The organism is Dactylosporangium darangshiense (assembly GCF_039537565.1).
GTDB lineage: Bacteria > Actinomycetota > Actinomycetes > Mycobacteriales > Micromonosporaceae > Dactylosporangium > Dactylosporangium darangshiense.
Map to the genome: position 1 here is coordinate 114361 of NZ_BAABAT010000013.1, position 112510 is coordinate 226870.

Annotated in this window: 110 protein-coding genes, 8 tRNA genes and 2 pseudogenes (2 of these 120 running past the window's edge); 49 read left to right on the plus strand and 71 right to left on the minus strand. The window is 72.4% G+C overall.

Annotated elements, in window-relative coordinates; genetic code table 11:
* Positions 1 to 1588: the 3' portion of a 1,4-alpha-glucan branching protein GlgB gene (gene glgB / locus ABD901_RS24385; protein WP_345129452.1), read on the plus strand. It extends 533 nt beyond the left edge of the window; only the last 1588 of its 2121 coding nucleotides appear in the window; its start codon lies off the left edge, out of view; the stop codon is at positions 1586 to 1588.
* A gap of 16 nt (positions 1589 to 1604) precedes the next feature.
* Positions 1605 to 2042, plus strand: coding sequence for an SRPBCC family protein (locus tag ABD901_RS24390; RefSeq protein ID WP_345129453.1), 438 nt, complete (start codon positions 1605 to 1607; stop codon positions 2040 to 2042).
* On the opposite strand, the gene ABD901_RS24395 is transcribed toward ABD901_RS24390, so the two are convergent.
* Positions 2039 to 2503 carry a hypothetical protein gene (locus tag ABD901_RS24395; RefSeq protein WP_345129454.1) on the minus strand — a complete coding sequence of 155 codons (465 nt, stop codon included), beginning with the start codon at positions 2501 to 2503 and terminating at the stop codon, positions 2039 to 2041. The genes ABD901_RS24390 and ABD901_RS24395 overlap by 4 nt on opposite strands.
* A 28-nt stretch (positions 2504 to 2531) precedes the next feature.
* Positions 2532 to 4220, minus strand: a complete 1689-nt coding sequence (locus tag ABD901_RS24400) for a hypothetical protein (RefSeq protein ID WP_345129455.1) — start codon at positions 4218 to 4220, stop codon at positions 2532 to 2534.
* A 142-nt stretch (positions 4221 to 4362) separates the two neighbouring features.
* Here ABD901_RS24400 and ABD901_RS24405 point away from each other — a divergent pair, with 142 nt between their 5' ends.
* Genes ABD901_RS24405 through ABD901_RS24415 form a run of 3 tightly spaced genes read left to right on the plus strand, consistent with a single transcriptional unit; the run spans position 4363 to position 6281 of the window.
* Positions 4363 to 5028, plus strand: coding sequence for a hypothetical protein (locus tag ABD901_RS24405; RefSeq protein ID WP_345129456.1), 666 nt, complete (start codon positions 4363 to 4365; stop codon positions 5026 to 5028).
* Positions 5006 to 5545: a hypothetical protein gene (locus ABD901_RS24410; RefSeq protein WP_345129457.1), complete on the plus strand. Its 540-nt coding sequence runs from the start codon at positions 5006 to 5008 to the stop codon at positions 5543 to 5545. Before ABD901_RS24405 ends, ABD901_RS24410 begins: the two co-directional genes overlap by 23 nt.
* A gap of 40 nt (positions 5546 to 5585) precedes the next feature.
* Complete coding sequence (locus ABD901_RS24415; RefSeq protein ID WP_345129458.1) at positions 5586 to 6281, plus strand: hypothetical protein; 696 nt, start codon at positions 5586 to 5588, stop codon at positions 6279 to 6281.
* A gap of 3 nt (positions 6282 to 6284) precedes the next feature.
* Here ABD901_RS24415 and ABD901_RS24420 read toward each other — a convergent pair whose 3' ends face one another.
* Positions 6285 to 7112 carry a transglutaminase-like domain-containing protein gene (locus tag ABD901_RS24420; protein ID WP_345129459.1) on the minus strand — a complete coding sequence of 276 codons (828 nt, stop codon included), beginning with the start codon at positions 7110 to 7112 and terminating at the stop codon, positions 6285 to 6287.
* Positions 7113 to 7121: 9 nt separating this feature from the next.
* Positions 7122 to 7949: a serine hydrolase gene (locus ABD901_RS24425; protein WP_345129460.1), complete on the minus strand. Its 828-nt coding sequence runs from the start codon at positions 7947 to 7949 to the stop codon at positions 7122 to 7124.
* A 24-nt stretch (positions 7950 to 7973) separates the two neighbouring features.
* Here ABD901_RS24425 and ABD901_RS24430 point away from each other — a divergent pair, with 24 nt between their 5' ends.
* Positions 7974 to 8492: a hypothetical protein gene (locus ABD901_RS24430; RefSeq protein ID WP_345129461.1), complete on the plus strand. Its 519-nt coding sequence runs from the start codon at positions 7974 to 7976 to the stop codon at positions 8490 to 8492.
* Positions 8493 to 8498: 6 nt separating this feature from the next.
* On the opposite strand, the gene ABD901_RS24435 is transcribed toward ABD901_RS24430, so the two are convergent.
* Entirely contained in the window at positions 8499 to 9332 is an 834-nt protein-coding gene (locus ABD901_RS24435; RefSeq protein ID WP_345129462.1) for a hypothetical protein, read from the minus strand.
* A gap of 620 nt (positions 9333 to 9952) precedes the next feature.
* On the opposite strand from ABD901_RS24435, the gene ABD901_RS24440 reads away from it, so the two are divergent.
* Together ABD901_RS24440 and ABD901_RS24445 are read left to right on the plus strand one after the other, a co-directional pair.
* Entirely contained in the window at positions 9953 to 10531 is a 579-nt protein-coding gene (locus tag ABD901_RS24440; protein WP_345129463.1) for a C40 family peptidase, read from the plus strand.
* Positions 10532 to 10650: 119 nt separating this feature from the next.
* A complete protein-coding gene (locus ABD901_RS24445; RefSeq protein ID WP_345129464.1) occupies positions 10651 to 11577 on the plus strand; it encodes an NHL repeat-containing protein in 927 nt (308 codons plus the stop codon).
* Between the two features lie 13 nt (positions 11578 to 11590).
* On the opposite strand, the gene ABD901_RS24450 is transcribed toward ABD901_RS24445, so the two are convergent.
* Together ABD901_RS24450 and ABD901_RS24455 are read right to left on the minus strand one after the other, a co-directional pair.
* On the minus strand, positions 11591 to 12175 hold the full coding sequence (locus tag ABD901_RS24450) for a DUF4240 domain-containing protein (RefSeq protein WP_345129465.1): 585 nt from the start codon (positions 12173 to 12175) through the stop codon (positions 11591 to 11593).
* 132 nt (positions 12176 to 12307) lie between these two features.
* Positions 12308 to 13156, minus strand: coding sequence for a helix-turn-helix domain-containing protein (locus ABD901_RS24455; protein WP_345129466.1), 849 nt, complete (start codon positions 13154 to 13156; stop codon positions 12308 to 12310).
* Between the two features lie 47 nt (positions 13157 to 13203).
* Here ABD901_RS24455 and ABD901_RS24460 point away from each other — a divergent pair, with 47 nt between their 5' ends.
* Entirely contained in the window at positions 13204 to 13341 is a 138-nt protein-coding gene (locus ABD901_RS24460) for a hypothetical protein (protein ID WP_345129467.1), read from the plus strand.
* A gap of 27 nt (positions 13342 to 13368) precedes the next feature.
* On the plus strand, positions 13369 to 13860 hold the full coding sequence (locus ABD901_RS24465; protein ID WP_345129468.1) for an LURP-one-related/scramblase family protein: 492 nt from the start codon (positions 13369 to 13371) through the stop codon (positions 13858 to 13860).
* Between the two features lie 3 nt (positions 13861 to 13863).
* Here the strand turns inward: ABD901_RS24465 and ABD901_RS24470 are convergent, their stop codons facing one another.
* On the minus strand, positions 13864 to 14430 hold the full coding sequence (locus ABD901_RS24470) for a TetR/AcrR family transcriptional regulator (RefSeq protein ID WP_345129469.1): 567 nt from the start codon (positions 14428 to 14430) through the stop codon (positions 13864 to 13866).
* Between the two features lie 106 nt (positions 14431 to 14536).
* Between ABD901_RS24470 and ABD901_RS24475 the strand changes: the two genes are divergently transcribed.
* The gene (locus ABD901_RS24475) at positions 14537 to 15460 is read left to right on the plus strand and encodes an SDR family NAD(P)-dependent oxidoreductase (RefSeq protein WP_345129470.1); all 924 of its coding nucleotides are present in this window, start codon (positions 14537 to 14539) and stop codon (positions 15458 to 15460) included.
* A 2-nt stretch (positions 15461 to 15462) separates the two neighbouring features.
* Positions 15463 to 16392 (plus strand): SDR family NAD(P)-dependent oxidoreductase, encoded by a 930-nt coding sequence (locus ABD901_RS24480; RefSeq protein WP_345129471.1) that lies wholly within the window; start codon positions 15463 to 15465, stop codon positions 16390 to 16392.
* Here the strand turns inward: ABD901_RS24480 and ABD901_RS24485 are convergent, their stop codons facing one another.
* Entirely contained in the window at positions 16393 to 18024 is a 1632-nt protein-coding gene (locus ABD901_RS24485) for an LLM class flavin-dependent oxidoreductase (RefSeq protein ID WP_345129472.1), read from the minus strand. It lies immediately after the preceding gene.
* Between the two features lie 128 nt (positions 18025 to 18152).
* On the opposite strand from ABD901_RS24485, the gene ABD901_RS24490 reads away from it, so the two are divergent.
* On the plus strand, positions 18153 to 18674 hold the full coding sequence (locus ABD901_RS24490) for a sigma-70 family RNA polymerase sigma factor (RefSeq protein WP_345129473.1): 522 nt from the start codon (positions 18153 to 18155) through the stop codon (positions 18672 to 18674).
* A complete protein-coding gene (locus ABD901_RS24495; protein WP_345129474.1) occupies positions 18671 to 19483 on the plus strand; it encodes a hypothetical protein in 813 nt (270 codons plus the stop codon). The genes ABD901_RS24490 and ABD901_RS24495 overlap by 4 nt, the downstream gene beginning before the upstream one ends.
* On the opposite strand, the gene ABD901_RS24500 is transcribed toward ABD901_RS24495, so the two are convergent.
* The 9 genes from ABD901_RS24500 to ABD901_RS24540 all read right to left on the minus strand — a co-directional run bounded on the left by ABD901_RS24500 (position 19467) and on the right by ABD901_RS24540 (position 20790).
* Entirely contained in the window at positions 19467 to 19967 is a 501-nt protein-coding gene (locus tag ABD901_RS24500) for an HAD domain-containing protein (protein WP_345129475.1), read from the minus strand. The genes ABD901_RS24495 and ABD901_RS24500 overlap by 17 nt on opposite strands.
* Before the next feature lie 57 nt (positions 19968 to 20024).
* A tRNA-Cys gene (locus ABD901_RS24505) sits at positions 20025 to 20096 on the minus strand.
* Between the two features lie 11 nt (positions 20097 to 20107).
* Positions 20108 to 20181, minus strand: a tRNA-Arg gene (locus tag ABD901_RS24510).
* 6 nt (positions 20182 to 20187) lie between these two features.
* A tRNA-Tyr gene (locus ABD901_RS24515) sits at positions 20188 to 20270 on the minus strand.
* A 54-nt stretch (positions 20271 to 20324) separates the two neighbouring features.
* A tRNA-Met gene (locus ABD901_RS24520) sits at positions 20325 to 20401 on the minus strand.
* 38 nt (positions 20402 to 20439) lie between these two features.
* A tRNA-Glu gene (locus tag ABD901_RS24525) sits at positions 20440 to 20515 on the minus strand.
* Between the two features lie 23 nt (positions 20516 to 20538).
* A tRNA-Leu gene (locus tag ABD901_RS24530) sits at positions 20539 to 20611 on the minus strand.
* A gap of 14 nt (positions 20612 to 20625) precedes the next feature.
* Positions 20626 to 20700 (minus strand) — tRNA-Gly (locus tag ABD901_RS24535).
* 18 nt (positions 20701 to 20718) lie between these two features.
* A tRNA-Asp gene (locus tag ABD901_RS24540) sits at positions 20719 to 20790 on the minus strand.
* 470 nt (positions 20791 to 21260) lie between these two features.
* Here ABD901_RS24540 and ABD901_RS24545 point away from each other — a divergent pair.
* Positions 21261 to 21785 (plus strand): GNAT family N-acetyltransferase, encoded by a 525-nt coding sequence (locus ABD901_RS24545; protein WP_345129476.1) that lies wholly within the window; start codon positions 21261 to 21263, stop codon positions 21783 to 21785.
* 384 nt (positions 21786 to 22169) lie between these two features.
* On the opposite strand, the gene ABD901_RS24550 is transcribed toward ABD901_RS24545, so the two are convergent.
* Complete coding sequence (locus ABD901_RS24550; RefSeq protein ID WP_345129477.1) at positions 22170 to 22742, minus strand: histidine phosphatase family protein; 573 nt, start codon at positions 22740 to 22742, stop codon at positions 22170 to 22172.
* A 37-nt stretch (positions 22743 to 22779) separates the two neighbouring features.
* On the opposite strand from ABD901_RS24550, the gene ABD901_RS24555 reads away from it, so the two are divergent.
* Entirely contained in the window at positions 22780 to 23469 is a 690-nt protein-coding gene (locus ABD901_RS24555; RefSeq protein WP_345129478.1) for an HAD family hydrolase, read from the plus strand.
* Here the strand turns inward: ABD901_RS24555 and ABD901_RS24560 are convergent.
* Genes ABD901_RS24560 through ABD901_RS24570 form a run of 3 tightly spaced genes read right to left on the minus strand, consistent with a single transcriptional unit; the run spans position 23450 to position 26163 of the window.
* A complete protein-coding gene (locus ABD901_RS24560) occupies positions 23450 to 23896 on the minus strand; it encodes an Lrp/AsnC family transcriptional regulator (RefSeq protein ID WP_345129479.1) in 447 nt (148 codons plus the stop codon). The two genes, ABD901_RS24555 and ABD901_RS24560, sit on opposite strands and share 20 nt — an antisense overlap.
* A gap of 30 nt (positions 23897 to 23926) precedes the next feature.
* On the minus strand, positions 23927 to 25063 hold the full coding sequence (locus ABD901_RS24565; protein ID WP_345129480.1) for an acyl-CoA dehydrogenase family protein: 1137 nt from the start codon (positions 25061 to 25063) through the stop codon (positions 23927 to 23929).
* Positions 25060 to 26163, minus strand: a complete 1104-nt coding sequence (locus ABD901_RS24570; RefSeq protein WP_345129481.1) for a M24 family metallopeptidase — start codon at positions 26161 to 26163, stop codon at positions 25060 to 25062. Before ABD901_RS24570 ends, ABD901_RS24565 begins: the two co-directional genes overlap by 4 nt.
* Positions 26164 to 26307: 144 nt before the next feature.
* Between ABD901_RS24570 and ABD901_RS24575 the strand changes: the two genes are divergently transcribed.
* Both ABD901_RS24575 and ABD901_RS24580 read left to right on the plus strand, forming a co-directional pair.
* On the plus strand, positions 26308 to 27255 hold the full coding sequence (locus ABD901_RS24575; protein WP_345129482.1) for an anti-sigma factor RsbA family regulatory protein: 948 nt from the start codon (positions 26308 to 26310) through the stop codon (positions 27253 to 27255).
* Positions 27256 to 27268: 13 nt separating this feature from the next.
* Positions 27269 to 28180, plus strand: coding sequence for a 5'-3' exonuclease (locus ABD901_RS24580; protein WP_345129483.1), 912 nt, complete (start codon positions 27269 to 27271; stop codon positions 28178 to 28180).
* On the opposite strand, the gene ABD901_RS24585 is transcribed toward ABD901_RS24580, so the two are convergent.
* The 4 genes and pseudogenes from ABD901_RS24585 to ABD901_RS24595 all read right to left on the minus strand — a co-directional run.
* Complete coding sequence (locus tag ABD901_RS24585; protein WP_345129484.1) at positions 28166 to 30649, minus strand: glycogen/starch/alpha-glucan phosphorylase; 2484 nt, start codon at positions 30647 to 30649, stop codon at positions 28166 to 28168. The genes ABD901_RS24580 and ABD901_RS24585 overlap by 15 nt on opposite strands.
* 344 nt (positions 30650 to 30993) lie before the next feature.
* Complete coding sequence (locus ABD901_RS24590; RefSeq protein WP_345129485.1) at positions 30994 to 31941, minus strand: MHYT domain-containing protein; 948 nt, start codon at positions 31939 to 31941, stop codon at positions 30994 to 30996.
* Positions 31942 to 32042: 101 nt separating this feature from the next.
* A pseudogene (locus tag ABD901_RS59100) lies at positions 32043 to 32783 on the minus strand (DEAD/DEAH box helicase); the annotation flags it as partial.
* Between the two features lie 77 nt (positions 32784 to 32860).
* Positions 32861 to 34835: pseudogene (locus tag ABD901_RS24595) on the minus strand (DEAD/DEAH box helicase); the annotation flags it as partial.
* Between ABD901_RS24595 and ABD901_RS24600 the strand changes: the two are divergent.
* Positions 34818 to 35558 (plus strand): HAD family hydrolase, encoded by a 741-nt coding sequence (locus ABD901_RS24600; protein WP_345129487.1) that lies wholly within the window; start codon positions 34818 to 34820, stop codon positions 35556 to 35558. The pseudogene ABD901_RS24595 and the gene ABD901_RS24600 sit on opposite strands and share 18 nt — an antisense overlap.
* 122 nt (positions 35559 to 35680) lie before the next feature.
* The gene (locus ABD901_RS24605) at positions 35681 to 36055 is read left to right on the plus strand and encodes an Hsp20 family protein (RefSeq protein ID WP_345129488.1); all 375 of its coding nucleotides are present in this window, start codon (positions 35681 to 35683) and stop codon (positions 36053 to 36055) included.
* 3 nt (positions 36056 to 36058) lie between these two features.
* Here the strand turns inward: ABD901_RS24605 and ABD901_RS24610 are convergent, their stop codons facing one another.
* The 6 genes from ABD901_RS24610 to ABD901_RS24635 form a co-directional block, all read right to left on the minus strand.
* On the minus strand, positions 36059 to 36949 hold the full coding sequence (locus ABD901_RS24610) for a diacylglycerol kinase (protein ID WP_345129489.1): 891 nt from the start codon (positions 36947 to 36949) through the stop codon (positions 36059 to 36061).
* Between the two features lie 72 nt (positions 36950 to 37021).
* Positions 37022 to 37960, minus strand: coding sequence for a twin-arginine translocase subunit TatC (gene tatC, locus ABD901_RS24615; RefSeq protein ID WP_345129490.1), 939 nt, complete (start codon positions 37958 to 37960; stop codon positions 37022 to 37024).
* Between the two features lie 80 nt (positions 37961 to 38040).
* Positions 38041 to 38307, minus strand: coding sequence for a Sec-independent protein translocase subunit TatA (gene tatA / locus ABD901_RS24620; protein WP_345129491.1), 267 nt, complete (start codon positions 38305 to 38307; stop codon positions 38041 to 38043).
* A gap of 192 nt (positions 38308 to 38499) precedes the next feature.
* Complete coding sequence (locus ABD901_RS24625) at positions 38500 to 38760, minus strand: hypothetical protein (RefSeq protein ID WP_345129492.1); 261 nt, start codon at positions 38758 to 38760, stop codon at positions 38500 to 38502.
* A gap of 10 nt (positions 38761 to 38770) precedes the next feature.
* Positions 38771 to 39718 carry a helix-turn-helix transcriptional regulator gene (locus tag ABD901_RS24630; protein WP_345129493.1) on the minus strand — a complete coding sequence of 316 codons (948 nt, stop codon included), beginning with the start codon at positions 39716 to 39718 and terminating at the stop codon, positions 38771 to 38773.
* The gene (locus ABD901_RS24635) at positions 39715 to 40710 is read right to left on the minus strand and encodes a helix-turn-helix transcriptional regulator (RefSeq protein ID WP_345129494.1); all 996 of its coding nucleotides are present in this window, start codon (positions 40708 to 40710) and stop codon (positions 39715 to 39717) included. Before ABD901_RS24635 ends, ABD901_RS24630 begins: the two co-directional genes overlap by 4 nt.
* A 104-nt stretch (positions 40711 to 40814) precedes the next feature.
* Here ABD901_RS24635 and ABD901_RS24640 point away from each other — a divergent pair, with 104 nt between their 5' ends.
* Positions 40815 to 41903 (plus strand): DUF3866 family protein, encoded by a 1089-nt coding sequence (locus tag ABD901_RS24640; protein WP_345129495.1) that lies wholly within the window; start codon positions 40815 to 40817, stop codon positions 41901 to 41903.
* A 17-nt stretch (positions 41904 to 41920) separates the two neighbouring features.
* Here the strand turns inward: ABD901_RS24640 and ABD901_RS24645 are convergent, their stop codons facing one another.
* Genes ABD901_RS24645 through rfbA form a run of 5 tightly spaced genes read right to left on the minus strand, consistent with a single transcriptional unit; the run spans position 41921 to position 45663 of the window.
* Positions 41921 to 42496, minus strand: a complete 576-nt coding sequence (locus tag ABD901_RS24645) for a hypothetical protein (protein WP_345129496.1) — start codon at positions 42494 to 42496, stop codon at positions 41921 to 41923.
* A complete protein-coding gene (locus ABD901_RS24650) occupies positions 42493 to 42705 on the minus strand; it encodes a hypothetical protein (protein WP_345129497.1) in 213 nt (70 codons plus the stop codon). Before ABD901_RS24650 ends, ABD901_RS24645 begins: the two co-directional genes overlap by 4 nt.
* 36 nt (positions 42706 to 42741) lie before the next feature.
* Complete coding sequence (pafA, locus tag ABD901_RS24655; protein ID WP_345129498.1) at positions 42742 to 44100, minus strand: Pup--protein ligase; 1359 nt, start codon at positions 44098 to 44100, stop codon at positions 42742 to 42744.
* A gap of 35 nt (positions 44101 to 44135) precedes the next feature.
* Entirely contained in the window at positions 44136 to 44735 is a 600-nt protein-coding gene (locus ABD901_RS24660) for a dTDP-4-dehydrorhamnose 3,5-epimerase family protein (RefSeq protein WP_345129499.1), read from the minus strand.
* 58 nt (positions 44736 to 44793) lie between these two features.
* On the minus strand, positions 44794 to 45663 hold the full coding sequence (gene rfbA / locus ABD901_RS24665) for a glucose-1-phosphate thymidylyltransferase RfbA (protein ID WP_345129500.1): 870 nt from the start codon (positions 45661 to 45663) through the stop codon (positions 44794 to 44796).
* 85 nt (positions 45664 to 45748) lie between these two features.
* Here rfbA and rfbB point away from each other — a divergent pair, with 85 nt between their 5' ends.
* From rfbB to ABD901_RS24685, 4 genes are read left to right on the plus strand one after another with little or no spacing between them, the layout of a single operon-like run.
* Entirely contained in the window at positions 45749 to 46741 is a 993-nt protein-coding gene (rfbB, locus tag ABD901_RS24670; protein ID WP_345129501.1) for a dTDP-glucose 4,6-dehydratase, read from the plus strand.
* A gap of 1 nt (position 46742) precedes the next feature.
* Positions 46743 to 47600 (plus strand): dTDP-4-dehydrorhamnose reductase, encoded by an 858-nt coding sequence (gene rfbD, locus ABD901_RS24675; protein WP_345129502.1) that lies wholly within the window; start codon positions 46743 to 46745, stop codon positions 47598 to 47600.
* Positions 47597 to 47986: a DUF2304 domain-containing protein gene (locus tag ABD901_RS24680; protein WP_345129503.1), complete on the plus strand. Its 390-nt coding sequence runs from the start codon at positions 47597 to 47599 to the stop codon at positions 47984 to 47986. The genes rfbD and ABD901_RS24680 overlap by 4 nt, the downstream gene beginning before the upstream one ends.
* Positions 47973 to 48674 (plus strand): glycosyltransferase family 2 protein, encoded by a 702-nt coding sequence (locus ABD901_RS24685; protein ID WP_345129504.1) that lies wholly within the window; start codon positions 47973 to 47975, stop codon positions 48672 to 48674. The genes ABD901_RS24680 and ABD901_RS24685 overlap by 14 nt, the downstream gene beginning before the upstream one ends.
* 37 nt (positions 48675 to 48711) lie before the next feature.
* Here ABD901_RS24685 and prcA read toward each other — a convergent pair whose 3' ends face one another.
* The 5 genes from prcA to arc all read right to left on the minus strand — a co-directional run bounded on the left by prcA (position 48712) and on the right by arc (position 54328).
* Positions 48712 to 49539 (minus strand): proteasome subunit alpha, encoded by an 828-nt coding sequence (prcA, locus tag ABD901_RS24690; RefSeq protein ID WP_345129505.1) that lies wholly within the window; start codon positions 49537 to 49539, stop codon positions 48712 to 48714.
* A gap of 40 nt (positions 49540 to 49579) precedes the next feature.
* Positions 49580 to 50419, minus strand: coding sequence for a proteasome subunit beta (gene prcB / locus ABD901_RS24695; RefSeq protein ID WP_345129506.1), 840 nt, complete (start codon positions 50417 to 50419; stop codon positions 49580 to 49582).
* 143 nt (positions 50420 to 50562) lie between these two features.
* Entirely contained in the window at positions 50563 to 50778 is a 216-nt protein-coding gene (locus tag ABD901_RS24700) for a ubiquitin-like protein Pup (RefSeq protein WP_345129507.1), read from the minus strand.
* A 90-nt stretch (positions 50779 to 50868) separates the two neighbouring features.
* Positions 50869 to 52386 carry a depupylase/deamidase Dop gene (gene dop / locus ABD901_RS24705; RefSeq protein ID WP_345129508.1) on the minus strand — a complete coding sequence of 506 codons (1518 nt, stop codon included), beginning with the start codon at positions 52384 to 52386 and terminating at the stop codon, positions 50869 to 50871.
* Between the two features lie 175 nt (positions 52387 to 52561).
* Positions 52562 to 54328, minus strand: a complete 1767-nt coding sequence (gene arc / locus ABD901_RS24710) for a proteasome ATPase (protein WP_345129509.1) — start codon at positions 54326 to 54328, stop codon at positions 52562 to 52564.
* A 209-nt stretch (positions 54329 to 54537) separates the two neighbouring features.
* On the opposite strand from arc, the gene ABD901_RS24715 reads away from it, so the two are divergent.
* Complete coding sequence (locus ABD901_RS24715; RefSeq protein ID WP_345129641.1) at positions 54538 to 54825, plus strand: ferredoxin; 288 nt, start codon at positions 54538 to 54540, stop codon at positions 54823 to 54825.
* A gap of 20 nt (positions 54826 to 54845) precedes the next feature.
* Here the strand turns inward: ABD901_RS24715 and ABD901_RS24720 are convergent, their stop codons facing one another.
* Genes ABD901_RS24720 through ABD901_RS24730 form a run of 3 tightly spaced genes read right to left on the minus strand, consistent with a single transcriptional unit; the run spans position 54846 to position 57557 of the window.
* Positions 54846 to 55415 (minus strand): hypothetical protein, encoded by a 570-nt coding sequence (locus ABD901_RS24720; RefSeq protein WP_345129510.1) that lies wholly within the window; start codon positions 55413 to 55415, stop codon positions 54846 to 54848.
* Positions 55393 to 56343, minus strand: a complete 951-nt coding sequence (locus tag ABD901_RS24725) for a tRNA (adenine-N1)-methyltransferase (protein WP_345129511.1) — start codon at positions 56341 to 56343, stop codon at positions 55393 to 55395. Before ABD901_RS24725 ends, ABD901_RS24720 begins: the two co-directional genes overlap by 23 nt.
* Positions 56340 to 57557, minus strand: a complete 1218-nt coding sequence (locus ABD901_RS24730) for a site-2 protease family protein (RefSeq protein WP_345129512.1) — start codon at positions 57555 to 57557, stop codon at positions 56340 to 56342. Before ABD901_RS24730 ends, ABD901_RS24725 begins: the two co-directional genes overlap by 4 nt.
* Positions 57558 to 57627: 70 nt before the next feature.
* Here ABD901_RS24730 and ABD901_RS24735 point away from each other — a divergent pair, with 70 nt between their 5' ends.
* From ABD901_RS24735 to ABD901_RS24765, 7 genes are all read left to right on the plus strand, one after another.
* Positions 57628 to 58476, plus strand: a complete 849-nt coding sequence (locus tag ABD901_RS24735) for a RecB family exonuclease (RefSeq protein WP_345129513.1) — start codon at positions 57628 to 57630, stop codon at positions 58474 to 58476.
* Between the two features lie 1085 nt (positions 58477 to 59561).
* A complete protein-coding gene (locus tag ABD901_RS24740) occupies positions 59562 to 60770 on the plus strand; it encodes a sensor histidine kinase (RefSeq protein ID WP_345129514.1) in 1209 nt (402 codons plus the stop codon).
* Entirely contained in the window at positions 60767 to 61441 is a 675-nt protein-coding gene (locus ABD901_RS24745) for a response regulator (RefSeq protein WP_345129515.1), read from the plus strand. Before ABD901_RS24740 ends, ABD901_RS24745 begins: the two co-directional genes overlap by 4 nt.
* An 89-nt stretch (positions 61442 to 61530) precedes the next feature.
* On the plus strand, positions 61531 to 62310 hold the full coding sequence (locus tag ABD901_RS24750) for an ABC transporter ATP-binding protein (RefSeq protein ID WP_345129516.1): 780 nt from the start codon (positions 61531 to 61533) through the stop codon (positions 62308 to 62310).
* 5 nt (positions 62311 to 62315) lie between these two features.
* Positions 62316 to 64868 carry an ABC transporter permease gene (locus ABD901_RS24755; RefSeq protein ID WP_345129517.1) on the plus strand — a complete coding sequence of 851 codons (2553 nt, stop codon included), beginning with the start codon at positions 62316 to 62318 and terminating at the stop codon, positions 64866 to 64868.
* Between the two features lie 240 nt (positions 64869 to 65108).
* Entirely contained in the window at positions 65109 to 65864 is a 756-nt protein-coding gene (locus ABD901_RS24760; protein WP_345129518.1) for an ABC transporter ATP-binding protein, read from the plus strand.
* 4 nt (positions 65865 to 65868) lie between these two features.
* Positions 65869 to 68415 carry an ABC transporter permease gene (locus ABD901_RS24765; protein ID WP_345129519.1) on the plus strand — a complete coding sequence of 849 codons (2547 nt, stop codon included), beginning with the start codon at positions 65869 to 65871 and terminating at the stop codon, positions 68413 to 68415.
* A gap of 63 nt (positions 68416 to 68478) precedes the next feature.
* On the opposite strand, the gene ABD901_RS24770 is transcribed toward ABD901_RS24765, so the two are convergent.
* From ABD901_RS24770 to ABD901_RS24785, 4 genes are all read right to left on the minus strand, one after another.
* Entirely contained in the window at positions 68479 to 69117 is a 639-nt protein-coding gene (locus ABD901_RS24770; protein WP_345129643.1) for an HAD family hydrolase, read from the minus strand.
* A gap of 314 nt (positions 69118 to 69431) precedes the next feature.
* Entirely contained in the window at positions 69432 to 70400 is a 969-nt protein-coding gene (locus ABD901_RS24775) for a ketopantoate reductase family protein (RefSeq protein ID WP_345129520.1), read from the minus strand.
* A gap of 19 nt (positions 70401 to 70419) precedes the next feature.
* Positions 70420 to 71337, minus strand: a complete 918-nt coding sequence (locus ABD901_RS24780; protein ID WP_345129521.1) for a M56 family metallopeptidase — start codon at positions 71335 to 71337, stop codon at positions 70420 to 70422.
* On the minus strand, positions 71334 to 71705 hold the full coding sequence (locus ABD901_RS24785; protein ID WP_345129522.1) for a BlaI/MecI/CopY family transcriptional regulator: 372 nt from the start codon (positions 71703 to 71705) through the stop codon (positions 71334 to 71336). Before ABD901_RS24785 ends, ABD901_RS24780 begins: the two co-directional genes overlap by 4 nt.
* A gap of 123 nt (positions 71706 to 71828) precedes the next feature.
* Here ABD901_RS24785 and ABD901_RS24790 point away from each other — a divergent pair, with 123 nt between their 5' ends.
* Positions 71829 to 73043 (plus strand): pyridoxal phosphate-dependent aminotransferase, encoded by a 1215-nt coding sequence (locus ABD901_RS24790; RefSeq protein ID WP_345129523.1) that lies wholly within the window; start codon positions 71829 to 71831, stop codon positions 73041 to 73043.
* Between the two features lie 59 nt (positions 73044 to 73102).
* On the opposite strand, the gene ABD901_RS24795 is transcribed toward ABD901_RS24790, so the two are convergent.
* Positions 73103 to 73984, minus strand: coding sequence for a PAC2 family protein (locus ABD901_RS24795; RefSeq protein ID WP_345129524.1), 882 nt, complete (start codon positions 73982 to 73984; stop codon positions 73103 to 73105).
* A 147-nt stretch (positions 73985 to 74131) separates the two neighbouring features.
* Between ABD901_RS24795 and ABD901_RS24800 the strand changes: the two genes are divergently transcribed.
* Entirely contained in the window at positions 74132 to 75802 is a 1671-nt protein-coding gene (locus ABD901_RS24800; RefSeq protein WP_345129525.1) for a glycosyltransferase family protein, read from the plus strand.
* Between the two features lie 9 nt (positions 75803 to 75811).
* Positions 75812 to 79324: a methionine synthase gene (gene metH, locus ABD901_RS24805; RefSeq protein ID WP_345129526.1), complete on the plus strand. Its 3513-nt coding sequence runs from the start codon at positions 75812 to 75814 to the stop codon at positions 79322 to 79324.
* Between the two features lie 729 nt (positions 79325 to 80053).
* Here the strand turns inward: metH and ABD901_RS24810 are convergent.
* On the minus strand, positions 80054 to 80305 hold the full coding sequence (locus ABD901_RS24810; protein WP_345129527.1) for a hypothetical protein: 252 nt from the start codon (positions 80303 to 80305) through the stop codon (positions 80054 to 80056).
* Positions 80306 to 80346: 41 nt separating this feature from the next.
* Between ABD901_RS24810 and ABD901_RS24815 the strand changes: the two genes are divergently transcribed.
* A complete protein-coding gene (locus tag ABD901_RS24815; RefSeq protein WP_345129528.1) occupies positions 80347 to 81141 on the plus strand; it encodes a GntR family transcriptional regulator in 795 nt (264 codons plus the stop codon).
* A gap of 47 nt (positions 81142 to 81188) precedes the next feature.
* On the opposite strand, the gene mctP is transcribed toward ABD901_RS24815, so the two are convergent.
* From mctP to ABD901_RS24830, 3 genes are all read right to left on the minus strand, one after another.
* Complete coding sequence (gene mctP, locus ABD901_RS24820) at positions 81189 to 82844, minus strand: monocarboxylate uptake permease MctP (protein WP_345129529.1); 1656 nt, start codon at positions 82842 to 82844, stop codon at positions 81189 to 81191.
* 6 nt (positions 82845 to 82850) lie between these two features.
* On the minus strand, positions 82851 to 83090 hold the full coding sequence (locus ABD901_RS24825) for a DUF3311 domain-containing protein (protein WP_345129530.1): 240 nt from the start codon (positions 83088 to 83090) through the stop codon (positions 82851 to 82853).
* Between the two features lie 126 nt (positions 83091 to 83216).
* Entirely contained in the window at positions 83217 to 84116 is a 900-nt protein-coding gene (locus tag ABD901_RS24830; RefSeq protein ID WP_345129531.1) for a threonine ammonia-lyase, read from the minus strand.
* A gap of 93 nt (positions 84117 to 84209) precedes the next feature.
* Between ABD901_RS24830 and ABD901_RS24835 the strand changes: the two genes are divergently transcribed.
* Positions 84210 to 85067 carry a LysR family transcriptional regulator gene (locus tag ABD901_RS24835; RefSeq protein WP_345129532.1) on the plus strand — a complete coding sequence of 286 codons (858 nt, stop codon included), beginning with the start codon at positions 84210 to 84212 and terminating at the stop codon, positions 85065 to 85067.
* 71 nt (positions 85068 to 85138) lie between these two features.
* Here ABD901_RS24835 and mshC read toward each other — a convergent pair whose 3' ends face one another.
* A complete protein-coding gene (gene mshC / locus ABD901_RS24840; protein WP_345129533.1) occupies positions 85139 to 86389 on the minus strand; it encodes a cysteine--1-D-myo-inosityl 2-amino-2-deoxy-alpha-D-glucopyranoside ligase in 1251 nt (416 codons plus the stop codon).
* Positions 86390 to 86486: 97 nt separating this feature from the next.
* Here mshC and ABD901_RS24845 point away from each other — a divergent pair, with 97 nt between their 5' ends.
* Together ABD901_RS24845 and ABD901_RS24850 are read left to right on the plus strand one after the other, a co-directional pair.
* On the plus strand, positions 86487 to 87275 hold the full coding sequence (locus tag ABD901_RS24845; protein WP_345129534.1) for a MerR family transcriptional regulator: 789 nt from the start codon (positions 86487 to 86489) through the stop codon (positions 87273 to 87275).
* Positions 87276 to 87300: 25 nt separating this feature from the next.
* Positions 87301 to 87654, plus strand: a complete 354-nt coding sequence (locus ABD901_RS24850; protein WP_345129535.1) for a VOC family protein — start codon at positions 87301 to 87303, stop codon at positions 87652 to 87654.
* Between the two features lie 12 nt (positions 87655 to 87666).
* Here ABD901_RS24850 and ABD901_RS24855 read toward each other — a convergent pair whose 3' ends face one another.
* The 4 genes from ABD901_RS24855 to ABD901_RS24870 form a co-directional block, all read right to left on the minus strand.
* Entirely contained in the window at positions 87667 to 88470 is an 804-nt protein-coding gene (locus ABD901_RS24855; RefSeq protein ID WP_345129536.1) for an SCO1664 family protein, read from the minus strand.
* A 6-nt stretch (positions 88471 to 88476) separates the two neighbouring features.
* The gene (locus tag ABD901_RS24860) at positions 88477 to 89043 is read right to left on the minus strand and encodes a DUF3090 domain-containing protein (RefSeq protein ID WP_345129537.1); all 567 of its coding nucleotides are present in this window, start codon (positions 89041 to 89043) and stop codon (positions 88477 to 88479) included.
* A gap of 51 nt (positions 89044 to 89094) precedes the next feature.
* On the minus strand, positions 89095 to 89799 hold the full coding sequence (locus tag ABD901_RS24865) for an MSMEG_4193 family putative phosphomutase (protein WP_380132529.1): 705 nt from the start codon (positions 89797 to 89799) through the stop codon (positions 89095 to 89097).
* Between the two features lie 82 nt (positions 89800 to 89881).
* On the minus strand, positions 89882 to 90928 hold the full coding sequence (locus ABD901_RS24870; RefSeq protein ID WP_345129538.1) for an LLM class F420-dependent oxidoreductase: 1047 nt from the start codon (positions 90926 to 90928) through the stop codon (positions 89882 to 89884).
* Between the two features lie 104 nt (positions 90929 to 91032).
* Here ABD901_RS24870 and ABD901_RS24875 point away from each other — a divergent pair, with 104 nt between their 5' ends.
* The 5 genes from ABD901_RS24875 (at position 91033) to ABD901_RS24895 (ending at position 97698) form a co-directional block, all read left to right on the plus strand.
* Positions 91033 to 92004 (plus strand): aldo/keto reductase, encoded by a 972-nt coding sequence (locus tag ABD901_RS24875; RefSeq protein ID WP_345129539.1) that lies wholly within the window; start codon positions 91033 to 91035, stop codon positions 92002 to 92004.
* A gap of 12 nt (positions 92005 to 92016) precedes the next feature.
* A complete protein-coding gene (locus tag ABD901_RS24880) occupies positions 92017 to 92994 on the plus strand; it encodes a YncE family protein (RefSeq protein WP_345129540.1) in 978 nt (325 codons plus the stop codon).
* A gap of 238 nt (positions 92995 to 93232) precedes the next feature.
* The gene (locus ABD901_RS24885) at positions 93233 to 94306 is read left to right on the plus strand and encodes a GH25 family lysozyme (RefSeq protein WP_345129541.1); all 1074 of its coding nucleotides are present in this window, start codon (positions 93233 to 93235) and stop codon (positions 94304 to 94306) included.
* Positions 94307 to 94603: 297 nt separating this feature from the next.
* On the plus strand, positions 94604 to 94795 hold the full coding sequence (locus ABD901_RS24890) for a DUF5703 family protein (RefSeq protein ID WP_345129542.1): 192 nt from the start codon (positions 94604 to 94606) through the stop codon (positions 94793 to 94795).
* Positions 94796 to 95169: 374 nt separating this feature from the next.
* Positions 95170 to 97698, plus strand: coding sequence for an EAL domain-containing protein (locus ABD901_RS24895; protein ID WP_345129543.1), 2529 nt, complete (start codon positions 95170 to 95172; stop codon positions 97696 to 97698).
* Here the strand turns inward: ABD901_RS24895 and ABD901_RS24900 are convergent.
* The 4 genes from ABD901_RS24900 to ABD901_RS24915 all read right to left on the minus strand — a co-directional run bounded on the left by ABD901_RS24900 (position 97678) and on the right by ABD901_RS24915 (position 101248).
* Positions 97678 to 98727 (minus strand): hypothetical protein, encoded by a 1050-nt coding sequence (locus ABD901_RS24900; protein ID WP_345129544.1) that lies wholly within the window; start codon positions 98725 to 98727, stop codon positions 97678 to 97680. The genes ABD901_RS24895 and ABD901_RS24900 overlap by 21 nt on opposite strands.
* Before the next feature lie 3 nt (positions 98728 to 98730).
* Positions 98731 to 99159, minus strand: a complete 429-nt coding sequence (locus ABD901_RS24905) for a hypothetical protein (RefSeq protein WP_345129545.1) — start codon at positions 99157 to 99159, stop codon at positions 98731 to 98733.
* Between the two features lie 18 nt (positions 99160 to 99177).
* Positions 99178 to 100137, minus strand: a complete 960-nt coding sequence (locus ABD901_RS24910) for an aldo/keto reductase (protein ID WP_345129546.1) — start codon at positions 100135 to 100137, stop codon at positions 99178 to 99180.
* Between the two features lie 91 nt (positions 100138 to 100228).
* Positions 100229 to 101248, minus strand: coding sequence for a fatty acid desaturase family protein (locus ABD901_RS24915; RefSeq protein ID WP_345129547.1), 1020 nt, complete (start codon positions 101246 to 101248; stop codon positions 100229 to 100231).
* A 108-nt stretch (positions 101249 to 101356) separates the two neighbouring features.
* On the opposite strand from ABD901_RS24915, the gene ABD901_RS24920 reads away from it, so the two are divergent.
* Both ABD901_RS24920 and ABD901_RS24925 read left to right on the plus strand, forming a co-directional pair.
* Positions 101357 to 102664 (plus strand): sensor histidine kinase, encoded by a 1308-nt coding sequence (locus tag ABD901_RS24920; RefSeq protein WP_345129548.1) that lies wholly within the window; start codon positions 101357 to 101359, stop codon positions 102662 to 102664.
* Positions 102616 to 103251 (plus strand): response regulator, encoded by a 636-nt coding sequence (locus ABD901_RS24925; RefSeq protein ID WP_345129549.1) that lies wholly within the window; start codon positions 102616 to 102618, stop codon positions 103249 to 103251. Before ABD901_RS24920 ends, ABD901_RS24925 begins: the two co-directional genes overlap by 49 nt.
* Positions 103252 to 103260: 9 nt before the next feature.
* On the opposite strand, the gene ABD901_RS24930 is transcribed toward ABD901_RS24925, so the two are convergent.
* Together ABD901_RS24930 and ABD901_RS24935 are read right to left on the minus strand one after the other, a co-directional pair.
* Positions 103261 to 104658, minus strand: a complete 1398-nt coding sequence (locus tag ABD901_RS24930) for a DEAD/DEAH box helicase (protein WP_380132522.1) — start codon at positions 104656 to 104658, stop codon at positions 103261 to 103263.
* A 171-nt stretch (positions 104659 to 104829) separates the two neighbouring features.
* Positions 104830 to 105033 carry a cold-shock protein gene (locus ABD901_RS24935; protein ID WP_345129551.1) on the minus strand — a complete coding sequence of 68 codons (204 nt, stop codon included), beginning with the start codon at positions 105031 to 105033 and terminating at the stop codon, positions 104830 to 104832.
* Positions 105034 to 105396: 363 nt separating this feature from the next.
* On the opposite strand from ABD901_RS24935, the gene ABD901_RS24940 reads away from it, so the two are divergent.
* Entirely contained in the window at positions 105397 to 105561 is a 165-nt protein-coding gene (locus ABD901_RS24940) for a hypothetical protein (protein WP_345129553.1), read from the plus strand.
* Positions 105562 to 105604: 43 nt separating this feature from the next.
* Here the strand turns inward: ABD901_RS24940 and ABD901_RS24945 are convergent, their stop codons facing one another.
* From ABD901_RS24945 to ABD901_RS24965, 5 genes are all read right to left on the minus strand, one after another.
* Entirely contained in the window at positions 105605 to 106036 is a 432-nt protein-coding gene (locus ABD901_RS24945; protein ID WP_345129555.1) for a DUF5994 family protein, read from the minus strand.
* A gap of 70 nt (positions 106037 to 106106) precedes the next feature.
* The gene (locus tag ABD901_RS24950) at positions 106107 to 107117 is read right to left on the minus strand and encodes a glycosyltransferase (protein WP_345129557.1); all 1011 of its coding nucleotides are present in this window, start codon (positions 107115 to 107117) and stop codon (positions 106107 to 106109) included.
* Positions 107114 to 108244, minus strand: coding sequence for a glycosyltransferase (locus ABD901_RS24955; RefSeq protein ID WP_345129559.1), 1131 nt, complete (start codon positions 108242 to 108244; stop codon positions 107114 to 107116). Before ABD901_RS24955 ends, ABD901_RS24950 begins: the two co-directional genes overlap by 4 nt.
* Positions 108245 to 108546: 302 nt before the next feature.
* A complete protein-coding gene (locus ABD901_RS24960) occupies positions 108547 to 108753 on the minus strand; it encodes a hypothetical protein (protein ID WP_345129561.1) in 207 nt (68 codons plus the stop codon).
* 180 nt (positions 108754 to 108933) lie between these two features.
* Positions 108934 to 109473 (minus strand): hypothetical protein, encoded by a 540-nt coding sequence (locus ABD901_RS24965; protein ID WP_345129563.1) that lies wholly within the window; start codon positions 109471 to 109473, stop codon positions 108934 to 108936.
* A gap of 85 nt (positions 109474 to 109558) precedes the next feature.
* Between ABD901_RS24965 and ABD901_RS24970 the strand changes: the two genes are divergently transcribed.
* Complete coding sequence (locus ABD901_RS24970) at positions 109559 to 112249, plus strand: AAA family ATPase (protein WP_345129565.1); 2691 nt, start codon at positions 109559 to 109561, stop codon at positions 112247 to 112249.
* 8 nt (positions 112250 to 112257) lie between these two features.
* Here the strand turns inward: ABD901_RS24970 and ABD901_RS24975 are convergent, their stop codons facing one another.
* On the minus strand, positions 112258 to 112510 hold the 3' end of the coding sequence (locus ABD901_RS24975; protein WP_345129567.1) for a helix-turn-helix transcriptional regulator. The gene runs 620 nt beyond the window's last position; the window shows 253 of its 873 coding nt (coding positions 621-873); the start codon falls outside the window, past its right edge; it ends in the stop codon at positions 112258 to 112260.

Consider the following 112510-nt stretch of genomic DNA (forward strand, 5'->3'; position numbering starts at 1 on the left):
CACCCCCGACAACGAGTGGGTGGAGAAGGCCGACCCCCTGGCCCGGCACACGGAGACCCCGCCGGCGACGGCGAGCGTGGTGCACCACTCCACGTACGACTGGAAGGACGCCGACTGGATCGCGGCGCGGGCCGATCGCCACCCGCACGAGGGCCCGGTCAGCATCTACGAGGTCCACCTCGGCTCGTGGCGGCCGGGGCTGTCCTATGTGGAGCTCGCCGACCAGCTCACCGAGTACGTGACCGAGATGGGCTTCACCCACGTGGAGTTCCTGCCGGTCATGGAGCACCCCTTCGGCGGCTCCTGGGGCTACCAGGTCACCGGCTACTACGCCCCGACGGCCCGCTTCGGCTCGCCGGACGAGTTCCGCCACCTCGTGGACCGGCTGCACCAGGCCGACATCGGCGTCATCCTCGACTGGGTGCCGGCGCACTTCCCGAAGGACTCGTGGGCGCTGGCCCGCTTCGACGGCACGCCGCTGTACGAGCACGGCGACTGGCGCCGCGGCGAGCACCCCGACTGGGGCACCCTCATCTTCGACTTCGGCCGCAAGGAGGTGCGCAACTTCCTCGTCGCCAACGCCCTGTACTGGTGCGAGGAGTTCCACGCCGACGCGCTGCGGGTCGACGCGGTCGCCTCGATGCTCTACCTCGACTACTCCCGCGAGCAGGGGCAGTGGTCGCCCAACCAGTACGGCGGCCGGGAGAACCTCGACGCGATCTCCTTCCTGCAGGAGGCCAACGCCACCGTCTACAAGCACCACCCCGGCATCATGATGATCGCCGAGGAGTCGACGGCGTGGCTGGGCGTGACCCGCCCGACCGACGGCGGCGGCCTGGGCTTCGGCTTCAAGTGGAACATGGGCTGGATGCACGACACGCTCACCTATGTCGGCAAGGACCCGATCTACCGGCAGTACCACCACAACCAGATGACGTTCGCCACGGTGTACGCCTGGAGCGAGAACTACGTGCTGCCGATCAGCCACGACGAGGTCGTGCACGGCAAGGGCTCCCTGGTCGGCAAGATGCCCGGCGACCTGTGGAAGAAGGTCGCCAACGCCCGGGCGCTGCTGGCCTACATGTGGTCGTTCCCCGGCAAGCAGCTGCTGTTCATGGGCTGCGAGCTCGGCGACGAGGAGGAGTGGAGCGAGGAGCGGGGCCTCAACTGGGGCCTGCTGCACGACCCGCTGCGCGGCGGGCTGCAGAAGCTCGTGCACGACCTCAACGCGGTGTACCGGGGCACGTCCGCGCTGTGGAGCCAGGACACGACGCCGGACGGCTTCCGCTGGATCAACAACGAGGACTCCGGCGGCAACGCGTTCACGTACCTGCGCTGGGGCGCCGACGGCTCGGTCGTCGCCGTCGCGGTCAACTTCGCCTCGCACCCGCACGAGGGGTATCGCATCGGCCTGCCCTTCACCGGCCGCTGGTCGGAGATCCTCAACACCGATGCGGAGGTCTACGGCGGCTCCGGCGTCGGCAACTTCGGCGCGATCGAGGCCGAGGGGATCCCGCACAACGGCCTGCCCGCCTCCGCGGAGGTGCGCATCCCGCCCCTGGGCGCGGTCTGGTTCCGTTTGGGGTGAGCGTAACCTCGCTCGCATGAGCGTGGATTTCCGCGACACGATCACGATCGCGGCGCCGGCGGCCGTCGCCGGGGACATCATGAAGGCGGTTCAGGACTGGCCGTCCTGGACCGCCTCGGTGTCCGGTGTGGAGCGCGCCGCCACCGGCCCCCTGCAGCCCGGCGAGACCATCAGCGTGAAGCAGCCGAAGCTGGCGAAGTCGACCTGGAACGTGACCCGCGTCGACACACACGGCTTCGAGTGGACGTCGTCGTCCTCGCCCGGCGTGCGCAACGTGGCCGGCCACTGGGCCCTCGACAACGGCGACGGCACCTGCACCGCCGAGCTGACGCTGTCGTTCGCCGGCCCCCTGGCCCGCCTCGTCACGCTCCTCTATTCGGGCCTGATCCGGCGGTACATCAGGATGGAGGCCGAAGGCCTGCGCAAGGCCGCCGAGGAGCGCGCCGCCGGTTAGGCGCGCAGGGCCTGGGTCACCTCGCGGGCGCGTTGCTCGCCGGGGAACTGCTCGCCGAAGAACCGGTGCAGGGCGGCCGCGGCGAAGCCGATGCCCATCGGGGCGAGGATCAGCAGGAAGCCGCCGAAGTAGGAGCCGCGGCCGGCGTCGTTGGCCTCGCGGGTCGGCACGTGGCGCAGCCAGTGGCGGCCCAGGAAGTAGCCGTACGCGGCCAGCAGCAGCACGATCGCGGCGAATACGACCCGGCCGGTGGTGCCGCTGCTGCCGAAGGCGGCGTCCACGCCGGCCGCGGTCAGGCCCGCGGCGGCGAGGGTCGTCAGGACCGCGCCGGCCGCGGTCAGGGCGCGGCGGCGGCGGTACCGGGCGCCGCGTTCCACCCAGCTCGTGCCGATCCACGGCAGCGCGACGGCCGGGCCGTCAGGGAGCTCGCGCACAGGGTAGACGCGCTCGACATCGGCCACGGGGTCACGCTCCGGCGGGTTGTACGGTTCAGGGTCGGTGCCGAGGAAGATCACCCAGCAGGTTGCGGTTGTACAGCAAAATCGTCCACCGGTCCAGATCAATACGCTCCAGCGGCATCCCGAACGTCTCGATCGCGCCGCTGACGGTCCCGTAGTGCGCCAGGGAGCGGTCCACGATGATGAACCGGGCGTCGTGGCGCTGCGGGTCGTACCACTCCTCGTGCGACTCCCAGTGGAAGACCCGCGGCATCGGGTCGACGACCGGCGCGACGCGCACCCGGCCGCCGGAGGCGACGGTCACCGTGTGCGAGGCCCAGTACGCGCCGATGCCGTAGTGCAGGTCGTGCGCCTCCAGCCAGCGGGCCACCTCGGTCGCCTCGGCCGGGTTCGGGCGGGCCATCGCCGCCTGCACCCCGAACGCGGCGACGAGGACAGCGGCGAGGGCACCGGCGCTCCAGCGCAGCGCGTGCCGGCGGGCCCAGTGCCGCTGCGCCCAGGCGGCCGCGAGCCGGTCGCCGAAGACCCGGCCGGCGAGGACCGCGCCGAACGGCAGCACGTTGACGACCTGGCGGGCGCTGGTCATGTCGGCGGCCTGCGTCGAGGCGACGAACGCGGCCAGGTTCACCGCGATGCCGACGGCCAGCCACTGCGCGACCCGGTCGTCGCCGCGCCCGCGCAGCAGCCGGGCGACGCTCACCGCGGCGGCCGCGAGCGCCGCCGCCATGAGCAGCAGCTTCACCGCGCCGGCGGCGTAGTTCACGCCGGTCAGCCACGGGCCGTCGTCGGCCAGGTAGGGGAAGTACGCGCCGTAGTCCAAGGCGACGACCCGCCACATCATCGACAGGTGCTGCGGGATCGACTCCCACTCGCTGAACTCGGCGATCGGCTGGTGCACCCGGAAACCGCCGGCCAGCGCGATCAGGCGCACCGCGGCGTGCGCCAGGGCTACGGAGGCTGCCGCGGCGACGAGCAGGTGCCCGTCGGCGCCCTTCGGGGCGCGGGACCAGATCGCCCGCAGCAGCCGCCAGGCGCTGACCATCGCCAGCGGCAGGGCGCCGATGTACATCGCGAGGGGGTCGGCGACCTGCGCGATCGTGAGCACCGCGGTGACGGCGAGTGGCCACCACCGCCCCAGCACCGCCCGGCGGTCGATCAGCAGCGCCGTCACCAGCAGAGGCACGCCGGTGCCGGTGTGGTCGGGCACGTTCAGCACGATCGCCCAGCCGGCGTGGGCCTCCGGCACCAGCAGTACCGACACCGCCAACGCCATCCGGGCCCACGCGGCGCGGCCCGTGGCCTCGCCCCGGGCGACGAGCGCGGCGAAGACGATGAGCAGCACGTAGGTCATGGCCGCCGCGATGTGCACGACGTCCTCGCTGGGCCCGTACACCAGCTCGATGAGCGCGTACTGCACCAGCTCCGTCGGGTAGAACGACACGTCGCTGAGCGTCCAGCCGGCCAGCCCCACGTTGCCGTGCAGCATGTCCCACGCCTGCAGGGCGTTGGCCGCGCCGTCGGCGTTCATGCCGTTGGTGCGGGCCATGCGCAGATACCCCAGCAGCATGACGGCGACCGCGCAGACGAGCATGCCGGCGGTGACGAACCGCCCGCGGGTGCGCCGGCCGGTGGTCCCGGTGGTTCCGATGTCGCCGGCGGTGCGCTGCCGCGGGATGGTCGTCGTCGTGGCCGCGGTGACCGCGGTGGGCATCGGACTCACCCGCGTTATTCTGGGGCACGCGCGCTGTCGCAGATCGGTCAGGTCTGATCAATGACACTCGCGCCCGGGAAGGCAACCCCGGGCGGCTCCCGGTGCGTCCACACGAGATGGAACCCGCTCCGCACTGCCATGCCGGGTATCGATGCTGACCGGAATCCGCGAGCAGCTCGAGGCGGCCTCCCGCGCCGCCGCGACGCTGCGCGGCCGCGTGGTCGCCGACACCGCCGCCCTCGCGCCGGACGCACCCGGCGTCGAGGGCCTGCGCAACTTCACCGTCGCCGCCGACCGCGACCTCGCCGAGGCCGTGCGGATGGCCGGCAGCCCGTCGTACAGCGCGCAAGGCAACCCGAGCCTCCTGCGCGAGACCGCCATCGGCGCGATCGCCGTCGCCGCCGCAGCGGCCGCGGGCGCGCTCGTGTCCCTCTGGCTGTCGCTGAGCCTCCCGCTGCAGGCGCTGATCGCGTTCGCGGCGATGGTCGGCACCGGCCTGCCGCCCCTTGTCGCGCTCAACCGCCGCCGCGGGCGCGACCGCCGTCCCGGCGGGCGGCCCGGCCCCGACGACGGCCGCCCGACCGCCGAGTTGATCGGCGAGGCCCGCGACGCCGTCGCCGCCGCGATGCTCGCGCTGCTGGCCCGCCGACCGGCGCCGGCCGGCCTGCCGGAGCGGGCCCGGGTGCAGTGGGAGGCCCGCAACGGCCGCCTGCCGATGCTGCTGTGCCGCGCCGACGTGGACTTCGCCGCCGCGCAGCGGTTCCTCCCACAGCTGCCGCAACGGGAGGGACGCGATGACCGCGACGCCGTTGGCTGACGCCGAGCTGACCCGGCGGGTGGACGACGTCTACCGGGATCTGCTGGGCGCGCTGCGCGACCTGCAGCAGGCGCGCTGGACCCAGGCCGGGCCGGCCGAGCGGCTCGACGAGCGCATCCACGGCCTCGCCAGCGCCTCGGCGTTCATGGACCGGGCCGCGGTCGCCGGGCCGGACCTGCCGGAACGCGCCTACGGCGCCGGCACCGAGCGCCGCGGCTACTACGCCACCGGCGCCTACATCGTCGCGCTCTTCGCCACCCTGCTCGTCACCGGGCGCGGCCTGGCGGGCCTGGTCATCGCCTCCACCGTGGCCATGCTGGTCATGGTCGCGGTGTCGCGGGCGTACCTGGCCCGGTTCATGCGCCGCGACCTCGAGCGGGTGGCGCACTCGCCCGACGCGGCCGGCGTCCTCGCCGATCTGGACCAGCTCATCGAGGTGACCGACCCCGACCAGCGCCCCGAGGTCCTGGAGAACCTTCGCCGCGCGCGCCGCTGGCTGGAGGACTACACCGAGTAACCCCAACTGCGATGGACGAACGGCCGTCTAACCTGGCCGCATGGAGCTTCCCGGGTACGACGACGAAGACCTCTGCTACGACGGCGAAGCGCTGTTGCGGCGGCCGGGCTATTTCGCGGTACACCTGCTGCAGGCCGCCGACCTCGGCCTCGACGAGCTGACGGACTTTTTCGGCCTCGACCCCGACGAGGTCTCCTCGGCCGACGCCGAGATCCGCTCCTGCGAGGCGTGGCCGGTGCTCCAGGTGCCGCTGCGCGACGGCGCGCGGATCGCCGTGGTGTGGCGCAACTACGAGGACGACGCCGGCGTCGACTACCTCCTCCTGCCGGCCGGCGGCGCCAAGGCGATCACCCTGGCCGTCCTCGACGGGCACCAGTTCGGGCCCGGCATCTCGTGGCCGGAGCTGCGCGCCGTCGCCGGGCGCGCGGCCGACCCGGTGCGTGCGGCGCAGATCCTCGTGCTGCTCGCGCCGATGATGGCCGACGACGCCGCTGGCGAGGGCGCCGTCGCCGAGCTTGCTGTGGCCCTGCGCGCCCTCGGGGTGACCGGCGACGCCGAGGAGCTCGCCCGGATGCTCGTCGAGGAGCACGCGCTGTTCGAGCCCGAGCACTGGCACGCGGGCGAGGACGGGGTGACCGTGTGCGACGGGGAGCTCAGCTTCCGCAACCCGGCGCAGCCGAGCATCGCCATGCTGCCCGAGGTGCTGCGGACCGTCTCGGAGCTGCTGCGCCCCTGAGCCTCAGACGGCGACCCAGCCGTCGAAGCCGCTCGGCGACATGCAGTGCACCCGGCCGTCGAGGTGCAGGGCCGGATCCGTCTCGTACCGCTTCGTGAGCGTCCGCTCGGCGTCGATGTCGCCGCGGTCGGCCGACAGCAGCAGCTCGGCCAGTTCGTCGGCGGTGCGGTCGGTGATCGCGCCCCACTGGTCCCACAGCAGGACCTCGTCGCCGTTGCGGTGCGCGACCTCGAGCAGCACGTAGTCGAGCAGGAACTGGTGGCCGCGGAAGGGCAGGTAGGGGTCGACGCCGTAGTTCTCGGCGTCGATCAGTCCCCGGCGGTGCGACATCCACGCCTGCGCGGCGGTGATGAACTGCGGCAGGTCGGTGGTGTCGAACGGATACCGCTCGGGGTCCAGCTGCGCGTCGGCGAGCACCCAGCGCCGGCCGTTCCAGTACTCGGCGACGACGTGGTCGTAGTTGAAGTCCTCGGCGAAGTACGGCGCGAACCCGACCCGGCTGCGGGCCGGCACGCCGCGGCGGCGCAGCGCCGCGATGGTGAGCAGCGTGAAGTCGCGGCAGCAGCCGACGAGGCGCTCACGCTCGGGCCGCGGCTCGGTCAGCGGCGCCGGGAAGCGGCCCTGGTCCAGCTCGAGCATCTTGTGCAGCCAGCGCGTGTCGATCTCGGCCAGGCGGTCGCCGGTGAACTCGATGCCGGCGGCGCGGTAGTGCACCACGACGTTGCGCACCGCCGACAGCAGCGCCGGCACGTCGTCGGGGAGATCGTCGAGCAGGTGGCCGAGCGTGCCCGGGTCGCTGAAGCGCGTCTGCTCGCGGTACCGCTGCATCATGGATCGAACCTAGCAACATTTGAGCATCGCCCGCCCGAGCGCGGCGTGCGCCCGCACGGCGGGGTGGGTCGGCCCGTAGTCCGCGGCGTCGCCGAGCCCGTCGGCGAACAGGCTGTACACGACCGCGGGGGTGCCGTCGGGGGTGAACACGATCCCCGCCTCGTGCCGGGCCGCCCGCCCGCCCTCGTGATCGGCGCCGTGCTTCGTCGCCACGCGGGAGCGCTGCGCGCAGGACATGTCGCGGCGGACCCCGTCGTGGTAGCCGGCGGCGGCGCGCAGCACGCGCAGCATGAACGCGCTCGTGTCCGGTCCGAGCAGCGTCCCCGCCGCCAGCCGGGCGAGCAGATCGTGCGTCTCGGCCGCGGTGGTGTCGCCGAGCATGAATCGCGCCGGGTCGTCCACGGGAACCACGCGGGTGCGCACGAACCCTTTCGCGGCGAGGATCTCGTTGATCTCGGCCGCCGGCACGAGCCGCCCGCACAGCCGCACCGCAGTGTTGTCCGACACGAGCAGCAGTGCCGTGACGACCCCGGCGGCGGTGAGCTCGTCGCCCCAGACGGGCTGCAGGTGGTACAGCCCGCTGCCGCCCAGGACGTCGGACGCCTCGAGGCGCACCCGGCGCCCGAGGCCGAGCTCGCCGCGGTCGGCCTTGTCGAGCAGGGCCACGGCCACCGCGAGCTTCTGGATGCTGTACCCCTTGATCACCCGCTCGTCGTCATCGCGGACGGCGACCTCACCCGCGACGCTGACCCGCGCGTGCCAGTCCCCGCCGGCGCGGCGCGTGTGCCGCGCGTACGCGCGCCGCAGCCCGGTCACGGCCGGCAGCGCGGAGCTCACCAGCGCAGTCTAGGGTTGCTGGCCATGGACGACGAGGCGGTCGCGGCGGCACTCGGCGCGCACCTGTCCCGGCTCGCGTTCGCCGACCGCGCCACCGACGACGTCACCGAGCTGCTCATCGCCTCCGTCGTCGACTGGGCCGTCGCGTCGGGCTGGCGCGCCTACCGCCGCGCGGCGAGCGTGGTGCCGCTGCCGCCGCCGTACGAGCGGCAGTTCTCCGTCGTCGACGTGGGCATCGCGCGGCCGGGCGCCGCACCGGTCGTCGTCGAGGTCGACCACGCGGACCGCCGCCGCACCCTGGACAAGCTCGCCGCGGAGGCCGCGGCCGGGCGGGTCGCCCTGTGGGTGCGCTGGGGCACCGGCCGCTTCACCGCGCCGCCGCCCCCGGTCCGCCTGGTCCCCTTCCCGGTCATCTCGCGCCGCGGCCCGGCGGGGCCGAAGGTGCACTCGCACACCGCGGGATCGGACCGCCCCGCGCCGTCACATTCGGCGCCGGTGGCCGACTTCGCCCCGGAGCCGATGCGCCTGGACCCGGAGGCGTAGTTCCCCTCAATCGGCGCCGCGGACCCGGGTGAGCGCGCCGTCCGGCCCGATGACGTGCTCGGGCCCGACGAACCCGATCGTGTCCCACGGCACGGCGCCGACCGGCCGCAGCACGCCTTCCGCATCGGCGTGCTGCACCCGCCCGCCTTGCGTGAGGCACAGCCAGCCGGCATCTTCCCGACATATCCGGATTCGCGTAATGCGCCCGGTCGCCCGCGCCGAGGTCCGCCAGCGCTCGGCGCCGTCCGCCCCGACCAGCCGCAGCCGCCCGTCGGCGCCGCACAGCAGGGTCTGCTCGCCCACCACGGCGTCGAGCAGCGCGAACGTCCCGAGCTCGACGCGCCAGGCGGGCGGGCGGTCCGCGGCCGGCCGCAGCGCCACCGTCTCGCGCTCCTGCGTCACCACGGCGCCGTCCGGGCCGCCGGCGAGGAAGCGCGCGCCGCGGATCGTGTGGCGGGTGCCCCCGGTCGGGCCGAGCACGAGCCCCGGGCCGCGCGCGGTCACGACGCCCGCCAGGACGCGCCCGTCGCCGACCGGCAGCGCGGCGACGGGCTCGACGTGGCGGAGGTCCTTGCGGTGCCACAGGACCGCCCCGTCGAGCGCGTGCCCGGCGACGCCGCCCAGCCATGCGCCGACCACGATCTGCGGGTCCGCGCCGGCGGGCCGCACGAACGCGATCAGCCGGCCGGGGATCGCGGGCGGGTCGTGGGCGGCCAGCGGCGCGGCGAAGTCGGACTCCAGCCTGCCGGGGGCGGACCACACGGGCACGCGGCCGTGTGCGTGGGCCGTGACGTAGCGGCCGTCGTCGGACTCGGCCGCTCCCACCACCTCGGCCGGCATGCGCCCAAGAGTAGGCGATCACGGGCTTCGTCGGCGGGGCGCACCGGTTCCTCCACCGTACAGGACGCCACCAAACTGTGGATCATACCGATGACACAGTGTCATCGACCCAGCACAGTAGGAGGAGTCCGTGGCCCGCCGTACCGCAAAAACCGTGAACGCCGCAGAAGCGGCAAAAGCGATCGAAATGCCCGGCCGGAATAGGCGCTCCCGAGACGTCCTAACGGCCGGAAAAGGTTGGCCCGGTCGGCCGGACATAACGGACGATAAGCGCCCATCAGTGGGTGAGATAGGTGGTGAGGAATGTCACCACCGTCCGCGAGCGCCGCGTTACTCGCTTAGCGTCGCCGACGGCCCCCAGTTGGGGTCGCACGCCAGATCTATCCGTTTTGCCCGGTACTTCGGGCCAGCGCCGCCACCACCGGGCGCTCCACCCGAGACACGCGAGAGTGCACCGGGCCGACCGTGGAGCCGAACTGAACGCTCGCCAGCCGCTGCCGCGTCCGCCGCACGTACAAGCCCGGCACCGCATCGCAGCAGGCACCGCAGCCCTTGCCCTGTACACCGTCTGGCTCGGCCCCTCCGCGGCCGTAGCCGGCCCGCAACCCAAGGCGCCGGCCGTGAACGCCGAGTACGGCTCGCCGGCCCTGACCCTCGACGAGCAGGAGGCCCTGCTCACCGCCTACGAACGCGCCGACCGGGCGTACCGCGAGCACCAGAGCGTCGCGGCGAGGTCCCGGCCCGAGGCAGCGGTCCCGCCGGCGCCCGCCCCGCCGCCGACCGCGTCGAAGACGACGAGCACATCGAGCAAGAGCTCGAAGTCGGGCGGCTCGACGACCAAGACCACGACCAACGTCGCTCCCCCGTCGGGGGCGGCCGGCACCGTGGTGTCCTTCGCCATGGCCCAGGTCGGCAAGCGCTACGTGTACGCGACCGCCGGCCCGAACACCTACGACTGCAGCGGCCTCGTGATGGCCGCCTACGCCAAGGTCGGCATCAAGCTGCCGCACCAGAGCGAGCAGATCGCGGCCCGCGGCCGGAAGGTCCCGTCCGGGCAGTGGATGCCCGGCGACGTCATCCACACGTCGGGGCACGTGGCCATCTACATCGGCAACGGCAAGATGGTCGAGGCGGCCAACCCGTCGGCCGGCGTGCGCGTCGCGCCGGTGCGCGGCGGCACCGCATATCGCTTCCTGTAAACGGCGTTACCCACCCGGGCGGGCATGCGCTCATCTCGATGCCCGCCCGGGTGCGATCCTGCGGCCTGAACCGCCCGCGCGCCACGGGGGTAGGCAAAGACATGACCGTACATCGACGCGTGACAGTCGTGCTGACCCTCGCCGCCGCGATCACGGCCACGCTGCTGGCCACACCGGCGGCAGCCGACGCATCGGGCGCGGACCGCCCGCTGCCCATCACCCTGCGCCTGCCCGACGGCTTCCAGCCCGAAGGGATCGCGATCGGCCGGGGGCCCTTCGCCTACTTCGGCTCCCGTGCCGACGGGCGCATCGTCCGCATCAACCTGGTGAGCGGCGCCGCGACGCAGCTCAGCCCGCCGGTCGGGAGCGCCTCGCTGGGCATGAAGGTCGACGCCCACGGCCGGCTGTTCGTCGCCGGCGGGGGCGGCGGCGACGCCCGGGTCGTGGACACCCGCACCGGTGCGATTCTCGCCTCCTACAAGTTCACGACCGAGACGACGTTCGTCAACGATGTGGTACTCCTGGACGGCGCCGCGTACTTCACCGACTCGCGGCGGGCGGTGCTGTACAAGGTCGCCGCCGGCCGCCACGGCGAGCTCCCGGCGACGTTCACCACCCTGCCGCTCAGCGGCGACTTCGTGCTCACCCCGGGCGCGACCAACCTCAACGGCATCGCCGCAACGCCCGACGGCCGGGCGCTGATCGCGGTGCAGTCCAACACCGGCCTGCTGCTGCGCATCGACCCGCGCACCGGCGTGGCGAAGCGGGTGGACACCGGCGATCGCACGTTCGTCAACGGCGACGGGCTGTGGCTGTCCGGCCGCACGCTCTACGTCGTGCAGAACCGCGACAACACCGTCGTCGCGGTGCAGCTGTCCCGCGACGGCTCGGCCGGCACGGTCCGGGCGCAGCGCACCGACCCGCGCTTCGACGTGCCGACGACGATCGCGCAGTTCGGGCACCGGCTGTACCTGCCCAACGCCCGCTTCACCACCCCGCCGGCCGCGGACACGACCTACACGGCCGTGGCCATCGCCGCCTTCTGAGCCGGGCGGGCCGTTATCCGCGCCAACCGGCGCCGAAGAGCGCCCACAGGCGCGGGTAACGGCCGGCCAGGTCGGCGGTCTCGAGATCGCGCCACTCGAGGTCGTCGGGGCTCGGGTCGTAGCGCACCCGCACGCCGCGCTCGTCCTCCAGCACGGTGCGCGCGTCGTCGGCGACGTCCTCGCGGTCCTCGCCGATGTCGACGGCGACGTACTCGAGGGTCTCCCACTCCGGGAAGTCGGCGTCCTCCCAGTCGTCCCACGCCAGGCCCGCCAGGCGCTGGACCGCCGGCACGCCGGCGAGGGAGTCGGGGTCGGCGATCGCGGCGTCGTAGGCCGCGCGGCCCAGGCCGACGAGCCACATCTGGAAGTAGTGGAACGAGTCGGTACTGCACCAGCCGTACATGATGATCTCGGCGGCGCGCCACAGCCGGTACGTGTTGGCCGGCTCCCGGGTCGCGGCCAGCCGCTGCACCCAGTCGAGCAGCTCGGCGCGGGGTGCGCGCGTGAGCCGCCGCGTCAGGAAGTCCTCCCGCGCGTCCCGCGACGGGCCGGCGGTCGCGGAGCGTTCCACGAGCGCCCAGAACTCATCGACGTTCACGGCGCACACGGTAGCGGGTTCAGGGGCGGGCGGCGGTCGCCGCCGCAGCCCGCCCACCCCCCGTCCCCCGGGCCGCCGTGTGCAGTTCGCGGAACGGCCATTCTGCGCCGGTACGACCGGCCAGGGCTTGTACTAATGCGACAGCAGCGTGCTGGTGACCTGGCCGGGCACGAAGTCCGCGGCGTCGCCCGGGTCGCTGCGGCGGCGCTGCGCCTCGAACTGCCGCGGCGTGCGGCCGACCATGGCCCGGAACGCCCGGTTGAACTGCGGCTGGTCGTAGAAGCCGGCCTCGGCGGCGGCCCGGGTCCACGACGCGCCGTCGGCGTGCAGCCGCAGGGAGCGCTGCAGCCGGAGCACGGCGGCGACGGCCCGCGGAGCCAGGCCCGTGTGCGCGGCGAAGCGCCGCTGCAGCCGGCGCACGCTCCAGCCGGTCTCGGCCGCGAGGTCGCGGGTGGCGACCCGGCCGGCGCGGGCGCGCAGCAGCGACCAGGCGGCGGCGACCTCCGGCGCGACCGCGTAGCGGCCGAGGCGGGCGGCGAACGCGTCGTCGAGCAGCCGGAAGCGGGCGGCCCAGCCGGCGCGCGCCGGCGGGTGCCCGGCGAGGCGCTCGACGAGCTCGGCGGCGCCGGGCAGCAGGTCGTCGAGGGCGGTCGGAGCCTGGCCGAGCTCGCCGAGGACCGGGCCGAAGACGCGGTACGCCGAGAGGGGATCGAACAGCACCGTGATGCCCTCGATGCGCCCGGTGTGCTCGCCGACGCTGGCGGTGGCGCGCAGCGGGTTGACCAGCGACGCGGCCGCCATCGCGGCGCCGTCGCCGACGGCGGGCAGCACCCGGACCGGCTCGGCCAGGCCGATCATCACCTTCGCGATGGCGTCGGGCAGGATCAGGCGGCGGCGGGTCGCGATCGGCGGCAGGCGGAACCCGCGGTACCCGAGCACGACGCCGCGCACCGCGGGCCCGGGAACGCGAGCGATCTGCACCGCGCCTTCCTACCACCGGCGCGCCACTTACTCACGGCCATGAGATCGTGACGGACGTGGACGCAACGCGGTTGGGCGAGGTGGCCCAGATCTACGACCACGAGCAGGCCCGCACCCTCGACGACCTCGGCGGCGGGACCGTCCTGGACCTGCGGACCAGCCTGGCGCTCGCCCGGCGGGCGTGAGTGGTGCCGCGGGCCGACAATCGATGCATGTATGTCATCAAGGAGCGCTTCTTCGACCTCGGCGACGACTTCGACGTCGTGGACGACCACGGGCGCAAGGTGCTGCACGTCGACGGGAAGGTGCTGAGCCTGCGGGACCGGCTCGTGATCGAGGACCCGTCCGGGCACGAGGTGGCCTCGGTGTGGCGCAAGCTCGTCTCGCTTCGCCCGACGTACCGCATTGAGATCGGCGGCGAGGAAGCCGCGGAGGTCACCAAGAAGCTGTTCACGCCGTTCCGCGACAAGTTCACCATCGACGTGCCGGGCCCGGACGACCTGGAAATGTCCGGGAACCTCTTCGACCACGAGTTCACGGTCGAGCGCGGCGGCCGCGAGGTGGCGGCGGTGTCGAAGCGGTGGCTGAGCATCCGCGACAGCTACGCGGTGAACATCGCCGAGGGCGAGAACCACCTGCTCATCCTGTGCGCGGTCCTGGCGCTGGAGCTCGCGCTGCAGCGCGAGAAGGGCGACCGCGACTAGGCGCTAGGCCCGCGCCCGCAGCCCGTCGACGATCAGGTCGAGCAGCCGCCCGGCCTGCTCGCGCTGCGCCGGCTCGCCCGCGGCGAGGGAGATGCCGTTGAGGGCGACGAGGACGTCCTCCGGCTCCGCGTCGGTGCGCAGCCCGTCCGCCTCCCCCGCCCGCAGCAGGCCGCCGAGCGCGCCGAGCAGCAGCTCGCGGCTGTGCGCGAACGGGCGCCCGCCGGCCGCGATGACCGCGCGCAGGGCCTCGGCCAGGCCGCGCTTGGTCGCCAGGTAGTCGATGAACGCCTCCATCCAGGCGCGCAGTGCCTCCACGGGGGGCAGCTGGGCGCTCAGGCGCGGTGCCGACTCGCACAGCCGCGTGAGCTCCGTGCGGTACACCTCCTCGACCAATGCCTCCCGCGTGGGGAAGTGCCGGTAGAGGGTGCCGATGCCGACGCCGGCGTCGCGCGCCACCCGCTCCAGGGTCACGTCGGCGTCCGCCTCGGTCGAGAAGGCCTTCAGCGCCGCCTCGAGCAGGCGTTCGCGGTTGCGCCGCGCGTCGGCCCGCATGGGTCGCGGGTGGTTCACGTCACACTCCAAACAGGGGCAAGCGGAGGACCCTCCGGTTACGGTTGAGGCATCTGGAGGCGCCTCCGTTTCATATGGTACCGCTGGTGCCCACCAAGGAGTGATCATGTCTTTTGGCTTCGAAACCACCGCCGCCGAGGTCCTGTCCGGCGTCGACCTCACCGGCAAGCGGGCGATCGTCACGGGTGGTGCGTCCGGCATCGGCATCGAGACCGCCCGCGTGTTCGCCTCGGCTGGCGCCGAGGTGACCATCGCCGTGCGCAACACCGAGGCCGGCGAGCGCGTCGCCGCCGACCTCATCGCCGACACCGGCAACAAGCAGGTGTCCGTGGCCCCGCTGGACCTGTCCGAGCAGGACTCCGTGCGCGCCTTCGCCGCCGGATGGGACGGGCCGCTGCACATCCTGGTCAACAACGCCGGCGTCATGGCGCTGCCGGACCTGCGGCGCACGCCGCAGGGCTGGGAGCTGCAGTTCGCCACCAACCATCTCGGGCACTTCGCCCTGACCACCGGGCTGCTGCCGGCGCTGCGGGCCGCGCAGGGCGCCCGGGTCGTCGCGGTGAGCTCCAGCGCGCACCACTTCTCCCCCGTCGTGTTCGACGACATCCACTTCGAGCGGCGCGAGTACGAGCCGTGGCGCGCCTACGGCCAGTCCAAGACGGCCAACATCCTCTTCGCCGTCGAGGCCGACCGGCGGTGGTCCGGCGACGGCATCCGGGTCAACGCCCTGCACCCGGGCTCGATCCGCACCAACCTGCAGCGCCACGTCGACCCGGCGGAGCTGGAGCGGCTGGCCCGCGAGACCCGCGCCGGCGAACCGCGGCGGATGAAGACCCCGCAGCAGGGCGCCGCCACCTCGGTGCTGCTGGCCGCCTCGCCGGCCGTCGACGGCATCGGCGGCAAGTACTACGAGGACTGCAACGAGGCGCGCCCGCACACCGCCGGCATGACCGGCGTCAGCGCACACGCCCTCGACCCCGACGCGGCCGCCCGCCTCTGGGACCTCTCCTACGTTCTGATCGGAGCCTGACCATGTCGTTCGGATTCGAGACCACCGCCGCCGAGGTCCTCGACGGCGTCGACCTCACCGGCAAGCGCGCCGTCGTCACCGGTGGCGCGTCCGGCATCGGCATCGAGACCGCGCGCGCTCTCGCCGCCGCCGGCGCCGAGGTCACCATCGCCGTGCGCAACACCGAGGCCGGCGAGCGCACCGCCGCCGACCTCGTCGCCGACACCGGCAACAAGCAGATCCACGTCGGCCGGCTGGACCTCGCCGACCAGGACTCCGTGCGCGCCTTCGCCGGCGCGTGGGAGGGCCCGCTGCACATCCTCGTCAACAACGCGGGCGTCATGGCCTCGCCCCTCGCCCGCACGCCGCAGGGCTGGGAGATGCAGTTCGCCACCAACCACCTCGGCCACTTCGCCCTCGCCGCCGGCCTGCTGCCGGCACTGCGGGCCGCCAACGGCGCCCGGGTCGTCGCGGTGAGCTCCTCGGCCCACCTGCGCTCGCCCGTCGTGTTCGACGACATCCACTTCGACGTCCGCGAGTACGACCCGTGGCTCGCCTACGGCCAGTCGAAGACGGCGAACGTCCTCTTCGCCGTCGAGGCCGACCGGCGGTGGTCCGGCGACGGCATCCGGGTCAACGCCCTCCACCCCGGCGGCATCCGGACCAACCTGCAGCGCCACGTCGACATCGACGCGCTCGTGCGGTCGGTCCAGGAGGCCAACGGCGGCAAGGAGATCGCGTGGAAGACGCCGCAGCAGGGCGCCGCGACCTCGGTGCTGCTGGCCGCGTCACCGACCGCCGAGGGCGTCGGCGGCAGGTACTACGACGACTGCAACGAGGCCGCGCCCAACCAGCCCGGCACCCGCACCGGCGTCGCGGCCTACGCGCTCGACCCGTCTGCGGCATCCCGCCTGTGGGACGTCACGCTCGACACGCTGCACATCACCTTGTAGTCACATCACGTTGTAGCGGCTGAGCGGCTCGACCAGCTCGCGCTCCTCGTACGACAGGTGCGACAGGAGCGTGTCGGTGAGCAGGTCGACCGCTCCCCGCACCGCCGTGATGCCGTCCGGGTCGGACACCATCGCGACGAGGGCCGCGTCGACCCGCTCGAGGACCTCGGCGATGACGTGGTGCTCCGCCTCCAGGCGGTCGACGACCGGCACGAGCCGGGGGTCGGCCGCCCGCAGGCGCGGGAACAGGCTGACGTCCTCGATCGTGTGGTGCGTGGTGACGACCCGGCAGTAGCTCTCGCAGTAGGTCCCGAGCGTCCAGTTGTTCTGCCGCATCGCCATCGTGTTGATCATCGACCGCGCCCGCCCCAGGTCCAGGGCTCCGGCCGCGACCTGCTCGACGAGGTCCCGCACCTGCGCCAGCTCTTCCCGCAGGTGGTTGTGCACGTCGACGAGATGCTGCCCCGACGCCTTCTGCCGGGCGCTGTACCTGACGCTGAGGTCGCTGTCGGGTCCCGCCGGCCGCTCCGACTCGTCCCACAGCCGCGTCTGCGACAGCCGGACCCCGTCGTCGGGCGTCGGCGTGGCCAGGGTCTCGTTGAGCACCCGCACGGCCCGCCCGTTCCCAGCGCCGTCGCGCTGGTCTTCGCGTTCGTCTTCGGAAATGTCCGGCACGCCGGACATTTCCGATTTATCGCCTTTATCGGTATCCAGCGCGAGCGCGGGGTCGCCTCCCGACGGGTGCGTGCGCTCGGCGGCCACCAGCTCGCGTACCGCCGGCGCGACCTCCAACGCGAAGCGCTCCAGATCCGAGTCGGCGCCCGGCGAGACCATCAGGACGAAGGCGCTCATGCCCTCGGTCACGGCCAGCTCGGCGAGCTGCTCGACCCACACCTTCGGCGGGCCCTGCAGGAACTCCCGGCCGTCGCCGCGGAACGAGCCCACGATGTTGTACAGCCGCCGCACGTCCTCGGGGCGCCGGCCCGCGGCCTCGGCGGCCTCGTCGATGCGCCGGTTGGCCTCGGCGAGCTGGTCCGGCGGCAGGTACGGCGCGCTGGGCAGCCACCCGTCGGCCAGCCGCCCGATCAGCGACAGCATGCGCGGCTTGTAGCCGCCGACCCAGATCCCGATGTCGTGCGCGGCGCCGGGCCCGGGGTGCGCACCCTGCAGCCGGTAGTGCTCCCCCTCGACGCGCGCCGAGCGCTCGTCGCTCCACAGCGCGCGCATGACGGCGATCGCCTCCTCCAGGGCGCGCAACGACTCGGCGGCGCCCCGGCGCGGCCCGCCCATGCCGGCGATCGCGTCCCAGAAGGCGCCGGCGCCGAGACCGAGCTCGACCCGGCCCCCGGTGAGCAGGTCCAGGCTGGCCGCGGCCCGCGCGAGCACCGCGGGCGGGCGCAGCGGCAGGTTGGCGACGTTGGGGAAGACGGAGATGCGCTCGGTCTGAGCGGCGATCACCGACAGCAGGGTCCAGGCGTCGAGGAAGCGCGCCTGGTAGGGGTGGTCCTGGACGCTGGCCAGGTCCAGCCCGAGCTCCTCGGTGCGCACGGCGAGCCGCAGCGTCTCGGCTGCACCGGCGGCGTCGGGCGGCAGGAAGGTCCCGAAGCTCAGCTCGTGGCCATAGTCGGTCATGCAGATAATATTCCACGCAGAACGTTCACGGGCAAAACGTCGATGCGCCAAAGTGGTCCGTCTCACCGTACCGGCAACCCGCCGGGCCCAGCGCTCCGTCTTCTCTGCCAGGGAACCGGGGAGGCGCGTTGAAGGCATCGGACGAGGCGGAGTTCCGCGACTTCGCGACCGTGCGCATGGCGGGCTGGCGGCGCACCGCCTACCTGCTGTGCCGCGACTGGGACCTGGCCGAGGACGTCGTCGCCACCATGCTCGGCCGGCTGTACCGGCAGTGGCCGCGGCGATCGGCGATCGTCAACCTGGACGCGTACGTCAGCACGATGCTCGTGCGCGCCCTGCTCGACGAGCGGCGAAGACCATGGCGGCGCGAGCGGCCCGCGGACTTCGACGCCGACTACGAACATCCGGTCAGCGCCGCCGCCGACGCGGGGACGGTGGACCGGCTGACCCTGGACGCATACCTGGCCCAGCTCGGCCCGCGCCGCCGGGCCGTGCTGGTGCTGCGCTTCTACTGCGACCTGTCCGTCGAGGACACCGCCGAGGCGCTGGGCATCTCGATCGGAACCGTGAAGAGCCAGACGGCGCGCGGCCTGGAGACGCTGCGCGCCATGGCGTCCGTGCAGCATCCGGCGGGGAGGCGGGAGTCATGACGTACCGAACGATGTTCGAGGAAACGATCGGGCCGGAGCCCGCGGCGAAGCACACCGTCGACGAGCTGATCGCGGGCTATCGCCGCCGGACGCTGGCCCGGCGCCTGGCCGGCGGGGGCGCGGGTGCGGCGGCGGCCGTGCTGCTCGTCGTCGGCGCGACCGCCCTGGCCTCCCCCGGCCCCGCCCCGTCACCGGGGCGGCCGAGCGGCGCCGCCGTCGCGCCGAGCGGCTCCGGGCCGGGCACGGCGGGGGCGCGCCCGACGCGCACACCGCTCGGTGTGGAGCCGACGGAGGCCACGGAGCACGCGCGGCAGCGGCTGGCGGCCGCGATCGACGCGGCGGTGCAGGGCGCGATTCCCGGCGTGCGCCTCGACGGGCCGTTCGTGGTGGAGCGCAAGGAGCAGCCGCTCGTGATCGACCGGGCGGGCTCGATCGCCGGCTCGTCGTTCTACGAGACCGAGCAGACAGTCCGCACCGCGAAGGGCCATGGCACGCTGTCGGTGAGCCTGATGCGGCGCTACGCGGACACGACCTGCACGCCGACGGCGACGCCGCCGTCGCCGGGCGATCCGGCCGGGTACGGGCCGCACGTGTCGTGCCGATGGGGGTCCGGGCCGCAGGGCGCGCCCGTCCTCACGACCGTCATCACGGGCGAGGCGCCGGGCCTGGTGCGCACGATCGTGGCCGTGGACAACCGGGACGGCTCGACGGTGACGGTGGGGTTCGAGTTCGAGGGCTCGTCCGAACCGGTCGACCGCACGCAGCTGCAGTCGATCGCGACGGACTACCGGGTCACGCTGTACCCGTGAGGCGCGCCCAACGCTCGATCTCGTCCATGTGGGAGGGGGTCAGGCCGTGGCGCGGGTCGGGGCGGATCAGCAGGGCGCGGCCGCCGGCGGTGAACTCGTCGCGCAGCGGGCCGGGCTCGGGCACCACGACGTCGTCGGTCCAGACGAGCCGCCGCCCGCCGAGGAGCACGGCGCGGGCGGCGGCGAGCTTGGCGACGGAGAAGTCGGGCACGTCGCCGAACGCGCGGGGCAGGGGCGGCATCCGCAGGGCGCGCTCGATCTCGGTCGGCCAGGCACACCAGGTGGAGCACCACCGGGCCTCGACGACGCCGTCGCGGTGCAGCCGCCGGATCCGCGCGACGAGGGCGGGCGCCCACCGCAACGGCCAGCCGACCCCCTCGGCGACGGCGACGCCCTTGTGCGGTGCGGCGCTCCAGCGCGGGCGCCGCACGTTGATGACGCCGTCGACATCGAGCAGCCACACGGGCGGTTCGGCAGCGTCCATGGTGCGATTGTCCCCCGTCCGGCTCACCGTCCATAGTGGATGGCGGCGCCGGGCTTGAGGCCACAGCCGGAATCGAACCGGCGTGTGTCGCTTTGCAGGCGACTCCCTGGACCACTCGGGCATATGGCCGTGCTGGTGCGCGCCTCCGGCTGGACTCGAACCAGCGGCCTTCAGGTTCGGAACCTGATGCTCTATTCCGCTGAGCTACGAAGGCTTGACGTGCGGGCGGAGGGATTCGAACCCCCTCAGCGCTGAGCAGCTGGTTTACAGCCAACCTCGACTCTCCGACGTCGACGCGCCCGCGTGGTTGAGCCGGTCGGCCCCCGTTGACCGGCCGGCTCGGTGATGGCAACAGCGTCGCAGGGGCGGGATTTGAACACCGCGATCTCCGGCTTATGAGGCCGGCGAGGACGACCGAGCTCCTCCACCCTGCTTCCGGGTCTTGCTGGCGTGCTGGTCTTGCTGTGGTGCGTAGCGCGGACGGGACTCGAACCCGCACATGTCCTGGGTGAAAACCAGGCGACTCTCCCAAATTCGTCCACCGCGCCAGGTGGTCGTGCGCTGTCTTGCGTGCCCCCGGCGCGAGTCGAACGCGCACCGTCGACGTCCTCAACGTCGTGCCTCTGCCTTTGGGCTACGAGGGCGTGGTTGTGCTACGAGCGGCAGCCGGGACTCGAACCCGGGACCTTCGCCATGGCGAGGCGACGCTCTGACCTGACTGAGCTACGACCGCGTGAGTGAGTTCCTTGCGCACCGCCGACCGGATTTGAACCGGCGACCTCGGCCTCGACAGGGCCTTGCTCTTCCACTGAGCTACGACGGCTTGAGAATTGCTCGAAAATAGACGCCATCCACTATTGAATTGTCAATGTCGTGCTTGCACCCAATATCGGAGGGTGCACGAAAAAACCGCCCGGTCCCCGGTGGGGTGGGCGGCGGAGGCGTCGCTAGCGAGCGTGCTAGCTGCTCCACCGACCAGGGAGGTAACCGCCGTCAAGGCGACCATAGCCTTCGCGACAATCAAGAGCGGCGATGAGACCAAGCTCGGCGTGCCGCTTCATGGCCATCTCCTTCACTCTCGAACTCTCCGGCTTCGAGCCCCGGGTGTTCCCCGGTGCTGATGAATACAGTACGCATTCCGCAGCGATCGCACAATGCATTTATCGCGACTTCATCGGCCGCACTGATACGCGATCGCGCACACCCGAACTTGCCGAGCCCGAAGCAGCCGGTGATGCACGTCGACCCGAGGCGGTCACCCCGCGCACCCCGCAAGGAGGTACGGTGCCCCGTATGCCGCAGTTGATCACCCCTACGGCGGACCGCCACAAGGCCTGGCTCGCCGCCCGCGACGACTGGGCCGGCGCCACCCAGCACGGCAGCGGCCTCTCCCCCGAGCACGACGTCGACTCACCGGAGGGCTTCGCGGCGTGGGTCACGTGGCTCAACGCCCAGCCCGGCAACGCTTTCGTCTACCCCGACGACCGCGTGCCCGCGACGTACTGGTGGATCGCCGAGGACGAGGACATCCTGGGCGCGATCTCGCTGCGCCACCGCCTGACCCCGAAGCTCCTCGAGGCCGGCGGCAACATCGGCTACGGCATCCGCCCGTCGTCCCGCGGCCGCGGCGTGGCCACGTGGGCGTTGCGCGAGGTGATCCGCGAGGCCACGGCAACGGGCCTGGACCGCGCCCTGCTGACCTGCGACGAGTCCAACCCGGCATCGGCACGGGTCATCGAACACTGCGGCGGCGTCCTGGAGGACATCCGCGACACCTGGCTCGGCCGCACCCGCCGCTACTGGATCACCCTCACGTAACAGCTGATTGCTATCGTCCCATCACTCTGCGCGAACGTCACCAAGGTCAGTTAGGTGGCGTCGGGTACGGTGAAAGAGCAAAGAGCGGAGCCGGCACCGCCGGGACCCGTGTCGCCAACTCCGGCCAGGCGACCACGTATCGGCGGCTTCGGCACCAGGATTCACGGCTTCGACGCCCGCTCGCAGCCATGCGCGCGCGGTAGTCGCGAAGCGCGCGCATGGTGCGCGTGTTGGTCGCGATGCACGTGCGGTGGCTGCCGAGGCACGCGTGTGTGGCGCGACGGACCAGGGCGGTGGCCGCAAGGCACCTGCCGCGGCCGTCGCCGCGCATGCGGTGGTCGTCGCGACGCGCGTGCGGTCGTCGCCACGCGCGTGAGGTGGTGGCTACGACGGTGGGGCGTTCCACTGGTGCAGCGACGGGATTTCGTGCTCGTGGCCGAGCACCGAGATCGTGGCGGTGCCCAGCGTCAGGTGGGCGCCGAACGCGATCGGCTGCTCGAGCCATCGCGCGGCCAGCGAGCGGGAGGCGTGGCCGTGGCTCACCACCGCCACGTCGCCCAGGGCGAGCATCGGACGGAGCTTGGCCAGGACGCGGTCCAGGCGGTCAGCGACCTGCTGCGGGGTCTCGCCGCCGGGGCAGCCCTCGCGCCACAGGTCCCAGCCAGGGGCCTCGGCGTGGATGTCGGCGGTGGTGCGGCCCTCGTAGGCGCCGTAGTCCCACTCCGCGACGTCGTTGTCGACGTCGGTCACGGTCAGGCCGGCCAGCTCGGCGGTGCGGCGGGCGCGGCGCCTCGGGCTGCTCACAACGGCCACGAACGAGCGGTTCCGCAAGGCGCGGGACAGGGCCCGTGCGCGGGACTCGCCCTCGCGGGTGAGGTCCAGGTCGGTGGTGGAGGTGTGCCGGCCCGCGGCGCTCCACTCGGTTTGGCCATGCCGTACGACCACGATCTCTCCCATCCTCGTATTGTGCCGGTTTCCGGCTACGCTGCACGCGATGGACGGGGTTCTGGTGCTCTGGGACGTGGACCACACGCTGGTCGACGTGGACGGGCTGGGGCGGGAAGCGTACGACCTGGCGTTCCTGCGGCGATTCGGGGTGCCGGTGCGGCATCAGCCGCCGATGGCGGGGCGGACCGACCGGGCGATCGCGATCGACATGCTGCGGTTCAACGGGGTCGAGGTCACCGCGCGGCACCTCGAGGACCTGCGGGAAGGGGCCGAGGCGGCGCTCGACGAGCTGGCGCACCTGCTGCCGGAGCGTGGGCGGGCGCTGCCGGGGGCGGCCGCGGCGCTCGCGGCGGTCAAGGCGCGGACGGTCCAGTCGCTGCTGACCGGCAATGTGCGGCGGATCGCCGAGGTCAAGCTCGGGCCGTTCGGGTTGACCGCGCATCTGGATCTTGACGCGGGCGCCTACGGGTGGAGCCACGAAATCAGGGCCGAGCTCGTCGGGATCGCCCGGGCCAATGCGCGGCTCCGGTTCGGGCGTGACTACGACCGGATCGTGCTGGTCGGGGACACGCCCGAGGACGTCGGGGCGGCGCTGAGCAGTGGGGCCGGCGTCGTCGGGGTGGCCACCGGGCGCTACACGGTGGCCGAGCTGCAGAGCGCCGGGGCGCATGTGGCCCTGGCGGACCTCAGCGACACCGGGCGTGTCGAAGAGGCGATCAAGGCTGCCGCGCGTTAGGGCGGTTCTCGTACGGCGTGGACAGCACGACCGTGGTGCGTGTGGTGACGTTGGCCGCGGAGCGGATCTCCTGCAGCAGGCGCTCCAGCGCCAGGGGGTTCTCCACGCGCACGAGCAGCATGTAGAAGTCCTCGCCCGCGACCGAGTAGCAGGACTCGATCTGCGGGAGCTTCGCCAGGCGGTCGGGGGCGTCGTCGGGCTGGGACGGGTCGAGGGGGCGGATCGCGACGAACGCGGTCAGCGAGAGGCCGAGCGCGTCGTGGTCGACGCGGGCGGAGTAGCCCTTGATGACGCCGCGCTGCTCGAGGCGGCGCACCCGCTGGTGCACCGCCGACACCGACAGCCCGACCCGCTCGGCCAGGTCGGTGTAGGACAGGCGGCCGTCGACGGCCAGTGCCGCCACGATCGCGCGATCGGTCTCTTCCACGGTCCGAACCATAACCTGAACGGCAAGTGACTAAAGAGACCGGGAGATCACCAGGCGCTGGATCTGGTTCGTCCCTTCGAAGATCTGCAGCACCTTGGCCTCGCGCATGTACCGCTCGACCGGGTGGTCCGAGACGTAACCGGCGCCGCCGAGCACCTGCACCGCGTCCGTGGTGACGCGCATCGCGGTGTCGGTGCAGAAGAGCTTCGCCTTCGCGGCCTCGGCGCTGTGCGGCAGGCCGGCGTCGCGCAGGCGGGCGGCGGCCAGGTACAACGCGCGGGCCGCGGCGATCTGCGTCGCCATGTCGGCGAGCATGAAGCCGACGCCCTGGAACTCGGCGATCGGGCGGCCGAACTGCTCGCGCTCCTTGGCGTAGGCCGCCGCGTAGTCGAGGGCCGCCTGGGCGAGGCCGACCGCGCACGCGGCGATGCCGAGGCGGCCGCCGTCCAGGGCGCTCAGCGCGATCCGGAAGCCGCCGCCCTCCTCGCCGATGAGCCGGTCGGCGCCGACGGCCGCGCCGTCGAGGACGAGCTGGGCGACGACCGAGGAGCGCAGGCCCATCGTCTTCTCCGGGGGCTGCGGCAGCAGGCCGGGGGTCGCGGCGTCGACCAGCAGGCAGGAGATGCCGGACGCGCCGGGGCCGCCGGTGCGCACGAAGACGTTGTAGAAGTCGGCCCGGCCGGCGTGGGTGATCCAGGCCTTGGTACCGCGGACGACAAAACCGTCCGGTCCGGCCTCCGCGCGGGTCTTCAGCGCCGCGGCGTCCGATCCGCTGTGGGGCTCCGACAGGCAGTAGGCGCCGAGCAGCTCGCCGCCGAGCATGTCCGGCAGGTGCTTCTTGCGCTGCAGCTCGGAGCCGTAGGCCGCCAGCGGGTAGCACGACAGGCTGTGCACGGAGACGCCCTCGGCGACGGCCAGCCAGCGGGCCGCGATCTCCTCGAGGACCTGCAGGTACAGCTCGTAGGGCACGCCGCCACCGCCGTGCTCCTCCGGGTAGGGCAGGCCGAGCAGGCCGGCCCGGCCGAGCAGGCGGAACAGCTCGCGCGGGAAGCGCCGCTCGGCCTCGAACTCGTCCACCCTCGGCGCCAGCTCGCCGTCCGCGATCTCGCGCACCAGCCCGATCAACGCCTGCCCTTCGTCAGACAGGAACGGGCGTTGCACGGTCATAGGATCACCAGCTCCGTGTCGATGGTGTTGAGGCGCTCGACGCCGTCGTCGGTGCACACGACGATGTCCTCGATCCGGGCGCCATGGCGACCGGCGAGGTAGATGCCGGGCTCGATCGAGAACGCCATGCCCGGCTCCAGCGCGGTGGCGTTGCCGGCCACGATGTAGGGGTCCTCGTGGCCGTCCAGGCCGATGCCGTGGCCGGTGCGGTGCAGGAACTGCGGGCCGAAGCCGGCGCCGGCGATGAGGTCGCGGGCGGCGGCGTCGACGGACTCGGCGGTCACGCCGGGGCGCACGGCAGCGACGGCGGCCCGCTGGGCCTCGTGCAGGACCGCGTAGTAGGCGGCGAACTCGGCCGGCGGCTCGCCGACGCAGTACACCCGCGTCGAGTCGGAGCAGTAGCCGTCGGGCATGGCGCCGCCGATGTCGACGACGACGGGCTCCCCCGCGACGATCACCCGGTCGGAGACGCCGTGGTGCGGGCTGGCGCCGTTGGGCCCGGCGGCGACGATCGTGAACTCGACGGTGGCGTGGCCGGCCTCGCGGATGCCGGCGGCGATGTCCGCGGCGACCTCGGCCTCGGTGCGCCCGGGCCGCAGCCACTCACCCATCCGCTCGTGGACGGCGTCGATGGCGCGCCCGGCGCGGCGCAGCGCCTCGACCTCGGCCGGGGTCTTGCGCAGGCGCAGGCCGCGCAGCACGGCGCCGGCGAGGGCCTGTGCGGCGTCGGGCAGCGCGTCGCGCAGGGCGAGGACCTGCTCGGCCCACATGCGGTCGCCGAGGCCGACGGTCTTGGCGCGGTCGCCGAGGAGGTCCTGGACGATGCCGTAGGGGTCGGTGCCGTCCTCGTGGTCGACGAGCCGCACGCCGACGGACTCGGCCGGGGAGGCCTCGGCGGCGGGGCGCTCCAGGCGCGGGACGATGAGTGTGGCGTCGCCGTCGGCGGGCAGCACGAGCAGGGTGAGCCGCTCCAGGGCGTGCGCGTCGTATCCGGTCAGGTATCGCAGGTCGGCGCTCGGCCCGATGAGCAGCGCGTCGAGCCCGGCCTCGGCGGCGGCGCGGCGGGCGGCGGCCAGCCGGTCGGATGTGTACAGCTCCACATCACCAGCTTAACGGTCGTTTGGTTTTTCGTGGTAGCCGAGTGTCCCAGGAGCGGAGATAGGTGTTCGAAGGCGGACAGTGGCGTAATATGCGGCCTTAGGTTGAGTAAAGGGCCAACCCGAAGCTGTCGCCGAATCGAGACGATGAACCTCGCTGCCGCGCCGACGCCCAGCGACCGGGTCGCAGGCCCGTTCGTGCATGAGGCGTTACTGTACGACGGCGCGTCGAGCTTCCTCGCCGGCACGATGAAGTTCATCTACGAAGGCTTCTCCTGCGACGAGCCCACCGCCGTCGCCGTGCCGCCGGCCAACGTCGCGATGCTGCGCGAGCGACTGGGCGCCTTCGCCGACAGCGTGTGCTTCATCGACCTGACCGAGGCCGGGCGCAACCCGGGCCGGATCATCCCGTGGGTGCTGAGCAAGTTCATGGATGAGCACGCCGGCCGGCGGGTCCGCATCATCGGCGAGCCGATCTGGCCCGCGCGCACCCCGGCGGAGTATCCGGCGTGCGTGCAGCACGAGGCGATGGTCAACGTCGCGTTCGCCGGGCGCGAGGCGACGATCCTGTGCCCGTACGACGTGTCCCGCCTGGAGCCCGGCCGCGTCCGCGACGCCTTCGCCACCCACCCGATCGTGGCCAACGAGACCGGGCGCTTCCCCAGCGACGCCTACGACCCCTACGGCATCGCCGAGGCCTACAACACGCCGCTGCCCGAGCCGCCGGCCGGCGCGACCACGATGCGCTTCGAGCTGGCCGGCCTCGTCGACGTGCGGCGCCGGGTCGCCGAGGTGGGGCTGGACGCCGACCTGCCGCCGGACCGCATCGTCGACCTGCAGAGCGCGGTGAACGAGCTGGCGACCAACAGCATCCAGCACGGCGGCGGCTCCGGCACGCTGCGCACCTGGTTCGACGACGACCGGGTGGTGTGCGAGGTGCGCGACTTCGGCCACATCACCGACGTGATGATCGGCCGCCTGCGCCCGCCGGCCGGCCGGGGCCGCGGGCTGGTCATGGTCCATTTCCTGGCGGATCTGGTACAGCGGCACACCGATGCCACGGGCACCACGACCCGCATCCACGTGTTGCGGTGAGTAGTCTGGCCGGGTGGACCGACCGTTGCTGCTGATCGACTCCGCCAGCCTCTATTTCCGTGCGTACTTCGGGGTGCCCGAGGCCGCCGCGAAGGCCCCCGACGGCACCCCGGTCAACGCCGTGCGCGGCTTCCTGGACATGCTCTCCACGCTGATCCGCGGCCGCGGACCCGACCGCATGGTGTGCTGCCTCGACGAGAGCTGGCGCCCGGCCTGGCGGGTCGCGCTGCTGCCGTCGTACAAGGCGCACCGGCTGACCCCCGCCGGCGGCGAGGAGGTCCCGGCGGCCCTCGAGGCCCAGGTGCCCGTGATCCTCGACTTCCTCGCGGCGCTGGGCATCACCGCCGTGGGCGCGCACGACTTCGAGGCCGACGACGTCATCGGCACCCTGGCGGCCCGCGAGCCGGGGCCGGTCGAGGTGGCCACCGGCGACCGGGACCTCTTCCAGCTCATCGAGGACAGCAAACCGATCCGGGTGCTGTACTGCGGCCGCGGCGTCGCCAAGCTCGAGGTCCTCGACAACGCCGGCCTGCACGCCAAGTACGGGGTGCCCGCCGCCGGCTACGCCGACCTCGCGGCGCTGCGCGGCGACCCCAGCGACGGCCTGCCCGGCGTCGCCGGCGTCGGGGAGAAGACCGCGGCCCGGCTCGTTGACCGCTACGGCGGCCTCGACGGCATCCTGGCCGCGCTCGACGACCCGGCGTCGGGCTTCGCGCCGGGGCTGCGCGGCAAGCTGGAGGCCGGCCGGGAGTACCTGGCCAGCGCCCGCGACGTCGTCGCCGTCTCGCGCACCGTGCCGATCCCGCCGCTGTCGACGAAGCTGCCCACCTCCCCGGCCGACCCCGACCGGCTCGTCGAGCTCGCCGAGCGGTGGGGGCTGGCCGGGGCCACCAAGCGAATCGTGGATGCCCTAGCCGCCATCTAGGACGCGGACCGGCTCCACCCGCCAGATCAGGTCGCAGTAGTCGCGCACGGTGCGGTCGGAGGAGAAGAAGCCGCACCGGGCCGCGTTCAGCACCGACATGCGGGCCCAGCCGTCCGGGTCGCGCCACGCCTGCTCGATCCGGTCCTGGCACTCGAGGTAGGCGCGGTAGTCGGCCAGGGCCAGGTACTCGTCGCGGCCGAGCATCGCGTCGACCACCGGGCCGAACAGGCCGCGGTCGCCCTTGGCGAACATGCCGCCGGCGATCGCGTCGACGGCGGCGCGCAGCTCCGGGTCGCGTTCGTAGTACTCCCGCGGGTGGTAGTCGCGGCGGGCCTCGGCCGCCTCGTGCGCGTCGAGGCCGAACAGGAAGAAGTTCTCCGCGCCGACCCGGTCGCGGATCTCGATGTTCGCGCCGTCGAGCGTGCCGATCGTCACCGCGCCGTTGAGGGCGAGCTTCATGTTGCCCGTGCCCGAGGCCTCCTTGCCGGCGAGGGAGATCTGCTCCGACAGGTCGGCGGCCGGGATGATCACCTGTGCGCGGGAGACGTTGTAGTCGGGCAGCAGCACGACCTTCAGGTGCCGCGACACCAGCGGGTCGGTGTTCACCGCGTCCGCGACCGCGTTGACGAGCCGGATCAGCAGCTTCATCGAGTGGTACCCGGGCGCCGCCTTGCCGCCGAAGAGCACCGTGCGGGGCACGAGGTCCAGGTCCGGATTCTCGCGGATGCGGTTGAACAGCGTGATCACGTGCAAGAGCTTCAAATGCTGCCGTTTGTACTCGTGGAAGCGCTTGATCATCACGTCGCACAGCGCGTCGGGGTCGATGACGACGCCCGTGGACTTCTCGACCTGCTTGGCGAGGTCGGCCTTGTTGGCGCGCTTGGCGGCCCGCCAGCGCTCCAGGAACGCCGGGTCGTCGGCGGCCGGCGCGAGCCCGTCGAGCCGGTCGAGGTCGGTGAGCCACTGCTCGCCCCCGAGCCGCTCGCTGATCAGCGCCGACAGCCGCGGGTTGGCCAGGCGCACGAACCGGCGGGGCGTGACGCCGTTGGTGACGTTGTGGAACTTCTGCGGCCACAGCTCGGCGAAGTCGCGCAGGGTCGTGGCCTGCAGCAGCCGGGTGTGCAGCTCGGCGACGCCGTTGACGGCGGTGCTCGCCACGACCGCGAGGTGCGCCATGCGGACCCGCTTCTCGGGCTCCTCCTGGATGATCGAGAGCCGGCGGATGCGGTCGGCGTCGCCCGGGTACGTCGCCTCGACCTCCTGCAGGAAGAAGTAGTTGATCGCGTAGATGATCTCCATGTGCCGGGGCAGCAGCCGCTCCAGCAGCGACACCGGCCACGTCTCCAGGGCCTCGGGCAGCAGTGTGTGGCAGGTGTAGTTGAACGTGCGGCGGGTGATCGACCAGGCCAGGTCCCAGTCGAGGTGGTGCTCGTCGACGAGCAGCCGCATGAGCTCGGTGACCGCCATGACCGGGTGGGTGTCGTTGAGCTGGATGACGACCTTGGCCGGGAAGGCGTCCCAGCCGGAGTTGCGCAGCCGGTAGCGGCGGATGATGTCGCGCAGGGAGCAGGCCACGAGGAAGTACTGCTGCTTCAGGCGCAGCTCGCGGCCCTGCTCGGTGCTGTCGTCCGGATACAGCACCTTGCTGATGTTCTCGGCCCGCACGATGTCCTCGACGGCCTCCTTGTACTGCCCGGCCCCGAAGCGCGACAGGTCGAACGACTCGCGGCTGGCGCGCGCCTGCCACAGCCGGATGATGTTGACCGTCTGCGTGCCGTACCCGGGCACGAGCATGTGGCTCGGCTCGCCGCGCACGGTCTCGCCGGGCGTCCACTGCCGGCGCAGCCCGGACGGGTCGTCCAGGGCGCGGGCGGTCGTGCCGTAGAAGCCGATCACCTGCCGGTCGTCGGGCGCCGAGAACTCCCACGGGTTGCCGTAGAACGTCCAGTCGTCGGGCCGCTCGACCTGCGCGCCGTCGCGGAATCCCTGCTTGAAGATGCCGAACTCGTAGCGGATGCCGTAGCCGACGGCCGGGATGTCCAGCGTCGCCATCGAGTCCAGCAGGCACGCGGCGAGCCGCCCGAGCCCGCCGTTGCCCAGCCCCGGCTCGACGTCGTAGCTCTCGAGGTCCTCGAGGGTGACCCCGAGGTCCTCGGCGATGGGGTGCACGAAGCGCTCGGTGTCGCTGTACAGCAGGTTCTGCCGCAGCTGCCGCCCGAGCAGGTACTCGGCGGACAGGTAGTACACGAACCGCGGGTTGGCGTCGTAGTGCGCGGCGGCCGTGCGGGCGTAGCGCTCGACGAGCCGGTCGCGGACCGTGAGCGCGAGCGTGTGGTAGCCGTCGGAGCCGCTGGCCGACTCGATCGTGGTGCCGCGCTGGAAGTACAGGTTGCTGAACAGGTCCCGTTCGAAGTCCTCGAGCGTGCTGCCGACGGAACGCATTCTGGGGCGGGGCCGGGCATCGGTCACCTCTTGAGTATCCCGCGCGCGGCGCCCGCCTCTGGGCATTTGGCTCCCTGCGCTCGCGGTGGGGGAGCTTCGCTCCACCCACACTCCGTCAGGACCCACCGGCCACGAACAAGCAGAACATACCTATTTAGGCACTATCTCGCCACGATTGCGGAAAACGCTCCGTTTGGGCGTGAAATAACATGAATGCAGATCGAGAAGCGCGGCACCGCGCACTATACAGATTTACCACCTGTCGGGGTATAAATCCGACAAGTCGTGGCGCGCCAGCGCCCGACTTGTCGGGAAACAGCGCGACCCCCGCGGCGAGGCGGGGGTCGGCGGAGATGGTGACGCAGGTGAGGTCAGCGGCCGCGCTGGCGACGGGCGTCGGCGATGCCGTTCGCGGCGCGCGCGGCGAAAGCCTGACCGGGCGCCTTACCGCCCTGGCCCGGCGCCGGCGGCGGCGTGGTGGTGGTGGAGGAGGAGGTGCTGTTGGAGCCGCCGCCGAAGACCGGGCCGCCGCTGGAGCGCATTGCCTGGCCGGCGGCGATCTTCTCGCGGACGGCGGCGGCCTCGGCCTGCTCGCGCTCCGACGGCACGGCCATGACCGCGCTGGCCAGGGCGATGACCACGACCAGGACGAACAGGACGATCGGGGCGAGGAACCAGTTGACGTCGACGCCGTGCAGCGGGGTGACGTCGTGGTTGAGGTGGACCTGCATCGCGTACATGCCGGTGTAGTGCATGCCGCAGACGGCGACGCCCATGACGGCCGCGGCGGCGGTGGTGGCGAGCATGCCGCGCACGACGATCGTGAACCACAGGGCGACCGTGGCGGCCACGACGGCGATGGCGTAGGAGGCGATGTAGAGGTTGCTCTTGTACTCGAAATTGCCGTTGACGTTCATCGCGGCCATGCCCGTGTAATGCATGAACGCGACGGATACGCCGGTGATCGGGCCGCCGACGAGGACCTTCCACAGCTTGGGCTTGCCCAGGCCGACGATGAACAGGCCGACGCCGACCGTCACGACGGCGATGAAGAAGCTCGCGACCGTGGTCGGCACGTCGTAACGCAGCGGGCTGTCCTGCACGCTGAAGCCGACCATGGCCATGAAGTGCATGACCCAGATGCCGGTGCCGCCGATCGACCAGGCGGCGAGAACGAGCAGCCAGGCGCGGCGGCGGGTGTCGGTGGCGGCCCGGGCGCGCGCTGTGCTCACGAGACCGAGCAGCGAACCCAGAAATGACATGGCGTAGGCGAAAATCGGGGTGATCGCGCCGTACGTGAAATGGTGCAGCTGACCCACGAGTCCCCCTCCAACCCAGGCACCGGCGAGAGCATCATTGCGGATCCGAACGTTTTTTTCTAATCCGCATCACCCGCGGGAACGGAAAAATCGCTGAGTGATCAGCCCATGACGCTGTACGCCAGAACGCCGCGTGTCACGGCGGTCATCGCCTGGCGGGCGGTGCGGCGCACCGGCTCGGGCGCGCCGGCGGCGTCGGACAGCTGCCCGAGCAGGTCGAGGACCTGCCGGGACCAGCGCACGAAGTCGCCGGCCGGCATGTCGCCCTCGAGGCCGTGGACGCTGCCGAGGACCTTGGTGAGGGACTCGCCGCGGGCCCAGCGGTACATCGGCCACGCGAAGCCCAGGTCGAGCTCCCGCGTCAGCTGCAGGCCCCGCGAGTCCTCGTCGTCGCGCAGGTCCGCCCACAGCTTCAGGGTGGTGTCGATGGCGTCGGTGACCTCGCCGCGCGGCACCGAGGCGCGGTCCTCGGCCTCGCGGCGGGCCTCGTAGACCAGCACGCTGGCGGCGGCGGCGAGCTCGGCCGGGCCGAGCTTGTCCCACACGCCGCGGCGCAGGCACTCGGCGACGAGCAGGTCGGTCTCCGACCAGATGCGGGCGAGCATCCGGCCCGCGTCGGTGACGCCGCCCTCGGCGTTGAGGTACCCGCGGTCGGTGAGCAGCCCGCACACCCGGTCGAAGGTGCGGGCCAGGGAGCCGGTGCGGCTGGCGACCTTGCCCCGCAGGCCCTCGGTGTCGCGGTCCAGGCGCCAGCGCCGCTCGGCCCAGCGGGCGTGGTCCTCGCGCTCCGGGCAGCGGTGGCAGGGGTGGCGGCGCAGGGAGGCGCGCAGCGCGTCGAGCTCGTGGTCGTCGGCGGCCGCGGCGTTGCGGGCCCGCGCGGGGCGGCCGCGGTCGGCGGGCGCGATCTCCATGCGGCGCAGCTGCGCGGCGAGGTCGCGGCGGTCCTGCGCGGAGCGGTAGTTGAACTGCCGCGGCACGCGGACCCGGCCGATCGCCTCGACGGGGGTGGTGAAGTCGGCGCCGGAGATGCGCCCGGCCCAACGGTCCTCGGTGAGCACGAGCGGGCGGGGCTCGCCGAAGCCGCCGGTGCCGGGGTCGATGACGATCGCCAGGCCCGAGCGGCGCCCGGCGGGGACCCGGATGACGTCGCCGGAGCGCAGGCGCTCCAGGGACTCCAGGGCGGCCGCGCGGCGCTGCTGCACGCCCTGGCGGGCGATTGCCTTCTCACGGTCGGCGATGGCGACCCGGATCGCGAAGTACTCGGCGAAGTCGCCGAGGTGGCAGGCCATCTCCCCGGCGTAGGTGGCCATGGTCTCGGTGTTGCGCTGCACCTGCCGGGCCAGGCCCACGACCGAGCGGTCGGCCTGGAACTGGGCGAAGGAGCTCTCCAGCAGCTCGCGGGCCTCGGCGAAGCCGACGCTGCCGACGAGGTTGACGGCCATGTTGTACGAGGGCCGGAAGCTCGACTTGAGCGGGTAGGTGCGGGTGGAGGCCAGGCCGGCGACGTGGCGCGGGTCGACCTCGGGGGCCCAGACGACGACGGCGTGGCCCTCGACGTCGATGCCGCGGCGGCCGGCGCGGCCGGTGAGCTGGGTGTACTCGCCAGGAGTCAGGTCGACGTGCGCCTCGCCGTTGTACTTGACCAGGCGCTCGAGCACGACGCAGCGGGCCGGCATGTTGATGCCCAGGGCCAGGGTCTCGGTGGCGAAGACGGCCTTGACCAGGCCGCGCACGAAGAGCTCCTCGACGACCTCCTTGAACGCGGGCAGCATGCCGGCGTGGTGCGCGGCGAGGCCCCGCTCGAGGCCGTCGAGCCACTCCCAGTAGCCGAGCACCTGCAGGTCCTCGTTCGGGATGTGCCGGGTGCGCTCCTCGACGATGCTGCGGATCTCGGCGCGCTCGTCGGGGCCGGTGAGGCGCAGGCCGGCGGCGAGGCACTGCTGGACGGCGGCGTCGCAGCCTGCCCGGCTGAAGATGAACTGGATCGCGGGCAGCAGGCCCTCGCGGTCGAGCCGCTCGACGATCTCCGCGCGGTGCGGGCCGGTCCAGCGGCCCCGCTTGCCGCGGCGCAGGTCGCCGCCGGCGAGCTCGACGCGGCGCAGCATCTCGCGGTGGTAGCGCAGCAGCTCCGGGTGCACGTCGTGCTTCTGGGCGGCCTCGGCGTCGTGGAACAGGTCGAACATCCGCTTGCCGACGAGCATGTGCTGCCACAGCGGCACGGGCCGGTGCTCGCTCACCACGACCGACGTCTCGCCGCGCACGGTGACGAGCCAGTCGGCGAACTCCTCGGCGTTGGAGACGGTCGCCGACAGCGACACCAGGGTCACCGACTCGGGCAGGTGGATGATCACCTCTTCCCAGACGGCGCCGCGGAAGCGGTCGGCGAGGTAGTGCACCTCGTCCATGACGACGTAGGACAGGCCGTGCAGGGTCGCCGAGCCCGCGTAGAGCATGTTGCGCAGCACCTCGGTGGTCATCACCACCACGGGCGCGTCGCCGTTGATCGCGTTGTCGCCGGTGAGCAGGCCCACCCGCTCGGCGCCGTGGCGCTGGACCAGGTCGTTGTACTTCTGGTTGGACAGCGCCTTGATCGGCGTCGTGTAGAAGCACTTGCGACCCTGGCGCAGTGCCAGGTGCACCGCGAACTCGCCGACCACGGTCTTGCCCGCACCGGTGGGCGCGCAGACCAGCACGCCCGTGCCGCGCTCCAGGGCCGCGCACGCCTCGGCCTGGAACGGGTCCAGGGCGAACTCCAACCCGTCGGTGAACTCGACGAGGCCCGGTCCCTCGGCGCGCTCTCGGGCCGCCTGGTAGCGGTCTGCGGGGCTCAACTCAACGTCCTCGTTACCGCTCACGCTCCCAAGGCTAGGCGAAGCATGCCCGGATCCGCTCATAGGTATCGTGCTGGCGTGCCGGAAAGCGATGACTCACTCACTTCCCGACGACCGATCGAGGCGGTGCTGCTGGACTTCCACGGGACGCTGGCGCAGGTGGAGGACGCGGTCCGCTGGGTGATGCTGGCGGCGCAGAGCGCCGGGCGCGAGCTGCAGCGGCCCCGCGCGACCGTCCTCGCCGACCGGCTCACCACCGCGGGCCGGGCCGGTGGCCCCAGGCCGCACCGGGTGCCCGCGCACCTCGCCGAGGTGTGGGCCGACCGGGACCTGTCCGTGGACGCGCACCGCGCCAGCTACACGGGCCTGGCCGCCACCGTCGACGAGGAGCTGGCCGGGCACCTCTACGACCGGCTGCTGCTGGCCGACGGCTGGGAGCTGTACGCCGACACCGTGCCGACGCTGCGGGCCCTGCGCGCCGCCGGCGTCCCCGTCGCCGTGGTCAGCAACATCGGCTTCGACCTGCGGGCCCTCGCCGCCGACCTGGGCTTCGCCGACCTCGTCGACGAGTTCGTGCTCTCCTACGAGGTCGGGCGCACCAAGCCCGACCCGGCCATCTTCTGGCGGGCCTGCGCGGCCCTGCGGGTCGACCCGGAGCGGGCGCTCATGGTCGGCGACACCCCCGCGGACGCGGGCGCGGCGGCGGCCGGCTGCAGCGTCCTCGTCCTCCCGGAGAGTGAACCGGGCAAGGTTCACGGGCTCGGCGGCATCCTGCGGCTGCTGTAGCGGCAGGTGTCAAAACGCCCCGCCGCGGGAAACAGTGTCGCAACACCGGCTCTGCGCTTGTCGCGCCGCTCCCCCGCGACCACAGTGCATCCGAGCCCTTTTCTTGACTGCGGAGGTACGCCATGCCCTTGAACCGCTGGGATCCCTCGAACGCGCTGGCCCGACTCCAGGAGGACATGGCCGGCGCCGCACACCACGCACACGGTGCGTCGGTGCACACCGCCACCGACGGCGACGACCTGCTCATCACCGTCGAGGGCATCGACGCGTCCGCCGTCGACGTCCAGGTCTCCGGCGGCCGCCTGACGATCAAGGGCCAGAGCGGCGGCAGTACCTCGCAGAGCCGCGACGTCGCCGGCGGGCACTACTCGTCGTCGTCGTCGAGCTCGAGCTCGTTCAGCCGCTCGTTCTCGGTGCCGGGCGACGTCGAGCAGTCCGACGTGTCGACCGAGCCGACCGCCAACGGCGTGAAGGTCCGCATCCGCAACGCGGCGTGACGCTCAGCCGAGCAGCTTCAGGGCGCCGGGCACGCAGCTGACGGTCACGGGGAGCGGGCAGATCCGCTCCCCGTCCGCATAGGCGGTGACGCCGTCGCCGGCCAGCTCGATCGTCCGGGCGCGGTGCGTGCTGACCCGGCGGTCGTGCACGTGGGTGCCCTTGAGCACCTTCGGCCGCAGCCGCATCAGGGTCAGCCGGCCCAGCGGCTCGGCGACGACGACGTCGAGCAGACCGTCAGTGGGGTCGGCGCCCGGCACGATCCGGAAGCCGCCGCCGTAGCTCTCCGTGTTGCCGATCGCCACCAGAACGGAGTCGAACTCGGTGGCGGCGCCGTCGAGGCTCATGCGGTACCGCCGCGGGCGCAGCGTGGCGAGCTCCTCCACGATCGCGCGGTTGTACCGCTGCGGCCCCCGCGGCCACCGGATGCGGTTGGCCCGCTCGTTGACGAACGCGTCGAACCCGGCGGCGAGCACCGCGCCGAACCAGGCGCGGGTCCCGTCGGCGCCCTCCACGCGCGCCAGGTCGATCGCCCGGCTGGTCCCGTCGCGCAGCGCGTCGGCGATGACGCCGGCCGCGGCGACGGGCGAGAGCGGCAGCCCGAGGCGCACCGCGAAGTCGTTGCCGGTCCCGGCGGGCACGATCCCGAACGCCACCCCGGTGCCGGCCACCGCCTGCAGCCCGAGGTGGACGGTGCCGTCGCCGCCCATGGCCACGAGCGCGTCGCACCCGTCCGCGACCGCCTGCCGTGCCTTGTCGCGTGTTTCCGCGGCGGTACCCCCGGACAGGACCGCGACCGCGGCCCCGTCGGCCCCGAGCCGCTGCACGACCGCGGGCAGCAGCGCCGCGCGCCGGCCCTTGCCGGCGGTGGGGTTGGCGAGTAACGCGATGTTCACGGCGCAGACTGTAAACGTTCAGCGCCCCGGGGCCTACGGCCGCCGGGGCGCTGATTTCACGTGTTCGTCCGCCTACGTGATGTCGTCGTAGCGACGGTCGAGCGGCTGCGGTGCGTCGACGGCCGTCGGCGCCGAGACCGGCGTCGGGGCGTCGACCGGGTCGTAGCCGTCGATCGGGCTTGCGGCCTCGACCGGCTCGACGTCGTAGTCGTCCAGCGAGGAGATCTCGTCGTCGTCGATGTTCGCATACGACGGGCGGTTGCGGCCCCGGCGCCTGTCGTTGACGAGCGCGAAGGCCACCGCACCGAAGTACAGCAGGGACATGCACAGCGCCAGGAACGTCATGCCGAACGGGTCGGCGGTCGGCGTGGCGACGGCGGCGAAGACGAAGAAGATGAAGACCGCGATCCGCCACCAGCCCAGCAGGCGCTTGCCCGTGGCGATGCCGGCGATGTTGGCGAGCATGATGCCGAGCGGGAACTCGAACGCCACGCCGAACACGAGCATCATGCCGGTGACGAAGTCGACGTACGCCATCGCCTCGAGCATGATCGACGTATTCGGGTTGATGAAGCTGATCAGGAACTCCAGGCCCTTGGAGACCACGATGAACGCGAGCACCGCGCCGCCCGCGAACAGCGGCGCGGCAAGGCCGGCGAACACGTAGGCCCACCGGCGCTCGTTGCGGTGCAGGCCGGGGGCGACGAACGCCCACAGCTGGTACATCCAGAACGGCGACGAGACGATCAGGCCCGTCCACAGCGAGATCTTCAGCGTCAGCAGCAGCGGGTCGGTGACCTTGAGCGCCACGAACTCGCACCGGTAGCCCGGCGGCAGCACGCCGTTGTTGGCGGCCATCGCTTTGTTGATCGCGATGTTGCAGTACGGCTCCTGCAGGAGCGACAGGATGTGCTTGGACAGCAGGTACCCGACGATCATGCCCAGGACGATCGCGATCGACGCCCGGAAAAGCCTGGTGCGCAGCTCCCGCAGATGCTCCAAGAGGGTCATGGAGCCATCTGCGGCGCGCTGGAAGTTCGACGGCTGCCTGTCACGCCGCCGTGCGAGGATGCTCACGACCCGAGCGCGCCTCAGCGCTCGCGTGCGTGATCGACCGGGTCCACCTGCGGCTTCGGCGAAGCCTGGTTGTCGGCGATCTGGCCGCTGAGCGGCTGCCGGCCCGTCTGCGCCTCGGCCTTGGCGTCGACGTCGTCGTCCGCGAGGCCCTTCGTCTCGGCCTTGATGATCCGCATCGAACGGCCCAGAGCGCGCGCCGCGTCAGGCAGGCGCTTGGCGCCGAACAGCAGGATCAGCACCACCACCAGGACGATGATGTGCCACGGCCTTACTGCACCCATGTGAAGCCACCTCACTGTATTCGAGCTGCCGCACCCATCGTACTGACCATCGCAGGGTGAGGGCAGAGGCCGGGGGTTAGCGGGATGGAGTCCGGCCGCTGAAGTCTTGACGAGTGTTGACGGTGGCGCGCCCGATCGTCAACCACCCGTCCGGACAAAGGTGTAATTTGCCCGGATGATCCGCCAGGATTGTTAACTGTTCTCGGCCTGCTTGGCGAGCGCGCGCTGCTGCGCCTGCTCCTGCATGGCCTCCAGCTGCGGCAACATCGTCTCGACCGTCTGCTGCAACGCCGCCAGGCGCGGCTCGACCCGCCGCTGGCCGTCGGTCAGGCGCGCCTGCATCGCGCGGGCGGCGTTGTCGAACTCGCGCAGCCGGCCCATGACGCTCAGGGCGACGCCGATCAGGACGATCAGCGCGATGACGACGATTCCGCCCGAGATCCACCACAGCACGTGATCGACCTTAGTGCACGTAGGCGGCCAGCGCCGCGTGTGCCTCGGCGGCGACCGCTTCGGCGAGTTGCGCGGGGGCCAGCACGGTGACCTCGGCGCCGAGGCCGAGGACGAACCGGCGGGCCCAGTCGAGGTCGGAGGCGCGCAGCGACACCGTCCAGTGCTCTCCGGCGCCGCGCACGACCTCCTCGCACGGATACTGCTCGGTGATCCATCGCGCGCCCCGGCCGACCCGCAGCGTGACCAGCGGCAGGTCGGGCGTCGGGGTGAACAGGCTGCCGGTGCGCGTGTCGGTCGGCCGGGCCTGCTGCGGCACCTGCGCCGGCTCGTCGAGCTCGGCGGAGGCGTCGATGCGGTCGATGCGGAACAGCCGCACCGCCTGGGCGCGCCGGCACCACGCCTCCAGGTAGGCCCACCGGCCCACGACGAGCACGCGCATCGGGTCGACGACGCGCTCGCTCGTCTCGTCCCGGGTGGCCGTGTAGTAGGTGATGCGCAGCGCGTGGCGGCGGTCGACGGCGCCGCGCAGCTCCTCGAGCCGGTCGGTGTTGCCGGGCAGGCGGACCGCGACCGGCGCGTCGGCCAGGTCGCCGGCCGCGTGCTCGATCTTGGCCAGGGCCCGGTGGACGCCGTCGCCGGCGGTGACGCCGGGCGTCTCGGCCAGCATCCGCAGCGCGACGATGAGCGCGAGGGCCTCGTCGGGCGTGAGACGCAGCGGCCGGTCGATCCCCGCGTCATACGTCAGGGTGACGCTGTCGCCGACGAACGCCATGTCGATGAGGTCGCCCGGCCCGTAGCCCGGCAGCCCGCACAGCCACAGCAGCTCGAGATCCTCGCGCAGCTGCCGGTCGGTGATCCCCTGGTCGGCGGCGGCCTCGGCGATGGTGACGCCGGGGCGCGCCTGCAGGTAGGGCACCAGGTTGAGCAGGCGCCCGAGCCGGTCCGCGGAGTTCGTCACGCCGGCACCCCGATCCCCCGGCTCTCATACGCCGCGGCGACCGCCTGCAGCCGGCGCACGATGCGCTCCCGGACCTCGGGCGGGTCGAGCGCGACCACGTCGGCGCCGTAGCCCACCAGCCAGGCGGCGAACTGGTCGGCGTCGCCGTAGCTCAGGGTGAGCCGGTCGCCGTCGGGGGTGCTCACGCAGCTCTCCGCCCAGCGCCGCACGCCCGCCGCCCGGCCCGGCCGGGCCAGCACGGTCGCCCGGCCGGTGCGCTCGATCGGGCCGCTGGAGCGGGCGACGTAGCCGATCAGGTCGACCTTCGGCGGCGGCTCGTAGGCACCGCGGCGGCCGATGCGGCGCACCCCGCTGACGATCCGCGACAGCCGGAAGCAGCGCTCGGCGTCGCGCTCGAGGTCGTGCCCCACCACATACCAACGGCCGCGCCAGCACACCACGCCCCAAGGCTGCAGCCGCCGCACCCCGGCGGCGTCGCGCTCGGGCACCTCGTAGGAGAAGGTCACCGCCTGCCGGTCGCGCACCGCAGCCGTCAGCGGCTCGAACGCCGGGTCGACGGTCACCACGGCCTCGACGCCGAGCGTGGCGTGCGGGTCGACGTCGATGCCGCCGGCGCGCAGCTTCGCCAGCCCCGACGATGCGGCCGCGGCGAGCCCGGTCTGCTGCCACAGCCGCGCCGCGATCCCGACCGCCGCCGCCTCGTCCGGCGCCAGGGGGATGTCGGGCAGCGCATACTCGCGCCGCGCGATCCGGTAGCCCTGCTCGTTGTCGAAGATGCTGGCGGTGCCCATCTCCAGCGGCACGCCGAGCTCGCGCAGCTCCGATTTGTCCCGCTCGAACTTGCGCTGGAACGCTTCGTGGTCGCGCTCGTCGTTGGGATCGTGCTCGTAGCCCGGCACGATCGCGGCGATCTGCTCGGCGGTCAGGAAGCGGCGCGTAGCGAGCAGGCAGATCACCAGATTGACCAGGCGCTCGGTTCGGGTCCGCGACACGCAGCGAACCTACCAGCCCGAACGCCTGTTCTGCGTCGCCCACGCGGTAGGCCACCGACGGTCACCGCGGATGCGCGCAGGGTCGTTGCGTTACGGTGTGTGCCGTGATCCGCTGGCGCTGGGGTACCGTCGTCGCCGCCCGCCGCGAGTGGCGCGGCAGCCTGGAGCTCGACGTGACCGTCGACGCCCGCCACCCGTCGGACCCCCCGTCGGTCCGCGCCCTGGCCTATCCCGCGCTGGTGGGCGCGCCCCGCCCCGGCGACCGGGTGCTGCTCAACCTCAACGCGCTCGCCCTGGGCCTCGGCACCGGCGGCTACGCGCTGGTCGTGGCCGTCCCCGACCGCCTGCCCGAGGACGTCGAGGCCCCCGGCCACGTGGTCAAGGCCCGGTACACCCCGCTGCAGGCCATCGTCCTCGCCGCCGACGAGGAGGCCTCCCCCCTGCGCGGCGCCCTCGCCGGCGCCGTGTCCCTGGACGGCATGCCGGTGGTCGTCGCCGACCTGCACTCGGCTCTGCCCGCGGTCGTCGCCGGCGCGCTGGCGGCCCGCCCCGGCGCCCGCATCGCGTACGTCATGACCGACGGCGGCGCCCTGCCCGCCTGGTTCTCGCGCACCCTCGACGGCCTGCGCCCCCTCCTCGCGGGCACGGTCACGACGGGCCAGGCCTTCGGCGGCGACCTCGAGTCGACGAACGTGCACAGCGGCCTGCTCGCCGCCCGGCACGGCCTGCACGCCGACCTGGCGATCGTCACGCAGGGCCCCGGCAACCTCGGCACGGGCACGAGCTGGGGCTTCTCCGGCGTCGCGGCCGGCGAGGCGGTGAACGCGGTGGCGGCTCTGGGCGGCCGGCCGGTCGCGGCACCGCGCATCTCCGACGCCGACCCGCGCCCGCGCCACCGCGGCGTCTCGCACCACAGCCTGACCGCCTTCGGCCGGGTCGCCCTGGCCCCGGCGTCGCTCGTGATGCCCTCGGACCTGTCCCCCGCCCTGTCCTCCGCGGTTCGCGAGGCCCTCGCCGCCCTCTGCCCGCCGCACACGTTGGTCGAGGTCCCGTCCGCGGACCTGGGCGCCGCCCTGGCCGACCTGCCGGTGAAGCTGTCGACGATGGGCCGGACCTTCGAGCAGGACTCGGCCTACTTCCTGTCCGCGGCCGCCGCGGGCCGGTGTGCCGCGGATATGTCCGCCACTGCGTGACGGGACATATCCGACGGTCAGGCCTTGGACAGGGCCGTGTTCGCCAGCGAGCGGAGCTGGCCCAGGTGGTCGGCGTCCGGTGCGGCCGCGTTCACCATGTAGACGGCGACGATCGCCTTCCCGCGCCGCGCCAGCATCGTCTTGGACTTGTCGCTCAGCGCCGCCTCGCCGACCCCGCCCACCGCCTCCAGCGAGGCGATCGTCGACCACAGCTTCTGCGCCTGGCCCGCGTCGGCGAACGTGAGTGCCACGACCGTCACCTGGTCGCCGGCCGCGCTGCCGAACGGGCAGGTGCGGGCGTGCGCGTTCAGGCCGATGCTCTGCACCGCCTGGCCGTACTGCGCAACGGCCGCGGCGCCGTCGCCCTGGCTCACCTCGACCGGCAGGCCGGTGGCCTGCTTGACCTGGGCGGCGCTGATGAGGCCCTGGCAGCCGTCGGAGTTGACGACGGGCGGGCGGGTCGGCGACGGCAGCGGCTGGTGCGACACCTGGCCGCCGGGCGAGACGGCGGGCAGCGCGCTGCGCTTCGGGCCGTCGTCGGTGCAGCCCGCCAGGGCGAGCGCCGCCACCAGGACGGCCAGGGCGCGCCTCACGCGTAGATCACGATCAGGACGAAGGCCGCGACGATGGCGACGAGGACGAGGGCGAGCAGCCACGTCGGGTACTTCGGCCCCTCGGTCCGGTTGCGCTCGATCTCCTCCCGGATGCGCTGCAGGCGGCGGCCCTGCCGGCTCTTGGCCGGGCGGTCGGGATTGAAGCCGGCGTGGAGCTTCGGGGGCGGCTGGTCGGGCATCTCATCCATAGCGCGCGCCAGCCTAACCCCCGTTAGCCTTGTCCGTCACATGCTCGCGATGAGCCGATCGACCCGCTCGTCGTAGGCGCGGAACGGGTCCTTGCACAGCACGGTGCGCTGCGCCTGGTCGTTGAGCTTCAGGTGCACCCAGTCGACGGTGAAGTCGCGGCGGCGCTCCTGTGCGTGGCGGATGAACTCGCCGCGCAGCCGGGCCCGGGTCGTCTGCGGCGGGGTCTCCTTCGCCTCGAAGATCTCCAGGTCGGTGGCGACGCGGTCGACGCTGCCCCGCTTCTCCAGCAGCCCGTAGAGGCCCCGGCCGCGGCGCAGGTCGTGGTAGGCGAGGTCCATCTGCGCCACGCGCGGGTGCGACAGCGGCAGGTCGTGCTTGGCCTGGTACCGCTCGATGAGCCCGAGCTTGGTGACCCAGTCGACCTCGCGCTCGACCTCCTTGTGGTTGCCGGTGTCGACGGCGTTGAGGACGCGGCCCCACAGGTCCATGACCCGCTTGGTGGGCGCGTCAGCGCCGCGGCGGTCCAGGAACTCGGTGGCCTTGTCGAAGTACTCCTGCTGGATCTCCAGCGCCGAGATCTCCTTGCCGCTGGCCAGACGCACCCGGCGGCGGCCGGTGACGTCGTGCGAGACCTCGCGGATGGCGCGGATCGGATTCTCCAGCGACAGGTCGCGCATCGCCACGCCGGCCTCGATCATGCGCAGCACGATGTCGGCGGTGCCGACCTTGAGCAGCGTGGTGACCTCGTTCATGTTCGAGTCGCCGACGATGACGTGCAGGCGGCGATACCGCTCGGCGTCGGCGTGCGGCTCGTCGCGGGTGTTGATGATCGGGCGGGACCGGGTGGTGGCGGACGAGACGCCCTCCCAGATGTGCTCGGCGCGCTGCGAGAGGCAGTAGACGGCGCCGCGCGGGGTCTGCAGCACCTTGCCGGCGCCGCAGATGAGCTGGCGGGTGACCAGGAACGGGATCAGGATGTCGGCCAGGCGCCCGAACTCGCCGTGCCGGCTGACCAGGTAGTTCTCGTGGCAGCCGTAGGAGTTGCCGGCGGAGTCGGTGTTGTTCTTGAACAGGTAGATCTCGCCCGCGATCCCCTCGTCGTGCAGGCGGCGCTCGGCGTCGACCAGCAGTCCTTCGAGGATCCGCTCGCCGGCCCGGTCGTGGACGACCAGGTCGGGCACGGAGTCACACTCGGGCGTTGCGTATTCCGGGTGGGAGCCCACATCCAGGTAGAGGCGCGCGCCGTTGCGCAGGAAGACGTTGCTGGAACGGCCCCACGACACAACGCGCCGGAACAGATAGCGGGCGACCTCGTCCGGGGAGAGGCGGCGCTGCCCCCGGTAGGTGCACGTGACCCCGTATTCGGTCTCAAGGCCGAAAATTCGCCGGTCCATGTACAGACATTAGCCGCCTGGGACCGGATTCGAACCTATTGGGAGCGGAGACTTTCCGTATAGCCCTGGCAGGTGGTGTAGTCCGGCAGCCGCCCCGCGTCGCGCAGCTCCGCGAGGGTGGGCGAGCCGGCGTCGCGGGCCGACAACGTCGGGTCTGCGGCCGGCCATGCGATGCCGAGGTCGGGGTCCAGCGGGTGGATGCCGTGCTCGCCCGTCGGGTTGTACGTCTCCGAGCACAGGTACGTCAGTGTCGCGTCGTCGGTGAGCGCGCAGAACCCGTGCCCGAGGCCCTCGGACAGGTACACCGCCCGCCGGTCGACGTCGTCGAGCTGAACGCCCTCCCACCGGCCGAATGTCGGGGATCCGACGCGGATGTCCACGATGACGTCGAGCACGGCGCCGCGCGTGCACATGACGTACTTGGCCTGGCCGGGCGGCACGTCGGCGAAGTGGATGCCGCGCACGACACCGCGGGCGGACACGGACAGGTTGCCCTGCGCGAGCCGCAGCGGGTGGCCGACCTCGGCGGCCAGGTGGTCGAAGCGGTAGAACTCCGTGAACAGGCCGCGGGGGTCCCCGTGCAGCACGGGGCTGATCTCCCAGGCGCCGCCGATCGAGAGCTGTCGGATCTTCACGTGCTGGCTCCGTCGCGTGTCGGTCGTGTTTGGCGGGTGCGGTTGTCCGTACGCCCGCTCAGTTCTTCCAGTCGAGCAGATGGAGCAGGTACTCGCCGTATCCGCTCTTGCGCAGCGGTTCGGCGAGGTCCGCGAGCTGCTCGTCGGTGATGAGCCCGGCCCGCCAGCAGACCTCTTCCACGCAGCCGATCTTGAGGCCCTGCCGCTCCTCGATGACCCGGACGAACTCGGCCGCCTGCACCATCGTGTTGAACGTACCCGTGTCCAGCCACGCCGTGCCCCGGTCCAGCACCACCACGTGCAGCTCGTCGCGCTCGAGGTAGGCGGCGTTGACGGCGGTGATCTCCAGCTCGCCGCGGTCGCTGGGCTTGAGGTTGCGGGCGATCTGCACGACGCGGTTGTCGTAGAAGTACAGGCCGGGGACCGCGTAGCGGCTCTTGGGCGTGGCCGGCTTCTCCTCGATGGACAGCACCCGGCCGTCGGGCGCGAACTCCACGACGCCGTAGTCCTGCGGGTTGGCCACGGGGTAGGCGAAGACCCGCCCGCCCTTGACGTCGGCGTTGTCGGAGAGGCGCTGGCCGAGCGCGGCGCCGTGGAAGATGTTGTCGCCGAGGACCAGCGCGACGCTGTCCTCGCCGATGAAGTCGGCGCCGATGACGAACGCCTGCGCCAGGCCCTCGGGGCGCGGCTGCGCGGCGTAGCTGATCTGCAGGCCCCACTGTGAGCCGTCGCCGAGCAGCCGCCGGAACGGCTCCTGGTCCTCCGGCGTGGTGATCACCAGGATCTCGTGGATGCCCGCCATCACCAGGGTGGTGAGCGGGTAGTAGATCATGGGTTTGTCGAAGACGGGCATCAGCTGCTTCGACACGGCCTTGGTCAGGGGCCACAGACGCGAGCCGGTCCCACCGGCGAGGATGATGCCACGCACCCGGCCACCCTACGGGCTGTACACGGCCGCGGTCGACTCGCCCCTTGGCAACCCGGCCGGTGTGTTGGACTAGACTTCCGGTCCCGTGAGAATCCTCGTCACCGGCGGCGCCGGTTTCATCGGCTCGCACTACGTGCGCACCTTACTCAGCGGCGGCTATCCCGCGTACGCCGGTGCGGCCGTGACCGTGCTCGACAAACTCACCTATTCGGGTAACCGCGCGAACCTCGCGCCGGTGGCCGGTGACCCGGCGTTGACGTTCGTGGAGGGCGACATCTGCGACGCCGCGCTCGTCGGCGAGCTGATGCCCGGCCACGACGCGGTCGTGCACTTCGCCGCCGAGTCGCACGTGGACCGCTCGATCCTGGGCGCGGGGCCGTTCGTGACGACCAACGTGCTGGGCACCCAGGTGCTGCTGGACGCGGCCCGCGCGGCCGGCGTCGGGCGCTTCCTGCACGTGTCGACCGACGAGGTGTACGGCTCGATCCAGGAAGGGTCGTGGACCGAGGAGTGGCCGCTGTCGCCGAACTCGCCGTACTCGGCGTCGAAGGCCGGCTCCGACCTGCTCGCGCTCGCCTACCACCGCACGCACGGCATGGAGGTGGTGGTGACCCGCTGCTCGAACAACTACGGGCACTATCAGTTCCCCGAGAAGGTCATCCCGCTGTTCGTCACCAACCTCATCGACGGCGGGACCGTGCCGCTGTACGGCGACGGCGGCAACATCCGCGACTGGCTGCACGTGTCCGACCACTGCGCCGGCATCCAGCTGGCGCTGGAGAAGGGCCGCGCCGGCGAGGTCTACAACATCGGCGGCGGCCGCGAGCTGACCAACCGGGAGCTCACCGAGACCCTGCTCGCCGCGACCGGCCGCGAGTGGGACTCCTCGGTGCGCTACGTCGAGGACCGCAAGGGCCACGACCGGCGGTACTCGCTGAGCATCGACAAGATCAGCAACGAGCTCGGCTACACCCCGCAGGTCACGTTCGCCGACGGCATCGCCACCACGGTCGCCTGGTACCAGGACAACCGTGCCTGGTGGGAGCCGCTCAAGGCCCGCGCCGCGCTGGGCGGGTGACATGACCCGCTATCTGGTGACCGGTGCCGGCGGCATGCTCGGCCGCGACCTGCTGCTCACCCTGGACGGCCGGGACGTCACGGCCGCGACCCGGGCAGAGCTGGACATCACGGACGCCGCGAAGGTCCGCGACCTGGTCGAGGGCCACGACGTGGTCCTCAACGCCGCCGCCTGGACCGACGTCGACGGCGCCGAAACGGACGAACAGGGCGCAACGGCCGTCAACGGTACCGCGGTGTCGGTGCTCGCCGCCGCCTGCGCCGCGACGGGTGCGCGCCTGGTGCACGTCTCCACCGACTACGTCTTCCCCGGCGACGCCACCGAGCCCTACGCCGAGGACGCGCCGACCGCACCGATCAACGCGTACGGCCGCAGCAAGCTCGCCGGCGAGCGGGCCGTGCTCGGCACGCTGCCGGACACCGGCTACGTGGTGCGCACCGCGTGGCTCTACGGCACGACCGGGAAGAACTTCGTGCGCACGATGCTGCGCCTGGCCGCCGAGCGCGACTACGTCGAGGTCGTCGACGACCAGGTCGGGCAGCCGACGTGGTCGCGCGACCTGGCCGAGCGCCTAGTGGCCCTGGCCGGCAGTGGCGCGCCCGCTGGGGTGTACCACGGCACCGCCTCCGGCCAGACGTCCTGGCACGGGCTGGCCGAGGCGGTCTTCGCCGAGACGGGCCACGACCCGGCCCGGGTTCGGCGCACCACCGCCGCGGCGTACGCTCGCCCGGCGCCCCGACCGTCCTACAGTGTGCTCGGCCACGACCGCTGGACGGCGGCCGGGCTGGCGCCGATGCGGCCGTGGCGTGCCATGCTGCACGACATGCTGGCCGTCACGCCCTCGGGAGGAGCCGCGTGAAGCTGACCATCGTCACCGGGCTGACCGCGCTCGCCGTCCTGGCGTTCATGGTCGAGTTGCTGCGCCGCCGGCAGCTGCAGGAGAAGTACGCCGTCCTGTGGCTCGCGGTCAGCGTCCTGATCGTGCCACTGGCGTTCATGCCGTTCCTCACCGACAACCTCGCCGACCTGCTCGGCATCGCCTCCGGCGTGAGCCTGGTGCTGTTCCTCGGCATCGTGTTCCTGCTGCTCGTGACGGTGCACCTGAGCTGGGAGGTCAGCCGGTTGGAGGAGGAGACCCGCACCCTGGCCGAGGACCTGGCGCTGCTGCGCAGCGAGCTGGGCCGGCCCCGACCGCAGGACGCGACGGCGCCCGACGCCGGGGAGATGGCCGATGATCAACGGTAAGCGCGTCCTCATCATCATCCCGGCCTGGAACGAGGCCGAGTCGATCGCGGACGTGGTCCGCGAGGTGCGCGGCGAGCTGCCGTCGGTCGGCATCATCGTGGTCGACGACGGATCGACCGACGACACCGCCGCCAGGGCCGCCGAGGCCGGTGCGGTCGTGGCCCGGCTGCCGTTCAACCTCGGCGTCGGCGGCGCGATGCGCACCGGCTACCGCTACGCCCGCGACCACGGCTTCGACGTGGCGATCCAGGTGGACGCCGACGGCCAGCACGACCCGCGGTACATCCCGAAGCTCGTGGACGCCCTCGACGAGCACGACCTGGTCATCGGCGCCCGGTTCGCCGGCGAGGGCGGCTACAGCGTCAAGGGCCCGCGCAAGTGGGCGATGCGGATGCTGTCGACGGTGCTGTCGCGGCTGTCGCGCACGAAGCTGACCGACACCACGTCGGGGCACCGGGCGTGCAACCGGCGGCTGATCGAGTTCTTCGCGAACTGGTATCCGGCGGAGTACCTCGGCGACACCATCGAGGTGCTGGTCCGCGTGGCCCGCAACGGGTACAAGATCACCCAGATCCCGGTGGCGATGCGCCCGCGGATGGCGGGCACGCCGAGCAACTCGCCGGTGAAGGCGTCGATCTACCTGGGCCGCGCGTTCATCGTGCTGCTCCTGGCGATCATCCGGGCATAAACGGTGAGGGCCGGGGTTTGCGCCCCGGCCCTTCGCCTCACTCGGTGTCCGCCGAGTCGTCCTCTTCGGTACCCCCGGAGGCGTTGTCCGCGGGGGTGCTGGACGACGCCGGGGGCTGCGGCTTGTCCTCGAGACCCTCCTCGACGTCCTCGATCTTGGCTGCGGCGGCGTCCTCGAGGATCGCGGTGAGCGCGAGGCCGGTGAGCCGGCGGAACGTGCGCCCCGGGCGGGCGCGGTCCAGGACCGCGACCTCCAGCTGGTTGGCCGCCAGCTTGCGCGGCTGGCCGCTCTCGCCGCCGACGCTGGCCAAACCCTCCACCGCGAGCTTCAGGGCCTCAGCGAGCGTCTGGTCGGGCCGCAGGCGGGTTTTCACGGCACCGGAGATGGTGTCGGACTGCCCGCCCATGGTGACCAGGCCGGGCTCGTCCTGCACGGAGCCGTCGTAGGTGATCCGGTACAGCTCGTCGTCCGCGGCCGTCGCGCCCGCCTCGGCGACGCAGATCTCCACCTCGTAGGGCTTCTGCTCCTGGGTGAAGATGGCGCCGAGGGTGCGCGCGTAGGCGTTGGCGATCTGCCGGCCGGTCACGTCGCGGCGGCCGTAGGAGTACCCGTGCAGGTCGGCGAGGCGCACGCCCGCGGAGCGCAGGTTCTCGAACTCCGGGTAGCGCCCGACGGCGGCGAAGCCGATCCGGTCGTAGATCTCGCTGACCTTGTGCAGCGCGGTCGACAGGTTCTCGGCGACGAACAGCACGCCGCCCTCGTAGCTGAGCACCACGACACTGCGACCACGGGCGATGCCCTTGCGCGCGTATTCCGAGCGGTCCCGCATGATCTGCTCGGGCGAGGCGTAGAACTGCATGGCCACGGCGGCGAGTTCTCCTTCTGCTGGTCGTTGGTCGAGTAGGTCAGGAACCGGGGTTCTCGGTGCGCTCGGCGATGATCTGCTCGGCGACGGCGCGGGTCTCGTCGTCGCTGAGGCGCCGGGTGCCCTCCACCGTGGCGGTCATGATGACCGGGAAGATGCCCCGCAGCAGGTCGGGACCGCCGGTCGCGGTGTCGTCGTCGGCGGCGTCGTAGAGCGCCTCGATGGCGAGCTTCACCGCCTCGTCGGTGGTCACGCCCGGGCGGTAGCGCTTCTTGAGCGAGGACTTGGCGAACAGCGAGCCGGAGCCGATCGAGTCGTAGCCGCGCTCTTCGTACACGCCGCCGGCGACGTCGAAGCTGAAGATCCGCCCGGCCTTGTCCACGCTCTTGGCGTCGAGGTCGAAGCCGGCGAACAGGGGCACCACCGCCAGGCCCTGCATCGCGGCGCCGAGGTTGTTGCGCACCATGCTGGCCAGGCGGTTGGCCTTGCCCTCGAGCGAGAGCATGCTGCTCTCGATCTTCTCGTAGTGCTCCAGCTCGACCTGGAACAGCCGCATCATCTCCAGGCCGAAGCCCGCGGTGCCGGCCATGCCGACGAGCGAGTAGGCGTCGGCGGCGAAGACCTTCTCGATGTCGCGCTGCGCGATGAGGTTGCCCATCGTGGCGCGCCGGTCGCCGCCCATGAGGACGCCGTCGGCGCAGATGATCGCGACGATCGTGGTGGCGTGGGCGCTCACGTCGGCCGCCATGCCCGGCGGCAGGGGCCGTCGTCCCGGGAGCAGCTCCGGGGCCACGTTGCCGAGGAACTCGCTGAACGACGAGGTCCCGGCGGCGTGATACGCGGCGGGCAGGCGCCCTGAGTGGTCAAGACCCGTCGGCAACGGAGCTCCTCCTTCGTGTGTCGTGATCGACTTGCGTGGGCCAACAATACGCCGCGGAACGGCCGCGCAGCGGCGCGCCACCACGCTGTGGGCGAACAGGCCGCCCGCCCGGGAACCGGACGGGCGGCCTGTCCTGCATGCGGCTACTCGCCGCCCTTCTGCACGTATCCGCGGACGAATTCTTCGGCGTTCTCCTCGAGCACGGAGTCGATCTCGTCGAGGAGGTCGTCGACGTCCTCGCCAAGCTGCTCGACCCGCTCGGCCGTCTCCGGGTTGACCTCGGGCGCTGCGACGTCCTCTTCCTCGTCGCGCCGCGATTTGCCGGACTGGGACTGCCCGCCCGTATCCCTCGTAGCCATGCTTCATCCTCCTCGGGGGGACCACCAACGAACCGCTGCATCGAACGGATCGTCCCCGCGTGCGCGGGGACCACGGATCGCTGTCCAAGGCTACCCGGAAGTGATCGCCTCCAGCAGATCCTTCGCACTCGGGCACTTGTCGAACAGCGCGCCGACGTGTTTCTTCGTCCCTCGCTCGGGCTCCATCATCGGCACCCGCACGAGCGACTCGCGGCCCACGTCGAAGATGACCGAGTCCCAGCTGGCCGCCACCACCTCGTCGGGGTACTTGGCCAGGCAGCGGCCGCGGAAGTAGGCGCGGGTGTCGTCCGGCGGCTCGACGATCGCGCGCTGAACCTCCTCCTCGGTGAACAGCGTCGCCATCGAGCCGCGCGCGACCAGCCGCTGGTAGAGGCCCTTCTCCGGGCGCACGTCGGAATACTGCAGGTCGACGAGCTGCAGCTTGTGCGACGACCAGCCCAGCGACTCCCGCTCGCGGTAGCCCTCGAGCAGCCGCAGCTTGGCCACCCAGTCCAGCTCGCCGGCGCACAGCATCGGGTCGCGCCCGAGCTTGTCCAGCGCGTCCTCCCACCGGTCGAGCACGTCGAGGGTGATCTCGTCGGTGTCGGCGCCCTCGCGGTCCTCCACGAAGGCCCGGGCCCGCTCGTAGAACGCCCACTGGATGTCCAGGGCCGACAGGCGCCGCCCGTCGCGCATGCGGATCAGGTGCTTGAGCGACGGGTCGTGGCTGACCGACTTGAGCTCGGTGACCGGGTCGGCGATGCCCAGGTCGCCCGACAGCACCTTCTCCTCGATCATGGCCAGGATCAGCGACGTCGTGCCCACCTTGAGGTACGTCGAGATCTCCGACAGGTTCGCGTCGCCGATGATGACGTGCAGGCGGCGGTACTTGTCCGCGTCGGCGTGCGGCTCGTCGCGGGTGTTGATGATGGGCCGCTTCAGCGTGGTCTCGAGCCCGACCTCGACCTCGAAGAAGTCGGCGCGCTGGGAGATCTGGAAGCCTGGGCCCGACCCGTCCTGGCCGATGCCGACCCGCCCGGCGCCGCAGAAGATCTGCCGGGTGACGAAGAACGGGGTGAGGTGCATGACGATGTCGGCGAACGGCGTCTGGCGGCGCATGAGGTAGTTCTCGTGCGCGCCGTAGCTGGCACCCTTGTTGTCGGTGTTGTTCTTGTACAGGTGGATCGGCAGCGTGCCCGGGATCGTCGCCGCGCGCCGGGACGCCTCGGCCATCACCCGCTCGCCCGCCTTGTCCCACAGCACGATGTCGCGCGGGTTGGTCACCTCGGGCGTGGAGTACTCGGGGTGGGCGTGGTCGACGTAGAGGCGCGCGCCGTTGGTCAGTATCACGTTGGCCAGCCCGAGATCCTCGTCGGCCAGCGCTTCGGCGGGGTCGTAGAGGGCACCCGAGTAGGTGAACCCGCGGGCGTCGCGCAGCGGCGACTCCTCTTCGTAGTCCCAGCGGGCTCGCCCGCCCTTGGTGAGTTCGGGCCGCGCCCCGTAGGCGTTGACCACCTGGGAGGACGTGACCATGGGGTTTGCACCCGGCTGTCCGGGCACGGACACGCCGTACTCGACCTCGGTGCCCATCACGCGCCGCACACTCATGCCCACAACCCTAGCCGTATGGATGCCGACCCGGCCCACACCGGGCGGGCTGTTTCTGCGCGCCGCCGCCTTGTTGCATGTGTACCCGGTGTCGTTTCGTGTCTACTCGGCGTCGCCGCAACGGAAGCGGGCGGCGACCCTCCGGTCGCCGCCCGCTCACGTGGTGTGCAATTCGTTACAGATATTGGCCGGTGTTGGTCGCCGTCTCGATCGAACGGCCGGCCTCGGCGCCCTTGCCGCCGGAGACGAGCGTGCGGATGTACACGATCCGCTCGCCCTTCTTGCCGGAGATGCGGGCCCAGTCGTCGGGGTTGGTGGTGTTGGGCAGGTCCTCGTTCTCGCGGAACTCGTCGACGCAGGAGTCCAGCAGGTGCTGCAGGCGCACACCCTTCTGGCCGCTGCTCAGGAAGTCCTTGATCGCCATCTTCTTGGCCCGGTCGACGATGTTCTGGATCATCGCGCCCGAGTTGAAGTCCTTGAAGTACAGGACCTCCTTGTCGCCGTTGGCGTAGGTCACCTCGAGGAAGCGGTTCTCCTCGGTCTCGGAGTACATCCGCAGCACGACCGCGTCGATCATGGCGGCGACCGTCGCGTCGGGCGAGCCACCGTGCTCGGTGACGTCGTCCTTGTGCAGCGGTACGTCGGTCAGGATGTACTTCGAGAAGATGTCCTTGGCCGCCTCGGCGTCCGGCCGCTCGATCTTGATCTTCACATCGAGCCGGCCCGGGCGCAGGATCGCCGGGTCGATCATGTCTTCCCGGTTCGACGCGCCGATGACGATGACGTTCTCCAGCCCCTCCACGCCGTCGATCTCGCTGAGCAGCTGCGGGACGATCGTGTTCTCCACGTCGGAGGAGACGCCGGAACCGCGGGTGCGGAACACGGAGTCCATCTCGTCGAAGAACACGATGACCGGAGTGCCCTCGCTGGCCTTCTCACGAGCCCGCTGGAAGATCAGCCGGATGTGCCGCTCGGTCTCGCCGACATACTTGTTGAGCAGCTCGGGACCCTTGATGTTGAGGAAGTAGCTGGTCTGCTTCTCCTCGCCGCGCTGCTCGGCGATCTTCTTCGCCAGCGAGTTGGCCACCGCCTTGGCAATGAGGGTCTTGCCGCAGCCGGGCGGCCCGTAGAGCAGCACGCCCTTCGGCGGGCGCAGCTTGTGCTCCCGGAACAGCTCGGCGTGCAGGAACGGCAGCTCCACAGCGTCGCGGATCTGCTCGATCTGCGGAGAGAGGCCGCCGATGTCGTGGTAGTCGACGTCGGGCACCTCCTCCAGGACCAGCTCCTCAACCTCGCTCTTCGGGATGCGCTCGTACGCGTACGCCGAACGCGGCTCGATCATGAGCGAGTCGCCGGCGCGCAGTGGCGAGTCGGCGAGCGTGTGTGCCAGGTGGACGATCCGTTCCTCGTCGGCGTGCGATATGACGAGAGCCCGGTCGCCGCCCTCGAGGACCTCCTTCAGCATGACGACCTCGCCCGCCCGCTCGAACCCGAGCGCGTCGACGATGTTGAGGGCGTCGTTGAGCAGAACCTCCTGGCCTCGGCGCAGCTCCTCGGTCTCGATCGCCGGGGAGACTGCCACGCGCAGCTTGCGTCCGCCAGTGAACACGTCGACGGTGCCGTCGTCGTGGCGGGCGAGGAAGACTCCGTAACCGCTCGGCGGCTGTGCCAGGCGGTCAACTTCCTCCTTCAGCGTCACGATCTGGGCTCGGGCCTCCTTGAGGGTGGCTACGAGCCGCTCGTTGTTTTCGGTCAGCCGGGCAATCTGCGCCTGCGCTGCGGCGAGCCGCTCCTCGAGCTGTCGCACGTGTCGCGGTGTCTCCGTCAGCTTGCGCCGCACCAGGGCGAGTTCCTCCTGAAGAAACGCGACCTGCGTGGAGAGATCGTGGGCGTCCTTCTCCCATCGTGCGGCGCGCGTCTCCGCGTCGTCGCTGCGTGCCACGTCCCACCTCCCCGGGGGCTTTGAACGTTGTGCTCTAACACTAACTGCTGATCGCCGGTTCGGGCCCCCTCGAACACGTGCGCCACAGGGTGTTTACAAATCCGGGATGCTCAGAGGGCCCTATCCAGCACCTTTTTGCTGTCAGTGCGGCGTGTGTCACGGCCCCCTGCACGGTTGCGGACGCGTCGGGTAGCGTCGTGGCCGTGAGCGTGGAGACTTCTCAGGACTCTTTGCAGGTGTGGGTCGATCAGGACCTGTGCACCGGCGACGGGCTGTGTGTGCAGTATGCGCCTGAGGTCTTCGAGTTCGACGTCGACGGCCTGGCCTACGTGAAGGACACCGACGGCGAGCTGCGCCTGGCGCACGGCAGCCGGGTCGACGTGCCCGCTCACCTGCGGCTCGAGGTCATCGACGCGGCCAAGGAGTGCCCCGGCGACTGCATCCACGTGCACCGCCGGTCCGACGACGCACCCGTCGCCGGACCGAACGCCGACTGACCCTCGGGTGATCCCACGTCCTACAGCATCGGCTTGCCGACCAGCGAGCTGACCAGCCGCGCGAACTCCTCCAGCCGGGCGATCTGACCGGCGCCGCCGTCGTCGAGGGTCTTGCCGAAGCGCAGCGCGTCGTGCCGGATCACCGAGCCGGCCTCCTCCGCCGCCACGTTGGCCTCGTCCAGCGACGTGAGCAGCAGGTACACGTCCACGCTGTCGACCCGGTGGGTGCCGTTGGGGTTGCGGCTGATGCGCCGGCGGCAGCCGACCTCGGTCACCGCCGACAGGGCCACCACCCGCAGCGACGACGTCATCGAGCCCGGCGGCGCCTCCTCCGGCGGGATGTCCTCGCCGTGCCACAGGATCAGCCGGTTGCCGTCGCAGACCACGACCTCCTGCCACACCCCGTTGACGTCGTTGACGAACCGCTCGAGTGTGAAGCCCAGAACGCTCTGACCTCGCAGTACACCCGCCATCGCATCCATGGCGATGTCCGGGTCGCGCAGGTAGGCCCGGGCCGCCGACTCCAGGTCGGGATACGGCGACCAGTCGGGAAAGACCGCGGGTAGGTCACTGAAGCTCGGTCGGCTCATGCCCTTCGGCCTCCTCGTCTGCCCGAGCGGCAGCGGCGGCCGCCAGCCGCCGTGCCGCATACGCCTCGGCCCCCTTGCTCGGCTTGCGCCGGCGCGGCGGCGCCGTCACACCCGGTGCCAGCTTGCGCGCGCTCACCAGGAACGCCGTGTGCGCGATCATGCGGTGATCGGGCCGCACGGCCAGGCCCTCCGCGTGCCAGTCGCGCACCAGGCTCTCCCAAGCTCGAGGTTCGGTGTACCCACCATCCTCGCGCAAGGCCTCCACCAACTCCGACAATTGGGGCGTAGTCGCCACATAGCCGATGAACACCCCACCGGGGATCAGGGCCCGCGAGACGAGCGGAAGGATCTCCCACGGGGTGAGCATGTCCAGGATTATCCGATCAAACCCGGCATCTTCGCAGCCGGCAACGTCCCCTACCCGCAACGACCAGCCCGGCACCGGCCCGCCGAAGAACGCCTCGACGTTCTTGCGGGCGATCGCGGCGAAGTCCTCCCGCATCTCGTACGACGTGACGGAACCCTCCGGCCCCACCGCACGCAGCAGGGAGCAGGTCAGCGCGCCGGAGCCGGCACCGGCCTCGAGCACCCGGGCGCCGGGGAAGATGTCGCCCATCGCCACGATCTGCGCCGCGTCCTTCGGGTAGATCACCTGTGCGCCACGCGGCATGGACAGCACGTAGTCGGACAGCAGGGGCCGCAGCGCCAGGTAGGCGGTGCCGCCGGTGGAGGTCACGACGCTGCCGTCGGGCGCGCCGATGAGCTCGTCGTGCGCGAGCCGCCCGCGATGGGTGTGGAACTCCTTGCCCGCCTCCAGCACGATGGTGTGCATCCGGCCCTTGGGGTCGGTGAGCTGGACCCGGTCGCCCGGGCGGAAGGGCCCGCGGCGCACGGCCGGCAGGGTCTGGACGGGGCTTTCCACAGTCACGCGCTGTTCCTCCGGACGGTCGGCCTGCGCGGCCGCCGGTTCGGGGCCACGAGGGAGACGAGCTCGGCGCCGCGCAGGACGCCGTGCACATCCTCCCCGGTGACCACCAGGTAGTCGCCGCCCGGGTCGTCCCGGATGGCCATCAGCAGGTCGGTGCCGCGAAGATCGCCGGTGAGCACATGGTCACGGTCGATACGCCGGGTGACGTCGACGATCGGCACCCAGGGCCGCCGCTCGGCCGGCACCGCCCGCGCCTTCGCCCCGTGCACGAACCCGACCAGGCTGCCGGAGGGGTCGACCACGGCGACGACGGGCCCGCGCTCCTCGCCGAGCGCCGCGATGCGGTCGGCCTCGGCCAGCGGCGTGCCGGCGGTGACGGCGACGACGGGCCGGGCCAGCTCGCGCGCGCTGAACGGCGGCAGCTTGGCGGCCGCCCGGGCGTGCCGGATCGCCTGCCCGGCACCCACCCACATGGTGATCGCGACGAGGAAGGTGAAGGCGACCCCGAAGTACGCGTGCTGAAACGGCTGGTAGCGCAGCAGCAGCACCGCCGACGCGGCCGTGCCCACCGCGAGCAGCCGCCCGATCCACCCGGCGACCATCCGCCCGACGTTGGCGTCGCCGCTGAGCTTCCACACGAGCGCCTGCAGCGCCCGCCCGCCGTCCAGGGGCAGCCCCGGCAGCGCGTTGAACAGCCCGACGACGACGTTGGACAGCGCCAGCTGGAAGGCGAAGGTGGCCGCGATCCCGCCGGTCGGCAGGATCACGGCGGCCCCGGCGGCAAGCAGCCCGAGCGCCAGCGACACCGCGGGCCCGGCGAGCGAGACCAGCAGCTCGACCCCCGGGCGGGGCGCCTCGCGCTCCATCTCGGTGTACCCGCCGAGCATCTCCAGGGTGATCCCGCGCACACCGATCCCGCTGCGCCGGCTCGTCACCGCGTGCCCGAGCTCGTGCAGCAGCACCGAGACCAGCAGGCACACCACGAACCCGAACCCGACCGCCACCCCGGTGGTGAACGGCAGCTCCCGGTCGCTTCGGGCCTGCATGAAGGTGCCGTAGGTCAGGGTGATCAGGGCCGCGAGCAGCAGCCACGAGGGCGCGAGATAGACCGGGACGCCGGCCAGCCGGCCCAGCGGTATGCCCGCGCCGCGCTCCCGCTGTTGCGCGCGGGCGGCGGGCGACGCCGGCGCGGATACCGTGCGGTGTTCGTCCATCGCACCCGATGCTACGGGCTGAGGGGTTCGAAACGCGTTTTCGTCGTACCCCCCGTTTAACCTCTTGTGCATGACGGTGCCCGTTACCTCCGCCCTGCCGACCCTCTCGCCGTCGCGCGCCGCCGACTTCAAGACCTGCCCCCTGCTGTACCGGTACCGAAGCATTGACCGCCTGCCCGAGCGCCCCACCCCTGACCAGGCCCGCGGCACCCTGGTCCACGCCGTGCTCGAGGCCCTCTTCGACGCACCGCCCGGCGGACGCACCCCCGAGCACGCCGAATCCCTGGTCGCGCCGCAGTGGCAGCGCCTGGTCGAGGAGGAGCCCGAGCTCGCCGGCATCTTCACCGACCCCCCGCTCACCCCCGACGACTTCCTCGCCGGCGCCCGCGACCTGCTGCACGGCTACTTCGCCGTCGAGGACCCCAACCGCCTGGAGCCCGCCGACCGCGAGTCCTACGTCGAGGCCGAGGTCGACGGCCGCCTGGTCATCCGCGGCATCATCGACCGCCTGGACGTCTCCCCCGCCGGCGACCTGCGCGTCGTGGACTACAAGACCGGCGGCGCCCCGCGCGAGGCCTTCGAGGCGCGCGCCATGTTCCAGCTCAAGTTCTACGCCCTCGTCCTGTGGCGCACCCGCGGCGTCGTCCCACGGGTCCTCCGCCTCATGTACTTGCGCGACCAGGAGGTCTGCGACTTCGCCCCGGACGCCGACGACCTGGCCCGCTTCGAGCGCACCCTGCTCGCGCTGTGGCAGGCCATCGAGCTGGCGACGCAGAACCAGGACTTCCGCGCCAAGCCGAGCCGGTTGTGCGGGTGGTGCGCGCATCAGGCGTTGTGCCCGGCTTACGGCGGGACGCCGCCGCCGTTTCCCTCTTCGGCTCCTGTTGCCTCGGGTGAGGTGGTTGTGGAGCGGGACTGAGGCTTGTTCCCGTCTCGGCGTTTCGGCCGGCTGCTCCGGGGGCGGGGCGGGGGCGGGGGGCCCGGGGGGATGGTCACCCTTTTCTTGCTCGGGCTCGTGTCAGCTGTGGCCCGTTGTTCCCGCCAGGTAACGCTGCGGGCCTGGCGGCCCTCCGCTGCGGCGTTCGTTGTGTCACGGGCCGGCCCCGTGTTTGGGCAGTGGCTTAGGTCGTTGGCCGTGGGTGCTGTCCGGGCACGGGTCCGGGCCCTCCCCTGCGGCTTGGGCTGAGGCAGTGGTCTGGGCCGTCCGCCTAGTGCTGTCCGGGCACGGGTCCGGGCCCTCGACGCGGCTTGCGGCGGCGGACCGCCGGCGGCAGGCGGCCCGTCAGGCATCACCGCAAGCGCCCCCGGACCTGGACCACGCTTACTGCGTTGGATCGGGCAGGCCGAAGGCGCCCGCAACCCCCGACCAGTTGTGGCCGCCAGCTCACAGTCGGGGTGAATCGTGCGCTCGTGCCACCACGGCCCGCCACGTCGGCGCGGAGGGCGGGCGGCGGCCGTCGTCGTCGGGCGCTCAAGGACTTTCGACATGTCGGGCGCTCCGCGCCACGACATGTCGGATTTATACCTCGTCGGGCGATAAATTAGCGCCGAATGTGTCATACTCGGCGATTCGCGGCGAACGGCGAACGGCGAACGGCGAACGGCGAACGGCGAACGGCGAACGGCGAACGGCGAACGGCGAACGGCGAACGGCGAACGGCGAACGGCGAACGGCGAGGGGCGAGGGGCCGGTCTCCTTGCGCATGGTGGGCTGGCAACCGGGACGGGCCGCGGCCGGCCGGCGATGCCACGCGGGGAGTGCTGGCGACGAGACGGGCTGCGGCGGGCCGGCGATGCGCACCGGGGACACGGCGGGGACGGGCGGCCGGCGGGCTCGAGGTGTGGGTGAGAGATGGCGCACATGGCGCGGGCGAAGGGGCGTGCGGAGCGGAGAGGGTGGGGAGTTGGGTCATCCTCGCGACGGCGGGGGTCATCCCTGAGGAGGAGAGGTAGTCGGGCGCGGCGATGAAAGGGGTGGCGGCGCCAGCCGATACCGTCGATAGCGTGCGGCGCGTCCGGGAGATGTTCGGGCAGCGGGGGAACCCGCTGCTGCAGGACGTGTTGCTCGCCCTCGGGCTGATGGTCGTCGGTGCGGGCGCTGAAGCGGTCAGTGCGGCGCAGTTCGGGGTGCACAACCTCGGGATGCAGCTCGTGTACGACGCTCTCGGGCTGGCGGCCGTTGCGGTGCGGCGGCGGTGGCTGTGGGTGGGGGTGTTCTGGACCTGCGCGCACACCGTGCTGCCGTTCGTGACAGGGCTGCGGCTCGTCGAAGGTGGGCTGGGGATCGTCGTACTCACCTACACGGCGGCCGCGTACCTGCCGGTGCGGAAGGCGCTGCTGGCGGCCTGCGTGATGTGGGTGCCGGGGATGGTGCTGGCCGCGGTGCTGGGGCGGACCGGGGAGAGTGCGTTCTATCCGAATGCGCAGATTTTCGTGGTGTTCAACACGATGAGTGCGCTGGTGTGCTTCACCGTGGGGCGGACCGTTGCGACCCGGCGGGCCTACATCGCGGCGCTCGAGGATCGGGCCCGGACCACGGAGAGCAGTCAGCGGGCGCTCACCGAGAAAGCGGTTGCCGAGGAGCGGCGGCGGATCGCGCGCGAGCTGCATGACGTGGTGGCGCATCACGTGAGCGTCATGGGGGTGCTCGCCACCGGGTCGCGGCGGATGTTGACGAGGGATCCGGGCGCGGCGGACGAGGCGCTCGCCACGATCGAGGAGACCGGGCGGACAGCGCTGCGGGAGATGCGGCGGCTGCTCAGCGTGCTGCGGACCGAGGCGGAGCCGGCCGGGGAGCTCGCGCCGCAGCCAGGGTTGGCGGGCATCGAAGGGCTGATCGAGCAGATCCAGGAGGCGGGGCTGCCGGCGGTGCTGCGGGTCGACGGGGAGCCGGGGCCGCTGGAGCCGGGGGTGTCGCTGACGCTGTACCGCATCGTGCAGGAAGCGCTGACGAATGCGCTCAAGCATGCGGGGGCGGCGACCATCGAGGTGCGGCTGGACTTCGGGGCGAACGACGTGACGGTGGAGATCTGCGACACCGGACGCGGGCCGCAGCTCGGGAGCGCGGCCGTCGGGCACGGGCTGCTCGGGATGCGGGAGCGCGTGATGCTGTACGGCGGGACCCTGCGCACCGGGCCCAGGCCCGGCGGCGGATACCGTGTCCACGCCAGGATTCCCATTGAGGTGCCGGTAGAGAGGCAGTTGGCGAGTTGACCGAGGCGCGTCCGATCCGGCTCCTGCTCGCCGACGACCAGCCGCTGCTGCGCACCGGGTTCCGGATGGTGCTCGGGGGCGAGCCGGGGCTCGACATCGTCGCCGAGGCCGGCGACGGGGTCGAGGCCGTTGAGCTGGCACGGCGGCTGCTGCCCGACGTGGTACTGATGGACATCCGGATGCCGCGCATGGACGGGGTGGCGGCGACGCGGGCGATCGTCGAGGCGAAGCTGCCGGTGCGGGTGCTCATCCTGACGACGTTCGACCTGGACGAGTACGTCGTGGGGGCGCTTCGGGCGGGGGCCAGCGGGTTCCTGGCCAAGGACGTGCCCGCCGACGACCTGGTCATCGCCATCCGCACGGTGGCGGCCGGCGAGGCGGTCGTGGCGCCACGAATCCTGAAGCGGCTGTTGGACAAGTTCGCCGACGCTCTGCCCGATCCGGATGCGGCTCCGCCGCGCGACCTGCGGGTGTTGACCGACCGGGAGCGCGAGGTCCTGGTGCAGCTGGCCAAGGGGCTGTCCAATGCCGAGATCGCGCGTGCACTGTCGGTGAGCGAGACGACCGTCAAGACGCACGTCGGTCACGTGCTGACCAAGCTGGGGCTGCGCGACCGCGTACAGGCCGTCGTCCTCGCGTACGAGACGGGACTGGTCCGCCCCGGGTCGTGAGGTCGTCCTCGGGGACGAGGGACGGGGTGACGGTCACCCTTAGCTTGAAGTGGACAGGACAAGGGGTACCACTTCGAGGGGGACTGAGCGTGACCACGACTGTCACGACCGGGGGCGGGATCGCTGCCCGCTCGGTTGACGTGTGGAAGGTGTACGGCAGCGGCGAGGCTCAGGTCATCGCACTGCACGGGGTGAACGTCGAACTGGAGCGCGGGCACTTCACCGCGATCATGGGGCCGTCGGGGTCCGGCAAGTCGACGTTGATGCACACGCTCGCGGGCCTCGACTCGGTCACCCGCGGGGAGATCTTCATCGGCGACACCCGGCTGACCGGGATGTCCGACGGCCAGCTGACCGAGCTGCGGCGCACGAAGGTCGGGTTCATCTTCCAGCAGTTCAACCTGCTGCCGACGCTGACCGCGGAGGAGAACATCCTGCTGCCGCTGTCGATCTCGGGTCGCAAGGCGGACCCGGCGTGGTACGACACCGTGATCAAGACCGTCGGGCTCGCCGACCGGCTCGGGCACCGACCCAGCCAGCTGTCCGGCGGCCAGCAGCAGCGCGTCGCGTGCGCGCGGGCGCTGGTGTCGCGGCCGGAGGTCATCTTCGCCGACGAGCCCACCGGCAACCTCGACTCGCGCTCGGGCGCGGAGGTGCTGTCGTTCCTGCGCAACTCGGTGCGGGAGTTCGGCCAGACGATCGTCATGGTGACCCACGACCCGAACGCGGCCTCCTACGCCGACCGGGTCATCTTCCTGGCCGACGGGCAGATCGTCGACGAGCTGCGCGAGCCGACCGCCGAGGCCGTGCTCGACAAGCTCAAGGGCCTCGACAACGCCAACGCGCGGCTCGCGGACGAGGTGGCCTGAGCGTCATGCTGAGGGCGACCCTGAAGAGCCTGCTGGCGCGCAAGCTGCGGCTGACGCTGTCGACCCTGGCGGTCGTGCTGTCGGTCATGTTCATATCCGGCTCGCTGGTGCTCACCGACACGCTCGGGCGCACGTTCGACAACCTGTTCGCCAACATCTACACGTACACCGACGTGCAGGTCTCGGCGAAGTCGCAGCTGCAGCAGCAGGGCGGCGGCAACGATGCCAGCACCCCGTTCCCGGCCGCGACCGTGGACCGGGTGGCGAAGCTCGACGGCGTGGCGAAGGCGACCGGGCAGGTCTTCCTCAACGGCGCGACGCCGATCGGGCGCAACAAGAAGGTCGTGCTCAACCAGACCGGGCAGCAGTTCGGCGCGAACTGGACCGGCGAGGACGATCTGGTCAAGCTGGCCGAGGGCGGCGCGCCGAAGGCCGACAACGAGATCGTCATCAACCGGGGGCTGGCCAACAAGGCCGGGTTCAAGCTCGGCGACTCGATGGACGTCATCACGCGTGACCAGGAGCGCGGCACCTACAAGATCGTCGGGATCATGCAGTACGCCGGCGGGCGCGACTCGATGGCCGGCGAGAGCGCAATCTTCTTCACCACCGAGAAGGCGCAGGAGGCGATGCTCGGCGCCGAGGGCGTGTACAACGTCATCGACGTGAAGGCCGCCGCCGGGGTCAGCGACGAGAAGCTGCGCGACACCGTCAAGGCCGAGCTCGGCGACGCCTTCGTGGTACAGACGGGCAAGGAGCTGTCCGACGAGGCCAGCAAGGGCATCAAGAACCTGCTGAACTACATCAACTACTTCCTGCTCGGCTTCGGCGCCGTGGCGCTGCTCGTGGGCGTGTTCCTGATCCTCAACACGTTCTCGATCATCGTCGCGCAGCGCACGCAGGAGCTGGCGCTGCTGCGGGCGATGGGTGCCGCGCGGGGCCAGGTGCTGCGTTCGGTACTGCTGGAGGCCGTCATCATCGGCCTCGTCGGCTCGGCGCTGGGCTTCCTCGTCGGCCTCGGCCTCGGCGCGGCCGGCGCCCGGGCATTCGTCGGCCTGGCCGACGGCGCGGAGGTCGCGAGCCTCGGGTTCCCGATCTCGGCGGTGATCGCGTCGTTCGCGATCGGCATCGGGGTCACGATCGTCGCCGCGCTCATGCCGGCGGTGAAGGCGTCCCGGGTGGCGCCGATCGCGGCGATGCGCGAGTCGGCCACCCCGGACCGTCCGCTGACGAAGCTCACCATCTCCGGCATCGTCGTGACCGCGCTGGCGGCCGGCGCGCTGAGCTGGGGCCTGGCCGGCGCCGGCGGCGCGACCCTGTCGCTGGTCTTCGGCGGGGTGCTGGGCGTCCTCATCGGCGTGGCGCTGCTGACGCCGGTCATCAGCAAGCCGCTGGTCGCCGCGCTCGGCATGCTGTTCTCCTGGTCGATCCCGGGCAAGCTCGGGCGGCGCAACTCCGCGCGCAACCCGCGGCGCACCGCGATCACCGCCGGCGCGGTGATGATCGGCATCGCGATCGTCACGGCGATCAGCACGATCTTCACCTCCCTGTCCACAGCGTTCGCCGACACGCTGAACAAGGACCTGGCGGCCGACGTCATCGTGCTCGGCCAGCAGACCAGCGAGATCCCGCCGGTCGTCACCAACGCCGAGCTGGACCGCATCACCGCGCTGCCGCAGGCCAAGACGGTGGCGGCGATCACCGCCGACGCGGTGGAGATCAACGGCCAGCAGCAGTTCGTGTTCGCCTACCTGGACCCGGCGGCGGGCGTGTCGGTGCTCAAGCTCACTACCGACCAGGGCCGCATCGACCGGCTCGGCCCGGGCGAGTTCATGGTGGACAAGAAGACCGCCGAGGACCGCAAGCTCAAGCTCGGCGACACCATCTCGGTGAAGTTCGCGAAGGGGCCGCAGAAGACCCTGACGCTCGTCGGCATCACCGGCGAGACGGCGATCGGCGACGGCATCGTCATCGACTACGCCGACGCGAAGGAGGGCTTCGCCTTCCCGCAGCCGTGGCAGGTGTTCATGGCGGTCAAGGACGGCTCGTCGGTCGCCGCGGCCAAGGATGCGGTCAACGACGTGCTCAAGGACAACCCGCAGGTCCAGGCGTACACGAAGGCCGAGTACGTCAAGACCAACCAGCAGACGTTCAACGTCATCCTGGTGATCGTGCAGGTGCTGCTGCTCATCGCCCTGGCCATCTCCGTCCTCGGCGTCATCAACACGCTGCTGCTGTCGGTCATCGAGCGCACCCGCGAGCTGGGCATGCTGCGCGCGGTGGGCCTGCGGCGCCGGCAGACGTGGCTGATGGTGACGACGGAGTCGGTGGTGATCACGGTGTTCGGCACGGTGCTGGGCCTCGCGGTCGGCGTCGGGCTCGGGGCGGCGATCGTGACCGCGCTCAAGGACGTGGTCGGCTTCGGCGCGGTGACCCTGCCGTGGGCGCTGATGACCGTGTACTTCATCGCCTCGATCGTCATCGGCGCGGTCGCCGGGTTCATCCCGTCGCTGCGGGCCGTGCGCCTCAACGTGCTCGGAGCCATCGCCTACGAGTAGTCGTCCAGCCGACAAAACGCACCCCACGTGCGCAAACGGGCCGCGGTCACCTCCGGGTGGCCGCGGCCCTGCTCATAGGCTGTGTCTGAGAATCCTGTGCCCGCCGGGTCGGGGTTGACCCTGAGCCGGGCTCCGGGAGGCTCCCCCAGCGTAATATCCGTGACCGGCTACCCCCGCGGGCGGACGTTTCTCTCCCCCGTCGCCGAGACGATGAGTGCACACCATTCACCAGGGGGAATCATGACTGCATCGGTTGCGACGCGCACCGAGGTGGCCGCGCGGGCGGTCGACGTATGGAAGGTCTACGGCTCCGGCGAGGCGCAGGTCAACGCGCTCGCGGGGGTCTCGGTGGAGCTCGAGAAGGGGCGCTTCACCGCGATCATGGGCCCGTCCGGCTCGGGCAAGTCCACGCTCATGCACTGCCTCGCCGGGCTCGACGCCGTGACGCGGGGCCAGGTGTACGTCGGCGACACCAAGATCACCGATCTGTCCGACCGGGGGCTGACGAACCTGCGGCGCACCAAGGTCGGGTTCATCTTCCAGCAGTTCAACCTGCTGCCGACGCTGACCGCCGAGGAGAACATCCTGCTGCCGCTGTCCATCGGCGGGCGCAAGCCGGACCCGGCGTGGTACGACACCGTGATCAAGACCGTCGGGCTCGGCGACCGGCTCAAGCACCGGCCCAGCCAGCTCTCCGGCGGCCAGCAGCAGCGCGTCGCGTGCGCGCGGGCGCTGGTGTCGCGGCCGGAGGTCATCTTCGCCGACGAGCCCACCGGCAACCTCGACTCGCGCTCCGGCGCGGAGGTGCTGTCGTTCCTGCGCAACTCGGTGCGCGACTTCGGCCAGACGATCGTCATGGTCACCCACGACCCGAACGCGGCCTCCTACGCCGACCGCGTCGTTTTCCTCGCCGACGGCCACATCGTCGACGAGCTCTACGCGCCGACCGCGGACGCCGTGCTGGACCGCCTGAAGCGCCTGGACAAGGTGGCCTGACCCGATGCTGAAGGCAACCCTCAAGAGCCTGCTGTCGCGCAAGCTGCGGCTCGTACTGTCCGGGCTCGCGGTCGTGCTCGGCGTCATGTTCGTGTCGGGGGCGTTCGTGCTCACCGACACCCTCGGCCGCTCCTTCGACAGCCTCTTCGCCTCCGTGTACGCCGGCACCGACGTGCAGGTGACGCACAAACCGAAGCTCGAGAACAACTTCGACGGGCCCCCGGCGGCCGCGAACATCCCGGCCGGCCTGGTCGAGAAGGTCAAGGCCGTGCCGGGCGTGGCCGGCGTGACCGCGCAGGCCAGCTCCGACGGCGCCCGGGTCGTGGGCACCAACGGCAAGGTCCTCACCACGTTCGGCCCGCCGCGCATCGGCGAGAACTGGACCGGCACCAACGACTTCCTGCAGCTGCGTGAGGGCCGCGGCCCGGCCGCGGACAACGAGGTCGCGATGAACGCGCTCACGGCCAAGAACGCCGGGCTCAAGGTCGGCGACGAGGTCGGGGTGCTCACCCTGCAGCCGAAGCGCACGTTCAAGCTGGTGGGCATCTTCGGGTACAGCGGCAACCGGGACTCACTGGGCGGCGCCCTGGAGGTGGCGTTCACCACGCCGGTCGCGCAGGAGCTGATGCTCGGCGAGAAGGACGTGTACAGCAGCATCGACGTCAAGACCCAGCCGGGCGTGACGCACGAGCAGGTGCGCGACAGCATCGCCACGGCGCTGGGCGCCGACTACAAGGTGCAGACCAACGCCCAGATGCAGGCGGAGACGAGCGCCCAGTTCAAGCAGGGCCTCGGCTTCTTCAACAACATCCTGATCGGCTTCGCCGGCGTCGCGCTGTTCGTCGGCACGTTCCTCATCCTCAACACGTTCTCGATCATCGTGGCGCAGCGCACCCGGGAGCTGGCGCTGATGCGCGCCCTCGGCGGCAGCCGCGGCCAGACGCTCGGCTCCGTGCTCACCGAGGCGGTCACCATCGGGCTGCTCGCCTCCGTGCTGGGCCTTGCGGCCGGCATCGGCGTCGGCGTACTGCTGGCGTCGCTCTTCGGCAGCCTCACCGGCGTCACCCTGGCCTCCGTCGGCGTGCCGGCGACCGCCGTGATCAGCTCCTTCGTGGTCGGCCTGCTCGTGACGGTCGTGGCCGCGGTGATGCCGGCGCTGCGCGCCAGCCGCATCCCGCCGATCGCCGCGCTGCAGGAGGTCGCCACGCCCGACCGGCCGCTGACGAAGCTCACCATCAGCGGCGCCGTCGTCGGCGCGGCCGGCGGCACCCTGCTGGGCCTCGGCCTGGCCGGCAAGGGCAGCGGCAGCACCACGCTGTGGCTGATCCTCAGCGGCGTGCTCATCACGTTCATCGGCGTCGCGCTGCTCACGCCGCTGCTGGCCCGCCCGGTCGTGGGCCTGCTCGGCCGGCTGTTCTCCTGGTCGGTCCCGGGCAAGCTCGGCCGTCTCAACTCCGGCCGCAACCCGCGCCGCACGGCGATCACCGCGGCCGCGCTCATGGTCGGCCTGGCGCTCATCACCGGCGTCAACGTCATCCTGGCCTCGGCCAAGCAGAGCCTGTCCGAGCAGGCCGACAAGGAGGTGACCGTCGACCTGATCGTCTCCGGCGACGGCGACCAGAACGGCCCGGCGACGTTCGACCCGGCCGTGATGGCCTCGGCGGCGAAGATCCCGGGCGTGGCGAGCGTGGCCAGCGAGTACTACGAGTTCGCCCAGGTCGGCGACCGGCGCGACGGCATCTCGGCGGTGCCCGACGCGGCCGCGTGGGCGGGCATGTTCAAGCTCACAACCGAGCAGGGCGCGCTCGACTGGACCGGCAAGGACCAGGCGATCGTGGACGCGGAGACGGCGAAGAACCGCCATCTGGCGATCGGCCAGCCGGTCGACATGCAGTTCAGCCGCGGGGAGGTGCACCACGTGACGATCGTGGGCATCTTCGCGAAGAGCAACGTCGCCCGCGGTCTCTACGTCTCGCCCGACGTGATCCCGGACTTCCGCACGCAGCAGCCGGCCTGGGGGTACGTCAAGGTCTCCCCCGGCACCCCGGTGGCCACCGTCCAGCAGCAGGTCGACACGCTGCTCAAGGACAACCCGGAGGTCTCGGTCGCCAACCGCTCCGAGTACGTCGCGGCGCAGTCGGCGCAGTTCGACCAGCTGCTCACGATGATCCAGGTGCTGCTGGCCCTGGCGATCCTCATCGCGGTGCTCGGCATCGTCAACACCCTGGCCCTGTCGGTGCTGGAGCGGACCCGCGAGCTGGGCCTGCTGCGGGCGATCGGCATGCGCCGGATGCAGACGATGCGCATGGTCACCGTCGAGGCGGTCGTCATCTCGGTCTTCGGCGCGCTGCTCGGCCTCGCGGTCGGCACGGGACTGGGCGCCGCGGTGGTGCGGGCCCTGAAGGACGAGGGCTTCACGAAGATGGCGTTCCCGTGGACGCAGATGGCGACGTACCTGCTGCTGGCCGCCGTGATCGGCGTGATCGCCGCGGTCCTGCCGTCGATCCGCGCCGCGCGCGTCAACGTCCTGCAGGCGATCGCGCACGAATGAGCTTTACCCGGGGGGATGGTAGGAGCGCTCCGCGGCTTGCCGGCCGCGGGGCGCTCCGCCCGTTTATCCGACCAGTTTGCGCAGGTAGTCGACGTCGACGTCGAGCAGCGACCCGACCAGCGTGACACCCTCAGGATCAAGATCAATCTCGCACGGTACCGCGAGCACGGCGCACCCCGCCGCCCGCGCACTGCGAATCCCGTTCGGCGAGTCCTCGACGGCCACGCAGTTGCGCGCCTCGGCACCCACCAGCCGCGCCGCCGTCAGGTACGGCATCGGATGCGGCTTGGTCTCGTCCACCTCGTCCCCGGCCACGACGGCGTCGAAGTTGTCCGCCCCGATGGTCAGCAGCGCCACGTCGACGAGGTGCCGGTGGGTCGCGGTGACGAGCGCCAGCGGCACCCCCTGCGCCCGCAGCGCCGTCAGCAGCTCCCGGGCGCCCGGCCGCCACGGCACCCCGCCGCGCAGCAGCTCCTTGACCCGCTCCTCGAGCCACACGACGCTCTCGTCCATCGCGTCGCGCGTGACGGGCAGCCCGAGGTCGTTGTGCAGGATGCGCATCGAGTCGGACATGTTGGTCCCGACCATCTCGCGGCGCGCCCGCACGGACAGGGGCCGGCCGTGGTGGGCGGCGAGCTCGTTGAGCCCTACCTCCCAGACCTTCTCGCTGTCCACGAGGGTCCCGTCCATGTCGAAGAGCACCGCCTGCATCGCCACACTGCGGATCCTGCCAAGCGACGGCGCGTTTCCGCCGCGCCGCCCTGCCACCGTGCGCAAGGTCACGGCCCCGGATCACGGCTCGACTGGTGCTTTCCCGACAAGTCGGGCGCTGGCGCGCCACGACTTGTCGGGAAACGGACGAGCAGCGTACGAACGCGTCGACCAGCCCCGCGGAGGCGTGCTTGTCGGGAAAGCGTGCGAGCAGGTCACGGACAAGTCGCGGCACGGAGAGCCCGACCTGTCAGGAAACGCGCGAACACACCAGACCCGCGGATGCGTGTTCGCTGGCGAGCAGGTTACGGATGTGCCGCGCGGGCGACCTCGGCGAGGAAGTCGGACGGGGTCAGCGAACCCGGGGCCGCGCCGCGCTGGGCCGCCGCCACCACCAGGCGGCGGGCCGTCTCGTTCGCCGGGGTCGGCACGCCGTGCAGGCGGCCCAGCAGCACGATCTCGCCGTTGAGGTAGTCCGCCTCCACGTTGCCCGTGCCCCGCGCCAGGCTCTGCCACGTCGAGCCGCCCGCCCGCTCCACCCCCGCCACGGCACGCAACTGCAGGATGTCGCCGCGGCGCGCCCGGTCCTCGGCGAGCGAGACGAACGGGATGCCGGCGGCGTACAGGACCGTCTCGCCCTCGGCGCGCAGCGGGGCGGCCGCCTCGTCCAGGCCGTCGACGCGCCCGCACAGGGCCTCGACGGCGTTGCCGAGGTTCATGAGGAGTTTCGCGTACTTCCACCGCATGATGTCGGCGCGCACCACCGAGTGGAAGCCGGCCTTCACCAGGCTCGCCGAAATGTCGGCGCTCACCGCGTCCGTGCCCGACGGGTAGCGGCCGATGTCGAGGATCCCCGGCACCGGAGCGCACTGCGCCACGACGACGCCGGGGGCCAGGTGCGAAGCGGGAAGCATGACGCACACGGGGTACACGTCGGCGAAGCGACGCAGGGCGGCGCGCTCGTTGGCGACGCCGTTCTGCAGGCACACGACCGGGCGGCCGCGGGGGACGTCGGCGAGGACCGCGTGCGTGTCGCCGCCCTTGACCGCGAGGACCGCGACGTCGTCGTCGCGCCAGTCGACGGCGGACGGCGATGCGTAGGCCGGGACGCGGTGCACGCTGTCGCCGCCGGCCTCGCGCAGCAGCAGGCCGTCGCGGCGGATCGCCTCGAGGTGCGCGCCGCGGGCGACGAGGGCCACGTCCGCGCCGGCGCCGTCGAGGCGGCCGGCCACCACTCCGCCGACCGCGCCGGCGCCCAGGATCACGAATCGCACGCCTGCGACCCTACGCCGCCTACAGCAGCGTCACCGAACGCTCGAAGACGGCCAGGCCGAACGGGGTGACCGGCAGCAGGCCGCACGCCGAGGCGATCGCGGCGCGGATCCGGGCCGGCAGCGGGGGCGGCGGGCTGAGCAGCCGGTCGAGGCGCTCGAGGGCGTCGCCGCCGTGCATGGCGGGCAACACCGCAGCACCGTGGTCGGCGAGCGCGACGAGGGCGCGGGCCAGGTCGAGGCGCGGCGCGGTGCGGGCGGCGGCGTCGTCGGCGCACAGCTCGACGAGGCGCTCGACCTGGCGGCGGCCGTCGGCGAAGCAGCGCAGCCACGGGAACGCGCCGGCGAGCATGCGCATCCAGCGGGTCATCTCGTAGTGGCGGCCGGCGCGGTGGCCGCGCTCGTGGGCGAGGACCGCGGACAGCTCGGGTGCGGCGAGGCGGTCGACGGCGGCGCTGGTGATGACGATGTCGGCGGGGCGGCCGGGCACCAGGTAGGCGGCCGGCTCGGGGTGCGGCACGACGGTGGCGCCGGGGACGGCGGTGCGGGTGCCGGCGAGGCGCACGAGCAGGCGCATGCGGCTGCGGATCGAGCGGTCGGCGGCGTAGAGGTGCCCGGCGCTGTGCAGCATCCGGGCGCCGATGAGGGCCAGGGCGGCGAGGCCGGCCAGCGCCGCGGCGCGGGCGAGGTGGTCGGAGCGGCCGAGCAGCGCGTCGAGGCACAGGTGCCAGGCGTCGTCGACCAGGAGGTGTGCGCAGTCGTAGTACAGCAGCAGGCTCACGCCGGACAGCAGCGCGGACAGCACGATCGCCGCGGACAGTGCCAGCCACGCGGCGACGCCGAGGCCCGGTGCGCGGGCCACCCAGCCGGCGGCGGCCAGCCGCGGCGCGCCGAGCAGGGCGAGCGCGGCGGCGAAGCCGACCAGCAGCAGGGGGCTCACCGGCCGGCGATCCGGCGCTCGTAGCTGCTCAGCGCCTCGCGCAGGGCGGCGGCCTCGTCGAGGCTCATCCGGCCGACGAAGTGCGTGAGGGCCTCGACGCGGTCGCCGCTGTCGACGAGCGCCTCGTGCATCGTCTGCGCCACGTACTGGTCGCGGGTGAGCGCGGGCGAGTAGCGGTAGGCGCGGCCGTCGGGCTCGCGCGTGAGCCAGCCCTTGCGGAACAGGGTGTCCAGCACCGTCATCACGGTGGTGTACGCCAGGTCGCGGTGCCACGTCAGCTCCGACATCGCCTCCCGGACCGTCGTCGGCCGCTCGCGCCGCCACAGCAGCTCCATCAGCGCCGCCTCGAGATCGCCGAAGCCCTGCATCCGCGCCCTCCAACCCGCCCGCGTACTAGCGCGCATCGTACCGACGGCGGGAACTGGCGCCGGAAGCCACATGGTGGGAACTGGTTACCGAGGAAGTGCGGGCGGCGACGTAATGTGCCTGCCATGCAGGTGACTCAGTCCGCGAAGCTCGCCAACGTCTGTTACGACATCCGCGGACCGGTCATGGCCGCCGCCAAGCGCATGGAGGCCGACGGCCACCACATCATCAAGCTCAACATCGGCAACCCCGCGCCGTTCGGGTTCGACGCGCCTGAGGAGATCCTGCAGGACGTCATCCTGAACCTGCCGGCCGCGCACGGCTACGGCGACTCGAAGGGCCTGCTGTCGGCCCGCCGGGCGGTCGTGCAGTACTACCAGCAGAAGCAGGTGTACGGCGTCGACATCGAGGACGTGTATCTCGGCAACGGCGTCTCCGAGCTCATCGTGATGTCGCTGCAGGCGCTGCTGGACAACGGCGACGAGGTGCTCATCCCCTCCCCGGACTACCCGCTGTGGACCGCGTCGGTGTCGCTGTGCGGCGGCCGGCCCGTGCACTACCTGTGCGACGAGTCCAACGAGTGGATGCCCGACGTCGACGACATCGCGGCGAAGGTGACGCCGCGGACCAAGGCGATCGTCGTCATCAACCCCAACAACCCCACCGGCGCCGTGTACTCCACGGAACTGCTGGAGCGCATCACCGAGGTCGCCCGCCGGCACAACCTGCTCGTGTTCTCCGACGAGATCTACGACAAGATCCTCTACGACGACGCCGAGCACACCTCGACCGCGGCGATCGCGCCCGACCTGCTCACCATCACGTTCAACGGCCTGTCCAAGGCCTACCGCGTCGCCGGCTTCCGCACCGGCTGGATGGTCCTGGCCGGCCCGAAGGAGCACGCCTCCAGCTACATCGAGGGCCTCGACGTGCTGGCGAACATGCGGCTGTGCCCGAACGTGCCGACGCAGCACGCGGTGCAGACGGCGCTCGGCGGGCACCAGAGCATCAACGAGCTGATCCTGCCCGGCGGGCGCCTGCTGGAGCAGCGCGACGTGGCGTGGCGGATGCTCAACGACATCCCGGGCGTGTCGTGCGTGAAGCCGCGGGGCGCGCTGTACATGTTCCCGCGCCTGGACCCCGAGGCGTACCCGATCAAGGACGACCTGCAGTTCGCCCTCGACCTGCTGCGCACCCAGAAGGTCATGATCGTGCAGGGCACCGGCTTCAACTGGCACCAGCCGGACCACTTCCGCATCGTCACGCTGCCGCGGGTCGCCGACCTCGAGGACGCGATCGGCCGGCTCGGCCGCTTCCTGTCGACCTACGTGCAGGACTGACACCGGGATGACCGGATGTCCTCCCTCAAGCTCCTTGAGGTCGGACATCCGGCATACGGCTACCAGGCGCCGGTCGCCGACGGGCCGGCCTGCCCGCCGCGGCGGCGCAGGTACTTCTCGAACTCCTGCGCGATCTCGTCGCCGGACAGCGGCTGCAGCCCCGCGTCGCCGGAGCGCTCCTCGAGCTCCCGCACGTATTCGGCCAGCTCCGCGTCCTGCTCCGCGGCCTGCTTGAGCCGCTCCTCCCACTCGGCGGCCTGCATCGCCAGGTCGCCGGTCGGCACCGGCAGGTCCAGGATCTCCTCGACCCGGTGCAGCAGCGCCAGGGTCGCCTTCGGGCACGGCGGGTTGTTCGCATAGTGGGGCACGTGCACCCAGAACGACACCGCTTCGAGGTCGGCGCGCAGGCACGCGTCGTGCAGGACGCCGACGATGCCGGTCGGGCCCTCGTAGCGGGTCGGGATGAGGCCCAGCCGCTCCGCCGCCTCCGCTGTGGAACGCGCCGGCGCCGAGCCGCTCACCGGCAGCGGCCGGGTGTAGGGCACGTCGGCCAGCAGCGCGCCGAGCAGCACGATCCGGCTGACCTCGAGGCTGTGGCAGACCTCGAGGACCTGCTCGCAGAAGGTGCGCCAGCGCATGCTGGGCTCGATGCCGCGGATGAGCACGATGTCGCGCTCGGAGTCGGGCGGGCTGGCCACGGCGAACCGGGTCGTCGGCCACTCGATGCGCCGGGTCTCGCCCTCCGACATCAGCACCGTCGGCCGGTTGACCTGGAAGTCGTAGAACTCCTCCGGGTCCAGCGAGGCGATCGTCTCCGCGCCCCACTCCTGCTCGAGATGTTCCACGACGGCGGTCGACGCGTCGGCAGCGTCATTCCACCCTTCGAACGCGGCAATCGCGACAGGGGAGCGCAACACGGGCAGGCCGTCGAACTCGGTCACGGTCCCAGCCTACGTTGACGCGCGCGAGATGGCTTGCCGGCCGCGCGAGTACGGACCAGATCGATGTGAATACGGTGGGCGACGGTGCCGGGGTGATCTGCAAACGCTCCGGAGCAGGGCTTCCAAGATCTCTCGTAGCATCCGGGAATGCGAAATGGACGAAAGTCCTGGCTTGTCGCCTTCACGGCCTTCTTCCTGGTCTTCGGCGCGTGGTGTTTCGCAGCCCCGTTCGACGGGCCCGCGGACGAGGTCCAGCACACCATCCGGGCGGCCGGGGTCGCCTCGCTGGACCCGGGGCAGATCTTCGCCCGGCCGACCACCGTCCCCGACGCGTTCGGGCGGCCCGGGATGGGTGCCTACCAGCGCGTCCCGGTCGGCATGGACGCGCACGCCACGTGCTTCGGCCCGCACCCGAAGGTGTCGGCGGCGTGCGCGGCCGGGCTCAAGGGCGGCCCGATCGGCGAGGTCAGCACGAGCGCCGGGCGGTACAACCCCCTGTACTACCTGGTCGTCGGCCCCCCGCTGCGCTGGTTGCCGAACTGGGGCGGCCTCGTCGCCGCCCGGCTGATCAGCTCGGCGCTGTGCGCGGCCCTGCTGGCCTCCGCGTTCGTCTCGCTGCTGCGCTGGTCGCGCTACGGCCTGTCCGCCGCCGCACTGCTCGCCGTCGCCACGCCGATGCTGGCCCACCTGGCCGGCGGCGTGAACCCCAACTCGGTCGAGATCGCCGCCGGCATCGCGTTCTTCTCCGCGGGCATACCCCTGCTGCTCGAGCCGCCCGACCTGCAGCGCAAGCGCGGGCTGGTGACGCTGCTGGGCATCAGCGCGGTCCTGCTGCTCATGCTGCGATCCGCCGGGCCGGCCTGGTTCGCGTTCGGCCTGTTCGCCCTGGCCGTGCCCGTGCGCCGGAAGTGGCTGCGCGAGTACTGGCGGCTGCTGCGCGTCAAGCTGTGGACCGCCGGCGTGACCCTCGCCGCCCTGCTGTCCTTCGCCTGGATCGTCGCGATGAAGACCGGCGAGCTGGTGCCGCCGCCGCCGGGGCTGTGGAGGTACCGCTTCGGCGAGGCGGTGGCGATCTACATCGACAGCTGGTGGGTGTACCTCCAGGGCATGATCGGCGTCGCGGGCTGGTTCGACGTCACGATGTGGCAGCCGGTGTACGTCGTGTGGGCCATGCTCGTCGGCGGCCTGGTCTTCTTCGGCGGCATCTTCGGCGACTGGACGCTGCGCTGGCGCTACCTGGTCATCCTGCTCGGTGGCGTCGCGCTGCCCGGCGTGCTGCAGGTCAGCCAGGCCCGCCAGACCGGGTTCATCACCGCCGGACGCTACATGCTGCCCCTGCTGGCCGGGCTGCCCCTGCTGGCCGCCTGGACCCTCGAGCAGCGGCTGCTGGACGCGGCCCGCGCGCGCAGCCTGGCGCGCACGTTCGTGATCTTCCTGCTGCCGGTACACCTGGTGCTGCTCGTCTGGGCCATGGTCCGCTGGCAGCGCGGCATGCCCGGCAACGCCGGCCTCGGCTGGTTCAACCCCCTCGCCGGCAAGTGGCACCCGCCGACCGGCTCGATCACCCCGCTGGTGATCATGGGGATCGGGCTCGCCGTCACCGCCGTCGTCTTCTGGCGGGTACCGCACGACGCCGCGCCCGTCACGCTCAGTGTTCCCGGCGCTCCCGCCGAGGAGGCGCCGGCGCCCGAGCCGGCGGGCAAAAGCGACGCCGTGAGCGACGCTCCAGGTGACGTTCCCGCCCAGCGGGACCTGCCGTCCGATACGTGGCCGGGATCGCGCCTGCCCGGGGCTGAAGCCACGCCGGGCTCCCGATAGCCTTTGGGTATGGCGGACCTACTGAAGACGCTCGCTGAGCGGGTGCTCCTCGCCGATGGCGCGATGGGCACCATGCTGCAGGCGGCCGAGCTCACCCTCGATGACTTCGAGGGGCACGAGGGTTGTAACGAGGTGCTCAACGTGACGCGGCCGGACGTCGTCCGGGGCGTGCACGAGGAGTACTTCGCGGCCGGTTCCGACGCCGTGGAGACCAACACGTTCGGCGCCAACCTGGCCAACCTCGGCGAGTACGGCATCGAGTCGCGGATCCGCGAGCTGTCCGAGGCCGGCGCCCGCCTGGCCCGGGAGGCGGCCGACGCGCACAGCACGCCCGAGCGGCCGCGCTTCGTGCTCGGCTCGATCGGCCCCGGCACGAAGCTGCCGACGCTCGGGCACGCGCCCTTCGCGTCCCTGCGCGACGCCTACTTCGACAACGCGGCCGGCCTCATCGACGGCGGCGCCGACGCGCTGATCATCGAGACCTGCCAGGACCTGCTGCAGACGAAGTCCGCCATCATCGGCGCGCAGCGCGCCATGTCCGCCAGCGGCCGGGTCGTGCCGATCATCACGCACGTCACCGTCGAGACGACCGGCACGATGCTGCTCGGCTCAGAGATCGGCGCGGCGCTGACCGCCCTCGAGCCGCTCGGCATCGACCTCATCGGCCTCAACTGCGCCACCGGGCCCGCCGAGATGAGCGAGCACCTGCGCTACCTCGCACAGCACGCCAAGGTCCCGGTGTCGGTCATGCCCAACGCCGGCCTGCCGCAGCTGACCGCCAACGGCGCCTACTACCCGCTGACCCCGGACGAGCTGGCGGAGGCGCTGCAGCGCTTCGTCCTCGAGTACGGTGCGGGGCTGGTCGGCGGCTGCTGCGGTACCACACCGGCACACATCTCGGCCGTCGCGCGCAAGCTCGGCGCCCAGCCCCCGGTGACCCGCCGCCCGCAGGTCGAGCACGGCACCGCCAGCATCTACCACCACGTGCCCTTCCACCAGGACGCCAGCGTGCTCATGGTCGGCGAGCGGACCAACGCCAACGGCTCCAAGGCGTTCCGCGAGGCCATGCTCGCCGCCGACTACCAGACCTGCGTGGAGATCGCCCGCCAGCAGGCCCGCGACGGCTCCCACATGCTCGACCTCAACGTCGACTACGTGGGGCGCGACGGCGCGCAGGACATGCGCGAGCTCGCCGGCCGCTTCGCCACCGCCTCGACGCTGCCGATCATGCTCGACTCGACCGAGCCCGAGGTCATCGCCGCGGGCCTGGAGATGCTCGGCGGGCGCTGCATCGTCAACTCGGTCAACTTCGAGGACGGCGACGGCCCCGGCTCCCGCTTCGCCCGGATGATGCCGCTGGTCAAGGAGCACGGTGCCGCCGTCGTCGCGCTCACCATCGACGAGGAGGGCCAGGCCCGCACCGCCGAGTGGAAGGTCCGCGTCGCCAGCCGCCTCATCGACGACCTGACCACGAAGTGGGGCATGCAGGTCGAGGACATCCTCGTGGACTGCCTGACCTTCCCCATCACCACGGGCCAGGAGGAGGTGCGCCGCGACGGCATCGAGACCATCGAGTCGATCCGCCAGATCTCCCGGCTCTACCCGGGGATCAACTTCACGCTGGGCATCTCCAACGTCTCGTTCGGCATCAACCCGGCCGCCCGCCAGGTGCTCAACTCCGTCTTCCTGCACGAGTGCCAGCAGGCCGGCCTGACCAGCGCCATCGTGCACGCCTCGAAGATCCTGCCGATGAGCCGCATCCCCGACGAGCAGCGCGAGGTCGCCCTCGACCTCGTCTACGACCGCCGCCGCGAGGGCTACGACCCGCTGCAGAAGTTCATCGAGCTGTTCGAGGGCGTCGACGTCGCCTCGGCCAAGGCCTCCCGCGCCGAGGAGCTCGCCGCGTTGCCGCTGGAAGAGCGGCTCAAGCGGCGCATCATCGACGGCGAGCGCAACGGCCTCGAGGCCGACCTGGACGAGGCGCTCACCGTCCGGCCTGCCCTCGAGATCATCAACGACGTGCTGCTGGACGGCATGAAGACCGTCGGCGAGCTGTTCGGCTCCGGCCAGATGCAGCTGCCGTTCGTGCTGCAGTCCGCCGAGGTCATGAAGTCCGCGGTCGCCTACCTCGAGCCGCACATGGAGAAGGCCGACGACGACGCCGGCAAGGGCCGCATCGTGCTGGCCACCGTCAAGGGCGACGTCCACGACATCGGCAAGAACCTCGTCGACATCATCCTGTCCAACAACGGCTACGAGGTCGTGAACATCGGCATCAAGCAGCCGATCTCCGCGATCATCGAGGCCGCCGAGAGCCGCCAGGCCGACGCGATCGGCATGTCGGGCCTGCTCGTCAAGTCCACGGTGATCATGAAGGAGAACCTGGAGGAGATGAACGCCCGCGGCGTGGCCGAGCGCTGGCCCGTCCTGCTCGGCGGCGCCGCGCTGACCCGCGCCTACGTCGAGGACGACCTGCGCGCGCTGTACCACGGCGACGTGCACTACGCCCGCGACGCCTTCGAGGGCCTCGCCCTCATGGACCGCGTCATGACCGCCAAGCGCGGCGGCGCCCCCGTGATCGACGCCGAGCGCGAGGCCGCCCTGGCCGCCCGCCGCGAGCGCCGCGCCCGCACGGTCGAGGTCCGCGAGGACCTGCCGTCGCTGGACGACTCGTCGGTGCGCTCCGACATCGACTACGCCGCACCCGTGCCCGCAGCGCCGTTCTTCGGCACCCGAGTCGTCAAGGGCATCCCGCTCGGCGACTACGCGGCCCTGCTCGACGAGCGCGCCACCTTCCTCGGCCAGTGGGGCCTGCGCGGCGCCCGCGGCGGCAGCGGCCCCAGCTACGAGGAGCTGGTGGAGACCGAGGGCCGGCCCCGGCTGCGGTACTGGATGGACCGCCTCGCCTCGGACCGGGTCCTCGAGGCCGCGGTCGTCTACGGCTACTACCCCTGCTACTCCGAGGGCAACGACCTGGTCGTGCTCGACGAGAACGGCCACAGCGAGCGGGCGCGGTTCTCCTTCCCGCGCCAGCGCCGCGACCGCCGCCTGTGCATCGCGGACTTCTTCAAGTCCAAGGACTCGGGCCAGCTCGACGTCATCGGCATGCAGCTCGTCACCGTCGGCCAGCCCGTCTCCGACTACACCGCGAAGCTCTTCGCCGAGAACGCCTACCGCGACTACCTCGAGGTGCACGGCCTGTCGGTGCAGCTGACGGAGGCCCTGGCGGAGTACTGGCACAAGCGGGTCCGCGAGGAGCTCGTCCTGCCCGACGGCCGCCGCGTCGCCGACGAGGACCCGGCCGACCTCGACGGCCTGCTGCGCACCGACTTCCGCGGCTGCCGGTACAGCTTCGGCTACCCGGCCTGCCCCGACCTGGAGGACCGCGCAAAGACCGTCGCCCTGCTGCGCCCCGACCGCATCGGCGTCTCCCTGTCCGAGGAGTTCCAGCTCGTCCCCGAGCAGGCCACCGACGCGATCATCGTGCACCACCCCGACGCGTCCTACTTCAACGCCAAGTAGGCCACAACGTCATCGCGCCGCCCGTGACCTGCGCGTACTCGCCGAAGTTCCATCGGCGGGGCGCAAGCGGGGCACAGGCGGCGCGAACACGTCATCTACTGCGGCCCGGGTCAAGGCTGAGCCGAATCCTTCGAGGCGAATCCACCCCCGGCACCCCTACCGCAGGCCAGGTCGACGCGCTCGCCGGCTAGGACGGGCTCGTGCGGCGCCTGTGCTGTAGCTGGACGGGCTTGCGCGGGGATGGTCGCCGCCAAGGGTCCGGACTGGCTCGGGCCTGCGGGCGCCGGCGAGGAAGGACCGGGGATGTACGGGACGTCAGCCATGCGCTGGATGGTGGCGTAGAGCGAGGCGGACCGGTTCCGCTGATCGGATCCGGTCCGCTGGATGATCGGGCCGTTAGAGTGCTCCTACGCCGACGCCGTCCAGGTAGATGGTTCGTCGCGCCAGCGGATGTGGAAAGCGCCGACACGGCCCTCGTGCTGCGGGTCGCCTGCCTCGACGTGCCCGGCCGGCTTCTGGCAGCGCACCTCGACCTCGCCGGTAGCGGTGGAGCTGACGTGCGTGGCCGAGCATTCTTCGCTCACACGTTCGAACTACCCGCCGTCGCCCGCTCAAACCTTCTGCGCGTTCAGGCCGACCGGCTGTGGACGACACGGACCCGACAAGACGCCGAAGGCCCGGCCGGGCGGACGCAGCCGCCAGGCCAGGCCGGTCTTCGGGGTTCCCCGGTTACCGCTCCTTGTAGAGCTCTCCCTCGAGCTTGCGGCGCAGGACCGCGGAGAACACCCGCTCGCAGAGCGCGAGGAGATCCTCGTCGTCGAGTAGGGCAACCTGCTCGACGCTGATTCGACCGTCGGTTATGAGCGCGCATCGCCGGCAAAACTGCGCTGCTCGGCGGATTCTCAGTTCGAGCACTGACACGCTGTCCGATCCGCCCGGCGCTTGCTGCACGTTGAGAATGCCGCCTCGTGTGGCCGCCATATGCGTTGCGTGGAGCTTCCTAGGAGGCTAGGTTGAGACGCATGACGATCAATCCGGGCGCCGCCGAGTTCCCGCACCGGCAGATCGGTGCGCAGATCCGGGCGCAGATCCAGCGCGGCGACTGGGCGCCTGGCGAGCGCCTCCCGTCGATCCCGGCCCTCGCAGCGCAGTACGGCGTGGCGAAGCAGACGGTGCAGCGCACCATCGACCAGCTGCGCATCGAAGGGTTGCTCATCACGCGGCCCGGGTCGGGGACGTTCGTGCGCGGGACCAAGCGGCGCATGAACCGGCTCTCCAGGGGGCGCTACGGCTCGCAGCGCGGCTACCACGCGGAGCTCGCGGCGCGGTACCGCCAGCATCTGATGATCGTCGCCCAGATGCCGGCGCCCGGGGACGTGGCCGAGGCGTTCGGGCTGGATGCCGGTGCCCCGCTGCTGGTGCGACGGCACATCGTGCGCACCGGCGACGCCCCCGTGGAGGTGGGCGCGTCGTGGTTCCGGCCCAATGACGTGCGCGGCACGTCGATCGAGCGCCCCGACGTGTTCGACCGGCCGCTGTACCAGGAGGTCGAGGAGGAGCTGGGCCGCCGCTATGCCAGCGCCCGCGACCAGGTGACCGCCCGCCTCCCGACGCGCGAGGAGGCCGAGCTGCTGCAGATCCGCCCGGACACCCCGGTTCTGGTGCTGCTGCACGTCGCGTTCGACGAGGACCACAAGCCGATCGAGGTCGCGCAGGCCACGTGGCCCGGCCCGATGACGGCCCTGACCGAGGAGTACCGCATCCCGGCACCGCGCGCCGGCCTCCCCGACGACGAGCCCGGCCTGGCGCTGGGCTAGGCCGGGCTCGCGGTGCCGATCAGGTGACGGGCATCAGGTGACGGGCATCAGGTGATCGGGTCGGGTGCCGCCGCCGACGGTGCCGGCGACGTCGGCGCGTCCGACAGGCGGGCGTCGCCCTCGTCGGCGAAGTAGTCCGACGGCTCGGTGCCGTCGCCGCCGTCCGCGACGGACGTCGCCCGCAGGATCAGGGTCGCGATCGCGGCCACGGCCAGGTTCACCAGGACCGCCACGAAGCCGACGTAGATGGTCTTCTTCGTGTCGAAGCCCCACTCGCTGAGCGGGAAGTTGGAGCCCGCGAAGTGCCGGCCCGTCGTCGCGTTGACGATCTTGTACAGCATCCACAGGCCCAGGCCCATGCCGGCGACCCAGCCGGCCACGAGGGCGCCGCGGTGGAACCAGCGGGTGAACAGGCCCAGGCCCACGGCCGGCAGCGTCTGCAGGATGATGACGCCGCCGATGAGCTGCAGGTCGATCGAGAACTGCGGGTCGACGAAGACGACGAAGAGCAGGGCGCCGAACTTCACCACCAGCGACATGATCTTCGACGCCTGTGCCTCCTGGGCCGGGGAGGCGTCGCGCTTGAGGTACTCGCGGTAGATGTTGCGCGTGAACAGGTTGGCGGCGGCGATGGACATGATCGCGGCGGGCACCAGCGCGCCGATGCCGATCGCGGCGTAGGCCACGCCGGCGAACCAGTCCGGGAACAGCTTGTCGAACAGCAGCGGCACCACGGTGTTGTTGTCGTTGGTGCCGTTGGGGTTCTTCAGCGGTACCACACCGGCCGCGATCGCCGCGAAACCGAGCAGCGCGATCAGGCCCAGCAGGAAGCTGTACGCCGGCAGCGCCGACATGTTGCGCTTGATGACGCCGCGGTTCTTGCTGGCCAGCACGCCGGTCAGGCTGTGCGGGTACAGGAACAGCGCCAGCGCCGAGCCCAGGGCGAGCGTGAAGTACTGCACCTGGTTGTTGGCGTTGAGCAGGATGCCGTCGGTGGCCGCGGGCGTCTTGGTGAACTTCGCGTCGGCGGCGTCGAAGATCGCGCCCCAGCCGCCGAGCTTCGACGGCAGGTAGAAGACCGCGACCAGGATGACGACATAGATGAGGATGTCCTTGACGAACGCGATGAGCGCCGGTGCGCGCAGGCCGCTGGAGTACGTGTACGCGGCCAGGATCGCGAACGCGATGATGATCGGCAGGTGCCGGGCCAGGGTGCCGGACCCGGTGACGCCCATCGTCTTGAGCACCGACTCGATGCCGACGAGCTGCAGCGCGATGTACGGCATCGTCGCCACGATCCCGGTGATCGCGATCAGCAGGGCGAGGGTCGGCGACTGGAACCGCGTCCGCACGAAGTCGGCCGGGGTGACGAACCCGTGCCGGTGCGACACCGACCACATCCGCACCAGCACGAGGAACACGAGCGGGTAGATGATGACGGTGTACGGCACGGCGAAGAAGCCGGCGGCGCCGGAGGCGAACAGCAGCGCCGGCACGGCGACGAAGGTGTAGGCGGTGTAGAGATCGCCGCCGACGAGGAACCAGGTGATCCAGCCGCCGAAGTTGCGCCCGCCCAGGCCCCACTCGTCGAGGTGGGCCAGGGTGTCGGGCCGGCGCCAGCGGGCGGCGAAGAAGCCGATCCCGCTGACGGCGAGGAACAGGATCACGAAGATGGTGATCTCGAGCTCATGGTCACGCCACATGGCCGCTCACCTCTTCTTCGTCATCTGGTACACGAGCGTGGTGGCGCCCACGCCCAGGAGAATGAAGGCCAGCTGGAGCCAGTAGAACCGCGGGAAGCCGAGGATCCGGGGTCCGTCGGCGTTGTACAGGAAGGTGAGCAGCGGCACCACGATCGGGATGAACAGCAGCCAGTTCCAGGGGCTGCGGTCGCCCGCCACCGCGTTCTCGGGCGGTGTGGGGGTGCTCGGCTCTTCAGGACCGGTCACGGCGACCTCTCCTTCAAAGGGGGGCTTCGGCCTGGGCGGCAGGCCGTAATGATCGACGTAACCTGATCCCTGCCGCCGGCCGAGCCCCTCCGCGCCGCAAATCGGCGAACGGTAGGAAACGAGCGCCTAACGGGCAAGCTCCAATTCGGTCGCGTTGGCCCCGGTGACCACCACCCCCACGGCGGAGCCCATCAGGTCGGGCCGCGCGAGCACCGCCGCAAGGCCGGCCGCCCCCGCGCCTTCGGCCTGGGTGCACGCGCGCAGCGCCAGCAGCCGGCGGGCCCGGTCGATGTCGTCGTCTGCCACGAGTACGAAATCGGCCAGATGCTCGCGGAGGACCGCCTGCGGGCCGTCGAACCCGCGCCCGGTGGCCAGGCCGTCGACGCGGGTGCGGTTGTCGCGACGCACGCACTGCCCGGCCCGCCACGAGTCGTGCGCGGCCGGCGCCGCCGCCGACTGCACGCCGATGACCCGGCACCCGGGCGCGACCGCGGCGGCGACCAGGCAGGCGGCGGCCGCGCCGGTGCCGGAGCCGACGGGCACGACGACGGTGTCGAGGTCCGGGTGGCGCTCGAACAACTCCAGGTAGGCGGTGGCGACCCCGGCGACCAGGGCCGGCTCGTCGCCCGGGCTGACCAGCCGGCCCGGCAGCGTCTGCGCGTGCGCCTCGGCGCCGGCCATGTTCGCGCCGTGCAGCACCACGTTGGCGCCCAGCGCCTCGACCGCCCGGATCTTGAGCTCGGCGGCGCCGGCCGGCATGACGATCGTGGCCTTGCGGCCGTACTCCCGCGCCGCGTACGCGATCGCGCGCGCATGGTTGCCGGTGGAGTACGTGACGACCTCGTCGCACAGCGTCGCGAGCAGGTTGAGCGCGCCGCGGACCTTGAACGCCCCCGTCGGCTGCGCGTTCTCGTGCTTGACCACCAGGCGCCGCCCGGCGGCCTCGTCCAGCAGCGGGTACGACCAGGAGGGCGTCGGCGGCAGGTGGGCCGCGACGACCCGGCGGGCCCGCAGCACGTCGTTCATCGTGAGCATGGTGGTGACGTTGCCCGATCGCGACACATAGAACCAGTGCCGAGTTTCTTTCAAACCTATAGGTGGTACTGATATGTTGCCGACATGCTGGACGTGACCCGCCTCCGGGTGCTCGTCGCCGTCGCCCGGCACGGCTCCGTGACCGCCGCCGCCGAGGCGCTGCACTACGCCCAGCCGTCGGTCAGCCACCACCTCGCCCGCCTCGAGGCCGAGACCGGAGCCCAGCTGCTGCAGCGTGTCGGGCGCGGCGTGCGCCTCACCCCCGCCGGCCGCCTCCTCGCGGAGCGCGCCGAGGAGATCCTGGGCCGCCTCGACGCCGCCGAGGCCGAGCTCGCCGAGCACAGCGGCCTGCGCGCCGGCCGCGTCCGCCTGGCCGCGTTCCCGTCCGCTCTGGGTTCGTTCGTACCGCAGGCCGCCGCCCGTTTCGCCGCCGCACACCCCGACGTCGAGCTGCAGTTCGTCGAGGCCGAGCCTCCGGAGGCGCTGCGCCTGCTGCGCGCCGGCGAGGCCGACCTGGCGATGGTGTTCGACTACGGCCTGTCGCGCGGCGCCGACGACATCCGCGTGACCGCGCTCTTCGACGAGCCGCTGCACCTGGTCACCCCGCCCGGCGAGGAGCACGGCGACCTGTCGGCGTTCGCCCGCCGCCGCTGGATCGCCGGCTGCGAGCGATGCCGGGAGAGCCTGGTCCGCCGCTGCGCCGAGGCCGGCTTCACCCCCGACATCGCCTTCACGACCGACGACTACGTGGCCGTGCAGGCCCTGGTCGCCGCCGGGCTGGGCGTCACGATCCTGCCGGACCTGGCGCTGCGCGCCCACCGCTCCCCCGCCGTGTCGACGACCCCGCTGCAAGGCGGCGAGCGCCGGGTGAGCGTCGCCGCGTACGGCGTCCCACCGGACCCGCCGGCCACGGCCCGCCTGCTGGCGTTCCTGCTGCAATAGCGGCGGGACAGCTCCGCCGCCGGCCACCGTCCGACTGGTGGCCGGCGCCGAAGAGCCGGTGTGCGAGGGGGTTAGAGCTTGATGCCCAGCAGGGCGTCGACGGCGGTGGTCATCAGGGCCGGCGCCTCGCGGTCGTCGCCCGCGTCGGCGAGGGTGGCGTCGACCCAGGCGTCGACGGCGGCCAGGGCGCCGGGGGCGTCGAGGTCGTCGCCGAGGCGCTCGCGCAGCTGCGCGACCAGCTCGGCGCCCGACGGGCCGATGCCCGCCCGCGCGGCCTCGCGCCAGCGGGACAGGCGCTGCTGGCCGGTCTTGAGCACGTCGTCGGTCCACTGGCGGTCGTTGCGGTAGTGATCGGCGAGCAGGGCCAGGCGCACGGCCATCGGGTCGATGCCGTCGGCGCGCAGGCGGGAGACGAAGACCAGGTTGCCCTTGCTCTTCGACATCTTCTCGCCGTCCAGCCCGATCATGCCGGCGTGCACGTAGTGGGTGGCGAACGGGACCTTGCCGGACAACGCCTCGGCGTGCGCGGCCGAACACTCGTGGTGCGGGAAGAGCAGGTCGTTGCCGCCGCCCTGGACGTCGATCGTGTCGCCGAGCAGGCTCTGGGCGATCACCGCGCACTCGATGTGCCAGCCGGGGCGGCCGGGGCCCAGGTCGCCGCCGTTCCACGCCGGCTCGCCCTCGCGCAGGCCGCGCCACAGCAGGGGGTCGAGGGGGTCGCGCTTGCCGGCGCGCTGCGGGTCGCCGCCGCGCTCGGCCGCCAGGCGCAGCATCTCGGTGCGGGAGAGGTTGGACTCGGTGCCGAAGCGCGGGGCCGTCGCGACCGAGAAGTACACGTCGCCGGTGCCGTCGTCGAGGGTGTAGGCGTGGCCGGAGCCGAGCAGCACGGAGACCTTGCGGGCGATCTGCGGGATCGACTCGACGGCGCCGACGTAGCGCTTCGGCGGGATGATCCGCAGCGCCTCCATGTCCTCGCGGAACAGGGCCGTCTCGCGCATCGCGAGCACCACCCAGTCCTCGCCGTCGCGGGCGGCGCGCTCCAGCAGGGGGTCGTCGACGTCGGTCACGTTCTGCACGTAGTCGACGTCGTGGCCGGCGTCGCGCCAGACGCGGTTGGCCAGGTCGAACGCGATCATCGTGGCCGCGTGGCCCAGGTGGGTGGCGTCATACGGGGTGATGCCGCAGACGTACATGGTCGCGGGCCGGCCGGCGAGCTCGACCGGGGCGATCTCGCGGCGCGCCGAGTCGAAGAGGGCGAGCGGCGCGACGCCGGCTCCGGGGCGGGGCAGCGTGGGCAGCGCCGGTGCGGTCCAGGACTCCATGACCAACAGCCTATCTGCGCACGGCGCCGGCGAGGGATGTGACGATCCTTGCCCTTGCGCTTGCACTTCCCGTAGCTGGAAGGGTTTGACTGTTGCCATGACGACGGGCGTCCCGATCGGGGAGTTCTCGCGGCTGTGCCACCTGTCCGCGAAGACGCTGCGGTACTACCACGACATCGAGCTGCTGGTGCCGGCGCAGGTGGACGCGGAGACGGGCCATCGGCGCTACCAGCCGGGCCAGGTCGGCGACGCCCACCTCATCCGCCGGCTGCGCGGGCTGGACATGCCCCTGGCCGAGATCCGCACGGTGCTCGCCGAGCCGGGCGAGGACCGGCGGGCGGAGGCGCTGGCCCGGCACCTGGACCGGATGGAGGCCGAGCTGGCCCGGACCCGCGACGTCGTGGCCTCACTGCGCCGCCTGCTGGACGCGACGCCGCCGATCACGGTGTTGTACCGCAGGCACGCACCCACCCCGGTCCTGCACATCGCCGCCCGCGTGCCGCGCACCGGCGTCGCCGACTGGTGCCGGTTCTCATTCGGGGAGCTGATGCGCACCCTCGGGGAACGCGGCCTGGACCCGGCGGGTGCGGCCGGGTCGACCTACTCGGCGGAGTTCTTCGAGCGCGACGAGGGCGAGGTGGTGGCCTTCGTCCCGGTGCCGCCCGGCGCCGGGCACACCGCGGTCCTGCCGGCCCGCCGCTACGCCGTGGCCGTGCACGCCGGGCCGTTCGAGGACTGCGACCTCACCTACGGCGCGCTCGGCGCGCACGTGGCCGAGCACGACGCGGGCCTGCCGGACCCGATCGTCGAGCTGTACCTGGTCGGCCCGCAACACACGCAGGACCCCGAGCGGTACCGCACCGAAGTGTGCTGGCCGGTCGAATAGCACGAAATGTCCCGAAAGGAGTCGCATGAGAATCGCCAACATCACCATTGATTGCGCCGCAGATGCCGGCGCGCTCGCCGGGTTCTACGCCGACCTGCTCGACCGCCAGGTCGACGAAGGGGCGTCGCCCTACTTCGCCACCGTCGGGCGGGGCGCCGGGGAAGTGCCCGTGCTCATGTTCATCCAGGTCCCGGACCGCACCCCCGGCAAGAACAGCGTCCACCTCGACCTGCACGACGAGGACGTGGCCGGGGCCGTGCAGCGGGCGATCGCGCGGGGCGCCAAGCACGTCGGCGACTTCGACGAGTACGGCGCCGTGTGGACCACCCTGGCCGACCCCGAGGGGAACCTGTTCGACATCGGGCGGCCCACGAACTAGATCGTCGGCGAACTAGATCGGCGGCCAGGGGATCGCGTGGCGGTCCTCGTCCGGCTCCGGGAAGGTCCGCGCCGACAGCAGCGCGCCGATGCGCACCGACACCATCGCGACCTCGGCCGGGGTGAGGTGCTCCGACAGCGACTCGGCGAGGCCGGCGGAGTACTGCGCGCGGAGCTTCTCGAGGACCTCGAGGCTCTCATCGGGGATCGGCTCGCCGGCCCAGCCCCAGATGATGGTGCGCAGCTTGTCCTCGGTGTGGAAGCAGATGCCGTGATCGACGCCGTGGACCCTGCCGTCCACGGTGTCGATCACGTGGCCGCCCTTGCGGTCGGCGTTGTTCGCCACGGCGTCGAAGACGGCCAGGTGGGCCAGGCGCGGGTCGTCGGCGTGTGCCAGGACGAAGGGGCGGCCGCGCTCGTCGTGTGCCGACATGATGCGCCGCCATCCCTTCGGCACCTTATTGGCCGGGACGAACCCGAGCAGCAGCTCGTCGCTCTGCAGCTCGTCGTCGATCCACAGCTGGACCATGCCGTGGCCGAGCGGGCCCTTGCGCAGGACGGTGGGCGGGACGATGCCCCAGCCGGTGGCCTGGGACAGCAGCCACGCCGCGTACTCCCGGCCGGCGAGCGTGCCGTCGGGGAAGTCCCACAGCGGGCGCTCGCCGCTGACCGGCTTGTAGACGCAGCGGGCCTCGGTGCCGGCGTGGGTGATCACGCAGCGCAGGGTGGCGTTCGAGGCGTCCATGAGGCGGCCCTCGATCTCCATCGTGCCGTGGCGCAGCAGTTCGAGGGCTTCGTCCTCGGGCAGGGCCGGCACGCCGAGCTACCGGCGGTAGCCGTTGTGGCGCGGGCACAGGTGCCCGCGGGCGTCGAGGGGCTGGCCGCACAGCGGGCACGGCGGGCGGCCGGAGGCGACCACGCGCTTGGCCCGCTCGATGAAGGCGCGGGTGGCGGCCGGGGTCAGCCGGACCCGCAGCCGGTCGCGGTCGGCGGTGACGAGCTCGTCGTCGTCGCCCTCCTCCTCGGCCTCCTCGGCCTCGTCCTCGCCGACGGCGATCGCCTCGATGACGACGGTGGCCGTGTCGACGTCGAACTGCAGGCCGAGGGTGCCGACCCGGAACTCCTCGTCGAGCGGGGTGTCGAGAGGCTCGTTGTCGGCTGTCTCGACGACCGTCTCCGCGGTGAGGTCGACGCCGAAGCGGCGGTGCGCCTCCTGCAGCAGCTCCTCGAGCTTCTCGGCCAGCAGGGAGACCTGCACCTTCTCCAGGGCGACGCTGATCAGCCGGCCGCCGCCGCGCGCCTGCAAGAAGAAGGTCCGCTCCCCCGGTGCACCGACGGTGCCGGCAACGAACCGCTCTGGCGGCTCGAATGCGTACACGTGGTGGCTCATGCTCAGAACTCTATCCACTCCCGCGTCGAGATGCCGCAGTCGGGCACCAGTTCACACAGAACCGCCCGAGCCCCCGCCGACCTCCGCATCGGAGGACGGCTCGCCCTCGGATTTCTCCGGCGGCTGGAAGCCCGACAGGTCGCCGCCCGTGTCGTTGAGGCGAAGGACGAAGGAGCGCAAGGGGGTGTACCGCACGACGGTCACCGACGCGGGCTCGACCGCGATGCGCTGGAACAGGTCCAGGTGCATGCCGAGCGCATCGGCCACGATCGCCTTGATGATGTCGCCGTGGCTGCACGCCAGCCAGACGGCCTCCGGCCCGTGGCTCTCGGCGATGCGCGCGTCCCGTTCGCGGATCGCCGCGATAGCCCGGGCGGACATGGCCGCCATCGACTCGCCGTCCGCGCCGGGGAAGACGGCCGCGGACGGGTGCGCCTGCACCGTCGCCCACAGCGGCTCCTTGGCGAGCTCCTTGAGCGGGCGGCCGGTCCAGTCGCCGTACCGGCACTCGATGATGCCCTCGTCCTCGACCACGTCGGTGACGTCGGGCAGGGCGAGCGCGAGCGTCTCCCGGCAGCGCGGCAGCGGGCTGCTGACCACGGCGGCGAGGGGCAGCTTGGCGGCGGCGAGGCGCTCGCCGACGGCGACGGCCTGCGCCCGGCCGACCTCGTCCAGCGCCACCGGCTGATGTCCGGCAAGGACACCGGTGGCGTTGGTCATGGTGCGGCCGTGCCGCAGCAACAGAACAGTGGTCACACGCCCTCCTCGCTTCGCTCGTCGGCCGTGCGGCCACACTGCGTTTTCTGGTGACCGGCCCCTGCGCTGCGCTCCGGACCGGTCACGCCAGACCAGCCTTCTCCCAGGCTTCGGCGAGCTGGCGCAGGGTCGAGATCGAGTAGTCCGCGTCGCCGAACACGATGGTGGAGATCTCGGTCACGCCGGCCTCCTTGTACGCCCGCAGCCGCTCCGCGACCCGCTCGACGGACCCGAGCAGCGAGGTGCGGTCGATGAACTCCAGCGGCACCGCGGCGGCCGCGTCCCGGTGGCGCTTGGCCAGATAGAGGTCCTGCACCTCGCGGGCAGCCTCACCGTATCCCATCCGGGTGGCGAGGGCGTTGTAGAAGTTCTGTTCCCGCGAGCCCATGCCGCCGACGTAGAGGGCCGCGTAGGGCCGCACCAGCTCCGCGCACATCGCGACGTCGTCGCCGAACACCACGGGTACCCCCGCGGTCACCTCGAAGCCGTCCATGGTCTTGCCGGCCTTGGCCCGCCCGGCCGCGATCGAGCCGAGCGACTCGCTCGCGAACTCGGGCGCGAAGAAGATCGCCAGCCAGCCGTCGGCGATCTCTCCGGCCAGCTCGAGGTTCTTGGGGCCGACGGCGGCGAGGTACACCGGCACGTGGTCGCGCACCGGGTGCAGCGTGAGCTTGAGCGCCTTGCCGGGCCCGTCGGGCAGGGGCAGCCGGTAGAACTGGCCGTCGTACTCGACGACCTTGCGCGTGAGCGCCATGTTGACGATGTCGACGTACTCCCGGGTGCGGGCGAGGGGCTTGCCGAAGCGCACGCCGTGCCAGCCCTCGGAGACCTGGGGACCCGACACGCCGAGGCCGAGGCGGAAGCGCCCGCCGGAGAGCTTGTCGATCGTGGCCGCGGTCATCGCCGCCATGGCGGGCGTGCGGGCCGGGATCTGGAAGACCGCGGAGCCCAGCTCGATCCGCTCGGTCTGCCCGGCGATCCACGACAGCATCGACGGCGCGTCGGAACCGTAGGCCTCGGCCACCCATACGCAGGAGAAGCCGAGGCGGTCGGCCTCCTTCGCCACGGCCAGGTGGCCTTCGGGGTCATTCCATGACGACAGGTAGCCGAGGTTCAATGCAAGCCGCACAACTGCCTCCAAGGGTCCCCCGCGCGACCCTGCACGGGCGGCACCAGGGTAGCCCGGGGCACGCCTACCGTACGAAGGCGCCATCCGGCCGTATCGTTCCATGCATGCAACAGCGACCGCTCGGCCGTAGCGGGCTGGCGGTATCCCGGCTGGCCCTCGGCACCATGACCTGGGGCCGTGACACCGACGCCGACGACGCGGCGGCCCAGCTCAAGACGTTCCGCGACGCCGGCGGCACCCTGCTGGACACCGCGGACGTCTACGCCGACGGCGAGGCCGAGTCCGTCATCGGCGCCCTCGTGGGGCGCCTCGTGCCCAGGGAAGAGCTGGTCATCGCCACGAAGGCGGGCCTGCGCCCGGGCATGGCCCGCCGCCGCGACGGCTCCCGCGGGCACCTCCTGCGCGCCCTGGACACCTCCCTGCAGCGGCTGGGCACCGACCACGTGGACCTGTGGCAGGTGCACGGCTACGACCCCGACACGCCGGTCGAGGAGACGCTGTCGGCGATCGACACGGCGGTGAGCACCGGACGGGCCCGCTACGCCGGTGTGTCAAATTTCTCAGGCTGGCAGACCGCCCGCGCCGCGACGTGGCAGGCCGCGTGGCCGGGCCGGGCGCCGCTGGTGTCGACCCAGGTCGAGTACTCGCTGCTGGAGCGCGGCATCGAGCGGGAGGTGGTGCCGGCCTGCGCGTCGCTGGGCATCGGCATCCTGCCCTGGTCGCCGCTCGGCCGGGGCGTGCTCACCGGTAAGTACCGCACCGGCGTGCCGGCCGACTCCCGGGCCGCGTCGCCGCACTTCGAGCGGTTCGTCGCCCCCTACCTCGACGACCGGTGCGCCGGCATCGTCGAGGCCGTCGCGACCGCCGCCGGCGGCCTCGGCGTGTCGCCGCTCGAGGTCGCCCTGGCCTGGGTCCGCGACCGCCCCGGCGTCGTCGCGCCCGTCCTCGGCGCGCGGACCGTCGGGCAGCTGCTCGGCGCGCTGCAGACCGAGGAGATCGTCCTGCCGCGCGAGATCCGCGCCGCCCTCGACGACGTCTCGGCGCCCACGTCCGGTTACCCCGAGCGGCAAACGTAACCTGGTCTGATCATGAAGCGCCGACTGCTACCCCTGGCCGGCCTGCTGCTGCTCACCGCGTGTGACGCCGGCGCGCCCGTCAGCCACCCCGACGCGACCGTGCCCACCCCGACCTGGGCGCCCGAGCCCGCAAGGTCCCCGGCCGGCACGACGAGCAAGGCCCCGGCGGCCCCCACGGGCGTGGCGCTCGGGCGCGGCGTCGCCGTCATTTCAAACCAGGCCGCATCGGTACGGCCTGCGCCATCCGACGCGTTCGCGCAGCTCCCGACCACGGGCACACCCCGCAGCGTGGTCGGCGCCCCCGGCGGCGGCTTCCGCATCGTGGCCGGCGCCGCCGTGCTCGACGTGCCGGCCGGCTCGACCACGGCCCGCTCGTGGCCGCTGCCGGCCGAGGGCGGCGCGATCGCCGTGCCGCGCACCGGGGACTGGACCGCCGTCGCCGTGCCCGACCGCGGCGACGTCCTCGTGCTGTCGGCGACCGGCGAGGTCCTGCGCACCATCCACGCGGGCGGGCGCCCCTACGCCCTCGCCGCCGACGACGAGCGGATCGCGGTCGTCGACGCCGGCGAGTCGTCGATCACGGTGTTCGACGCGGCGACCGGCGCCCGGCAGGAGGGCCTGCGGGCCGGCGACGGCGCCGTCGCCGTCGTCCCGGCCGGCTCCGGGCGGTTCGCGGTCGTCGACGCCCGCGACGGGGAGCTGCTCGTTTACGACACCGGCCCGCTGCTGCTGCGCCAGCGCTACCCGGTGCCGGGCGGGGCGTGGGCGGCCGCGTCCGAGCCGGACCGCCGCGTCGTGTGGGTGACCCTCACCCAGCGCAACGAGGTCGTCGGCTTCGACCTGAGCGGCGGCACGCCCCGCGAGGTGGCCCGCCACGGCACCGTGCGGCTGCCCCTCGCCGTCGCCGTGGACCCCGCCGGCGGCGGCCTCGCCGTCGCCGGGTCGGGCGAGCAGGCCGGCGAAGGGCTGGTCCAGCGCATACCGGCGTAGCGGTGCCGGATCCCGGACTACGGGGCCGCGCGGCGGTGCAAGCTCCGCCGTATCCGTAGGCGGCGGCCGGTCGTTGGTACGGCTGCGCAGATTTCTGCGTGCTCCGACGTATCTGCGGCGGCGGAACCGTCTCCGTGTAGTGAGTCGACAACTCGTTTCAACAACAGCGTCGCGATCGTCGACCGGGTCGGCGCGGCGACGCTGCCGCGTGGCGTCCCCTGACATTGGGAGGCAGACCGTGACGCTGCACTTGTTCGACATCGCGTCCTACCAGGAGGGCATCGACCTCGACGTGGTGAGACGCGCAGGCTTCGCCATCGCCAACGTCAAGACCTCACAGGGCGTGAGCTACACGTTCCGGCACGCCGGCAGCTACGCCCGGGAGGCGAGGGCGAGAGGCATGGGCCTGTCGTGCTTCCACTGGCTCGACAACACCGCCTCCGGCAGCGCCCAGGCCGACCACTGCTGGCGGACACTCGGCCCGATCGTCCGCGAATGCGGCCCCGTCGCGGTGCAGGTCGACAACGAGGACATCCCGAGGCCCGCCACCTGGGCGATCACCCGTGACTTCGTCCACGCGATGGCCGACAAGCTCGGGCACCTGCCGTACATGTACACCGGCGACTGGTGGGCGACGGACGGCGGCCGGGCGCACTGGGACGTCCACTCCCTCACCCCGTGGCTGATGGCCGCGCCGAACCGCGGCTACCTCGGCTTCTACCCCGGCGACCAGAGCCCGCACTGGCGGGCCGGCTACTGGGGTTACACGGACCTGGCGCTCATGCAGTACGCGGTGTCGCCGATCGAGGGCGCGGGCGGCGACAACATCTCCAAAACCGCGATCCGCGACCCGGCCGTCTGGCCGGCGATCTCCGGCGCGGCATCCATCCCGAACCTGAGAGCAGCAGGAGGCAACGACATGGCCATCATCGCGAAGGGCGCCGACGGGCAGCACTACCTGTGCTTCACGGGCGGATTCCGCAGCTACAAGATCGACCGCGGCCACATCGCGGACCTCAGGTACCTCGCCGAGCAGGGCGCGTTCACGCTCGCCCACGGCCAGGACGGCGTGGACTGGGAGGGCGGCGGCTGGATCCGCAAGGGCTGGTCCGCGGAGATCTTCGGCCCGGTCGACACCGGCCCGGCCCCGGCAGCGGTGCAGGTGCAGCTCGACCCTGCGGCGCTGCAGACGCTGTCCGGGCAGATCGCGCAGGCCGTCGCCGCCGAGCTGGCAGCGCTGCGCACCGTGCCCGCGGCGAGGGAGGCCACGCCGGCCGAACGCATCTCCCTCGACGGCGCCGCAGACCACTGACCCCCGTATCGACGGCGGCGCCCGGTGCGCCGCCACTGGCCACGGTTCGCCGCAATCCACCACCCGGCGCCGGATCGTCCGTTCGGGCGAGCCGCCGGGCCGGCCCACGTACGTCCGCGAGGGTGCTTGCGTGCGTGAGGCTGGCCTGGGCCGCGGCGCCGCGTTACGGTCCACTGACACGGACGTGTCCGGCGGGTGCCGCCAAGGTGCCACCGACACGAACCGTGACAGGCTGCCGGGATGCCTCGGCGGCGCCTCTGATCTGGGGTTTCAGGGGTTTGGAGGAAGGTGGTTGCCATGGACTACGAATACGTGCCGCTGCGGTTGCCGTCGAACGTCGACCGGATGACCGCTAACGCACAGCTGACGATCCAGGCCGAGTACGGCGGCTGGGAGCTGGCCCGGGTGCGGCTCTACCCCGACGGCACCCGCCAGGTGATGCTCCGCCGCCGTGTGACCAGCGACACCATGCCCGGCCTCAGCACGTAGGAGTCCGCCCACCCGTCACGCCGACCGGCGCCCGCCGCCGTCGACGTGCAGCACGGTGCCCGTCACGAACGGGTTGCCGATCGCGAACAGCGCCGCGTCCACCAGGTCCGCGGTCGTGCCCACGCGACCCGCGGGGTTGCGTGCCGCCGCGGCGCGCAGGAACCCCGCCGCCGCCGTGCCCGCCCTCGCCGCCGCCGGCCTCGGCGCCGCGCTCGTCCCCGCCGGTCCGGCGGGCGATCACCGCCTACTCCCGGGTGCGGCCCGACCCCCTCGCGGCCGCATTCGCCGCAATGCTCGCCGACGGTAACCTGATCGATGCCTGACGCGTTGTGCAGGCTGCGCGAAACCTCGACCCCTCCGAGGAAAGAAACGCCGTGCTGCTCGTCTCCGTTACGCTCAGCGCCGCCGCGCTGGCCGCCGCCCTCGCCGGGCTGCTGCCCGCCGGCGTCGCGCTCGCCGTCGCCGGGCTCGTCGCCGCCGCCCGCGCCGGCGGCCTGCTGCTGCGCGCCGGACCCGCCGCCGCCTGGTACCGCCCCGCCGGCGCCGCCCTCGCCTTCTGCGGCCTGTCCACCGCCGCCGCCGGTATCGCCCTCGTCGCCGCGCCCGGCGCCCGCCTGTCCGACGTGCCGCTGCCCGCCGAGCTGCCGCTCATCGGCCTGTTCTTCGTCGCCGGCACCTTCCTCGCCGCGCTGTTCCACCTGCCCGGCCAGCCCGCCACCTGGGTCGGGCGGGCCCGCCGCCTGCTCGACGGCGTCGGCATCGGCATCCTGCTGTTCTTCATTGCCTGGCTCGTCGTGTTCGAGCAGGCCGGCCTGAAGGGCGCCGCACTCACCGCCGTGCTCGTCGCCAGTGTCGCCGTCGGGTCTGCCGTCGTGGGCATCATGCGCGCCGCCCCGATGCAGCCCGGCGCCGTCGTGCGCGGCGCCGGCGTCCTCATCACGCTCGTCGCGCAGACCGCGCTCGTGCTGCTGCTCGACTACCACTCCCCGGCCGGCTGGCTGACCGCCGCCGGCGTGCCCCTCGTCGCCGGGCCGCTGCTCGCCGGGCGCACCCTGCCCGCCACGCCGGCACCGGCCGGCGCCGGCCCCGACACCGCCACCCCCGACGGCAGCTTCGCCCGCTACCCGCTGCTCGCACTGCCCCTCGCCGCCGCGCTCGTCGCCGCCGCCTACCACCTGCTCGTCGCCGGGCATTTCGACGCCGTCTCGGCGCTGCTGGCGATCGTCGCCGTGCTCATCCTCGCCGTCCGCGAGGCCCTCGCCGTCGCCGACGTCCGGCAGTACGCCCACTGGCTCGCCCAGCGCGAGGCCCGCTTCCGCGCGTTGGTGGCCGGCTCCGCCGACGTCACGATGATGCTCGACGACGCCCTCATCGTGCGCTGGCAGTCCCCCGCCGCCGCCCGCCGCCTCGGCCTCGCCGACGCCGACGTCCTCGGCCGCCCGCTGCTGCACCGCGTCCACCCCGACGAGGCACCGGCCGTCGGCGCCGCCCTCGCCGCGGGCGAGCCCCTCGTCGAGGCCCGCCTCGGCGACGGCTTCGGCGTGTGGCGCGAGACCGAGTGGAGCGTCAGCGACCAGCGCGCCGACCCGTCCGTGCGGGCCGTCGTCGTGCACATCCGCGACATCAGCCAGCGCCGCCAGCTCGAGCACGCCCTGCACCAGGCCGCCCGCAGCGACCACCTCACAGGCCTGGCCAACCGCACGGAGCTGCGCCGGCAGCTCGCCGAGCGCACCGCGCCCTGCGTGCTCATCGTCCTGGGCCTCGACGGCCTCACCACCGTCAACCAGCTGCGCGGCCACGAGATCGGCGACGCCGTGCTCGTCGAGGCCGCCCGCCGCCTGCGCACCGCCCTCGGCCCCGGCGAGGTCGCCGCCCGGCTCAACGGCGACCAGTTCGCCGTCCTCACCGCCGGCGGCGCCGTGCACGCCCAGATGACCGCGAGCCGCCTGCTCACGCTGCTGTCGGACCCGTACCCGGTCCTCGGCGTCGCCTCGCACCTGTCCGCCTCCGCCGGCCTCGCCGAGCACGCCGCCGCCGGCGACGCACCGACGATGAGCGCCCTGAGCCGCGCCGAGCTCGCCCTGCAGCGCGCCCGCCAGCTCGGCCCGGCGCAGCCGCCGCAGTGGTACGACGAGGCGACCGCCGCGCTGCTGCGCCGCCGCCTCACCATCGAGCAGGACCTGCCCGGCGCCCTCGCCCGCGGCGAGTTCGACCTGCTGTTCCAGCCCGTCGTCGAGCTGCCCGCCGGCCGCGTCGCCGGCGTCGAGGCCCGCCCCCGCTGGCGCCGCCCCGGCCTCGGCGCCGTCGAGGAGCACGAGTTCCTCCCGATCGCCGACCAGCTCGGCCTGCACCACGAGTTCGGTGCCTGGCTGCTCAGCGCCGCCGGCCGGCAGCTGGCCGCGTGGGGCGGCGCCGCGTCGACCGGCCGCCCGCTGTGGCTGGCCGTGCCGGTCTCGCCCGCCCTGCTCGGCCACGACGGCTTCGTCGACCTGCTCGCCGCCACCGGCTTGCCGGCCTCACGGCTCGTGGTGCAGTTCAGCGTCCCCGACCCGCCGCTGCCCGACCTCGTCGAGCGGCTCGCGGCGGTACGCACCCTCGGCGCCCGCACCGCGCTGACCGGCTTCGGGGTGCAGGCCACCTCGCTGAGCCTGCTGCGCCGCCTCCCCCTCGACCTGGTCCGCGTCGACCGCCCCACGTTCGCCGGCGCCGACACCGCCGTGGTCGGCGCGGTCGTCAACCTGGCCCGGCAGCTGGGCGTCGAGGTGGCGGTCGACGATGTACAGCAGGAGGCCGAACTGCGGGCGATCACAACCGCCGGCTGCCACCTCGCGCAGGGCTCCGTGTTCTGCCCGCCTTGCGTGCCGGAGCGGCTCGAGGCCTACCTAGACACCCAGCGCGCGTAGGTTGTGGCGCCTGGCGCGGTCGTAGATGGCGAGCAGCCATGGCTCACGGACCTCCGGCCGGCGCACCAGGACGTCGCAGAACACCCGATCGTCCGGCTCGAACGGCCAGGCAAGGTGCAGCGGCCAGGCGAGGTCCAGGTAGGCGTCCTGCGGCAGCGCGCCGATCCCCGGGATGGGGCCCCGCTCGCGGTACGACACCAGGAACATCCACACGTCGACGTCCAACGGGACCGTGGCCGCCGCGCCCGGGCACGGCCACGGCGCGCCGGTCTGCGGATGGCGCGGCACCAGGGCAATGTCCGGGGCCGGCGGGAGGCCCGGACCGGCGAGCGTGGCACGCCGCGCGGGCGGGCCCGGCGGGAGCAGCCCGTCGAGCCAGCGGCGGAAGAGGCCGGCGAGCGGCCCGTCCGGGACGTGGACGCGCCGGCCCCCCGAGGCCAGCAGCAGGCCCGCGAGCGCCGCGCCGCCCGCCGCCGTCCAGCGGGGGTGCCAGTCGCCGTCCGCGCCGATGGGGTCGAGGGCGGGCCGGGTGGCCAGCACCGCCGGCCAGTCGGCGACCGGGGTGTCGTCGGGCCCGGTGGCCCGCACGGCCCGGGGGTCGAACCACACCGCCTGCCAGTAGCCGCAGTCGTCCACCCGGAAGCCGGCCGCGTTGCCGCAACCCGCGCAGGACAGGTTCGGCCCGTTGCTGCCGGTGAGCCCCAGGCAGTAGCCGTCCGGCTCGGCGCCGGTGAAGGCCAGCCCGCGGGTGTCGCCGGGCGCCACGACGAACCGCCCGGCGGGCCCGTCCGCGACGGCGTACGGCGGCGTCGCGTACCAGCCCCGCGCCCGCCGGCCGGCCTCGTCGAGGTCGTCCCACCGCCGCCACGGCGGCCCGCCCGGCTCGGGATCGACGGCGTAGGTGCCGGGTTCCATGAGCGGGCCGAGCAGGTCGTGGAAGCGGTGCTGGACGGCGTGGACCGGCAGCGCGACCCGGGTGAGCGGCACCGTGAGCCCAGCACCGCAGGCGCCGCACGCGAGGACCGTCACGTCCTAACGCTCGTCCGGCGGCATGTTCACCGGCTCGCCGAACGGCTCGAGGGTGCCGTCCCAGCCGTTCCACCCGTCCTGCGTGACCTGCCCGCCGGCGTAGGTGTAGGTCCAGGTCGAGCCGTCCTCGCCCTCGATCTCGACGGTCCCTTCCGCCCGCACGAACGGCGCGAGCGCGACGTAGAAGGCGGTCGCCGAGTCCGACCACTTCGGGTCGCCCGCGTCGTCGTAGGCGAACTCGATCCAGTCGCCGTCGCGCTCGACGGCGGCCGCCGCGACCCACGCGATGTCGGTCAGGGTGTCGCTCGGCGGCCACCCGTCCGGGTCGAACCCGTCGCCCTGTGCCCACGCGGCCTTGATCGCGGCGACCGCCGCGGCGTCGTCGGCCGCCGGGACATGCAGGCGTCCGGAGGGTCGCACCAGGTATCCCATGGCCATCGATGGTAGGGCTCAGTAGCGCGGCTCGCGTGCCCGGTACGGCGCCTCGAGGCGGGCGGCCTGCTCCCCGGTGAGCGTCACGTCGAGCGCGGCGACGGCGTCGTCGATGTGGCCGGTACGGGTGGCGCCGATGATGGGCGCGCACACGCCGGGCCGCCCGAGCAGCCAGGCGAGGGCGACGCGCGCCGGCGGGACGCCGTGCTCGGCGGCCACCGCGCGCACCGCGGCCACGATCTCGTCGTCGCCGTCGGCCGCACGCCGGGCCGCCGCGTCCGTCTCGGACCGCGCGGTCGGCTCCGCGCCGGCCCGAGCCAGCCGGCCGCGTGCCAGGGGGCTGTAGGGCAGCACCCCGACGCCCTGGTCGGCGCAGCACGGGAGCATCTCGCGCTCCTCCTCGCGGTACACGAGGTTGTACCGCGTCTGCATCGACACGAACCGCGCCCAGCCGTTGCCCGCCGCCGTGTACTGCGCCAGCGCGAACCGCCACGCCGGCATGAGCGACGCGCCGAGGTAGCGCACCTTGCCGGCGCGGACGAGGTCGTCGAGGGCCCGCATCGTCTCGTCGGCCGGGGTGTCCGGGTCCCAGCGGTGCACCTGGTACAGGTCGAGGTGGTCGGTGCCGAGCCGCCGCAGCGACGCCTCGGCCGCGGCGACGATGTGCTTGCGCGACAGCCCGCGGTCGTTGGCGCCCGGCCCGGTCGGGTAGTACACCTTGCTCGCCAGCACGTAGTCCTCGCGCCGCGCGAACAGCCGGCGCAGCAGCCGCCCGGTGACGGTCTCGCTCGCACCGTCGCAGTACATGTCGGCGGTGTCGAACAGCGTCACGCCGGCCTCAACGGCGCGCCGCACGATCGGCAGCGCGCCGCGCTCGTCGAGGGCCCACGACAGGGCCGCTGGGTCGCCGTAGCTCATCATGCCCAGCGCGATCCGCGAGACGGTCAAACCTGAGGAGCCCAGCCGGATGTACCGCACACCGCGCATCCTCGCCGTCCGGCGCGCCCGCGTGAATGGCGACTTCCAGCCGGACCTCCCGGATCGCCTTCAATCCAGAGGCGGGCCGGGGTCAGCGGCCGGCGCGGGCGGGAGCGCCGACGGCGTGCAGATAGCGCAGCGCCTGCCGGTAGGAGGCGATCAGGCCGGTCTGTTCATAGCTGACGCCGAGGTCGGCGCAGTACGCCTGGACGATCGGCTGGGCCCGGCGCAGGTTCGGCGTCGGCATCCCCGGGAACAGGTGGTGCTCGATCTGGTAGTTCAGCCCGCCCAGCGCCACATCGGTCAGCCAGCTGCCGTGCACATTGCGGGAGGTGAGCACCTGCTTGCGCAGGAAGTCCTCGTCGCCGGTCGGGTGGGGCATGCCCTTGTGGTTGGGCGCGAACGTCATGCCCAGGTAGACGCCGAACAGCGCCTGGTGCACCAGGGCGAAGGCGAGGGCCTGCAGCGGCGACAGCACGATCAGCAGGGCCGCCAGGTAGGCCACGGCGTGCAGCGCGAGCAGCGCGCCCTCCAGCCCGCGGCGCTTCACCGTGCCGTTGCGCAGCGCCTTGACGCTGGAGACCTTCAGGTCGATGGCCAGCAGCGTGAGGAGCGGGAAGAACAGCCCGGCCTGGTGCCGGGTGATGAAGCCGGCCAGTCCCCGCCGGCCCACGGCCGACTCCGCGGCCCAGATGAGCACCTCGGGTGCGACGTCCGGGTCGAGGTCGTCGTGGTTGGGGTTGTTGTGGTGGCGGGTGTGCTTGTCCATCCACCAGCCGTAGCTCATGCCGACGAGGGTGCCGGCCAGCAGCCCGGCGAACTCGCTCGGCCGGCGCGTGCGGAACACCTGACGGTGGGCGAGGTCGTGGGCAACGAGCGCGGCCTGGGTGAAGGCGACGGCGAGGAAGGCCGCGGTCACCAGCTGCCACCAGGACGAGCCGATGAGGAAGAACGCGGCCCAGCCGCCGGCCAGCATGAGCGCGACGATGCTCAGCCGGGCGAGGTAGTAGACGGGGCGGCGTTCCATCAGCCCTTCGGCTGCGATCCGGCGGGCCAGCACGGCGAAGTCACTGCCGGCCGCCGCTCGCGCCGGTGTCGTGGTGGTCGTCATGTGAGCATCGAACCCTGCGGCGCGCCGCCGGTCAGGAGCGCCAGGTCCTCCGCGGTAGGGGTGCTAGCACCACCATGGCCCGGCGGAGCCGCTGGCACAATGAGACATGTGGGCGTGATCGGAGTGGGCGCACCGACCGGGCGGTGGGCCGGCCGGGGGATTCGCTCCGTGCTGGGCGGCCTCGCGGCGCTCGGCCTGGCGTTCACCAACCTGCCGCTGCTGGCCGTGTCGGTGCTCGTGCTGGCGATGACCCCGGTGCCGTTTCTCGGCCTGGCGCTGGTGCCGTGGACGATGCGCCTGGTCCGGATGCGCGCCGATCTGGAGCGCCGGCGCGCCTCGCGCACCGGCGTGCTCGTGACCCGCCCGTACCATCCGGAGCCGGAGCGGGCCGTGGCCGGTGGCTGGCAGCGCTTCCGGTGGACGGTGACGGACCCGGCCACGTGGCGCGACCTCGCGTGGCTCGGGCCGGGGGCGGTCGTCGGCAGCGGGCTGGCCGCGTTCGTCGTGCTCATTCCCCTGTACGGGCTGGCCGGCGTGACGCTGGTGCCGGTGTGGGTCTGGCTCGCCACCGGCTGGTACGGCTACGGTGCCGTCTGGTCCGTCGAGTCGTTCGGCGCCGGCCTGCTCTGCGTGCCGCAGGGCGCCGCGATCCTCGTCGCCGGCCTGTCGGCGGCGCCCTGGCTGCGTCGCGTCGACGCCCACTTCGCGCGGCTGTTCCTCGCACCCACCAAGACGGCCGAGCTTCGGCTGCGCGTCACGCAGCTGACGGCGACGCGGGCCGACACCGTGGACGCCCAGGCGGCGGAGCTGCGCCGCATCGAACGCGACCTGCACGACGGCGTCCAGGCCCGGCTGGTGTCGCTGAGCATGGTGATCGGCCTGGCCGACGAGATCCTCGACCGCAACCCGGCCGGCGCCCGCCGGCTGCTCGCCGAGGCCAAGGAGTCCAGCGGCGCGGCCCTGGTGGAGCTTCGGCATCTCGTGCGCGGCATCCACCCGCCGGTGCTCGCCGAACGCGGGCTCGGCGGCGCCGTCCGCGCGCTGGCGCTCGGCCTGCCGGTCGACATCTCGGTCGACGTCGACCTGCCGGGACGCCCCGACACTCCCGTCGAGTCCGCGGCGTACTTCGCCGTCGCCGAGACGCTGACCAACCTGATCCGGCACAGCCGTGCCCACCGCGGAACGGTGAGCCTGCGCTATGCGCACGGAGTCCTGAACATCGTCGTCACCGACGACGGCGCCGGGGGCGCCGACCCGGCGGCCGGCTCCGGCCTGCGCGGCATCGAGCGCCGCCTCGCCGCGTTCGACGGCACCATGACGCTGTCGAGCCCGCCGGCGGGACCCACCGTCATCACCATGGAGCTGCCGTGCGTGTTGTCATCGCCGAAGACCACACTCTTCTCCGCGACGGACTGACCCGGCTGCTGCAGGCGTTCGACTTCGAGGTCGTCGCGGCGGTCGACAACGGACCGGCGCTGCTGCCCGCTCTGGTCGAGCACCGGCCCGACGTCGCGGTCATCGACGTCCGGCTGCCGCCGACCTTCACCGACGAGGGGCTGCAGGCCGCGATCGCGGCCCGCAGCCAGATGCCCGGCCTGCCGACGCTGATGCTCTCCCAGCACGTCGAGCCCCTCTACGCGCGCGAGCTGCTCGGCAGCCCGCACGGCGGGGTCGGCTACCTGCTCAAGGACCGGGTGTCCAACATCGGCGAGTTCGTCGACGCCGTGCGGCGCGTCGCCGGCGGCGGCACCGCCATGGACCCGGAGGTGATCTCGCAGCTGCTCGCCCGCCGGGAGCCGCTGGCGGTCCTCACCCTGCGGGAGCGGGAGGTCCTCGGTGAGATGGCGGAGGGCCGCTCCAACGCCGCCATCGCCGTCAAGCTCTGCATCACCGAGAAGGCCGTCAGCAAGCACATCAACAACATCCTGGCCAAGCTGGACATGCCGCCCTCCGACGACGACAACCGGCGGGTGCGCGCCGTCCTGGCGTACCTCAACGCCTGACGGCGGGCGTCAGCGGCCCCGCCGCCGACGCCCTGCCTGCGACCGTGCGGAGAACGCCGCCGCGCCCGCTGGACGGGCGGGCGCCGCCGCGGCGGCGGCCGGCGTGCGTGCCGCGCCACGCGGGTGCACGTCGCGGGCCGGACGGCGCCGGGTGCCGTCCACCGGCAGCGGATCGCCGGCCGTCGCCGTCGCCGTCGCCGGGACGAATGTGCGCTCCCCGGCGGCGAGCTGCATCAGCCGGGGGTCGCCGGGTCCGAGGCGGATGGTGGCCGCGGCGATCCCGGCCTTGCGGGTCAGTTCGCGCACCTCGGCGACCTGCCGGTCCGTCATGAGCGTGACGACGGTGCCCGTCGCGCCGGCGCGGGCCGTGCGCCCGGAGCGGTGCAGGTAGGCCTTGTGCTCCACCGGTGGATCGGCGTGGATGACGAGCCGGACGTCATCGACGTGGATGCCGCGGGCGGCGATGTCGGTGGCCACGAGGGTCGTCACGGTGCCGTCGGTGAACGCCAGCAGGTTGCGGTTGCGCGCGGGCTGTCCCAGGTCGCCGTGCAGCTCCACGGCGGGCACGCCGGCGGCGACCAGCCGGCGGGTCAGCGTCTTCGCGCCGCGCTTGGTCCGGGTGAACACCATCGCGCGGCCCGGTGCGGCGGCGAGGTCCGCGAGGACTTCGAAGCGCTCCTCGTCGCGGACGTGCAGCACGTGATGCTCCATCGCCGTCACCGGGGACAGCGCCGAGTCGACGCTGTGCGTGACCGGGGCGGTCAGGAACCGCCGCACGAGCACGTCGACGCCGGCGTCCAGCGTCGCCGAGAACAGCAGCCGTTGCCCTCGCGGCGGGGTCAGCGCGAGCAGCCGCTGCACGTCGGGCAGGAAGCCCAGATCGGCCATGTGGTCGGCCTCGTCGAGCACGGTGACCTCCACCGCGTCCAGGCGCGCATGGCCCGACCGCACGAGGTCGGCCAGACGCCCCGGGCAGGCGACGAGCACGTCCACCCCGCCCTGCAGACCGGCGATCTGCGAGCTCACCCGGACGCCGCCGAAGACGACCATGGTCCGCAGCGACAACGCCTTGGCCAGCGGCGCCATCGCCGTGTGGATCTGGGTGGCCAGCTCGCGGGTGGGCGCGAGGATCAGCGCCCGCGGCCGGCCGGGCCGCCGCGGCGAGCCGCCGGTGGACAGCCGGGTCAGCACAGGCAGCAGGAATGCGTAGGTCTTGCCCGAGCCCGTGCGGCCACGGGCGAGCACGTCGCGCCCGGCGAGTGTGTCGGGCAGCGTCGCCGCCTGGATCGGCAGCGGTTGCGTGATGCCGGCCGCGGCGAGCACCCGGGCCAGTGCGGCGGGCACGCCCAGGTCGGTGAACGCGGTGGTCATCGGCGATGCGTGGTCAGGGGTGCGGCGGGCCGCCATGTGTCTCCGAACGTGAAGGTGCGGCCCCGGGCCGGCCCGCACCGGGCCGTCGCGGCCGCGACAGAGGGTGCCGCGGACGGGCCGGCGGAATGCCGGGGGCCGCGGCGACCGGCGTCGCACGCCGCGGATCCGGCGGCACCGGATCTCCGCGGCGTGATGCGCCGGCCTGGCTCAGATGACGCGGATGTTCGCCGCCTGGGCGCCCTTGGCGCCCTGCGTGATGTCGAACTCGACCCGCTGGTTCTCGTCGAGGCTGCGGAAGCCGTTGGAGCTGATCGCCGAGTAGTGGGCGAACACGTCGGCGCCACCACCGTCGGGGGTGATGAAACCGAAGCCCTTTTCCGAGTTGAACCACTTCACGGTACCGATGGTCATGCCGTCCCCTTGGGAAGTCTGGATCGGGAACCCACACATTGCGAGATCCCGTATCGCAGTGGTGATCATCCAATTCGGAGATGGCCGAAAAACTAAAAGAGCGCCGGCGGGTCAATACCCACCAGGCGCTGGCAAAGTATTCGGTTCACAACTGCAACCGCGCAACAGTAGCACGTCCCGGCGAGGCGGGCCGCGCCGCGGATTCGGCGCGCCCAGCCGGGCATGAAATGCGACGCCGCGACGGGCGGGAAACCGGGTTAGCATGGTCCGCGGACGGCACATCTTGTTCCGCCCGGCGCCAACGCGAAAAGTCAGTGGCAGGCGGTCCGCATGCGGTATCTCAGTGACGTCAATCTCCGTGCGGTGCTCGCGGTGCTGATCGCCCGGGCGGGCGGCACGATCGACATCGGCAACGGCGAGCTCTACGACGCCATGCTGCCCGAGGGCGGACAGGCCGAACGTGTCCGTGTGGAAGAACTGGTCGACGGCCTGCGCCTGACGCTCGTGCCTCCCCCGGCTCAGCCCTGACCGCACGCACGAACATCGTCCGGCGTGCGGATGCGCCGCAGGGTCACGGCTCGGCCTCGGCCGCCGGGATCCCCGCCGTGGCCGCCCCGCCCGTGGTGAGCGGCGGCTGCGGTGGCACGGCACGCTGGTCGCCCGCCGGCACGATGAGACGCAGGTCGATCCGCTGGTCCTTGTCGGTCGCGCCGATCACGACGGACCGGTCGAGCATGGTGATCCACTCGATGCGGACGACCCGGCCGCCCGCGTCGATGCGGCGAGGACGATCGCGCCAGCCGTAGGGATTGAGCATGAGCAGCCGGACCCGCGTCCGGCGGATTTCGAGCGCCTGGATGAGCGCGGCGAGCTCGCCGACGCTGTTGCGGGTGCGCGGCCACCAGGCGCCGTCGAACGCGACGGAGGCGCCGGGCGCGGTGCGGAACTCCAGCCGCACCCCGGCCGGCGGCGCCGGGCCCGGGTCGTGGACGTCGTCGGTCATCCGAACCTTCTCTCACCGTTGGCGTGCCGCGCAGTTCGCCGCCGGGCCGCCCGGACGGCGCGGCCGGGGATCAGGCCAGCCGCCGGGCGTACTGGAGGGTGGCGAGTGCGGCGAGCGTGGACTCCGCACCCTGGTTGGCGTTGCGCCCGTCCGCGGTGAGCCCGTCGTAGCCGCCGCCGGTGCCCGGATCGTAGAGGGCGACGCCGGTGTCGTTGTTCCCCATGAACCAGTCCACGGCCGAGGCCAGCCCGGCCTCCCAGCGCTCGCCGCCGGCGAGATCGAGGGCGCTCACGCACGCCTCGGCGAGCGTGGCCGCCTCGATCGGCTGCTGATCGAAGGCCGGCGGCCGTTCGCCGGGCCGGCGCCCGCCGACCGGCGTGCAGGACAGGTGCCCGCCGTGCGTCTCCTGCTCGAGCAGCCAACGCAGCAGCAGCAGCCCGTCGGCCAGCGCGGCCGGACGTCCGAGGTACCGCCCGGCGGCGATCATGGTGGCCGGGATGAGCGCGTTGGCGTACGTCAGCTGAGGCTCGGGCCACGGCCATTGCGGGTCGTCGCCGGCGCGGCCGACCGTCGTCGCCGCGTCGTTGAGCAGCCAGCGCGCGCCCGCATGGTCCGGCCGCTCCGACAGGACCTCGGCCGCGCCGAGTGCGGCGTACGCCATCGACCGGGGCCAGCGCGACCGGCACCGCGCGGCCCGTTCGAAACACGCCAGGGCGCGCCGCCGGACATCGCCCATCGGGCTGCGCACCGCGGCGGTGCCGGCCGCCCATGCCGCGCGGCCCCACCAGTCGCCGGAGGCGGGCTCGTCGAGCCAGGTCCGGTCGTACCCGAGACGGTTGTGGAACATCCCGTCGCCGCGCTGCGCCCGCTCGATGAACGCGAGGTACCGCTCCGCCTGCTGCAGCAGCGCCCCCGACGGCTCCGGCTCGCGGCAGATCACCACGAGGCCGCGCGCCACGTCGTCGACGCAGTAGCCGTGCTCCAGGCGGGGCACGGCGTGGTCGGCGTGCTCGAACAACCCGATGTCGTCGCTGAGGCGGAGCAGATGGTCGTACGAGGGCGGCGGATACCGCCAGGTCACAGCGACACCCGCGTCCGGCTCAGCAGCGTCGCCGCCAGCGCGCGGTAGGCCTCGGCGACAATGGTCCAGCGGCTGCCCGCCGACAGCAGCGTCGCCTTGTCGTACATGCCGCTGACGAGGTCGGGCTCGGTGAGCACCCGCTTGAGGGCGGCGCCGATCGCGGGCCCGTCCCGGTGCGGCACGAGCAGGCCGGCGCCGCCGCCGAGCAGCTCCTGCGCGTGCGGAAAGGCGGTGGCGATGACGGGCTTGTGCGCGGCCAGCGCCTCGACCAGCACGCCCGAGGTCGCCTGGTCGGTCGAGTCGTACGGCAGCAGCACGACGTCGGCGCGCCCGATCAGCCGGTCGAGCCGGGTCTGGTCGAGGTAGCCCCGCTCGAACGAGACGATGCCGCCGACGCCGAGCCCCCGGATCCGGGAGTACAGCATGAGCCGGTACGCCTCGCCCTGCTCGGCCAGAACCCTGGGATGCGTCTGGCCGGCGATGACGTACCGCGGCCGCGGCGCGAGATGCCGCACCAGGCGCAGGCCGGCGATCGCCCATTCGATGCCCTTGCCGGGCCCGAGCAGCCCCCAGGTCAGGATCACCGGCTCGCCCGACGGGTTGAGCAGCCGCAGCGGCGGCCGTTCGGGCGCACCGTGCGGGATGACGGTGACCTTCTCCGGGGCCACGTCGTATTCCTCGACGAGCCGCGCGCGGGCCGCCTCGCTCATCGTGACGGCGGCGCCCGCCAGCGCGACGACCTGTTCGAGCACCTCCTTCTGGTGCGCGCTCGGCCGGGCCAGCACGGTGTGCAGCACCACGATCACGGGGGCGCGGAGCCGGCGCAGCAGGGGCAGCAGGTGCTCGCCGTCGGCGCCGCCGAAGATGCCGTACTCGTGCTGCACGATCACGACGTCGTGACGATCCAGCACGGCGGCCGGCGCCGCGCCGTCGGCGTCGCCGGGCATCAGGTGCCCGATGACCTCCGGGCGGTCCACGCTCGGTGCGGACTCCACGACACGCACGACACCCGCCGGGCCGGCGCCGCCGGCCGGCGAGGTCAGCGCTCGAAACAGCGAGGCTGTGAATGTCGCCAGCCCGCACTGCGTCGGCGGATACGTGCTCAGAAATCCGTAGGAGATCGTCACCGGTTGCGGCTTTGTGCCAGGCCGTCTGCGTGCACGGTGCATGCGATGAAGCTTGTTGACATGACCCACCTCTCAATGGCGGGTGCAGCGCCGGGTGGCAAGCGCAGAAAGGCTGATACGGCGCTGGTCATGCGGTGCGAACACCAGTGTGACGACGTTTCGCCGCCGCCAACCCGGGGCGTCGATCGAAACGGGTCAACCCAGCCACGCTAGCACGCGCGCCTCCGAGTCCGCGGCGCTCGACGTCGGCGAACGCAACGTTGCGTAGCGGGCCGACAGCACCGAGCGATCGTCCGATCGCCCTAGCGCCGCCACCCCCGCTCGGCCGCGGCATGCCACCACTTCGGCGGGGACGGCCCCACGATCTTCGAGCTCGGCTGGTCGGGATGTAGCCCGACGCGGCGCAGCCCTTCGGCGTCGACCTTGATCCCGAAGTACCCGTGCCATTTCCCGGTCTCGTCGGGCCCGCACATGAGGTCGATGACGACCTCGTCCTCGCCGAACGGCATCCAGTCGATGCCCCGGTCGCGCAGTCAGCCGCGCAGCGCCGCCTGGGGCCTCGCACAGCCCGGGAGGTTCTCGTAACCCAGGACCCGCACCCAGTCGATGCTCTTGTAGGTCGCCCAATCCATGACACTCATTGTGCCAGGCCATCGCACCCGATGGGGCCCGACCCTCATCGTCCGCGGCTAACTCGCGACCATCGGGAGATCGGCGTGGACGAGCCGGTAGACGGCCGTCCGGTCGGGGCCGGTGAGCAGCGCCGGGTCCTCCTCGGGCAGCAGCGCGCTCGTCATGACCGCGCGGATCACCTCGTCGATGGCGTCGGCCGACTCGGCGAGCGTCACGACCGTCATGCCGTTGTCGCGGGCCCGCAGGCGCAGCGCCCGGACGACGCCCGGGATGTCGCGGGTCGCCGGCCACAGCCGGCGCGTCGCGGCGAGCTGCTCGGCCTCGGCCCACTCCGCAGAACGCGGGCCGTCGAAGGCGATGACCTGCATGTAGCGCGGCGGTGCGGTACCACGGCCGGAAAGCTCCTCGACCAACTCGAAGCGGTCCGGGCCGTCCTGCGGCCAGCCCGCGAACATGATGCCGGCGCCGGTGCCGAGCGGGCGGCCGACGAGCGCGCCGAGGGGGTCGCCGGCGGCGGAGACGGCGGCCCGGGCGTTGTCGACCCACCCGGTGTGCACGGGGTGGGCGTCGGGGATGGTGTGCGTCGAGATATGCATACCGAAAGGCTGCCGTCGCCGGCCCGTCCGGACATCGGTACCGCCACTGAGCCCCGTCACTGAAACCGCCCGCCATACTGACCGGGTGTCGTTGACGGATGCCGGATTCGTCGGCCGGGGCCGTGAGCTCGCCGTCCTGGCCGGCCGGCTCGCCGCGGGCGACGGCGGCGGGGTCGTGCTCGTGGAGGGGCCCGCCGGCGTCGGCAAGACCATGCTGGTCGACCGGGCGGTACGCCAGGCCGGCGTCGCGGCCGTGCGCGGCTACTGCCCTGCCGAGCCCGCCCCGCCGCTGTGGCCGTGGCGGGCGGCGCTGCGCCGGGCGGGCCTGCGGCTCGCGCCCGAGTCCGAGGTCGAGCCGGGCGCGGCGGCCTCGGCCCGGTTCGCGGCCCTGGCCCGGATGAGCGACGCGCTGCTGGACGGCGACCCGGCCGTGATCGTGCTCGAGGACCTGCACTGGGCCGACGCCGCCTCCCTCGACCTGCTGCGGCAGGTGGCGCAGGGCGCGGCCTGCGGCGGCCTCACGGTCATCGGCACCGTCCGCTCGCCGGCGCCGGAGGAGGCGGCGCTGCGGCTGGCCGGGCTGGGCCGCTACGGCGCGGTGACGATCCCGCTCGCGCCGTTCACCGTCGACGAGGTCGCCGAGCTCGTCGCCCCGGCCGTCGCGGCCGAGGTGTACACGCGCACCGGGGGCCTTCCGCTGCTGGTGTCCGCCGTCCGCGCCGGGCACGACTCCAGCGACCTGCCCGCCGTGGTACGCGCGCTGCTCGCCGCGCTGACCCCGGCCCAGCTCGCCGTGGTCGAGGCCGCCGCGGTGCTCGGCGAGGAGGTCGACGAGGCACTGCTCGCCGCCACACTCGCCGGCGACGTGGCGGACGCCCTCACCGCGGCGTGGCACGCCGGGCTGCTGGCGGTCGCCGGGGACGGCAGCGGGTACCGCTTCACGCATGCTCTGGTCCGCGACGGGATCGTGGCGCGGCTGGAGCCGGCCGCGCGCCGGCGGCTTGCCCGGGACGCGGCCCTCGCGCTCGAGGCGGGCGGCGGCGAACCGGCGGCCCGGATCGCGGCGCTGTGGCGGCAGGCCGGGCCCGCCCCCGACGCCCGCCGGGCCGCGGCCACGTGGTCGCGCGCGGCGGCGGCGCAGGCCCGGGCCGCACACGCCTACGACGACGCCGTCGGCCACCTCGCCGACGTGCTCGCCGACCTGTCCGCCGCGAACGCCTCCGAGGCCGCGCGGGCCGAGCTGCTGATCGAGCTCGGGCGGGCCGAGTACCTGGCCGGCCGCTACGACCGGTGCCTGGCGCGCTGCGCCGCCGCCGCGGACCTCGCGGACGGGGCCGGCCGGGGCGACCTCGTCGCGGCGAGCGCCCTGGTGCTGCACGGCGTGACGTACCCGCAGGCCGGCGGCGTGGTCACCCGCCTGTGCCAGCGCGCCCTGGCCTACGCCGACCTCGGCGACGGCCTGCACGCCCGGGTCCTGGCGCAGCTGGCGGTCATGGCGGCCGACGGCGGGCGCGTCGCACAGGCCGAGGGCTGGGCCCAGGTGGCGCTGTCCCTCGCGACCGGCAGCGGCGACCCGCACGCGGAGCTCGACGCGGCCCGCGCCCGCGAGCTGACCCTCGTCGACGCCCGCGACATGCCCGAGCGCCTGCGCCTCGGCGACATCGTGGCCGACCGGGCCGACGCGCTGGGCCAGCCGCTGACCGCGCTCATCGGCCACGAGTGGCGGATGCAGACCGGCTACCTCATGAACCGCCCCGACGTCGTCGAGTCGGCGGCCGCGGCCATCGAGGAGCTGGCGACCCGCGCCCCGCTGCCGGTGCTGCAGTGGCACCGCCACCGGATGCTGGCCAGCCGCGCCGCGTTCAGCGGGCGCTTCGACGAGGCCGCCGAGCACAGCCACCGCGCCATGGCGATCGCGCGTGCCTCCGGCGACCACACCGCAGCCGGCATGCATTTTGCCCATGCGGTACACGTTGCAGTCCTGCGAGGCGATCCGAGCGCCCTGCCCGAGGGCCTCGAGGCGGCCTACGCCGCCGCCCCGCCGGCCCCGCTCGTGGACGTCGTGCGCGCCAACGCCCTGGTGCTGGCCGGTTCCCTGTCGGAGGCCCGCGAACTGTACGACCGGCTGCGCGCCCGGATGCCGCTCCCAGCCGACCACCCGGCATGGGTCGCCATCCTGATCCAGCTCGTCCCCCTGATCGAACAGTTCGCCGACGCGCCGGCCGCCGAGATCGCCTACCGCCAGCTGCTGCCGTTCCGGTCGTACACCGGCGCCCTGGGAACGGCCACGGCTTTCTTCCACGGCACGGTCAGCCGCCACCTCGGCCAGTTCGCCGCGGTCGCCGGCAACACCACGACAGCCGTCGAACTGCTCCGCGAGGCCCTGGACCGCAACCGTGCCATGGGCGCCCGCCCCGAGACGGCTCAGACCAGCCTGCTGCTGGCCCGCCTGCTGCGCTCCCGGGGCGATCTCGCGGAGGCGGCAACCCTCGCCCAGGACGCCTTGACCATCGCCACCCGCCTGGACATGCCCGGCACCGTGACCGCCGCCGGCACCTTGTCCGCCGGCATCGCCGCCGAACGCCACGACGCCGACCCGCTCACCACCCGCGAACGCGAGATCGCGGCATTGCTGGTGCAGGCGCTGACCAACCGCCAGATCGCTGCACGCCTGGTCCTGTCCGAGCGCACCATCGAGTCACACGTCCGCAGCATCCTGGCCAAAACCCAGTGCGCCAACCGCACCGAGTTCGTGGCCCGCTGGCAGCGCCCCTAGCGCAGTTGTCAGCGCGATCCGTTCGCATTGACGTACTCGGCTCCGAGGACCTGCAGCAGGGCCAGTGCCTCGGCGTCCGGGGATCCCGGCGGCGCGCTGTAGAGCACGAGGTGCTGGTCGCGGTCGGCGAGCATCAGCGAGTCACAGTCGACGGTGACCTCCCCGACGACCGGGTGCCGGAACGTCTTCGTGAGCATCGGCGCGGCCTGCACGTCGTGGCGCTGCCAGAGCCGGGCGAACTCGGGGCTGCCGTCGCGCAGC

Bases quoted from the DNA above. Each gene is read 5' to 3' on its own strand.
- ABD901_RS24390 (WP_345129453.1), top strand. From the start codon at position 1,605: ATGAGCGTGGATTTCCGCGACACGATCACGATCGCGGCGCCGGCGGCC.
- ABD901_RS24405 (WP_345129456.1), top strand. From the start codon at position 4,363: ATGCTGACCGGAATCCGCGAGCAGCTCGAGGCGGCCTCCCGCGCCGCC.
- ABD901_RS24410 (WP_345129457.1), top strand. From the start codon at position 5,006: ATGACCGCGACGCCGTTGGCTGACGCCGAGCTGACCCGGCGGGTGGAC.
- ABD901_RS24415 (WP_345129458.1), top strand. From the start codon at position 5,586: ATGGAGCTTCCCGGGTACGACGACGAAGACCTCTGCTACGACGGCGAA.
- ABD901_RS24420 (WP_345129459.1), bottom strand. From the start codon at position 7,112: ATGATGCAGCGGTACCGCGAGCAGACGCGCTTCAGCGACCCGGGCACG.
- ABD901_RS24430 (WP_345129461.1), top strand. From the start codon at position 7,974: ATGGACGACGAGGCGGTCGCGGCGGCACTCGGCGCGCACCTGTCCCGG.
- ABD901_RS24435 (WP_345129462.1), bottom strand. From the start codon at position 9,332: ATGCCGGCCGAGGTGGTGGGAGCGGCCGAGTCCGACGACGGCCGCTAC.
- ABD901_RS24465 (WP_345129468.1), top strand. From the start codon at position 13,369: ATGTATGTCATCAAGGAGCGCTTCTTCGACCTCGGCGACGACTTCGAC.
- ABD901_RS24475 (WP_345129470.1), top strand. From the start codon at position 14,537: ATGTCTTTTGGCTTCGAAACCACCGCCGCCGAGGTCCTGTCCGGCGTC.
- ABD901_RS24480 (WP_345129471.1), top strand. From the start codon at position 15,463: ATGTCGTTCGGATTCGAGACCACCGCCGCCGAGGTCCTCGACGGCGTC.
- ABD901_RS24485 (WP_345129472.1), bottom strand. From the start codon at position 18,024: ATGACCGACTATGGCCACGAGCTGAGCTTCGGGACCTTCCTGCCGCCC.
- ABD901_RS24495 (WP_345129474.1), top strand. From the start codon at position 18,671: ATGACGTACCGAACGATGTTCGAGGAAACGATCGGGCCGGAGCCCGCG.
- ABD901_RS24500 (WP_345129475.1), bottom strand. From the start codon at position 19,967: ATGGACGCTGCCGAACCGCCCGTGTGGCTGCTCGATGTCGACGGCGTC.
- ABD901_RS24545 (WP_345129476.1), top strand. From the start codon at position 21,261: ATGCCGCAGTTGATCACCCCTACGGCGGACCGCCACAAGGCCTGGCTC.
- ABD901_RS24550 (WP_345129477.1), bottom strand. From the start codon at position 22,742: ATGGGAGAGATCGTGGTCGTACGGCATGGCCAAACCGAGTGGAGCGCC.
- ABD901_RS24555 (WP_345129478.1), top strand. From the start codon at position 22,780: ATGGACGGGGTTCTGGTGCTCTGGGACGTGGACCACACGCTGGTCGAC.
- ABD901_RS24565 (WP_345129480.1), bottom strand. From the start codon at position 25,063: ATGACCGTGCAACGCCCGTTCCTGTCTGACGAAGGGCAGGCGTTGATC.
- ABD901_RS24575 (WP_345129482.1), top strand. From the start codon at position 26,308: ATGAACCTCGCTGCCGCGCCGACGCCCAGCGACCGGGTCGCAGGCCCG.
- ABD901_RS24600 (WP_345129487.1), top strand. From the start codon at position 34,818: ATGCCCGGATCCGCTCATAGGTATCGTGCTGGCGTGCCGGAAAGCGAT.
- ABD901_RS24605 (WP_345129488.1), top strand. From the start codon at position 35,681: ATGCCCTTGAACCGCTGGGATCCCTCGAACGCGCTGGCCCGACTCCAG.
- tatC (WP_345129490.1), bottom strand. From the start codon at position 37,960: ATGACCCTCTTGGAGCATCTGCGGGAGCTGCGCACCAGGCTTTTCCGG.
- tatA (WP_345129491.1), bottom strand. From the start codon at position 38,307: ATGGGTGCAGTAAGGCCGTGGCACATCATCGTCCTGGTGGTGGTGCTG.
- ABD901_RS24650 (WP_345129497.1), bottom strand. From the start codon at position 42,705: ATGGATGAGATGCCCGACCAGCCGCCCCCGAAGCTCCACGCCGGCTTC.
- pafA (WP_345129498.1), bottom strand. From the start codon at position 44,100: ATGGACCGGCGAATTTTCGGCCTTGAGACCGAATACGGGGTCACGTGC.
- rfbD (WP_345129502.1), top strand. From the start codon at position 46,743: ATGACCCGCTATCTGGTGACCGGTGCCGGCGGCATGCTCGGCCGCGAC.
- ABD901_RS24685 (WP_345129504.1), top strand. From the start codon at position 47,973: ATGATCAACGGTAAGCGCGTCCTCATCATCATCCCGGCCTGGAACGAG.
- ABD901_RS24700 (WP_345129507.1), bottom strand. From the start codon at position 50,778: ATGGCTACGAGGGATACGGGCGGGCAGTCCCAGTCCGGCAAATCGCGG.
- dop (WP_345129508.1), bottom strand. From the start codon at position 52,386: ATGAGTGTGCGGCGCGTGATGGGCACCGAGGTCGAGTACGGCGTGTCC.
- ABD901_RS24720 (WP_345129510.1), bottom strand. From the start codon at position 55,415: ATGAGCCGACCGAGCTTCAGTGACCTACCCGCGGTCTTTCCCGACTGG.
- ABD901_RS24730 (WP_345129512.1), bottom strand. From the start codon at position 57,557: ATGGACGAACACCGCACGGTATCCGCGCCGGCGTCGCCCGCCGCCCGC.
- ABD901_RS24735 (WP_345129513.1), top strand. From the start codon at position 57,628: ATGACGGTGCCCGTTACCTCCGCCCTGCCGACCCTCTCGCCGTCGCGC.
- ABD901_RS24755 (WP_345129517.1), top strand. From the start codon at position 62,316: ATGCTGAGGGCGACCCTGAAGAGCCTGCTGGCGCGCAAGCTGCGGCTG.
- ABD901_RS24760 (WP_345129518.1), top strand. From the start codon at position 65,109: ATGACTGCATCGGTTGCGACGCGCACCGAGGTGGCCGCGCGGGCGGTC.
- ABD901_RS24765 (WP_345129519.1), top strand. From the start codon at position 65,869: ATGCTGAAGGCAACCCTCAAGAGCCTGCTGTCGCGCAAGCTGCGGCTC.
- ABD901_RS24785 (WP_345129522.1), bottom strand. From the start codon at position 71,705: ATGCAGGGCTTCGGCGATCTCGAGGCGGCGCTGATGGAGCTGCTGTGG.
- ABD901_RS24790 (WP_345129523.1), top strand. From the start codon at position 71,829: ATGCAGGTGACTCAGTCCGCGAAGCTCGCCAACGTCTGTTACGACATC.
- ABD901_RS24800 (WP_345129525.1), top strand. From the start codon at position 74,132: ATGCGAAATGGACGAAAGTCCTGGCTTGTCGCCTTCACGGCCTTCTTC.
- metH (WP_345129526.1), top strand. From the start codon at position 75,812: ATGGCGGACCTACTGAAGACGCTCGCTGAGCGGGTGCTCCTCGCCGAT.
- ABD901_RS24810 (WP_345129527.1), bottom strand. From the start codon at position 80,305: ATGGCGGCCACACGAGGCGGCATTCTCAACGTGCAGCAAGCGCCGGGC.
- ABD901_RS24815 (WP_345129528.1), top strand. From the start codon at position 80,347: ATGACGATCAATCCGGGCGCCGCCGAGTTCCCGCACCGGCAGATCGGT.
- mctP (WP_345129529.1), bottom strand. From the start codon at position 82,844: ATGTGGCGTGACCATGAGCTCGAGATCACCATCTTCGTGATCCTGTTC.
- ABD901_RS24830 (WP_345129531.1), bottom strand. From the start codon at position 84,116: ATGAACGACGTGCTGCGGGCCCGCCGGGTCGTCGCGGCCCACCTGCCG.
- ABD901_RS24835 (WP_345129532.1), top strand. From the start codon at position 84,210: ATGCTGGACGTGACCCGCCTCCGGGTGCTCGTCGCCGTCGCCCGGCAC.
- mshC (WP_345129533.1), bottom strand. From the start codon at position 86,389: ATGGAGTCCTGGACCGCACCGGCGCTGCCCACGCTGCCCCGCCCCGGA.
- ABD901_RS24845 (WP_345129534.1), top strand. From the start codon at position 86,487: ATGACGACGGGCGTCCCGATCGGGGAGTTCTCGCGGCTGTGCCACCTG.
- ABD901_RS24850 (WP_345129535.1), top strand. From the start codon at position 87,301: ATGAGAATCGCCAACATCACCATTGATTGCGCCGCAGATGCCGGCGCG.
- ABD901_RS24860 (WP_345129537.1), bottom strand. From the start codon at position 89,043: ATGAGCCACCACGTGTACGCATTCGAGCCGCCAGAGCGGTTCGTTGCC.
- ABD901_RS24875 (WP_345129539.1), top strand. From the start codon at position 91,033: ATGCAACAGCGACCGCTCGGCCGTAGCGGGCTGGCGGTATCCCGGCTG.
- ABD901_RS24880 (WP_345129540.1), top strand. From the start codon at position 92,017: ATGAAGCGCCGACTGCTACCCCTGGCCGGCCTGCTGCTGCTCACCGCG.
- ABD901_RS24890 (WP_345129542.1), top strand. From the start codon at position 94,604: ATGGACTACGAATACGTGCCGCTGCGGTTGCCGTCGAACGTCGACCGG.
- ABD901_RS24905 (WP_345129545.1), bottom strand. From the start codon at position 99,159: ATGGGATACCTGGTGCGACCCTCCGGACGCCTGCATGTCCCGGCGGCC.
- ABD901_RS24915 (WP_345129547.1), bottom strand. From the start codon at position 101,248: ATGACGACCACCACGACACCGGCGCGAGCGGCGGCCGGCAGTGACTTC.
- ABD901_RS24930 (WP_380132522.1), bottom strand. From the start codon at position 104,658: ATGGCGGCCCGCCGCACCCCTGACCACGCATCGCCGATGACCACCGCG.
- ABD901_RS24935 (WP_345129551.1), bottom strand. From the start codon at position 105,033: ATGACCATCGGTACCGTGAAGTGGTTCAACTCGGAAAAGGGCTTCGGT.
- ABD901_RS24945 (WP_345129555.1), bottom strand. From the start codon at position 106,036: ATGACCGACGACGTCCACGACCCGGGCCCGGCGCCGCCGGCCGGGGTG.
- ABD901_RS24960 (WP_345129561.1), bottom strand. From the start codon at position 108,753: ATGCCGTTCGGCGAGGACGAGGTCGTCATCGACCTCATGTGCGGGCCC.
- ABD901_RS24965 (WP_345129563.1), bottom strand. From the start codon at position 109,473: ATGCATATCTCGACGCACACCATCCCCGACGCCCACCCCGTGCACACC.